Origin of the sequence: Pseudomonas sp. MWU12-3103b, assembly GCF_023100615.1 — a bacterium.
In the GTDB taxonomy this organism is placed as follows: Bacteria; Pseudomonadota; Gammaproteobacteria; order Pseudomonadales; family Pseudomonadaceae; genus Aquipseudomonas; species Aquipseudomonas putida_A.
In genome coordinates this window covers 115,343-230,239 of sequence record NZ_JALMEY010000007.1, presented here as the reverse complement: position 1 = coordinate 230,239, position 114,897 = coordinate 115,343, and the positions used below count along the sequence as shown (strand labels likewise).

The 114,897-nt window shown below is 60.7% G+C and carries 100 protein-coding genes (2 of these 100 only partly in view); 38 read left to right on the top strand and 62 right to left on the bottom strand.

Translation table 11 applies throughout. The features are described from left to right. Nucleotides 1–302, top strand: partial view of a DsbA family oxidoreductase gene (locus tag M0808_RS13785; RefSeq protein ID WP_247841463.1) — the final stretch only. Its footprint begins 364 nt before the window's first position; the window shows 302 of its 666 coding nt (coding positions 365–666); the start codon falls outside the window, past its left edge; its stop codon occupies nt 300–302. A 10-nt stretch (nt 303–312) separates the two neighbouring features. Here M0808_RS13785 and M0808_RS13780 read toward each other — a convergent pair whose 3' ends face one another. From M0808_RS13780 to M0808_RS13755, 6 genes are read right to left on the bottom strand one after another with little or no spacing between them, the layout of a single operon-like run. Beyond that, complete coding sequence (locus tag M0808_RS13780; protein WP_098965400.1) at nt 313–1,704, bottom strand: sigma-54 dependent transcriptional regulator; 1,392 nt, start codon at nt 1,702–1,704, stop codon at nt 313–315. Next, a complete protein-coding gene (locus tag M0808_RS13775; RefSeq protein ID WP_247841461.1) occupies nt 1,694–3,466 on the bottom strand; it encodes an ATP-binding protein in 1,773 nt (590 codons plus the stop codon). Before M0808_RS13775 ends, M0808_RS13780 begins: the two co-directional genes overlap by 11 nt. Beyond that, nucleotides 3,463–4,590 (bottom strand): GNAT family N-acetyltransferase, encoded by a 1,128-nt coding sequence (locus M0808_RS13770; RefSeq protein ID WP_139054268.1) that lies wholly within the window; start codon nt 4,588–4,590, stop codon nt 3,463–3,465. The genes M0808_RS13775 and M0808_RS13770 overlap by 4 nt, the downstream gene beginning before the upstream one ends. A 37-nt stretch (nt 4,591–4,627) precedes the next feature. Continuing rightward, nucleotides 4,628–5,506 carry an alpha/beta fold hydrolase gene (locus tag M0808_RS13765; RefSeq protein WP_098965395.1) on the bottom strand — a complete coding sequence of 293 codons (879 nt, stop codon included), beginning with the start codon at nt 5,504–5,506 and terminating at the stop codon, nt 4,628–4,630. After that, on the bottom strand, nt 5,503–6,897 hold the full coding sequence (locus M0808_RS13760) for an aminotransferase class III-fold pyridoxal phosphate-dependent enzyme (protein WP_247841460.1): 1,395 nt from the start codon (nt 6,895–6,897) through the stop codon (nt 5,503–5,505). The genes M0808_RS13765 and M0808_RS13760 overlap by 4 nt, the downstream gene beginning before the upstream one ends. Continuing rightward, nucleotides 6,890–7,600: an HAD-IB family phosphatase gene (locus tag M0808_RS13755; protein WP_247841458.1), complete on the bottom strand. Its 711-nt coding sequence runs from the start codon at nt 7,598–7,600 to the stop codon at nt 6,890–6,892. Before M0808_RS13755 ends, M0808_RS13760 begins: the two co-directional genes overlap by 8 nt. Nucleotides 7,601–7,830: 230 nt before the next feature. Between M0808_RS13755 and M0808_RS13750 the strand changes: the two genes are divergently transcribed. Next, nucleotides 7,831–8,592, top strand: a complete 762-nt coding sequence (locus tag M0808_RS13750) for a MipA/OmpV family protein (protein ID WP_134787239.1) — start codon at nt 7,831–7,833, stop codon at nt 8,590–8,592. A gap of 72 nt (nt 8,593–8,664) precedes the next feature. Continuing rightward, a complete protein-coding gene (locus M0808_RS13745; RefSeq protein WP_247841456.1) occupies nt 8,665–9,537 on the top strand; it encodes a fatty acid desaturase in 873 nt (290 codons plus the stop codon). Between the two features lie 103 nt (nt 9,538–9,640). On the opposite strand, the gene M0808_RS13740 is transcribed toward M0808_RS13745, so the two are convergent. From M0808_RS13740 to M0808_RS13675, 14 genes are all read right to left on the bottom strand, one after another. Beyond that, nucleotides 9,641–10,024 (bottom strand): EamA family transporter, encoded by a 384-nt coding sequence (locus M0808_RS13740; protein ID WP_134787237.1) that lies wholly within the window; start codon nt 10,022–10,024, stop codon nt 9,641–9,643. A gap of 31 nt (nt 10,025–10,055) precedes the next feature. Then, nucleotides 10,056–10,430, bottom strand: a complete 375-nt coding sequence (locus M0808_RS13735) for a transporter (protein ID WP_098965385.1) — start codon at nt 10,428–10,430, stop codon at nt 10,056–10,058. Next, entirely contained in the window at nt 10,427–11,347 is a 921-nt protein-coding gene (locus M0808_RS13730) for an arginase (protein ID WP_247841454.1), read from the bottom strand. Before M0808_RS13730 ends, M0808_RS13735 begins: the two co-directional genes overlap by 4 nt. Nucleotides 11,348–11,457: 110 nt before the next feature. Continuing rightward, nucleotides 11,458–11,787 (bottom strand): GlpM family protein, encoded by a 330-nt coding sequence (locus M0808_RS13725; protein WP_178082099.1) that lies wholly within the window; start codon nt 11,785–11,787, stop codon nt 11,458–11,460. 8 nt (nt 11,788–11,795) lie between these two features. Next, nucleotides 11,796–13,124 carry a sigma-54 dependent transcriptional regulator gene (locus M0808_RS13720; protein WP_139054272.1) on the bottom strand — a complete coding sequence of 443 codons (1,329 nt, stop codon included), beginning with the start codon at nt 13,122–13,124 and terminating at the stop codon, nt 11,796–11,798. Continuing rightward, nucleotides 13,121–15,022, bottom strand: a complete 1,902-nt coding sequence (locus M0808_RS13715) for a sensor histidine kinase (protein ID WP_247841452.1) — start codon at nt 15,020–15,022, stop codon at nt 13,121–13,123. The genes M0808_RS13720 and M0808_RS13715 overlap by 4 nt, the downstream gene beginning before the upstream one ends. A 216-nt stretch (nt 15,023–15,238) precedes the next feature. Next, a complete protein-coding gene (locus M0808_RS13710) occupies nt 15,239–15,973 on the bottom strand; it encodes an amino acid ABC transporter ATP-binding protein (protein ID WP_007963947.1) in 735 nt (244 codons plus the stop codon). Next, nucleotides 15,970–16,641 (bottom strand): ABC transporter permease subunit, encoded by a 672-nt coding sequence (locus M0808_RS13705; RefSeq protein ID WP_007963949.1) that lies wholly within the window; start codon nt 16,639–16,641, stop codon nt 15,970–15,972. The genes M0808_RS13710 and M0808_RS13705 overlap by 4 nt, the downstream gene beginning before the upstream one ends. Continuing rightward, on the bottom strand, nt 16,641–17,387 hold the full coding sequence (locus M0808_RS13700) for an amino acid ABC transporter permease (RefSeq protein WP_027612077.1): 747 nt from the start codon (nt 17,385–17,387) through the stop codon (nt 16,641–16,643). The genes M0808_RS13705 and M0808_RS13700 overlap by 1 nt, the downstream gene beginning before the upstream one ends. A 190-nt stretch (nt 17,388–17,577) precedes the next feature. Continuing rightward, complete coding sequence (locus M0808_RS13695; protein ID WP_027612076.1) at nt 17,578–18,504, bottom strand: glutamate/aspartate ABC transporter substrate-binding protein; 927 nt, start codon at nt 18,502–18,504, stop codon at nt 17,578–17,580. 493 nt (nt 18,505–18,997) lie between these two features. Further along, a complete protein-coding gene (gene glpD / locus M0808_RS13690) occupies nt 18,998–20,533 on the bottom strand; it encodes a glycerol-3-phosphate dehydrogenase (RefSeq protein WP_247841451.1) in 1,536 nt (511 codons plus the stop codon). A gap of 322 nt (nt 20,534–20,855) precedes the next feature. Next, entirely contained in the window at nt 20,856–21,611 is a 756-nt protein-coding gene (locus tag M0808_RS13685) for a DeoR/GlpR family transcriptional regulator (protein WP_007916700.1), read from the bottom strand. Between the two features lie 238 nt (nt 21,612–21,849). Continuing rightward, nucleotides 21,850–23,352, bottom strand: coding sequence for a glycerol kinase GlpK (gene glpK / locus M0808_RS13680; RefSeq protein WP_027612074.1), 1,503 nt, complete (start codon nt 23,350–23,352; stop codon nt 21,850–21,852). 78 nt (nt 23,353–23,430) lie between these two features. Beyond that, complete coding sequence (locus M0808_RS13675; RefSeq protein WP_027612073.1) at nt 23,431–24,282, bottom strand: MIP/aquaporin family protein; 852 nt, start codon at nt 24,280–24,282, stop codon at nt 23,431–23,433. Nucleotides 24,283–24,644: 362 nt separating this feature from the next. Between M0808_RS13675 and ybaK the strand changes: the two genes are divergently transcribed. Both ybaK and M0808_RS13665 read left to right on the top strand, forming a co-directional pair. After that, nucleotides 24,645–25,115 (top strand): Cys-tRNA(Pro) deacylase, encoded by a 471-nt coding sequence (gene ybaK / locus M0808_RS13670; protein WP_003227741.1) that lies wholly within the window; start codon nt 24,645–24,647, stop codon nt 25,113–25,115. 95 nt (nt 25,116–25,210) lie between these two features. After that, entirely contained in the window at nt 25,211–25,993 is a 783-nt protein-coding gene (locus M0808_RS13665) for a PhzF family phenazine biosynthesis protein (RefSeq protein WP_247841449.1), read from the top strand. A gap of 120 nt (nt 25,994–26,113) precedes the next feature. Here the strand turns inward: M0808_RS13665 and M0808_RS13660 are convergent, their stop codons facing one another. Both M0808_RS13660 and argF read right to left on the bottom strand, forming a co-directional pair. Then, entirely contained in the window at nt 26,114–27,223 is a 1,110-nt protein-coding gene (locus M0808_RS13660; protein WP_096795147.1) for an ABC transporter ATP-binding protein, read from the bottom strand. After that, nucleotides 27,220–28,140, bottom strand: a complete 921-nt coding sequence (gene argF / locus M0808_RS13655; protein WP_047296204.1) for an ornithine carbamoyltransferase — start codon at nt 28,138–28,140, stop codon at nt 27,220–27,222. Before argF ends, M0808_RS13660 begins: the two co-directional genes overlap by 4 nt. Nucleotides 28,141–28,544: 404 nt before the next feature. Between argF and M0808_RS13650 the strand changes: the two genes are divergently transcribed. The 3 genes from M0808_RS13650 (at nt 28,545) to grxD (ending at nt 31,514) form a co-directional block, all read left to right on the top strand. Then, a complete protein-coding gene (locus M0808_RS13650; protein ID WP_135296465.1) occupies nt 28,545–28,835 on the top strand; it encodes a hypothetical protein in 291 nt (96 codons plus the stop codon). Between the two features lie 134 nt (nt 28,836–28,969). Continuing rightward, nucleotides 28,970–31,075: a molybdopterin oxidoreductase family protein gene (locus tag M0808_RS13645; protein WP_247841447.1), complete on the top strand. Its 2,106-nt coding sequence runs from the start codon at nt 28,970–28,972 to the stop codon at nt 31,073–31,075. A gap of 97 nt (nt 31,076–31,172) precedes the next feature. Continuing rightward, entirely contained in the window at nt 31,173–31,514 is a 342-nt protein-coding gene (gene grxD / locus M0808_RS13640) for a Grx4 family monothiol glutaredoxin (protein WP_003227729.1), read from the top strand. Between the two features lie 132 nt (nt 31,515–31,646). Here the strand turns inward: grxD and bfr are convergent, their stop codons facing one another. Both bfr and M0808_RS13630 read right to left on the bottom strand, forming a co-directional pair. Continuing rightward, nucleotides 31,647–32,120 carry a bacterioferritin gene (gene bfr / locus M0808_RS13635; protein ID WP_003227727.1) on the bottom strand — a complete coding sequence of 158 codons (474 nt, stop codon included), beginning with the start codon at nt 32,118–32,120 and terminating at the stop codon, nt 31,647–31,649. Between the two features lie 200 nt (nt 32,121–32,320). Continuing rightward, the gene (locus M0808_RS13630; RefSeq protein WP_247841446.1) at nt 32,321–32,539 is read right to left on the bottom strand and encodes a bacterioferritin-associated ferredoxin; all 219 of its coding nucleotides are present in this window, start codon (nt 32,537–32,539) and stop codon (nt 32,321–32,323) included. A 313-nt stretch (nt 32,540–32,852) separates the two neighbouring features. On the opposite strand from M0808_RS13630, the gene M0808_RS13625 reads away from it, so the two are divergent. Next, the gene (locus M0808_RS13625; RefSeq protein ID WP_007963972.1) at nt 32,853–33,455 is read left to right on the top strand and encodes a peroxiredoxin; all 603 of its coding nucleotides are present in this window, start codon (nt 32,853–32,855) and stop codon (nt 33,453–33,455) included. A 74-nt stretch (nt 33,456–33,529) separates the two neighbouring features. Here M0808_RS13625 and rnt read toward each other — a convergent pair whose 3' ends face one another. Continuing rightward, nucleotides 33,530–34,207: a ribonuclease T gene (rnt, locus tag M0808_RS13620; RefSeq protein ID WP_007963973.1), complete on the bottom strand. Its 678-nt coding sequence runs from the start codon at nt 34,205–34,207 to the stop codon at nt 33,530–33,532. Further along, nucleotides 34,204–35,250 carry a dihydroorotase gene (pyrC, locus tag M0808_RS13615; protein ID WP_123588593.1) on the bottom strand — a complete coding sequence of 349 codons (1,047 nt, stop codon included), beginning with the start codon at nt 35,248–35,250 and terminating at the stop codon, nt 34,204–34,206. Before pyrC ends, rnt begins: the two co-directional genes overlap by 4 nt. Nucleotides 35,251–35,410: 160 nt before the next feature. On the opposite strand from pyrC, the gene M0808_RS13610 reads away from it, so the two are divergent. Both M0808_RS13610 and M0808_RS13605 read left to right on the top strand, forming a co-directional pair. Continuing rightward, a complete protein-coding gene (locus tag M0808_RS13610) occupies nt 35,411–36,319 on the top strand; it encodes an OmpA family protein (RefSeq protein ID WP_098965368.1) in 909 nt (302 codons plus the stop codon). A 129-nt stretch (nt 36,320–36,448) separates the two neighbouring features. Then, complete coding sequence (locus M0808_RS13605) at nt 36,449–37,666, top strand: argininosuccinate synthase (protein ID WP_027612065.1); 1,218 nt, start codon at nt 36,449–36,451, stop codon at nt 37,664–37,666. A gap of 150 nt (nt 37,667–37,816) precedes the next feature. On the opposite strand, the gene M0808_RS13600 is transcribed toward M0808_RS13605, so the two are convergent. After that, entirely contained in the window at nt 37,817–38,521 is a 705-nt protein-coding gene (locus M0808_RS13600; protein ID WP_247841444.1) for a hypothetical protein, read from the bottom strand. A 505-nt stretch (nt 38,522–39,026) separates the two neighbouring features. Here M0808_RS13600 and M0808_RS13595 point away from each other — a divergent pair. Further along, nucleotides 39,027–39,653 (top strand): response regulator transcription factor, encoded by a 627-nt coding sequence (locus M0808_RS13595; RefSeq protein ID WP_003227711.1) that lies wholly within the window; start codon nt 39,027–39,029, stop codon nt 39,651–39,653. An 87-nt stretch (nt 39,654–39,740) separates the two neighbouring features. Here the strand turns inward: M0808_RS13595 and M0808_RS13590 are convergent, their stop codons facing one another. The 8 genes from M0808_RS13590 to metG all read right to left on the bottom strand — a co-directional run bounded on the left by M0808_RS13590 (nt 39,741) and on the right by metG (nt 46,777). Continuing rightward, nucleotides 39,741–39,920: a hypothetical protein gene (locus tag M0808_RS13590; RefSeq protein ID WP_027612063.1), complete on the bottom strand. Its 180-nt coding sequence runs from the start codon at nt 39,918–39,920 to the stop codon at nt 39,741–39,743. 107 nt (nt 39,921–40,027) lie between these two features. Next, nucleotides 40,028–40,666, bottom strand: a complete 639-nt coding sequence (gene nth, locus M0808_RS13585; protein WP_003227707.1) for an endonuclease III — start codon at nt 40,664–40,666, stop codon at nt 40,028–40,030. Further along, complete coding sequence (locus tag M0808_RS13580) at nt 40,663–41,244, bottom strand: Rnf-Nqr domain containing protein (RefSeq protein ID WP_247841442.1); 582 nt, start codon at nt 41,242–41,244, stop codon at nt 40,663–40,665. The genes nth and M0808_RS13580 overlap by 4 nt, the downstream gene beginning before the upstream one ends. Beyond that, nucleotides 41,241–41,846, bottom strand: a complete 606-nt coding sequence (locus M0808_RS13575) for an RnfABCDGE type electron transport complex subunit G (RefSeq protein WP_210558475.1) — start codon at nt 41,844–41,846, stop codon at nt 41,241–41,243. Before M0808_RS13575 ends, M0808_RS13580 begins: the two co-directional genes overlap by 4 nt. Continuing rightward, nucleotides 41,843–42,826 carry an RnfABCDGE type electron transport complex subunit D gene (locus M0808_RS13570; protein WP_247841440.1) on the bottom strand — a complete coding sequence of 328 codons (984 nt, stop codon included), beginning with the start codon at nt 42,824–42,826 and terminating at the stop codon, nt 41,843–41,845. Before M0808_RS13570 ends, M0808_RS13575 begins: the two co-directional genes overlap by 4 nt. Further along, nucleotides 42,813–44,027, bottom strand: coding sequence for an electron transport complex subunit RsxB (rsxB, locus tag M0808_RS13565; protein WP_247841438.1), 1,215 nt, complete (start codon nt 44,025–44,027; stop codon nt 42,813–42,815). The genes M0808_RS13570 and rsxB overlap by 14 nt, the downstream gene beginning before the upstream one ends. Beyond that, nucleotides 44,024–44,593 carry an Rnf-Nqr domain containing protein gene (locus tag M0808_RS13560; protein ID WP_247841436.1) on the bottom strand — a complete coding sequence of 190 codons (570 nt, stop codon included), beginning with the start codon at nt 44,591–44,593 and terminating at the stop codon, nt 44,024–44,026. Before M0808_RS13560 ends, rsxB begins: the two co-directional genes overlap by 4 nt. A gap of 132 nt (nt 44,594–44,725) precedes the next feature. Beyond that, nucleotides 44,726–46,777, bottom strand: coding sequence for a methionine--tRNA ligase (gene metG, locus M0808_RS13555; protein WP_108183666.1), 2,052 nt, complete (start codon nt 46,775–46,777; stop codon nt 44,726–44,728). A 321-nt stretch (nt 46,778–47,098) separates the two neighbouring features. Between metG and apbC the strand changes: the two genes are divergently transcribed. Further along, nucleotides 47,099–48,193 (top strand): iron-sulfur cluster carrier protein ApbC, encoded by a 1,095-nt coding sequence (gene apbC / locus M0808_RS13550; protein WP_098965355.1) that lies wholly within the window; start codon nt 47,099–47,101, stop codon nt 48,191–48,193. 143 nt (nt 48,194–48,336) lie between these two features. Here apbC and M0808_RS13545 read toward each other — a convergent pair whose 3' ends face one another. Then, the gene (locus tag M0808_RS13545) at nt 48,337–49,095 is read right to left on the bottom strand and encodes an SDR family oxidoreductase (protein WP_016773416.1); all 759 of its coding nucleotides are present in this window, start codon (nt 49,093–49,095) and stop codon (nt 48,337–48,339) included. A gap of 164 nt (nt 49,096–49,259) precedes the next feature. On the opposite strand from M0808_RS13545, the gene M0808_RS13540 reads away from it, so the two are divergent. From M0808_RS13540 to groL, 4 genes are all read left to right on the top strand, one after another. Then, nucleotides 49,260–49,991, top strand: coding sequence for a HugZ family protein (locus M0808_RS13540; protein ID WP_247841434.1), 732 nt, complete (start codon nt 49,260–49,262; stop codon nt 49,989–49,991). Between the two features lie 65 nt (nt 49,992–50,056). Beyond that, a complete protein-coding gene (locus M0808_RS13535; protein WP_096795133.1) occupies nt 50,057–50,533 on the top strand; it encodes an FxsA family protein in 477 nt (158 codons plus the stop codon). A 258-nt stretch (nt 50,534–50,791) separates the two neighbouring features. Beyond that, on the top strand, nt 50,792–51,085 hold the full coding sequence (locus tag M0808_RS13530) for a co-chaperone GroES (protein WP_007916610.1): 294 nt from the start codon (nt 50,792–50,794) through the stop codon (nt 51,083–51,085). A 51-nt stretch (nt 51,086–51,136) separates the two neighbouring features. After that, nucleotides 51,137–52,783, top strand: coding sequence for a chaperonin GroEL (gene groL, locus M0808_RS13525; protein ID WP_007964008.1), 1,647 nt, complete (start codon nt 51,137–51,139; stop codon nt 52,781–52,783). A 259-nt stretch (nt 52,784–53,042) separates the two neighbouring features. On the opposite strand, the gene M0808_RS13520 is transcribed toward groL, so the two are convergent. After that, complete coding sequence (locus M0808_RS13520; protein WP_247841432.1) at nt 53,043–54,992, bottom strand: LTA synthase family protein; 1,950 nt, start codon at nt 54,990–54,992, stop codon at nt 53,043–53,045. Nucleotides 54,993–55,195: 203 nt separating this feature from the next. Here M0808_RS13520 and colR point away from each other — a divergent pair, with 203 nt between their 5' ends. The 5 genes from colR to M0808_RS13495 all read left to right on the top strand — a co-directional run bounded on the left by colR (nt 55,196) and on the right by M0808_RS13495 (nt 58,910). After that, the gene (gene colR, locus M0808_RS13515; protein ID WP_007964011.1) at nt 55,196–55,879 is read left to right on the top strand and encodes a two-component system response regulator ColR; all 684 of its coding nucleotides are present in this window, start codon (nt 55,196–55,198) and stop codon (nt 55,877–55,879) included. Further along, on the top strand, nt 55,869–57,152 hold the full coding sequence (locus M0808_RS13510; RefSeq protein WP_098965347.1) for a HAMP domain-containing sensor histidine kinase: 1,284 nt from the start codon (nt 55,869–55,871) through the stop codon (nt 57,150–57,152). The genes colR and M0808_RS13510 overlap by 11 nt, the downstream gene beginning before the upstream one ends. A 141-nt stretch (nt 57,153–57,293) precedes the next feature. After that, entirely contained in the window at nt 57,294–57,962 is a 669-nt protein-coding gene (locus tag M0808_RS13505; protein WP_098965345.1) for a class I SAM-dependent methyltransferase, read from the top strand. A 4-nt stretch (nt 57,963–57,966) separates the two neighbouring features. Further along, nucleotides 57,967–58,680: a lipopolysaccharide kinase InaA family protein gene (locus M0808_RS13500; RefSeq protein WP_223008043.1), complete on the top strand. Its 714-nt coding sequence runs from the start codon at nt 57,967–57,969 to the stop codon at nt 58,678–58,680. 2 nt (nt 58,681–58,682) lie between these two features. Beyond that, the gene (locus M0808_RS13495; RefSeq protein WP_095136970.1) at nt 58,683–58,910 is read left to right on the top strand and encodes a hypothetical protein; all 228 of its coding nucleotides are present in this window, start codon (nt 58,683–58,685) and stop codon (nt 58,908–58,910) included. 772 nt (nt 58,911–59,682) lie between these two features. On the opposite strand, the gene M0808_RS13490 is transcribed toward M0808_RS13495, so the two are convergent. From M0808_RS13490 to M0808_RS13445, 10 genes are all read right to left on the bottom strand, one after another. Continuing rightward, nucleotides 59,683–62,709, bottom strand: a complete 3,027-nt coding sequence (locus M0808_RS13490; RefSeq protein WP_096795129.1) for a multidrug efflux RND transporter permease subunit — start codon at nt 62,707–62,709, stop codon at nt 59,683–59,685. Nucleotides 62,710–62,722: 13 nt separating this feature from the next. Continuing rightward, entirely contained in the window at nt 62,723–63,871 is a 1,149-nt protein-coding gene (locus M0808_RS13485; RefSeq protein WP_247841430.1) for an efflux RND transporter periplasmic adaptor subunit, read from the bottom strand. Between the two features lie 283 nt (nt 63,872–64,154). Beyond that, on the bottom strand, nt 64,155–65,255 hold the full coding sequence (locus tag M0808_RS13480; RefSeq protein WP_247841428.1) for a DUF1513 domain-containing protein: 1,101 nt from the start codon (nt 65,253–65,255) through the stop codon (nt 64,155–64,157). 14 nt (nt 65,256–65,269) lie between these two features. After that, nucleotides 65,270–66,334 carry an imelysin family protein gene (locus M0808_RS13475; RefSeq protein ID WP_247841426.1) on the bottom strand — a complete coding sequence of 355 codons (1,065 nt, stop codon included), beginning with the start codon at nt 66,332–66,334 and terminating at the stop codon, nt 65,270–65,272. A gap of 26 nt (nt 66,335–66,360) precedes the next feature. Next, nucleotides 66,361–67,788 carry a di-heme oxidoredictase family protein gene (locus M0808_RS13470; RefSeq protein WP_247841424.1) on the bottom strand — a complete coding sequence of 476 codons (1,428 nt, stop codon included), beginning with the start codon at nt 67,786–67,788 and terminating at the stop codon, nt 66,361–66,363. Between the two features lie 278 nt (nt 67,789–68,066). Further along, nucleotides 68,067–69,410 carry an imelysin family protein gene (locus tag M0808_RS13465; protein ID WP_134787216.1) on the bottom strand — a complete coding sequence of 448 codons (1,344 nt, stop codon included), beginning with the start codon at nt 69,408–69,410 and terminating at the stop codon, nt 68,067–68,069. Between the two features lie 139 nt (nt 69,411–69,549). Next, a complete protein-coding gene (locus tag M0808_RS13460) occupies nt 69,550–71,601 on the bottom strand; it encodes a bifunctional diguanylate cyclase/phosphodiesterase (protein WP_096795124.1) in 2,052 nt (683 codons plus the stop codon). 321 nt (nt 71,602–71,922) lie between these two features. Then, nucleotides 71,923–72,519: a Fe-Mn family superoxide dismutase gene (locus M0808_RS13455; RefSeq protein ID WP_003227660.1), complete on the bottom strand. Its 597-nt coding sequence runs from the start codon at nt 72,517–72,519 to the stop codon at nt 71,923–71,925. 176 nt (nt 72,520–72,695) lie between these two features. Then, complete coding sequence (locus tag M0808_RS13450) at nt 72,696–73,298, bottom strand: LysE/ArgO family amino acid transporter (RefSeq protein ID WP_086791803.1); 603 nt, start codon at nt 73,296–73,298, stop codon at nt 72,696–72,698. A 5-nt stretch (nt 73,299–73,303) separates the two neighbouring features. After that, nucleotides 73,304–73,705, bottom strand: coding sequence for an ACT domain-containing protein (locus tag M0808_RS13445; protein ID WP_098965335.1), 402 nt, complete (start codon nt 73,703–73,705; stop codon nt 73,304–73,306). A gap of 96 nt (nt 73,706–73,801) precedes the next feature. On the opposite strand from M0808_RS13445, the gene M0808_RS13440 reads away from it, so the two are divergent. From M0808_RS13440 to M0808_RS13425, 4 genes are all read left to right on the top strand, one after another. Beyond that, a complete protein-coding gene (locus M0808_RS13440) occupies nt 73,802–74,695 on the top strand; it encodes a LysR family transcriptional regulator ArgP (protein WP_095136979.1) in 894 nt (297 codons plus the stop codon). A 53-nt stretch (nt 74,696–74,748) separates the two neighbouring features. Continuing rightward, the gene (locus tag M0808_RS13435; protein WP_098965333.1) at nt 74,749–75,741 is read left to right on the top strand and encodes an NAD-dependent epimerase/dehydratase family protein; all 993 of its coding nucleotides are present in this window, start codon (nt 74,749–74,751) and stop codon (nt 75,739–75,741) included. A gap of 116 nt (nt 75,742–75,857) precedes the next feature. Then, the gene (locus tag M0808_RS13430) at nt 75,858–76,712 is read left to right on the top strand and encodes an ATPase (RefSeq protein ID WP_096795122.1); all 855 of its coding nucleotides are present in this window, start codon (nt 75,858–75,860) and stop codon (nt 76,710–76,712) included. A gap of 230 nt (nt 76,713–76,942) precedes the next feature. Next, a complete protein-coding gene (locus tag M0808_RS13425; protein ID WP_247841422.1) occupies nt 76,943–77,791 on the top strand; it encodes a cache domain-containing protein in 849 nt (282 codons plus the stop codon). A 125-nt stretch (nt 77,792–77,916) separates the two neighbouring features. On the opposite strand, the gene M0808_RS13420 is transcribed toward M0808_RS13425, so the two are convergent. Both M0808_RS13420 and pobA read right to left on the bottom strand, forming a co-directional pair. Further along, a complete protein-coding gene (locus M0808_RS13420; RefSeq protein WP_247841421.1) occupies nt 77,917–79,434 on the bottom strand; it encodes an MDR family MFS transporter in 1,518 nt (505 codons plus the stop codon). A gap of 79 nt (nt 79,435–79,513) precedes the next feature. Beyond that, a complete protein-coding gene (gene pobA / locus M0808_RS13415) occupies nt 79,514–80,707 on the bottom strand; it encodes a 4-hydroxybenzoate 3-monooxygenase (RefSeq protein ID WP_247841419.1) in 1,194 nt (397 codons plus the stop codon). Between the two features lie 177 nt (nt 80,708–80,884). Between pobA and M0808_RS13410 the strand changes: the two genes are divergently transcribed. Further along, a complete protein-coding gene (locus M0808_RS13410; RefSeq protein WP_247841417.1) occupies nt 80,885–81,769 on the top strand; it encodes a helix-turn-helix domain-containing protein in 885 nt (294 codons plus the stop codon). Nucleotides 81,770–81,905: 136 nt separating this feature from the next. On the opposite strand, the gene M0808_RS13405 is transcribed toward M0808_RS13410, so the two are convergent. Together M0808_RS13405 and M0808_RS13400 are read right to left on the bottom strand one after the other, a co-directional pair. Then, nucleotides 81,906–82,082 carry a hypothetical protein gene (locus M0808_RS13405; RefSeq protein WP_007964044.1) on the bottom strand — a complete coding sequence of 59 codons (177 nt, stop codon included), beginning with the start codon at nt 82,080–82,082 and terminating at the stop codon, nt 81,906–81,908. Between the two features lie 200 nt (nt 82,083–82,282). Beyond that, nucleotides 82,283–83,188: a LysR family transcriptional regulator gene (locus M0808_RS13400; protein ID WP_218274154.1), complete on the bottom strand. Its 906-nt coding sequence runs from the start codon at nt 83,186–83,188 to the stop codon at nt 82,283–82,285. A 114-nt stretch (nt 83,189–83,302) separates the two neighbouring features. On the opposite strand from M0808_RS13400, the gene M0808_RS13395 reads away from it, so the two are divergent. Together M0808_RS13395 and M0808_RS13390 are read left to right on the top strand one after the other, a co-directional pair. Next, nucleotides 83,303–84,181 (top strand): MBL fold metallo-hydrolase, encoded by an 879-nt coding sequence (locus M0808_RS13395; RefSeq protein ID WP_247841415.1) that lies wholly within the window; start codon nt 83,303–83,305, stop codon nt 84,179–84,181. Nucleotides 84,182–84,401: 220 nt separating this feature from the next. Then, nucleotides 84,402–85,016 carry an NAD(P)-dependent oxidoreductase gene (locus tag M0808_RS13390; RefSeq protein ID WP_247841413.1) on the top strand — a complete coding sequence of 205 codons (615 nt, stop codon included), beginning with the start codon at nt 84,402–84,404 and terminating at the stop codon, nt 85,014–85,016. 196 nt (nt 85,017–85,212) lie between these two features. Here the strand turns inward: M0808_RS13390 and M0808_RS13385 are convergent, their stop codons facing one another. Then, nucleotides 85,213–86,094 (bottom strand): LysR substrate-binding domain-containing protein, encoded by an 882-nt coding sequence (locus tag M0808_RS13385; RefSeq protein ID WP_247841411.1) that lies wholly within the window; start codon nt 86,092–86,094, stop codon nt 85,213–85,215. 228 nt (nt 86,095–86,322) lie between these two features. Here M0808_RS13385 and M0808_RS13380 point away from each other — a divergent pair, with 228 nt between their 5' ends. From M0808_RS13380 to M0808_RS13355, 6 genes are all read left to right on the top strand, one after another. Further along, nucleotides 86,323–87,960: a 5-guanidino-2-oxopentanoate decarboxylase gene (locus tag M0808_RS13380; protein ID WP_247841409.1), complete on the top strand. Its 1,638-nt coding sequence runs from the start codon at nt 86,323–86,325 to the stop codon at nt 87,958–87,960. After that, nucleotides 87,957–89,408, top strand: coding sequence for an aldehyde dehydrogenase family protein (locus tag M0808_RS13375; RefSeq protein ID WP_247841407.1), 1,452 nt, complete (start codon nt 87,957–87,959; stop codon nt 89,406–89,408). Before M0808_RS13380 ends, M0808_RS13375 begins: the two co-directional genes overlap by 4 nt. 217 nt (nt 89,409–89,625) lie before the next feature. Next, nucleotides 89,626–90,729 carry an ABC transporter substrate-binding protein gene (locus tag M0808_RS13370; RefSeq protein WP_202368891.1) on the top strand — a complete coding sequence of 368 codons (1,104 nt, stop codon included), beginning with the start codon at nt 89,626–89,628 and terminating at the stop codon, nt 90,727–90,729. A 243-nt stretch (nt 90,730–90,972) separates the two neighbouring features. Then, nucleotides 90,973–91,881 (top strand): ABC transporter permease, encoded by a 909-nt coding sequence (locus M0808_RS13365; RefSeq protein ID WP_025111659.1) that lies wholly within the window; start codon nt 90,973–90,975, stop codon nt 91,879–91,881. Next, nucleotides 91,878–92,726, top strand: a complete 849-nt coding sequence (locus tag M0808_RS13360; RefSeq protein ID WP_095668437.1) for an ABC transporter permease — start codon at nt 91,878–91,880, stop codon at nt 92,724–92,726. Before M0808_RS13365 ends, M0808_RS13360 begins: the two co-directional genes overlap by 4 nt. 13 nt (nt 92,727–92,739) lie before the next feature. Continuing rightward, nucleotides 92,740–93,795, top strand: a complete 1,056-nt coding sequence (locus tag M0808_RS13355) for an ABC transporter ATP-binding protein (RefSeq protein WP_096795111.1) — start codon at nt 92,740–92,742, stop codon at nt 93,793–93,795. Between the two features lie 125 nt (nt 93,796–93,920). On the opposite strand, the gene M0808_RS13350 is transcribed toward M0808_RS13355, so the two are convergent. Further along, nucleotides 93,921–94,850, bottom strand: coding sequence for an AraC family transcriptional regulator (locus tag M0808_RS13350; protein ID WP_027612494.1), 930 nt, complete (start codon nt 94,848–94,850; stop codon nt 93,921–93,923). Between the two features lie 337 nt (nt 94,851–95,187). Here M0808_RS13350 and M0808_RS13345 point away from each other — a divergent pair, with 337 nt between their 5' ends. Both M0808_RS13345 and M0808_RS13340 read left to right on the top strand, forming a co-directional pair. Continuing rightward, a complete protein-coding gene (locus tag M0808_RS13345) occupies nt 95,188–95,541 on the top strand; it encodes an antibiotic biosynthesis monooxygenase family protein (RefSeq protein WP_027612495.1) in 354 nt (117 codons plus the stop codon). Between the two features lie 43 nt (nt 95,542–95,584). Further along, the gene (locus tag M0808_RS13340) at nt 95,585–95,827 is read left to right on the top strand and encodes a hypothetical protein (protein ID WP_103486312.1); all 243 of its coding nucleotides are present in this window, start codon (nt 95,585–95,587) and stop codon (nt 95,825–95,827) included. A 6-nt stretch (nt 95,828–95,833) separates the two neighbouring features. On the opposite strand, the gene M0808_RS13335 is transcribed toward M0808_RS13340, so the two are convergent. After that, a complete protein-coding gene (locus tag M0808_RS13335; protein ID WP_103367401.1) occupies nt 95,834–96,463 on the bottom strand; it encodes a flavin reductase family protein in 630 nt (209 codons plus the stop codon). 259 nt (nt 96,464–96,722) lie between these two features. Next, complete coding sequence (locus M0808_RS13330) at nt 96,723–97,193, bottom strand: heme utilization protein (protein WP_247841405.1); 471 nt, start codon at nt 97,191–97,193, stop codon at nt 96,723–96,725. 343 nt (nt 97,194–97,536) lie between these two features. Here M0808_RS13330 and M0808_RS13325 point away from each other — a divergent pair, with 343 nt between their 5' ends. Beyond that, nucleotides 97,537–98,295, top strand: a complete 759-nt coding sequence (locus M0808_RS13325) for a hypothetical protein (protein WP_098965314.1) — start codon at nt 97,537–97,539, stop codon at nt 98,293–98,295. 130 nt (nt 98,296–98,425) lie between these two features. On the opposite strand, the gene M0808_RS13320 is transcribed toward M0808_RS13325, so the two are convergent. The 7 genes from M0808_RS13320 to M0808_RS13290 all read right to left on the bottom strand — a co-directional run. Continuing rightward, a complete protein-coding gene (locus M0808_RS13320; protein WP_098965312.1) occupies nt 98,426–99,745 on the bottom strand; it encodes an MFS transporter in 1,320 nt (439 codons plus the stop codon). Between the two features lie 321 nt (nt 99,746–100,066). Then, the gene (locus tag M0808_RS13315) at nt 100,067–101,398 is read right to left on the bottom strand and encodes a sigma-54 dependent transcriptional regulator (protein WP_247841403.1); all 1,332 of its coding nucleotides are present in this window, start codon (nt 101,396–101,398) and stop codon (nt 100,067–100,069) included. Beyond that, a complete protein-coding gene (locus tag M0808_RS13310) occupies nt 101,398–103,158 on the bottom strand; it encodes an ATP-binding protein (protein WP_098965309.1) in 1,761 nt (586 codons plus the stop codon). The genes M0808_RS13315 and M0808_RS13310 overlap by 1 nt, the downstream gene beginning before the upstream one ends. Before the next feature lie 83 nt (nt 103,159–103,241). After that, on the bottom strand, nt 103,242–105,911 hold the full coding sequence (locus tag M0808_RS13305; protein ID WP_247841401.1) for an RHS repeat-associated core domain-containing protein: 2,670 nt from the start codon (nt 105,909–105,911) through the stop codon (nt 103,242–103,244). 26 nt (nt 105,912–105,937) lie between these two features. Beyond that, nucleotides 105,938–108,715, bottom strand: coding sequence for an RHS repeat-associated core domain-containing protein (locus M0808_RS13300; protein ID WP_247841399.1), 2,778 nt, complete (start codon nt 108,713–108,715; stop codon nt 105,938–105,940). After that, nucleotides 108,715–113,250, bottom strand: a complete 4,536-nt coding sequence (locus M0808_RS13295; protein ID WP_247841397.1) for a SpvB/TcaC N-terminal domain-containing protein — start codon at nt 113,248–113,250, stop codon at nt 108,715–108,717. The genes M0808_RS13300 and M0808_RS13295 overlap by 1 nt, the downstream gene beginning before the upstream one ends. 190 nt (nt 113,251–113,440) lie before the next feature. Beyond that, nucleotides 113,441–114,897, bottom strand: partial view of a fumarate hydratase gene (locus tag M0808_RS13290; protein ID WP_139054303.1) — the 3' portion only. 67 nt of this gene lie beyond the right edge of the window; the window shows 1,457 of its 1,524 coding nt (coding positions 68–1,524); its start codon lies beyond the right edge, outside the window — the gene reads right to left on this strand; it ends in the stop codon at nt 113,441–113,443.

The window sequence follows — 114,897 nt, the reverse complement described above, 5'->3', positions numbered from 1 at the left end:
AGCAGGCGCTGTTCAAAGCCTATTTCACTGATGGCGGTAATCCGTCCGATCACGCGCAACTGGCGCAGATTGCTGAAAGCGTGGGCCTGGATCGGCAGCGTGCGCAAGCTATTCTGGCCTCCGACGAGTTTGCCGATGAGGTGCGTGCAGAAGAGCAGCTGTGGCTGCAACGCGGCGTAAGTTCGGTACCGACCGTGGTGTTCAACGGTCAGTACGCGGTCACGGGCGGGCAACCGGTGGACACCTTTGTCGGGGCGATCCGGCAGATCATCAGTGAAGCCCGCGGCGGCACCGTCAACTGACCTTGCGGGGTCAGCGCACGATCTTGTCGACGTGAATCCCGAGCTTCTTCAGGCGATACCAGAAGCTGCGCTCGGAGATCCCGATCAACTGCGCGGCGGCAGCCTGCACGCCATTGCTCTGTTGCAGGGCCGCCAGAATGTAGGCCTTCTCGACTTCGGCGAGTGCTGCGTCCAGATCCGCCGGGACACCGTTGATTTCGCTCAGCGGGCCGCTGCTGTCCGAGGCCTGTGCGGCGAACAGGTAAGCCGGCAGATCGTGCTCCTCGATGATGTTGGCGGAGGCGACGATGGTCGCGCGCTCCACGCAGTTCTGCAGTTCGCGGATGTTGCCCGGCCATGAATAGCGGGTCATGGCCTGCAAGGCCTGCGCGCTGAAGCCGCTGATGCGTTTGCCGGCAGCGGCGCCCAGCGTGTGGGCGAAGTGGCGGGCCAGCGGCGCGATGTCCTCGACCCGTTCGCGCAATGCCGGCAGCGGAATGGGAAAGACATTGAGGCGGTAGTAGAGATCCTCGCGAAACTCCTTATTCGCCACCGCTTGCAGCAAGTCTTTGTTGGTGGCGGCGATCACCCGCACATCGACCTTGCGCTCTTTGGTATCGCCCACCGGCTCGATCACCCGCTCCTGCAGGGCACGGAGGATCTTGGCCTGCAGTGCCAGCGGCATTTCGCCGATTTCATCGAGAAACAACGTGCCCTTGTCGGCCTGCTGAAAGCGCCCGATGCGATCGGCCACGGCGCCGGTGAACGCGCCTTTGCGGTGACCGAACATTTCACTTTCCAGCAGCCCTTCAGGGATGGCCGCGCAGTTCACCGCCACGAACGGTTTGTCGGCGCGGTTGCCATGCTTGTGGATGGCCCGGGCGACCATTTCCTTGCCGGTGCCGCTTTCGCCGCTGAGCAGCACGGTGGCGGCGCTTTCGCGTACCGAGTCCACCGCTTGCAGCACGCTGCGAAAACTCGGGCTGTCACCGATCAGGCTGTCGATCTGCTGATGCTCGTCGAGCTCGGCGCGCATGCGCTGGTTGTCTTTGAGGATGTCGCGAAACTGCAGGGCCTTGCTGACGGTGATGTCCAGCTCGTCGATGTCGAACGGCTTGGCGATGTAGTCGAACGCGCCGTTGCGCATCGATTCCACGGCGTTTTTCACCGTGCTGTAGGCGGTCATGACGATCACCGGCAACTGCGGATAGCGGGTCTTCACCTCAGCCAGCAACTGCGGGCCGTCCATGCCGGGCATGCGCCAGTCGCTGATCAGCAGATCGATGTCTTCGCTTTCCAGCACTTTGAGTGCGTGCAGGCCATTGCCGGCGGTGAACACGCTGATGCCGTTCTGCCCGAGGGCCGAGGCCAGCAGGTCGCAGAGTTTCGGTTCGTCGTCCACTACCAGAATGTTATGCGTCATCGTCGCTCTCGTCGAAGTCTTCGCCATTGGCCGGAATGTACAGGCTGAAGGTGGCGCCGGCATCTTTTTCGCTGACGCATTCTACGCGCCCGTTATGACTTTCCATGACCGAAAACACCTTGGCCAGACCCAAACCGGTGCCCGAAGCCTTGGTGGTGACGAACGGGGTGAAGATGCGTTCGAGCATGTCGGCTTCGATCCCCTGACCAGTGTCCGCGACGCCGATGATGGTGAATTTTCCAGCGTTGGCGATGCTCAGGGTCAGGCGACCGCCGTCGGGCATTGCGTCGATGGCGTTGACGATCAGGTTCAGGCCCACCTGTTTGAGTTGCTTGGCATCGGCGTAGATCGTTGCCCCCGGCGCGTGATCGGCGATGTGCAGATCGATGTTGTGGCTGGCCACTTCCGGCTCGCAGAATCCGGCCAGTTCGTCGACCAGGGTGCGTGCTGATTGCGTAGCGCGGATCGGCGCGCTGGGTTTGGCGAAGTCGAGAAACTCGGTGATCAGGTCGTTGATACGGCTGACTTCCTTGACCACGTATTCCAGGTGACGCTTGTCGGTTTCCGGCAGATCGGCACGGCGATGCAGCAGTTGCGTGGCGGTTTTGATGATGCCCAGCGGATTGCGAATTTCATGGGCCAGACCCATGGCGACTTCGCCCAGCGCGTGCAGGCGATCACGGCGGCGCAGTTGCGACTCCAGATGCTGCAACTCTTCCAGACGTTCGCTCATGTGGTTGAACGTGCTGCTCAGTTCTGCCAGTTCGTCGCCGCCATTCACGCTCAGGCGCTGATGATAATCGCCGGCGATCACCGCCTGTACGCCACGGGCCAGACCGCGCAATGGTTTGGTCAGGCGTTGCGAGACCAGCCAGCCAACCGCCAGCGACGCTGCCGAGCTGAGCAGGAAAATCAGAATGAACAGGTTGCTCTGATTGACCAGGCCGACCAGGCTGGTGTGGCGCAGCAGACCGCTGAAGATGACGCCTTGCAGTTGGCCGTTTTCATTGAAGATCGGCCGGTAGATACCGCTGTAGTTATTGGTGAATTGTTCGTAGGGGCCTTTGGTCTCGCGCAGGATCTGCTCGATTTTCTTCGGCACTTGCGAGGGGTGATCCTGGAAGCGCTGGGTCGAGAAAATCTCGGAAAAGTCCTCGCCCTTGGCCAGGTACAGGCGCAGGTCCAGCGAGTGCACATCGGCGACGCTGGTCAGGAAGCTGTTGTCCAGATAAGTGCCGACGATCATCTTGTAGTCCACGCCCCCCTGATCGGTCTCGAAGGTCGAAATCACCGTGCCGGTGGGTACGCCGCCGACTTGCAGGGTCTGCAGCACAGCCTTCGGCGCGGTGCTGATCTGGCTGACGATATCGTCGGCGGCGGTACTGAACACCACTCTGTTATCGCTGTTGCGGATCAGCGTCACCACATCGATGCCCATGGAGTCGGCGATATCGGCGGTCAGCTTGTCGTGCCTGGCGGACTGGCGGTCGGTGGGCGGGCGGGCGTGGCGCATGAACAGCTTCGCGGCCCGGGCGTTTTCGCGGAGGATTTCACTGATTTCATCCTCGACGATCTTCGAGGATTCCTGCAGCCAGATGCGCACGTTGCTGTCGAAGATCTGCGACAGCGTGGTGGCCGCCAGTTCCGCAGCGATCATGGTCGGAATCACGCTGACCAGCCAGAAGGCCAGCACCAGTTTGCGTTGCAGGCTCCAGCCGGAGAGGGCGAAAGGGCGGGGCGTGGCGCGTCGGTCATTGATCATTGGATTTCGCTTATTGCAGCGGCCAGGGCCGGATCGCTGCGATCCGGGCGGACGAATATTTTCACCAGACGCAACAGTTGGTCGAACAGTGGATTGCGATGGCGGAAGAACACGGTGTTACCGACAAACGAGCAACCCAGACGCAGCTTACTGGCATAGCCGGCCTGCCCGCACACATAGATCGCCAGTTTGTGTTCAATACAGTAGTCGACATTTTCCAGCCAGCTACGAGTGTAAAGGTTGTACTGGCGGGTGCGGGCCAGATCATGGGCGAAAAACTTGTCGACCATCCGTTGCCCGTCGAGCAACAGCAGGTTGAACGCCACCAGTTCATCCTCGACCCAATAGAGCACACAGGCTGCGCGGTCATCGAGGTGATTGAGCACTTCGCGAAAATACGCCGCAGGCAGGCATTCGAAGGCCAGATCACTGCGGGCCAGAGTGGCTTCGTAGAGTTCCATCATGCGCGGCAGCAGGTCGTGCACCGAGCGCCGCCATTCCGTGCGCGGGCCCTGATTGCGCAGGGTGCGACGCAGGTCCTTGCGCGTGGATTTGCCGAGGCTGCCCAGATACGCGTCCACCGAGGCGAAGTTGATCGGCAATTCGGCGCCGGGCAGACCGGGCATGCTTTGCAGGCCGGCCTGGCGGCAGACGTCGAGCCATTGTCGATCGCGATGCGAGGCGTCCTTGACCGCGAGCAGGCCGATCCCGGCCTGCTCGGCATCTTGCCGGGCCAGCTCGAGCAATTGCCTGAGCAGTGCCGGGCGCTGTGTCGAGGCAATGTGCGAAGCGCTGCCGACATGGCATTGCTCCGCCACCGGCGAGCCGAGGGCGTACAGGCGGATATCGAACAGTCCGGGCAGACGCCGGCGCAGCCATTGGCTGACCCGTTTGCCCGCACCTTGCAGGGTGGTGTCCAGCGAATAGGCGGTGGTGAACGCCACGGTGGCCGCGATCAGGCGGCCATCCTCGTGCAGCGTCAGATAGCGCCAGTGAAAGCCGTCGATGCCGGCCCGTTCCACGGCGCGGTAGTAATCCCAGTCCTCCAGCTCATCGACGAAGCAGTCATTCCAGGCGCAGCGGTCGATCGCTTCGATCGTTGAAAAGGCTTGAGCGGTGATCACGTCGGTTCCTTGTGTCGGCGAGTCGGACTGCAACTGCTCAAGCCAGTTGCCGGGTTTCCAGTGATGGCGTATCGGCTACGGCGACCGGTTGCGTGACGCCGCGCTCGATGAAATCGGCGCTCAACTCCACGACCCGGCGGTACTGCAAATCCACGGTGATCATGTGATAGCAGTCGTCGAGCAGCACCTTGGTCACCGGCCCGCCGAGTGTGCGTTCGACGTAATCGGCATTCCAGCGGCTGGTGATGTCGTCCTCGATGGAGTGCAGCACCAGCGCCGGCGTGGTGATCGACGGCATGCGTTTTTTCACCACGGCGTTAAGCCGGTGCAGTTCGCGCACGGTGACGCCTTCCATGGTCAGCAACCCGGCCTGGCTGCTCTGACCTTCTTTCATCTGGCGTTCGACGATGGCGCGCAGGCGCTCGTTCTTGATCCCGTAGGGCGGCTTTTCTTCGAAACTGCACAGGTGCACGCCGAACGGGATTTTCATCAGCAACGGGGTGAGGAACGCGAGTTTGTTGATGCTCCAGCCGTCGTAGCGCAGGGTGGTCGAATACAGCAGCAAACCTTCGATCTGTCCCGGGTGTTCGGCGGCCAGGTACATCGACAGCACGGCGCCCATGGACAGGCCGCCGACATACACTTTGCGGTGTTTGCGGCGTACGCCGACGAAGGTGTTGCGTGCGCTTTCGTACCAGTCGCGCCAGCCGGTGGCTTGCAGGTCGGCATTGCCGCCGCAGTGCCCGGCCAGGGTCGGCACATAGACCGTGTGTCCGGCTTTCGCCAGGCCCACGGCCACCCGACGCAGCTCCGTCGGGGTGCCGGTGAGGCCGTGGATCAACAGCACCGCGACCTCCCCGTCACCGAGAACGAAACCGGCGTTGCCTTCGCCCATGTCGATCTCAGCGTCGATCATCGTTTCATCGCCCGATGCAGGAGGCGGTCGAGCAGGGCCAGGCCCAGATCGATTTCCGGATAGCTGATTTCCAGCGACGGTGCCAGGGTGATGACGTTCTTGTAGTAGCCGCCCACGTCGAGGATCAGGCCGAGACGACGACCGTCGATTTCGATGTCGCCCTTCATGCCTTCTTCAACCATGAAGTCGAGGGTGGCCTTGTCCGGGGTGAAACCGTCTGTGGTGCAGATCTCGCAGCGCAGCGCCAGACCGAGGCCGTCGACATCGCCGATGATCGGGTAGCGTTTTTGCAGATCCTGCAGGCCTTCAAGGAAGTATTTGCCCTTGGCCATGACCATTGCGCCGTAATCGACTTCGCTGGTCATCTTGAACATTTCCAGACCCACCGCAGTGCCCAGCGGGTTGGAGGCGAACGTGGAGTGGGTCGAGCCTGGCGGGAAGACTTTCGGGTTGATCAGCTCTTCGCGGGCCCAGATGCCGCCCAGCGGGTTGAGGCCGTTGGTCAGCGCCTTGCCGAAGACGATCACGTCGGGTTTGACGTCGAAGTGTTCGATCGACCACAGCTTGCCGGTGCGATAGAAACCCATCTGGATTTCGTCAACGACCATCAGGATGCCGTGCTGATCCAGCACGTGCTTGAGTTCGCTGTAGAAGTTCATCGGCGGGATCACGTAACCGCCGGTGCCCTGGATCGGCTCAACGTAGAACGCGGCGTATTCGCTCTGCCCGACTTTCGGGTCCCAGACACCGTTGTATTCAGTCTCGAACAACCGCGCGAATTGCTGCACGCAGTGGCTGCCGTACTCTTCCTTGGTCATGCCTTTGGGGCCGCGGAAGTGATACGGGAACGGGATGAATTGCGCGCGCTCACCGAAGTGACCGTAGCGGCGGCGATAGCGGTAGCTGGAGGTGATCGACGAAGCACCAAGGGTGCGCCCGTGGTAGCCGCCCTCGAAGGCGAACATCAGGCTCTTGCCGTTGCTGGCGTTGCGCACGACTTTCAGCGAGTCCTCGATCGACTGCGAACCGCCGACGTTGAAGTGCACTCGGCCGTCGAGACCGAATTTTTTCTTGGCGTCGACCGCGATCATCTCCGACAGCTCGATCTTGCCCTTGTGCAGGTACTGGCTGGCGATTTGCGGCAGGGTGTCGATCTGTTGTTTCAGCGCATTGTTCAGACGCGGGTTGGCGTAACCGAAGTTGACCGCCGAGTACCACATTTGCAGGTCGAGGTAGGCCTGATCTTCGGTGTCCCAGACGTAGGAGCCTTCGCAGCGGCTGAAGATGCGCGGCGGTTCGATGTAGTGAACGGTGTCGCCGTAGGAGCAGTATCTGGCTTCTTTTTCCAGAAGGACCTGGTCTTCGGCTGTCGCGATGCGGATATCAGACATGGTGCAGGGTTTCCTGTGCTTCAGAAGTGGATTCGTTGCTGAACGTGACGGCGTTGGCGGCCGGGGCCAGCGGCAGGCGGGCCAGCAGTTGTGGCAGTTCGGCGAAGCTGTCGAAGCGCGCGTAGGCGATGCCGTTGCGCTCGCAGTGCTCGGCCAGGCGATCCTTGGCGAAGACGAAATCGGCGGTGGACGCCACGCACATGTCGGACTGGCCGTCACCGATCACCAGCACGCGTTTGCTGCCGGGGGTGGATTTGCATTTGCAGTTGCCGGAGGCCGCGCGGCAGGCGTCACTGGCGTAGGGGAAATCGATGCGCCACTTGTCGTGGTCGATCTGGCGCAGGCGGTTGGCGAGGATCGGCAGCAGCGTCACGTAGTTGCGCGCCAGAATCCGCGCGATGCCTTGTTCGATGCCGTCGCTGACCACTTCCAGCGAAGCGCCGAGGCCGATCACGTGGTCGACGAAATCGGGGAAGTCCGGGTCGATGTCGATGCTGTCGAAGAATTCCAGCAGTTGTGCCGGCGTGGCCTTGATCAGCGCCAGTTGACGGCTGAGGCATTCACGGGAACCGATCTTGCCCTCCAGCCATTCATTTTCGATGGCTTCCCAGCTCGGGTCGGCGAAGCGTTCAAGGATGCTGTCGATTACGTCGGTGCGGGTGATCGTCCCGTCGAAATCACACACGATATGCCAGTCAATCATCTGCAGTACCTGTTGGGTCGAGGCAGTTGTCAGGGTGCGCGGTCTGCGCCTGGCAAGGGTGGGAGCAGGGACTGTGCCAATTGGCCAAAGCCCCGTGCTGGCGGGGGCGATGCGCGGTTTTCGAAAAGTGGAGCTACAATTTTTGTAGCTTGCTACAAACAACATGAGTGCTTGCGCCAAGGGCGGTATCAGGGGATTGATGCGCGCAAGTTCAGAAAAGGAATGACCTCATGCAGAGGAAGACACTGGCGTTATTGGCCGCACTGGCCTGCTTTTCCGGGCCCGCCCTGGCGGATGGCATTACAGGTGAAGCAGGAATCGGGGTGGGGTACCAACCGCATGATCCGAGCGGCAGCCGCTACGAAACCCGACCGATCCCGTATCTGGATCTGGACTGGGGCGATGTCAGCCTCGGTACCGACGATGGCCTGACCTGGAGCGCCTTGAAAAGCAACGGTTTCAGCGCCGGGCCATACGTCAATTACCTCTCCGGGCGCACCGCCAACGGCGAGTTGCGCGGCCTGCGTGATGTGCCCGACATGGCCGAGGCTGGCGGCTTCGTGCAATACGCTCCGGCCGATTTCTGGCGCGTATTCGCCTTCGTTGGCCAGGCCGTCGGCGGTGGCAGCGGGCAGGGCGGCGTGTTTGGCAAAGTGGGCGGTGAAATTGGCTATCCACTGGGCGGCGGGGTGATCGGCAGCAGCAACCTGACCGCGCATTTTGCCGATGCGCAGGGCACCCAGACCTTCTTCGGTGTCAGTGATCGCGAGGCGCAGGCCTCGGGCATCCGCGCTTACAACGCCGGCGGCGGTTTGCAGAACGTGGCGCTGACCCAGAGCTTCGAGTTCCCTCTGGCGCCACACTGGTCGCTGGTCACCAGCGCGAGCTGGATTCACCTGACTCGCTCGGCGGCGGACAGCAGCATCGTCAAAGCGGTGGGCGATACCAATCAGGGCGAAGTGCAGGCGGCCATCGCCTACAAGTTCGACTGATTACGCGCGCGGGCAAATTGGTCTGCGGTTTGCAGACAGCCATGTCGAATCCATTCCTTCAGGATGTTCTTCATGGCTCGCCCTGCTAACCGTCTGCTGGCTCATTCATTGTGGGACCTGATCCCCGTCGCTTTGGGCCTGGCCCATTTCGCTTTCGTCCTGTGGCTGGTTGCGGCCTTTCACGACCTGTCCTGGTGGACTTATGTGCCGCTGGCGCTGGGCTACGCAATCAGCCTGTCGTGGAGCATCAACAGCATTTCCCACAACCAGATTCACAACGCCTACTTCACCCCGGCGTGGCTGAACCGGGCATTCGATCTGTTGTTGTCGGTGACCATCGGTTTTTCGCAAACCCTCTATCGCGATATCCACAACCGCCATCACCGCGGCAACTCGGATCTGCCGGGGCCGGACGGCAAGACCATTGATCCGCTGTCGATCTATCTGCGCGGCAAGAACGGTCAGCCGGAGAATCCCTGGGCCTACACCTTCCTGAGTTTTTTCCGCGACGACCCCAAGCCGATCTACAACGAAATGCGCCGCAAACGCCCGAAGGATGCGCGTTGGGTTCAGGTCGAGATCTATGTGACGGTGGCGTTTTATCTGCTGCTGGCGGTGTATGACTGGCAGGCGGTGCTGGTGTTGTTGCCGTTCTGGTATCTGGGCCAGGCGCTGTCATCGCTCAACGGTTACTACGAGCATTTTGGCGGCAACCCGGATTTGCCGATTGCCTGGGGCGTGAGTGCCTACAGCCCGCTGTACAACCTGTTGTGGATGAATAACGGCTATCACGCCGAGCACCACTACCGGCCGAAATTGCACTGGACTCAGGTCAAGGCCTATCACCGGCAGATCGCCCGGCAACAGCAGGAAGCGGGGGTGAAGGATATTCCGCTGGCGCACGGTTTGGGCTTCCTGCTGAACCACCAAAAGCCTGACGCCTGACCGATTTGTGTAGGAGCTGCCGCAGGCTGCGATCTTTTGATCTTGAAAAGCAAAGATCGTCCGATCGCGGCCCGAGCCTGCGGCAGCTCCTACACGGAGCATTTCAGTGCTCTTCGCCTTCGGCGAGCAAGGCTATCCCGCCCATGATCACCGCCACGCCGAGCCAGTGCAGCAGACTGATCTGCTCGCCCAGTCCCAGCCACGACCCCAGCAGCACCCCGACAAACACCAGCGAACTCAGGGGAAACGCCAGTGACAGGCTGCTGCGTCGCAGAATCAGCATCCAGACGAAAAACGCGCCGATGTAGCAGGCAACCGCCACCCACACGCCGGGCGTCATGACGATGCCTTGCAGCCATTGCAGGCTGAGGTCCATCTGCCCCAGTTGATCACCACCGACCTTGCTCGCGATCTGTCCGCCACTTTCCAGAATAATCAACAGCGCCCAGAGCACGATGGTGCCCACGCGCCCGTGTAGCCAATGCATTGCGTCGTTCCTTTGCAGTTCCAGGCGAGCTTCAGACATGGCCGGCACACACAAGCATCACGCCCGCCGTAATCACCAGCGTGCCCAGCCAGCGCCGCCGACTGACGGTTTCGCCAAGCACCAGTTTGCCCGCCAGCACCACGCCGCAATAGGCCAGCGCGGCTGCCGGAAACAACAGACTCAGCGGTGCCCGCGACAGAGCGCCGAGCCAGACGAAAAACTCGATCGCGTAAGCGCCTATCCCGCACCACAATAGCGGTGCGTTGAACACCTGGCCCCAGAACACCTGAAGCCGAAAACCACCCTCCAGCTCCGGTAATCGATCCAGGCCCAGTTTGAAACACAGCTGGCCGATCACATCCAGAACGATGGACAGGGCCACCAGCACAATCACGGTGAAAGTCATGGAAACAGTTCCTCGAACAGGTCGATCAAGGCTTGATTGGTGGTGGAGTTGCGCAGGATATCGGTGTCGCTCCAGCGTTCGGCCGGCGGCTGATCGGTCTTCGCCTCCCAGCGTTTGAATACGTTGCTGAAGGCCGGACGGGCGTATTCGCCGCAGATGTCGATGCCGATGATTCGCTTGCTCGCCGCCAGCGCGCGCAGGGCCTGAAGCATATGGCTCAGGCGCATGCCGCCCTGATCCCAGTTGGTCGCGGCGTCTTCGCTGGCGAGCACGTCCTTGTCGATAGTGATCCACACCGCATCGGTCGGCAGGCTGGCGATCATTTTGTCGAGGAACAGCGTCCAGTCGACTTCGGACAAATTGCGCCAGTGCAGCATGTTTTCCTGCTGTTCATGGCCGGCGCCGTCACCGACACGCCCCCAGACTCGGGAGGGTGCGTGCTGCCACGGAAACAGCTGCAGAACCCCGCGTTTGAGCGCTGCGAGGTTGCCGCCCTTCAGTTGCGGGTTTCGCAGATCATCGCTGCACGGGCCGAGGGTGACGATGCGGCGGATGTCCGGCAGTTTCAGGGCCTGATTGACCCAGGAACCGCAATGCCGACGCGGCGCAAACCGCACCCAGTCAGGGTGATTGTCGAAATGGATCAGGCTGACCGGCTCGGGCAGGTCGGTGAGAAACGCCGGGGTCAGGTGGTGATAGTCACCGGAGCCGACGAAGAAGATTTCCGGTGCCGGGCCGCTGTGCCGTGGCCGTTGCTGCAAGCGTTCGGCGAAGCGTCGCCAAGTGCGTTCGCTGGACCAGAGCCGGAGTTTCGGGCCGAGGTCGAGCAGGTCCAGGCGTCTGGCGCGGCCACTGTCGAGCAGTCGCGCAATCGGCGCCTGGGCGGTCAGGCTGTGGTCGAGATCTAAAATATTCAAGGTCGCTATTTACCCTTGGCAGACCCTGCCAGACACCGGCCTCATCGAGCATGAGCGCCAGCCGGGCAGGGCTTTCGGGGGTAAATGCAAGGGACGGGCCAGCCGTTGTCTCAGGCGTGCAGACGCACCCACACCGAGACCAGCACGGTGGCGGCGATCAGCCACGCGACAACGGCCACGGCGAGTGACGCCTCCAGGCGCATGCGGTCAACCATCACGTACAGCGTCGCCAGATAGATGAAATACGGAATGATCGACCACATGCCGAACACAATCGTCGCCTTCAGATCGTCGATCGAGCGGCCCTTGCCGACGATGTAGTGGGCGATCAGGGCGAAGGTCGGAAACAGCGGCACCAGTCCGGCGATGTAATAGTTTCGGGTCTTCGACAGCGCGGCGAGAATAACCACCACTGCCGCGCCAAGTGCCGCTTTGAGTATCAGATCCATCAGTGGCTCAACCCGTACTTTTTCACTTTGTCGAACAGCGTGGTCTTGGCCATGCCCAGTTCTTGACTGGCCTGGGTCAGGTTGCCGCCACTGCGTTGCAAGGCGTCATTGAGCAGGTTGCGCTCGAAGGCTTCCACCGCTTCGGCGAACGCCAGCCCCTGACCGCCGCTGCTGGCGCCGGACTTCTTGAACGCCGGCAGGCCGAGGGCAAAGCGCTCGGCGACGTTACGCAGCTCACGCACATTGCCCGGCCAGTCGTGGCTCATCAGGTTCGACAGGGTCTGGTTGTCCAGCTCGGGCAATACCCGGTCGAAACGCAGCGCCGACTGCTGGGTGAAGTGTTCGAACAGTTGCAGGATGTCTTCACGGCGTTCGCGCAGCGGCGGCAGCTCCAGCGTCACCACGTTGAGGCGGTAGTACAAGTCGCTGCGAAACTCGCCGGCCTTGCTCGCGTCGTCGAGGTCGGATTTGGTTGCGGCAATCACCCGGCAATCCACCGCCACGCTCTGGTTCGAGCCGAGGCGTTCGAGGGTGCGTTCCTGCAACACCCGCAGCAGTTTGATCTGCAAGGGCAGAGGCATGCTTTCCACTTCATCGAGGAACAGCGTGCCGCCGTCGGCGTGTTCGATCTTGCCGATGCGCCGTTTGCCGGCACCGGTAAAGGCGTTGGCCTCGTGGCCGAAGATCTCGCTTTCGAAGAGGTTTTCCGGCAGGCCGCCGCAGTTCAGCGCGACGAACTGCTTGGCATGCCGACGACTGAAGTCGTGCAGGCAACGGGCGACCAGTTCCTTGCCGGTGCCGGTCTCGCCTTCGATCAATACGTTGGCCGAGGTGTCGGCGACGTTGGCGATCAGCTCGCGCAGGTTCTGCATGGCTGGCGAGCGCCCGATGATCCGGCCTTCGAGGGAGTCGCGTTCGGCCAGTTGCCGACGCAGCGAAGACACTTCCCGGGCGAGGCTGCGTTGTTCCAGTGCGCGACGAGCGACGTCCACCAGGCGCTCCGGCGAGAACGGTTTCTCCATGAAATCGTAGGCGCCTTTCTGCATCGCGCCGACCGCCATGGAGATATCGCCATGACCGGTGATCAGCACCACCGGCAGACTGCGGTCGCGCGCCTTGAGGCGGGTCAGCAGTTCCAGGCCATCGATGCCGGGCAGGCGAATGTCGCTGATGACGATCCCGGCAAAGTTGTCGCCGACCCGCTCCAGCGCTTCTTCGGCACTGCCGACGCCGATGCAGGGAATGTCTTCCAGGGTCAGCGCCTGCTGGCAGCCGAGCAGCACATGGGGGTCGTCTTCGACGATCAGCACACTAAGGTCGTGGTTCATATTGGCTCGGCAGGAGTAGGGCTTACCAACGGTAAACTGAGGACGAAGGTGGTGCCACCGCTGGCCGGGTGTTCGACACCCAGGTGTCCGCCGGTGGCGGCAGCGAGGCTGGCGGAGAGGGTCAGGCCGAGGCCCAGACCCTGTTCGCCGGGTTTGGTGGTGAAGAACGGCTCGAACAGATGCTTGCGTGCTTCGGCGTCGACACCGTGGCCGTTGTCGCGCACCCGCAGGCGATATTTGCCGTTGAACTCTTCGCCTTCCAGCCACAGCTGCGGTGAAGGTTGCGTCTGCATGGCGTCGAGGGCGTTGCCGATCAGGTTGACCAGAATCTGTTCGAGGCGGGTCTGGTCGATCTGCACCTGTACGTCGCTGAACTGACGATGCAGTTGCAGCGTTATGCTCTCGACCCGCGCGCCGAGCAGTTGCAGGGCCGCGTCCACCGCTTTGCCGAGGCTGGCCTGGCCTTTGTCGTCACCACGGCGGGCGAACGAGCGCAGGCTGGCGGTGATCCGGCCCATGCGGTCGATCAGGTCGTTGATGGTCTTGAGGTTGGTGCTGGCGACGTCGAGCTGGCCGCGTTCCAGAAAACGAATGGTGTTGCCGGACAGGGTGCGCATCGCCGCCAGCGGCTGGTTCAGTTCGTGGGCGATGCTGGTCGACATCTGGCCGATGGCCGCGAGTTTGCCGGCCTGCACCAGTTCGTCCTGAGCGCGGCGCAGGGTTTCCTCGGCCTGGCGCCGTTCGCGGATCTGGCTCTTCAGCCGTTCGTTGCTGGCGCGCAGATCGCCGGTGCGTTCGGTAATCCGACGCTCCAGTTGATTGTTGGCTTCCTGCAGGGCTTCGCGGGCGGCGAGGCGGGTGGCGATGACCTTGCGCCGTTCGTTCCAGGCGATCAGCAGGAACGCCACCAGCGCGAAGGCCACGGCCACCAGGATTCCCTGATTGATCGCTTCACGGCGCAAGTCCTGCAACGGCGTGAGCAGGGTGAAATTCCATGGCGTGTCGCTCAACGGCCGGGTCTGCGCCAGATAGCTGATGCTGTCGTCATCGGCGCTCAGTTCGCTGTTGGCCGGGAAGGTCAGTTTCTCCACACCGTCGGCCAGGGTTTCGCGGGCCAGCGGTTGCAGTTCGTTGAGCGGGAACCAGTAGTACTGCAGGCTGCGCGCGAGTTTTTCTTTGGTTTCATCACTCAGCGGTACTACGGACTTGAGGCGTCGCGCCGGATCGCTGGAAAGAATGATGATGCCGTTCTCATCGCTGACGAAGGCTTCCAGGCGGGCGCGCTGCCAACGCTCTTCCAGGGCTTCGAGGCGCACCTTGACCACGGCGACGCCGATGATCTTGCCGTGTTCTTCCAGGCCATGCGCGAGGTAGTAACCGGGCTCGCCGCTGGTGCTGCCGATCCCGTAGAAACGTCCGGGCTCGCCGCGCACGGCGTTCTGGAAATAGGCGCGAAAAGACAGGTCTTCGCCGAGGTAACTGTCGACGTCGCGCCAGTTGCTGGTAGCCATCACCCGGCCGGTGGTGTCCATGACGTAGATAGCCCGACTGCGGCTGCGCCGGTTCAGGCCTTCAAGGTATGCATTGACCGTTTGCCGGTGTTCCGGAGTCGGGTCGGCCAGCAGTTGCGGGACACTGGTTTCCAGTTCCAGCAGGCTGGGCAGGTAGGTGTATTTGCTGATCTCGCTTTCGACCGTGCGCGCGTGCAGTTCGAGCTGACGCTGGCCGTTTTCGCTGAGGCTGCGGATGCCGAAATGTTCACTGGTCCAGAAGCCGATGTAACCCAGTCCGATCATCAGGATGATGATCAGCGGCGGCAGGAACAGATGGCGAATCAGACGGGGCTTCACGGCAAGTGATGGCGGCGCTGCGCGATAGAGATTGGGGTCGCATTTCATCACAGTTGCCTTGGGTCAACCAGCATGGCTAACAGCATCCTGGTTTGTTCGAGCGCGGAACCTGTGGCGAGGGGATTTATCCCCGATCGGCTGCGAAGCAGTCGTCAAACCGGCAGATGCGGTTTGATTTTGAAATGCTGGGGTCGCTTCGCGGCCCATCGGGGATAAATCCCCTCGCCACAAAGCGCCCTCGCCACAGAGTTCGGTGTGTTGCTTTTAGTGCTGCAGGATTTTCTCGAGGAAGTGCTGCGCGCGTTCGGAGCGGGCGCTGATGTCGCCGAAGAACTCCTCTTTCGGGCAGTCTTCGATGATCTTGCCGGCGTCCATGAAGATCACGCGATCAGCCACTTTGCGCGCGAAGCCCATTTCGTGGGTCACGCACATCATGGTCATGCCTTCGTGGGCCAGTTGCACCATCACGTCGAGCACTTCGTTGACCATTTCCGGGTCGAGCGCCGAGGTCGGTTCGTCGAACAGCATGACGATCGGGTCCATGGCCAGTGCACGGGCAATCGCCACACGCTGCTGCTGACCGCCGGACAGTTGCCCCGGGTGCTTGTGCGCATGCGCCGACAAGCCGACGCGTTCCAGCAGTTGCAGACCTTTCTTGGTCGCCTCTTCCTTGCTACGGCCCAGCACCTTGATCTGCGCGATGGTCAGGTTTTCGGTGATGGTCAGGTGCGGGAACAGCTCGAAATGCTGGAACACCATGCCGACGCGCGAGCGCAGTTTCGGCAGGTTGGTCTTGGAGTCGGCAATCGAAGTGCCGTCGACGACGATGTCGCCTTTCTGGAACGGCTCCAGCGCGTTGACGCACTTGATCAGGGTCGACTTGCCCGAACCCGACGGGCCGCAGACCACGATCACTTCGCCTTTTTTGACCTCGGTGCTGCAATCAGTCAGCACCTGGAAGTCGCCATACCACTTGTTGATGTTCTTGATGGAGATCATACGGCAAACCTTTTTTGCAGACGCTTGACCAGCAGCGAGGCGGAAAAGCTGATGATGAAGTAGACGACACCGGCAAAGATCAGGAACTCGTTGGAACGACCGATGATGTCGCCGCTGGAGCGGGCGGAGTTGAGGAAGTCCACCAGGCCCACGGTGTAGACCAGCGAGGTGTCCTGGAACAGGATGATCGACTGTTGCAGCAGCAACGGGGTCATCTTGCGGAACGCCTGGGGCAGGATGATCAGCCGCATGGTCTGGCCATAGGTCATGCCCATCGCTTGCGCGGCGGCCATCTGGCCTTTGGGGATCGACTGCACGCCAGCCCGGACGATCTCACAGAAGTACGCGGCTTCGAACATCATGAAAGCCACGACGCAGGAGGTGAACGCGCCGATCGGGGTGTCTTCGCCGGTGATCCAGCGCAGCACGAACGGCACCGCCAGGTAGAACCAGGTGATCACCAGCAGCAGCGGGATCGAGCGGAAGTAGTTCACGTAGGCGCCGGCGACGCGCGACAGCAGTTTGCTGGACGACAGGCGCATCAGTGCGAGGATCGTCCCCAGCACGATGCCGCCGATCACGCCCATGACCATCAGTTGCAAGGTCATGACCATGCCGTTCCACAGGCCCGGGATCGCGGGGATGATGCCGCTGAAATCGAAGTCCATTATTTACCCCCCACGGAGATCAGGCCGGGCACTGCGACTTTCTTCTCGACCATGCGCATCAGCAACATCAGGCTCATGTTCAGGGTGAAGTAGATCAGCGTGGCCAGGGTGAAGGCTTCAAACAGGTTGGCCGAGAACTCGGCGGTCTGTTTGGTTTGCGCCAGCAGTTCCATCAGGCCGATCAAGGACGCCACGGAGGAGTTCTTGAACACGTTGAGGAATTCCGAGGTCAGCGGTGGAATGATGATGCGGTAGGCCTGGGGCAGCAGTACGTTCCAGTAGATCTGCGGCAGCTTGAAACCCATGGCGCGGGCGGCGGATTCCTGGCCCCGTGGCAGCGCCTGGATGCCGGTGCGCACTTGCTCGCAGACCCGGGCGGCGGTGAACAGGCCCAGGCACACGACCACGCTCAGGTAGGCCGAGGTGGTCGGGTTCAGATCCTGCTTGTACCAGTCCTGCAGGTTTTGCGGCAGCAGATCGGGCACCAGGAAGTACCAGATGAACAGCTGCACCAGCAGCGGCACGTTGCGAAACAGTTCGACGTAGCAGGTCGCGATGCCCGATACGAGGCGGTTCGGCACCGTGCGCATGACCCCCAGAATGGAGCCCAGCAGCAAGGCGATGATCCATGCCACGATGGCGATGGCAATGGTCCAGCCCAGGCCGGCGATGTACCAGTCGAGATAAGTCTCGCTGCCCACGCCGGTGGACTTGAAGAACACGCCCCAGTCCCAGTTGTAATTCATTAGGGTCTCCCCTCGAAATCGATCGATGTACAAGCACCCGCTTGGGGAAGATCCTTTCCCGTCCGACGTTGAACGCCGGGCACACGCGATCGGCTCGAAAACCGCCAGGTCGAGTGTTCCACTGTAAAACCAGCAGGTAACAGACGCCTGAGGGAGGGTGGCTCCCTCAGGGGATAAGGTTAGTCAGGAATCAGATTTTTACGTCAGGCGCCGGCTTGTCGCTCGGGTTGGCGATCAGTTCCTTGACCTTGTCGCTCATCGGGAAGTTGAGGTTCAGGCCCTTTGGCGGAATCGCGGTTTCGAACCACTTCTTGTAGATCTCGTTGATCTTGCCCGACTTGTACAGGCCGACGATGGCGTCATCCACAGCCTTCTTGAAGGCCGGGTCGTCTTTGCGAACCATGCACGCGTAGGCTTCGAACGATTGCGGAGTACCGGTGATGACCCAGTCGTCCGGCTTCTTCGCCTTGGCTTCTTCGCCGGCCAGCAGGGCGTCGTCCATCATGAAGGCAACGGCGCGGCCGCTTTCCAGCATGTTGAAGGATTCGCCGTGGTCCTTGGCGGAGATGATGTTCATGCCCATCTGCTTGTCGGCGTTCATCGCTTTGATGATGCGCTCGGACGTGGTGCCAGCGGTGGTCACGACGTTTTTGCCTTTGAGGTCGGCAAAGTCTTTGTAGGACGGGTTGCCATCCTTGTCTTTCTTGACCAGCAGGCGGGTGCCGATTTCAAAGATGTTGACGGTGAAGTCGACTTGCTGGGCGCGTTCGGCGTTATTGGTGGTGGAACCGCACTCGATATCCGCGGTGCCGTTCTGGATCAGCGGGATACGGGTTTGCGAGGTCACCAGGTTGTATTTGACCTGCAGGTCTGGCTTGTTCAGGTCTTTTTTCAGGGCTTCAACGATGGCCACTTGAATGTCGTGGGAGTAGCCCACTGGCTTGCCGGAAGCATCCGCAATGTAGGAAAACGGAATGGAACTGTCGCGGTGAGCGAGGGTGATGGTGCCGGAATCGTTGATTTTCTTCAGGGTGCCGGTGAGTTCGGCGGCGAAAACTGGAGTGCTGATCAGAGCGGCCGCAATGGCTGCGCCCAGGATATGGGGAACGATGCGCATCAAATTTTCCTCGAATTGTTTTTTTTATGGGGCCAGTTCGTCGGCCCTTTTTGTGCTTCGAATGCCTGACGGCTCCTGAAGTGTTGGCACGGCAGGCATTCGTCGAGAGAGTGTAGAGCATGAGTCGTGCCAGAGCAGTCGATAGTGGCTAATGGCTTGATTTATAAGGTGATTAAAGTTTTGTGTCGGTGTTTTTGGCTGGAACTGATCCGGTTATCCGAATTGACCGGGAGGTCGCGTTCGGAAAACCGAACGATCTTTTAATCGCTGCCCTCATATTGATGATCGTTCGAGCCCACATTCCCTTGTGGCGAGGGGATTTATCCCCGATAGGTCGCGAAGCGGCCTTCTTTCAGCGCAAGGCGAGGACCGCTTCGCAGTCCATCGGGGATAAATCCCCTCGCCACAGGGTTAGTGGCAGGCAAAGTAAGTCACGCAGCAAAAAGCCCCTGAATCTCTCAAATCAGGGGCTTTCGTTTAAGCGATGTTCAAATCACGCCGCTTCAATCTTGCGGTTCTGCTCGACCTTGCCCAGGTAGGCCGCCAGTTTCTCTTGCTCGGCCGGGGTAGTGAACAGGCCCAGTTTGCTGCGACGCCACAGGATGTCGTGCGCCGTGGTGGCCCATTCTTCGCTGCACAGGTAATCGACTTCACGGGTGTAGAGCCCGCCACCCATGTGTTCGCCCATGTCGGCGAGGGTTTCCACGCCTTCGAGCATGCGCCAGGTGCGGCTGCCGTAGGTGGTGGCCCAGCGGCGGGCGATCTCGGTCGGGACGAAGTCGAACTTGTCGCGGATCTGCGCGCTCAAGGCTTGCGGAGTAGTCATGTCTTCGCCGCCGGGCAGGGTCGCGGTGGCGGTCCAGCTCGGGCGCATCTGGGTGAAGTACGGCATCAACTGGGCCATCGCTGACTCGGCGAGTTTGCGGTAGGTGGTCAGTTTGCCGCCGAACACCGACAGCAGCGGTGCTTCTTCGCCTCCGCCAGACAATGCCAGGGTGTAATCGCGGGTCACGGCGGACGGGTTGTCGGATTCGTCGTTGCACAGTGGACGCACGCCCGAGTAGCTGTGCTGGATGTCGTCGCGGCTGACCTGCTTCTTGAAGTGCGCGTTGACCACTTTCAGCAGGTAATCGGTTTCGCCGTCGGTGATTGCCACTTTCGCCGGATCGCCGGTGTATTCACGGTCGGTGGTGCCGATCAGGGTGAAGTGGTTCAGGTATGGAATGGTGAAGACGATGCGCTGATCTTCGTTTTGCAGGATGTGCGCGTGATCGCCTTCGTACAGTTTCGGCACGATGATGTGGCTGCCCTGAATCAGGCGGATGCCGTACGGCGATTCCATTTTCAGGTCGTCACGAATGAACTTGGCGACCCACGGGCCGGCGGCGTTCACCAAGGCTTTGGCAGTGATCGAAAACAGGCTGCCGTCGGCGCGTTCCAGATTCAGGTGCCACAGGCCCTTGGCGCGGCGGGCGCTGACGCAACGGGTCTGGGTGTGTACGTGGGCACCTTTTTCCCGGGCGGCCATGGCGTTCAGAACGACGAGGCGGGCGTCATCGACCCAGCAATCGGAATATTCGAAGCCCTTGGTGATTTCGCTTTTCAGCGCGCTGTCGGCACCGAACTTCAGGCTTTTCGAACCTGGCAGTTTTTCGCGCTTGCCGAGGTTGTCATAAAGGAACAGGCCGGCGCGGATCATCCAGGCTGGACGCAGGTGCGGACGGTGCGGCAGCACAAAGCGCATCGGCTTGACGATGTGCGGCGCCTTGGCCAGCAGCACTTCGCGCTCGGCCAGCGCTTCACGCACCAGACGGAATTCGTAATGTTCGAGGTAGCGCAGGCCGCCGTGGATCAGCTTGCTGCTGGCCGACGAGGTGTGGCTGGCCAGGTCATCCTTTTCGCAAAGGAACACCGAGAGACCGCGACCGGCGGCATCCGCTGCGATCCCCACGCCATTGATCCCGCCGCCAATCACGGCAACGTCGTAGATCTCGGAGATAGGGGGCGTACGCAAGGTAGAGGTGGACATCGGCTGGCCTCGGGCTCTTTTGATTTTCTGTCTTGGAAATCGAACATAAATGTTCATTTGCGAAAATGGTAGCCCATAAAGACGCGCGCAGCCAGTCGCGTTCGATTGAAAAAACTCATCGAAGGGCGGCTAAAAGAAAATTTTCGAACATTATTGAGGCGGAGATGATCTTTGTGGCGAGGGGATTTATCCCCGATGGGCCGCGTAGGGGCCCCTCAATCAACTACCGTGGAGTCTCAGGCACACCGCATTGGGTGGTTTTAGGACTGCTTCGCAGCCCATCGGGGATAAATCCCCTCGCCACAGGGGATGTTGAACGGGTTTAAACGACTTCCAGACGAATTTTGTGCTGGCTCAGCAGTTGCGCCAGCGCCGGCACCGGTTGCTGATCGGTCACCAGGCAGTCGATCAGGCTGATCGGCCCTAAACGAATCATCGCATTGCGCCCGAACTTGCTCGAGTCCGCCGCCAGAATCACCTGCCGCGCATTGGCAATGATCGCCTGCGACACGCGCACTTCCTGATAATCGAAGTCGAGCAGGCTGCCGTCTTCGTCGATGCCGCTGATACCCACCAGTGCGAAATCGACCTTGAACTGGTTGATGAAGTCCACGCTCGCCTGACCCACCACACCGCCGTCACGGCGCACGTTGCCGCCGGTCAGCAGCACATCGAAATCATCCTTGGCACTGAGCATCGAGGCGACGTGCAGGTTGTTGGTGATGATCTTCAGATGGTTGTGATTGAGCAGGGCGCGGGCAATCGATTCGGTGGTGGTGCCGATGTTGATGAACAGCGAGGCGTGATCGGGGATCTGCGCGGCGATGGCTTCGCCGATGCGTTGTTTTTCGTCGCGCATCTGGTCGGCGCGCATCGCGTAGGCGGTGTTTTCGACGCTGGAATCATAGGCCGCGCCGCCATGGTAGCGACGCAACAGATTGGCTTCCGCGAGCTGATTGATATCGCGGCGGATGGTTTGCGGGGTAACAACGAACAGCGTAGCCATTTCCTCGATGCTCACATAGCCGCGTTCGCGGACCAGCTCGAGGATTTGCTGCTGACGGGGAGGCAGATTCATGGGGCTTCCTTTGGGCTGCCGTGCAAAATTTGCCCATGATGACGCAGGAATCTCCTCCCGACCAGTTTCCAAACAACGTGAAAGCTACTGCGCTCGGCAATCCTGCGTTAAAAACAGGCTCGGACTGCTCATTTACAAACCCGTAAACTCCGCGTCCTCGCCTGTTTTTGCCTTGTCTTGCCTTCGCTCGCTACGCTTTCACGCTGTTTGGACAGCTTAAGTCAGTCTTCAGACTGGCTTATTCAGCGTCTTCACGCGCCCAGTCACGGGTGCGGCTGACGGCTTTTTTCCAGCCTTTGTACAGCTTCTCTTTCTCGGCTTCGTCCAGGCTCGGTTCGAACTCACGCTCGATCACGGCCTTGCCGCGCAGTTCGTCGAGGCTGCCCCAGAAACCACACGCCAGACCGGCCAGATACGCTGCGCCCAGCGCGGTGGTTTCGCGCATTTGCGGACGCTCGACCTGGGTGCCGAGGATGTCGGCCTGGAACTGCATGAGGAAGTTGTTCGCGACCGCGCCGCCGTCCACGCGCAGGGCCTTGAGGCGTTCGCCGGAGTCCTGTTGCATGGCGTCGAGTACGTCGCGGGTCTGGTAGGCGATCGATTCCAGCGCGGCGCGGATGATGTGATCCACGCGCACGCCGCGCGTCAGGCCGAACAGTGCGCCACGGGCATACGGGTCCCAGTACGGAGCGCCCAGACCGGTGAAGGCCGGTACCAGGTACACACCGTTGCTGTCCTTCACTTTATTGGCGAAGTATTCGGTGTCGTGAGCGTCGTTGACGATCTTCAGTTCATCGCGCAGCCACTGCACGGTCGAACCGCCGTTGAACACCGCGCCTTCCAGGGCGTAAGCCACTTCGCCACGCGGGCCGCAAGCGATGGTGGTGAGCATGCCGTGTTGCGATTTCACCGCTTTGTCGCCGGTGTTCATCAGCAGGAAGCAGCCGGTGCCGTAGGTGTTTTTCGCCTGGCCCGGCTCGACGCACATCTGGCCGAACAGTGCCGCTTGCTGGTCACCGGCGATACCGCCGATGGCGATGCCGCTCTTGGTGCGACCGTAGATTTCCGAAGAGGCTTTGACTTCCGGGAGCATTTCGCGCGGGATGTCGAGGATTTCCAGCATCTTCGAATCCCACTCCAGCGAATGGATGTTGAAGAGCATGGTGCGCGAGGCGTTGGTGTAGTCGGTGACGTGTACCTTGCCGCCGGTGAATTTCCAGATCAGCCAGCTATCGACGGTGCCGAACAGCAGTTCGCCATTGCGCGCACGCTCGCGGCTGCCTTCGACGTTGTCGAGGATCCACTTCAGCTTGGTGCCGGAGAAGTACGGGTCGGTGACCAGGCCGGTGTTGTCGCGGATGTACTCTTCGTGGCCATCGCGCTTGAGCTGCTGGCAGATCTCGGTGCTGCGGCGGCACTGCCAGACGATGGCGTTGTACACCGGACGACCGGTGGTCTTGTCCCAGACCACGGTGGTTTCACGCTGGTTGGTGATACCGATGGCGGCGACCTGATCGTGATGCAGACCGGCCTGGGCCAGTGCTTCGACCATCACCGCGCTCTGGGTCGCAAAGATTTCCATTGGATCGTGTTCGACCCAACCGGCTTGCGGGTAGTGCTGGGCGAATTCGCGCTGGGCGGTGCAGACCACGTTCGCATCGCGGTCGAAAATGATCGCGCGGGAGCTGGTCGTACCCTGATCGAGGGCAATGATGTAGTTCTTATTCTGAATGTCGGTCATGTCGATTGCCTTGGACGAAATAAGGGAGAGTGGGCCGTGGCGCGGGCTCTAAAAGGGCAGGAGCCCGCGCCGACTGTTTCAAGAAGTTCTTGGTTTGCCGTCAATGGCCGGTTCTGCATCCTTTGTAGCAGGTGTGGCGCCGGTCAGGTGACGGGCGATGAGCCCGCGATACCCGGCAGCGCCGAGGCAGGCACCGACAATCGGTGCAAAAATCGGAATCAGGAAGTACGGAATATCGCGGCCGCCAGTGAAGGAAATTTCACCCCAGCCGGCGAAGAAAGTCATCAGTTTCGGACCGAAGTCACGCGCCGGGTTCATCGCAAAACCGGTCAGCGGGCCCATCGAGCTGCCGATGACGGCAATCAGCAAACCGATCAGCAGCGGTGCCATCGGGCCTTTCGGCAGACCGTTATTGTCATCGGTCAGGGCCATGATCACGCCCATCAGGATCGCGGTGATGATCATCTCGACCAGGAATGCCTGAGCGGTGGACAGTACCGGATTGGGGAAGGTCGAGAACACCGAGGCCAACTCAAGGCTGGCGGCGGTGCCACGCACCATGTGGTGAGTTTGTTCGTAATCGAAGAATAGATTGCTGTACAGCGTGTACACCAACAGCGCACCGCAAAACGCGCCGGCGATCTGCGACAGGATATAGAACGGCAGTTTGCGCTTTTCGAAGTCGGCGAAAATGCTCAGGGCAATGCTCACGGCGGGGTTCAGATGCGCGCCGGAAACCCCGGCGGTCAAGTAGATCGCCATGCTCACGCCGACGCCCCAGATAATGCTGATTTCCCACAGACCGAAGCTGGCGCCCGCGACTTTGAGCGCGGCGACACAGCCAGTGCCGAAAAAGATCAGAAGTGCAGTCCCCAGAAACTCGGCCAGGCATTGGCCGGAAAGCGATGGTTGCTGTAAAGCAGTTGTCATTGAAAACCTCGATTTTTGTTGTTGTCTGGCGCGTTTGCCGTCAGGGCAAGGCGCGATTTTCGCCGGGGCAGGATCCCCATCCTGTTCCCGCTTTACTGCTGGGTGCTGCGGTGATGATAATTCTTACATTATTCAGATTCGAAAAAATATAGACAAGAAACAAACCTGTCAAAGGTCGAAAGTGAACCATCGGTCACAATTAAACTATCAGCCTGCTGAATGATCCTGCGGAGGACGGCGGCGATAGCCCGGTGATTCACCTGCAACGCCCGGAAAACGGGGCCTGCGCCAGAGCCTTTTGCGATGTGATGGCCTAGAATCCGGCGCAGGATTTTTCTGTTGATGCCGAACCTGGAGCTGCCATGACCCCTGCGTTGGACTTGTTGAAAAAAGTTCGTGCCGAACATCGCGTGCACAGTTACGAACATGATCCCAAGGCCGCGTCCTATGGGCTGGAGGCCGCCGAGAAACTGGCGCTGGAGCCGGCGCAGGTGTTCAAGACGCTGCTCGCTGCCAGCGAAAAAGGTGAATTGCTGGTGGCGGTGGTGCCGGTCGTCGGAAGTCTTGATCTCAAAGGTCTGGCACACGCGGCGGGCGTGAAGAAAGTCGAAATGGCTGACCCGGCTGCGGCACAGCGTTCCACCGGTTACCTGTTGGGCGGCATCAGTCCGCTGGGGCAGAAGAAGCGTCTGCGCACCTTCATCGATAACTCGGCCCAAGGCTTTGCGACTATTTATGTCAGTGCTGGCCGACGTGGCCTGGAAGTCGAATTGGCGCCGGCGGTTCTGGCTGAACACACCCAAGCCAAATTTGCCGACATCGGTCGTGCATGAACTTGCGTTCTGTATGAAGAAAATTGCCCGGTTCTGTCACTGGCGCTGAGCGCAGCGTGGCTGCATGCTCTGCCGACTCACTCAGGGAGAAGGTTATGCAGCTCGAATTTCATCAGGTCGATGCGTTCAGTGATCGGCCGTTCAGTGGCAACCCGGCGATGGTGTATCGGCTCGATGCATGGCTCGCGGACGATTTGATGCAGAAGATCGCCGCCGAACACAATCTGGCAGAAACCGCGTTCGTGGTGCGCGAAGGCGCGGCGTGGCACATCCGCTGGTTCACCCCGACCACCGAGGTGCCATTGTGCGGGCATGCGACGCTGGCCAGTGCCTATGTGTTGTTCGAGGTCTACAAGGAAACTACCGAGCGGCTGGACTTCACCTGCAAGTCCGGGCCGCTGAGCGTCAGCCGCGAGGGCGATTGCCTGTGGCTGGACTTCCCGTCGATTTTGCCGTCAGAAATTGGCGTGACGCTGGATGTCGAGCGCGCGCTGGGCGTCGAGGCGGTGGATGTGCTCGGTTCCAACGAATTGTTTGTGGTGCTGGAGTCGGAGCAGGCAGTGCTCGACTGCAAGCCGGACATGGTAGCGCTGGCGAAACTGCCGTGGCTCGGCGCCATCGTGACGGCGTGCGGCAATCAGCACGATTTCGTTTCGCGCTACTTCGCCCCGGCAATCGGCATCAACGAAGATCCGGTGACCGGCTCGACGCATTGCAGCCTGATTCCGTATTGGTCGAAACGTTTGGGCAAATCCAGTTTGACCGCGTGCCAGCGTTCGGCGCGGGGCGGGGAGTTGTTCTGTCGGCTGGAGGGGGAGCGGGTGAAGATCGGCGGGAATGCGACGCTGGTGGCCAGCGGTACGTTGATTTTGGGCTGACCCTAAACCAATTGTGGGAGCGGGCTTGCTCGCGAATGCGCTGTGTCAGACGACCTCTTCGTTGACTGACACAGCGCATTCGCGAGCAAGCCCGCTCCCACAGTTTTGATCCGGGGCGGATCAGAGTGCAGCGCTGTAGCGGCGAACGCCGTTTTCCACCGCCGGGATTTGTGCCGCGGTACTGCCGCTGGCCTGGAACAGGACGAGGTGTTCGGCGGCGACCCGAATTCCCACCTCCGCACCCACCTGATGGTCGGCATGGCTCGGGAAGATCGATTCCAGCTGCGCACCGGTCGGCAGTTGCAGGCGATACAGGGTCGAGGCACCAAGGAACGTCTTGCCGACAATCCGCGCTTTCAACCCACTGTCAGGCGCATAAACAATGTCATCCGGACGCAGCAATACATCCACCGCACCGCCCACCGGCCAGGTGTAGGCGCGGTTGCCGCGCAGTTCGCCGAGTTCGGTCTGCACCGACTCCGGGCTGCCGAGCTGGCCGCGGATGAAATAACCCTGACCGATGAAGCTGGCGACAAACGGCGTCGCCGGCTCATGGTAAAGGTTGTAGGGCGTATCCCATTGCTCCAGGCGACCTTCCTTGAATACACCAACGTGATCGCTGACGGCGAAGGCTTCTTCCTGATCGTGAGTCACCAGAATCGCGCTGGTGCCACGGGCCTTGAGGATGTCGCGCACTTCGTGGCTGAGCTTGCGGCGCAGCTCGCCATCGAGGTTGGAGAACGGCTCGTCGAGCAGCAGCAGTTGCGGCTCCGGCGCCAGTGCCCGGGCTAGGGCAACACGCTGTTGCTGGCCACCCGATAACTCGTGGGGAAAGCGCTTGCCTAGATTCTTCAGATTGACCAGTTCCAGCAGCTCCTCGGTGACGCGCTCCTTGTTCGGGTGCTTGCGGATACCGAAGGCGATGTTGTCTGCAACACTCAGGTGCGGGAACAGCGCGTAATCCTGAAACACCATGCCGATCCGGCGTTTCTCTGGTGCCAGGGTGAAACCGGCGCTGGAAATGGTTTCGCCACCCAGCGTGATTTCCCCTTCATGCACCGGTTCGAAACCGGCAATCGCGCGCAGGGTTGTGGTCTTGCCGCAGCCGGACGAGCCGAGCAGGCAGCCGATGTCACCGGCGTTGAGGTGCAGATTGAGGTTCTGCACCACGCGTTGATCTTGATAGCCGCAAGCGAGGTTGCGCAGGTTCAGCAGTAATTCATGGCTCATGCGTGGTGATATGCCGGTTCGACGAGGAACTCGAGCAGGGCCTTCTGTGCGTGGAGACGGTTTTCTGCCTGATCCCAGGCGACGGAGCGCGGGTCATCAAGCAGGTCGAGGCTGATTTCTTCACCGCGGTGCGCCGGCAGGCAGTGCATGAACAGCACATCTTCGGCCGCCAGATCGAGCAGGGCGCGGGTCACCTGAAACGGAGCGAACAACTTCAGGCGCTTGGCAGTTTCCTCTTCCTGACCCATCGAAGTCCAGACATCGGTGCTCACCAGATGCGCACCGCGCACGGCATCCTGCGGATCACGGACGATGGTCACGCGATCGCCGGCGCGGGCGACAAATTCCGGATTAGGCTCGTAGCCCTGCGGGCAGGCAACGCGCAACTGGAAGTCGAACTGGATCGCCGCTTCTATATAGCTGTTGCACATGTTGTTGCCGTCGCCGATCCAGGCCACGGTCTTGCCCTGGATCGAGCCGCGGTGTTCGAGGAAGGTCTGCATGTCGGCCAGCAACTGGCACGGGTGCAGGTCATCGGACAGGCCGTTGATCACCGGCACGCGCGAGTTGGCGGCGAATTCGGTCAGGGTGCTGTGGGCAAAGGTACGGATCATCACCGCGTCGAGCATGCTCGACATGACGATGGCGCAGTCGCCGATCGGCTCGCCACGGCCCAGTTGGGTGTCACGTGGCGACAGGAAGATCGCCTGGCCACCGAGCTGGATCATGCCGGCCTCGAAGGAAATCCGGGTACGGGTCGAGGATTTCTCGAAGATCATCCCCAGGACGCGGTTTTTCAGCGGCTCGAACAGTACGCCGCGGTTACGCAGGTCCTTGAGCTCAACGCCTCGACGGATCACGCTGACCAGCTCTTCGGGCGTGCAATCCATCAGGGAGAGAAAGTGCCTTGCGCTCATCATTGACTACCTTTTTGCTACAGACCGCAGATGCTCAAAGCCTTGTTTAACGGAACAACGGGCGAGACCTGCGGCGTAAGCCGCACGGGGCGACGAAATTGGGGAAGGCGCGATATTGACACTAAATGTCGCGTTACGCCAATAGGCTACGGTTTTTGCGGGATTCGGAGGGCGCACGGGATGTTGCAGTGCGCATGTGAAGCCGGGTTCAGGACAACAGCGAGCCTCTTTGTACACCGGCCTCGCGGGGCTTGGCAATGCGGCGTGGCGGGGATCACGTTCGACCAGGTCGGTTTACGAGCGTGGCGCCATGCCATCACTTGGTCGGATGCTCAGACTGAAACATTTGCTAAAGCAAAGTGCTGGGTTATAAATAAGTTTCGAGCGACGCAGGAAGCTTCCGCATGGAATCGAAAGAAAAACTGTTAATGGAACTGCTGGGCCACACAGCTCGCTCACTGACCCATCTCACCGCGTCGGTCACTTCGATGTCTTTCGAGCTGCTGCGCAGCGAGGACGAAGTGGTCAAGGCTGCCAGTCGCCAGATGATCGACCGCATGGCGACCATCAGTGCCGGGCTCGACGAGCACTGGCGGTTGATCGGCGAACTCACCGGCGTGCACGTTGCCCACGAGCAGATCGAAACCATTCAGGAAATTCAGTTGGCCGCGCCGCCGCAGCTGCCGTCGAACTGAGCATGGCGGTGTATCGGCTCGCCTGATAACCGTCGATTCACAAGACGAACGTCGCTGGCGCAGGATCTGCGCCGGGGCCATAGTTTTGTTCCCGCGGGCCTGATTGCCTGCCCAGAACAAGACAGAGACTGGCCATGACCAAGACTCTCCATCACCGTGCCTGCCACCTGTGCGAAGCCATCTGCGGCCTGACCATCGAGACCACCGAAACCGATGGCAACGTCGCGATCACCTCGATCAAGGGCGACGCGCTCGACACGTTCAGTCGCGGGCACATCTGCCCCAAGGCCGTAGCCCTGCAAGACATCCAGAACGATCCCGACCGCCTGCGCCAGCCGATGCGCCGGGTCGGCAGCGAATGGCTGCCGATCGAGTGGGACGAGGCCTTTGCGCTGGTGGCCGAGCGTCTGGCGGCTCTTCAAGAGCGTCACGGGCAGAATGCGGTGGCGGTCTACCAGGGCAACCCGAGCGTGCACAACTATGGGCTGATGACCCACAGCAACTACTTTCTCGGCCTGCTGAAGACGCGCAATCGCTTCTCGGCGACTTCGGTCGATCAGTTGCCGCATCACCTGAGCAGTTACCTGATGTACGGCCATGGCTTGCTGCTGCCGATCCCGGACATCGATCACACCGATTTCATGCTGATCCTCGGCGGCAACCCGCTGGCATCGAACGGCAGCATCATGACCGTGCCGGATGTCGAGAAACGCCTGAAGGCGATTCAGGCGCGCGGCGGTAAAGTGGTGGTAGTCGACCCGCGGCGCAGCGAAACCGCAGCCATCGCCGATCAGCACTTGTTCGTGCGGCCTGGTGGCGACGCGGCGCTGTTGTTTGGCTTACTCAATACGCTTTTCAGCGAAGGGCTGACCCGTGACAGCCACTTGCCGGTTGATGGCCTTGATGAAGTGCGCGCAGCCGTCGCAACCTTCACTGCCGAAGCCATGAGCCCGCTGTGCGCCGTTCCCGCTGAACAGATCCGCCAACTGGCCCGGGACTTCGCCGCTGCACCAAGCGCTGTTTGCTACGGCCGGATGGGCGTTTCCACTCAGGCCTTCGGCACGCTATGCCATTGGGTCGTGCAGTTGATCAATCTGGTGACTGGCAATCTCGATCGCGTCGGCGGTGCCTTGTGCACAGAGCCAGCGGTGGATCTGGTGGCATCGACCTCGGGCGGGCATTTCAACAAATGGCAAAGCCGGGTCTCCGGGCGACCCGAGTACGGCGGCGAGTTGCCGGTGTCGGCGCTGGCCGAAGAGATGCTCACCGAAGGCGAAGGGCAGATTCGCGCACTGATCACCGTGGCCGGCAATCCGGTATTGTCGACTCCGAACGGCCGGCAACTGGAGCAGGCGCTCGATGGTCTGGAGTTCATGCTCAGCATCGACCTGTACATTAACGAAACCACGCGCTACGCCGATCTGATTCTGCCGTCGACCTCGGCGCTGGAGAACGATCACTACGACACTACTTTCAATCTGTTCGCGGTGCGCAACGTCACTCGCTTCAACCGCGCGATTCTCGCCAAGCCCGAGGGCGCATTACACGACTGGGAGATCTTTGTCGGTCTGGCCAAGGTGTTTGCCGAGAAGACCGGCAAGGAGCTGAAACCGACGATGCCGCCGGCGAAGATGATCGATATGGGGCTGCGCATGGGCCTGTATGGCGATGCGTCCGAGCAAAAGCTGTCATTGGCGACATTGTTCGATCATCCGCACGGGATTGATCTAGGGGCGTTGAAACCGAATCTTGCAGCTCGCCTCAAGACGCCGAATCAACGGGTGCAGGCTGCGCCGCCGGAAATTCTCGCTGATCTCGCACGCTTTGCGGCCTTGCAGGCGCCGGCGGCCGATGAGCTGCTGATGATCGGCCGGCGTCATGTGCGCAGCAACAATTCGTGGATGCATAACTACCATCGTCTGGTGAAGGGCAAGCCACGGCATCAATTGCTGATGCACCCGGATGACCTCGCCAGCCGTGGGCTCAACGATGGTCAGTTAGTTCGCGTCAGCTCGCGGGTTGGGCAGATCGAGGTCGAGGTGCTCGGCAGTCTGGACATGATGAAGGGCGTGGTCAGTCTGCCGCACGGTTGGGGACATGCTCGGCCGGGCGTGCAAATGGCAATCGCCAGTGGGCAGCCGGGATCGAGTGCCAACGACCTGACCGATGAATGCCAGCTCGACGAGTTGTCGGGTAACGCCGCGCTCAATGGCGTACCGGTGACGGTGGCGGCGGCCTGAACGTGACCGTCGGGGAGACCGAGCATGGCGCTCGGGATTCCGTTACAATGCGTCACCGTGCCGACCCATGAGTCGGAAAGTTCAGCCGAGGTGCTCCATGGATATCATCGAAACGATTAAAGAGCAGATTGCCAACAACACCATTCTGCTTTACATGAAAGGCTCGCCGAATGCCCCGCAGTGTGGCTTCTCCGCGAAAGCTGCGCAGGCCGTAATGGGCTGTGGCGAGAAGTTCGCCTACGTCGACATCCTGCAGAACCCGGAAATCCGCGCCAACCTGCCAAAGTACGCCAACTGGCCGACTTTCCCGCAACTGTGGGTCGGCGGTGAGCTGGTCGGCGGTAGCGACATCATGGCTGAAATGTTCGCCAACGGTGAGCTGCAGACTCTGGTCAAGGAAGCATCGGCCAAGGCTGCTGCGGCCAAGTCCGAAGCCTGATCCGGTTTTTGTGGGAGCGAGCAAGCTCGCTCCCACAGGGATCTGCATCTGATCCGGGATTTGCCAATAAAAAGCCCCGCACCTCGAAAGAGGGCGGGGCTTTTTAGTGTCGCGAATTCAGCGGGCGCTTATTTACTCTTCGCCCATCTGCGATTGCAGATAGTTCTCAAGACCGACTTTATCGATCAGGCCCAGTTGGGTTTCCAGCCAGTCGATATGCTCTTCTTCGGATTCGAGAATGTCTTCGAGCAGTTCACGGCTGCCAAAGTCGCCAACCGATTCGCAATGGGCGATGGCGGCTTTCAGATCGGCGTGGCCGGTCTTCTCGATACGCAGGTCACATTCCAGCATCTCCTGGGTGTGCTCGCCGATGTGCAGCTTGCCCAGATCCTGCACGTTCGGCAGGCCTTCGAGGAACAGAATGCGCTTGATCAGCTTGTCCGCGTGTTTCATCTCGTCGATGGATTCGTGGTACTCGTGCTTGCCCAGCTTGTTCAGGCCCCAATCTTCATACATGCGCGCATGCAGGAAGTACTGATTGATCGCGACCAGTTCATTGGCAAGGATCTTGTTGAGATGCTGGATGACTGTAATGTCGCCTTTCATGATGGGAGTCCTGCCCTGTATTAGCTGTATATAAGGCGGAGTTTGAGCTTGGTACTTATAAGTGTCAAACCTAAGTTATTGAATAATAAATGAAATTAAATCTGAATAAGAATGTTTGTGTTCCGCGTCTAGCGCCTAAGCGCTTGATTTGCGGGCATAAAAAAACCGGACATATGTCCGGTTTTTTGAAATAGGGGTGATTATGCCGCGGTAAATTCTACGGGGTAGGGTATCGCAGCCTGAGCGGTTTGCAGCTTGATCAGGGTTTCGCGAACCACTTCCTTGGCAAGGCAGGCACATTTGCCGCATTGGCTGGCGACGCCGGTGGCCTGGCGGACTTCTTTGTAGCTGCAGCAACCTTCATAGATCGCTTCGCGGATTTGTCCGTCGGTGACGCCAGTGCAGAGACAAACATACATAAGTGAGAACCGTCGCTGGTTGTGACTCAATTGCGATGGATCTTAATGTTAACGAGAATGATTGTCAAAGTGCTTTCTGAATGGTTTTCGATCGAAAGGCCGGTCACTGACGAACGGTGATTAATGGCGAATTGCCTGGCCCCGAAAATGCTGGTCCGTTATCCGCCTTGGGCAAAAAACCGTTAAGGACAGGCGAAAAACGCAGTGTATGATGGTCGGCCCTTGCGAAGAGGGTTCGTGTCACAGGGCTGTCGCCTCAAGGTGGCAGGCTGGCCCGGGCCCTGAACTTCAAGTTATTCACCAGGAGATATCCATGAGCGTACTCGTAGGCAAACAAGCCCCAGACTTCACCGTCCCGGCCGTACTCGGCAATGGCGAGATCGTTGACAGCTTCACCCTGTCCTCGGCCATCAAAGGCAAATACGGCCTGGTGTTCTTCTACCCACTGGACTTCACCTTCGTCTGCCCGTCCGAGCTGATCGCTCTGGACAACCGCATGGCTGACTTCAAGGCGCGTAACGTGGAAGTGGTTGCCGTGTCGATCGACTCGCACTTCACCCACAACGCCTGGCGCAACACTCCGGTCAACAATGGCGGCATCGGCCAGGTGAAATACACCATGGCTGCCGACATGAAGCACGAAATCGCCAAGGCCTACGACGTTGAGTCCGAAGGCGGCGTGGCTTTCCGTGGCGCGTTTCTGATCGACGACAAGGGCGTTGTCCGCTCGCAGATCATCAACGACCTGCCGCTGGGCCGTAACATGGAAGAGCTGATCCGTCTGGTCGACGCTCTGCAATTCCACGAAGAGCACGGCGAAGTCTGCCCTGCCAACTGGAAAAAAGGCGACAAAGGCATGAACGCTTCGCCAGAAGGCGTTGCGGCTTACCTGACCGAGAACGCTGCTGCCCTGTAAGGCGCAACGTCGCGGTACAAAAAAACCGGCCCATGTGGCCGGTTTTTTTATGCGCGGGAAATACCCGACGAGGATCAGTCGTCGAAGTCTTCCCAGCCGCCCATCTGTTTCCAGCGGTTGACGATGCCGCAGAACAGCTCGGCGGTCTTTTCGGTGTCGTAACGCGCCGAATGCGCTTCACGGCCATCGAAATCGATGTCCGCTGCCTGACAGGCTTTGGCCAGGACGGTTTGACCGTAAGCCAGACCGGCCAGTGTCGCGGTGTCGAAGCTGGAGAACGGGTGGAACGGGTTGCGCTTCATGTCCAGACGCGCAACCGCGGCATTCAGGAAGCCGAGGTCGAAGCTGCTGTTGTGGCCGACCAGAATCGCGCGCTTGCAGCCGTTGGCCTTCAGCGCCTTGCGGATGCCACGGAAGATGTCGGTCAGCGCAGTTTCTTCGCTGACGGCCATGCGCAGCGGGTGATCGAGCTTGATGCCGGTGAATTCCAGCGCTGCCGCTTCGATGTTGGCGCCTTCGAACGGTTCGACACGGAAGAAGTAGGTGTGGTCCGGGTAAACGAAACCCTTTTCGTCCATGGCGATGGTGGTCGCGGCAATCTCCAGCAGAGCGTCGGTGGCCGAATTGAAGCCACCGGTCTCTACGTCGACGACAACCGGCAGGTAACCGCGAAAACGCGCTGCCATTGGGTGACGGGAACCGCCGCCACCACCTTGACCGTCCAGTTCGTCGTCGAAATGGTCTTCACTCACGCGTGTTCCTCCAGCAGGCGCCAGCGCAGTTTTTCACCGGCGCGCAGCGGAATAACGGTCAGCTCGCCAAATGGCAGGCTGGTCGGGGCGGTCCATTCTTCGCGAACCAGGGTGATGCGATCGGTGTTGGTCGGCAGGCCGTAGAAGCGTGGGCCGTTGAGGCTGGCGAACGCTTCGAGCTTGTCCAGCGCGTTGCGCTGTTCGAACGCTTCGGCGTACAGCTCGATGGCGGCGTACGCGGTGTAGCAGCCGGCGCAGCCGCAGGCGGCTTCCTTGGCATGCTGGGCGTGCGGCGCCGAGTCAGTGCCGAGGAAGAACTTCGCGCTGCCGCTGGTGGCGGCGTCGAGCAGGGCTTCCTGATGGGTATTACGCTTGAGGATCGGCAGGCAATAGAAGTGCGGCCGAATCCCGCCCACCAGCATGTGGTTGCGGTTGTACAGCAGGTGATGCGCGGTGATGGTGGCGCCGACGTTGGCCGAAGCCTCATTGACGAACTGCACCGCGTCGCCGGTGGTGATGTGTTCGAACACCACTTTGAGCGTCGGGAAACGCTCGACGACACGGCGCATGTGCTCATCGATGAAGATCTTTTCGCGGTCGAAGACATCGACATCGCCACGGGTGACTTCGCCGTGGATCAGCAGCGGCATGCCGACTTCGGCCATGGCTTCCAGCGCCGGGAAGATCTTGTCGATGCTGGTCACCCCGGAATCGGAGTTGGTGGTGGCGCCGGCCGGGTACAGTTTGGCGGCGTGCACGAAACCGCTGGCCTTGGCCTCACGAATTTCTTCGGGCTGGGTGCGGTCGGTGAGGTACAGCACCATCAGCGGTTCGAAGCGACTGCCGGCCGGGCGGGCAGCGAGAATCCGCTGGCGATAGCCGTCGGCTTCAGCGGCGTTGCGCACCGGTGGTACCAGGTTGGGCATGATGATGGCGCGGCCAAAGGTGCGCGCAACATCGGCAACGGTATTGGTCAACACGGCACCATCGCGAAGATGAATGTGCCAGTCGTCGGGACGCAGCAGGGTCAGGCGGTCGGACATGAGGGGATTCCAGGCGGGTCAAACTGAGGGGAATGCTACCGGAAAAGACTCTTGCAGGCACCCGCTATCAAGTTTTGCAGGAACCTTCCGATATCCCGTAGGTATGCCGTAAACATAGTGTGAATCGGTCTTTGTGTTACAGAAGCCAATGGAGCCTCCCGTGCGCCAGCGATATTTAGCCTTGCTCAGTGTGTTTGCCAGCCTCCCCGCGATGGCGCTGACCTACCAGACGCGTCTGGAGAACATTGAGTGGACGGTCGAGGGCGACAAGTTCGAGTGCCGCCTGACCCAGCCGATCACCGATTTCGGCTCGGGCCAGTTCGTGCGTAAGGCCGGCGAACAAGCGATATTCCGCCTCAATGCCTACAACGCCATGCTCGGCGGCGGTTCGGCGACGTTGCTTGCGGCGGCGGCGCCATGGCAGCCGGGGCGCAACGACATCAATTTGGGCAGCGTCAGGATCGGCACCGGCAACGTGCTGTTCAACAGTTCGCAATCGCAGGCCGGCGGGCTGATCAGCGGTTTGCTGGACGGCCGCAGTCCGGTGGTGCGCCGTGCGTCCGGCGATGGCCGGGTTTCGGAAGTGCGTCTGCTGCCGGTGAAGTTCAGCAAAGCGTTCAATGATTACCAGACGTGTGTGGCGAAGTTGCTGCCGCAGAATTTCGATCAGGTGAAGCAATCGCAGATCGGCTTCCCCGGCGAAGGCACCGATCTGGATGCCGCCGCCAAGGCCAGGCTGCAGGTGATGCTCGAGTTCATGAAGGCCGATCCGACGGTCAATCACATCGAACTGGATGGCTATTCCGACAACAGCGGCAACCGTCTGACCAACCGTGAGCTGTCGCGTCGTCGCGCGCTGGCGGTGGTCGACTTTTTCAAGGCCAACGGCATCGCCGAATCGCAGATCACCGTGCGTTTCCACGGCGAGCAATACCCGCTGGTGCCGAACAACAATGCGGCCAACCGGGCGAAGAATCGTCGGGTCAGCGTGAAGCTGGCGCGAGTCGCTCCGACTACCGCGCCAGCACCGCAAGCCAGCACACCTGCCAACGCCGCGGCGACTTCCTGACCCGCCGGTCATCGTCGCGCTGTCGACAGATTCTGTCGCTTTGTCGTCTTAAGCTGTCGCGCCTCTGTAAATTATCGGATTTGAGCGGTAGACTCCTCGGCTTTCCGTAGAACCCCGTGGAGTGATGGCATGGCGGACGTAAACAAGGTCGTTCTGGCGTATTCCGGCGGCCTGGACACTTCGGTGATCCTCAAGTGGCTGCAGGATACTTATAACTGTGAAGTGGTGACCTTCACCGCTGACCTGGGTCAGGGCGAAGAGGTCGAGCCGGCTCGCGCCAAGGCTCAGGCCATGGGCGTCAAAGAAATCTACATCGACGACCTGCGCGAAGAATTCGTGCGTGATTTCGTGTTCCCGATGTTCCGCGCCAACACCGTTTACGAAGGCGAGTACCTGCTGGGTACTTCCATCGCACGTCCGCTGATCGCCAAACGCCTGATCGAAATCGCCAACGAAACCGGCGCCGACGCCATTTCCCATGGTGCCACCGGCAAGGGCAACGACCAGGTGCGTTTCGAACTGGGTGCCTACGCACTCAAGCCTGGCGTGAAAGTGATTGCCCCTTGGCGCGAGTGGGACCTGCTGTCCCGCGAGAAGCTGATGGACTACGCCGAGAAGCACGCGATCCCGATCGAGCGTCATGGTAAGAAGAAGTCCCCTTACTCGATGGACGCCAACCTGCTGCACATCTCCTATGAAGGCGGCGTGCTGGAAGACACCTGGACCGAGCACGAAGAAGACATGTGGCGCTGGACCGTCTCCCCGGAGAAGGCTCCCGACACCCCGCAATACCTGGAACTGACCTACCGCAACGGCGACATCGTCGCGCTGGACGGCGTCGAAATGACTCCGGCCACCGTACTGGCAACGCTGAACAAGATCGGTGGCGCTCACGGTATCGGTCGTCTCGACATCGTTGAAAACCGTTACGTGGGCATGAAGTCCCGTGGCTGCTACGAAACCCCGGGCGGCACGATCATGCTGCGCGCGCACCGCGCCATCGAATCGATCACCCTGGATCGCGAAGTCGCTCACCTCAAAGACGAGCTGATGCCGAAATACGCCAGCCTGATCTACACCGGTTACTGGTGGAGCCCGGAGCGTCTGATGCTGCAACAGATGATCGATGCTTCGCAGGTCAACGTGAACGGTGTGGTTCGCCTGAAACTGTACAAGGGCAACGTGATCGTTACCGGCCGCAAGTCCGACGATTCGCTGTTCGACGCTAATATCGCGACCTTCGAAGAAGACGGCGGCGCCTACAACCAGGCCGACGCGGCGGGCTTCATCAAGCTCAACGCGCTGCGCATGCGCATTGCTGCCAACAAAGGCCGCAAGCTGTTCTAAGCCTTGCAGGGCTGTAAAAATGGCGGCTTGTCTCAATGACAATGCCGCCATTTTCTATTCTTTGTTTGTCTGACGTTAATCCAGAGCTTTGGTCATTGCCGCCAACTCCAGCATTTTCTTGAATGTCCACTTCAGGCATCTACTCTGCGCTCATGCTCCTCTCAAAACCGTGGTGCTTTGTGTGCTCACGTTGTAAGCAACGAGAAGTTTGGCGCCTCCGCTTTTTTTCGACTGTTTGATAAGGCTCGGGATAATTTGCTTGAGCAAAACGTCGCAGGCAGAGTCGGTCAAAAATACCACTGCTTTGGCTGAGTGTTTGCCAAGATGCGGAAAGTGTTCTGCCAGCGCATTGAACGCCTGTGCGCTACTCAACCGACGTACGTCTATGGCGCACAATGTGCCGATGGATTTAGGCAGCTGAATGTTGTGCTCAATCCACGGTCGCTCCGGGCAGGATTCGTCAGCGCTGCAAGGAGGGAGTTGCCTGAGGTCAACGCTATGTACAGACAACGTCCACTCCAATCCGTTGGCAGCTGATACTTCGCCTACCACAGACGCTCTTGCTGGAGGCGAACAGGAGTGGGGCTCGGGCTGTTTCAACTCCTCGAAACTTTTTAGAAAACTATCGTCCTTATCGAAGTCCGAGGGCGCATAGAGCGAACGGTAGTTGAAGTTCAGCGTTAAAAAGAATAGCAATAGCAAGTAAAACGGAAAGCTGATCAGGAACCAGATGTAGACTTCTCTTTCGGCGTTATCAAGAAAGGGTAAGGAAATGGCAGCCGATGATTCGGAAATAAATGCAAATATCGCAATTACAGTCATGGGGTTGGTTATTTTTCTTCTGATTTTTATCATGGGATGTGCTCATTAATTATGTATTTCCAATACGTATGTTGAGTTGTTTTGTATGGGGCGTTGCAATTTGCTGGTCGAGATAATTTTTATATTAAATGATAACGCTTGGATAGAAGTATCTTGTTTCAGATGTTGATTTATCAAAGTGTTTTTGATTGGTTTTACGTTGTTTTTTTCAACTTGTAAGCTGCCGGGGCTGGCGCTGTGTAGCGATGTGCAGTCAATGGATTATCGCGTTTTTTCAGCCGCTCGCTGAGCCGTCTGCCTCGAAAGTAGAGTTCGCGTGGCTTTCAGGACGACATGTTTTTTGCGTCGATGTGAAGGCCAGAAGATACGTCATCCCATTTGAAAGTCGGCCGTATGGGTTTTTTTGTAGGAATAATCTTTATTTGCTGTAGGGAATGTCTTTTGCTGGGATTGCAATGAAACTCTCTTGTGCCATGTCAGAAGTGACTGGGCTATTGTGCGTGCTCTAAAAATTCGAACAGCGAAACTGGACTTGCCCATGAATAAAGTGCTGATCGTGGATGATCATCCCGTCATTCGTCTTGCTGTGCGTATGCTGATGGAGCGTCATGGCTACGAAGTCATTGCAGAAACGGATAATGGTGTGGATGCTTTGCAACTTGCGCGTGAACAGATGCCGGATATCGTTATTCTGGATATTGGAATACCGAAACTCGATGGTCTTGAAGTTATTGCGCGTCTGAACTCGACACCCATGCCGTTGAAAGTACTGGTGTTGACCTCCCAGGCACCGGGTCATTTTTCAATGCGCTGCATGCAGTCAGGTGCTGCGGGTTATGTGTGTAAGCAACAGGATTTGACTGAGTTGCTGAGTGCGATCAAAGCGGTACTGTCCGGCTACAGCTATTTTCCAAACCAGGCCCTGCACACCGTGCGTACCAGTCTTGGTAATGCCAGTGAGGCCGATATGGTGGATCGCCTCTCCGGGCGGGAAATGATGGTGTTGCAGCAATTGGCGCGTGGCAAGACCAACAAAGAAATCGCCGACGGCATGTTTCTCAGCAACAAGACGGTCAGCACTTACAAGACGCGTCTGTTATTGAAGCTCAATGCCCGCTCGCTGGTGGACCTGATTGAATTGGCACAACGCAACGGACTGGTCTGATGATCAGAAATACCGATGGGGCATGGGCCGCTCAGTGTCGGATTCAGCAGAAAGTAAAAAGCCTCCGGTTCGGGAGGCTTTCAAGTGTCACAGATCAAAATCGTAATCGGCCAATTGCTTTTGCAGTCGGCGCTCCTCAAGCAGGTTATCGATGGTGCGACGTTTACTCAGATTGGTCTTGGCGACCTCGACCACCGGTTCGGCGTCGTCGGTATCCACAACGGTAAAATCTTCATCTACGTCCAGTTGTTCTTTGCTGTCAGTCATAAGGTGAACTCCAGGCTAAGACTGCCTTTGGCGCCCCTTATATCGATATTCCTGCTGCGGGTAAAAAAGATTTTTTCAATCGAAGAATCAATTATTCCAATAGCCAATCAATCGTCCGAGGTTTTGTGTTTGTACTCACACAAATCTTCGATGCGGCAGCTGCCACAGCGTGGCTTGCGCGCCAGGCACACATAGCGACCGTGCAGAATCAGCCAGTGGTGGGAGTCCAGCAGGTAGTCTTTTGGCACAAACTTCATCAGCTTCTTTTCCACTTCAACCACATTTTTACCCGGGGCAATGCCGGTGCGGTTGCTCACGCGAAAAATGTGCGTGTCGACCGCCATGGTCAGTTGCCGAAAAGCGGTATTGAGGACCACGTTGGCCGTCTTGCGACCGACGCCGGGCAGCGCTTCCAGTTCTTCACGCGTCTGCGGGACTTCGCCATTGTGCAACTCGACCAGCATACGACAGGTCTCGATCACGTTTTTCGCTTTGCTGTTATAGAGGCCGATGGTCTTGATGTATTCGGACAGCCCTTCGACGCCCAGCGCGTGGATCGCCGCCGGGGTATTGGCCACCGGGAACAGTTTGGCCGTAGCCTTGTTGACGCCGACGTCGGTTGACTGCGCCGAAAGAATGACCGCGATCAACAACTCGAACGGTGAGGAATAGGCCAGCTCGGTCTTCGGCTCGGGATTGTCTTCATGAAGTCTGCGGAAAATTTCCAGACGTTTGGCGGCATTCATGGGTGATGTGTTTCCTTGGAGAGAGCGGTCGAGCGGGTCCAGGCCTGGCGGGCGGCGAGCAGTAGTCCGAGCACGATGAAGGCGCCGGGAACCAGGGTGAGCAAGTGCAGCCCGTCGCTGAGCAGAACCAGGCCTTGCCAGTGTTCCGACAGGCCACGGCCGATGTGGCCCTGACCGAACAGTTCACGCAGTACCGCCAGCGCCAGTAGCAGCCCGCTCGACAGGCCAAAAAACGTCAGGCGCAGGCCAAATGCCTGACGAAAGAATCCATTGTATTCCAGCACTACGCATTGCAAGGCGATCAGCCCGGCATAGATTCCGATTGACTGTTGCCACTGCAACGCCCAGCGCTGCGCGAGGATATTGGCGCAACTGGTCAGGGTGGCGGCCAGCAGCAGACTGGCCAGCATCAGGTTGTTGCCAGACAACCGTGAGCGCAGCGGGCCGATGCATGCGCCGTAAACCACCACCACAACGCTCGACATCAACAGCATGCCCAGCGCGCCAGCCAATGTCGCGCTGGTGCCAAGCAGCAGCATCAGCATCAACGTGTTTGTCAGATTCGTTGGCCGGATCATGATCCGCTCCCCAGCAAGGTTGCGCGGTGCTCATCAAAGTAACGCAGGGCGTCATGAATGGCATTGACGGTGGCCCGGGAAGTGACGGTTGCCCCGGCCAGTTGATCGAACTGTCCCTGATCTTTTTTCAGCGCCCAGCCTGCGTCGTCAGGTGCGTTGCGTGATTTACCGGTAAAAGTCGCCAGCCATTGGTTCGGCCAGTCGCCGATAAGTCCGCCGAGCGCCGGGGTTTCGTTGTGCCGCAGGGTTTTTACCCCCAGCAGTCTGCCGTTGGCATCGATGGCGATCAGCAGTTCGATAGCGCCGGCATAGCCCTCGGTCTGGGTGCGCAACAACACTGCCACTGGCTGACCGGATTTGCTTGCGCGGTAACCAGCCAGCAGCGTGCTGTGGCTCAACGTTGTATCAGTCAGCGCCAGCGGCTGCTCCAGCGGCTGATTGTCGTAGGCATCGGTCGCGAGTAGATCCAGCAATTTGCGGCTGTCGAGCAGGCGTTGCTCGCTGGCAATCTGCGGCGCACTGGCGCGCTGCACGACATAGGTCAGGCCGAGACCGGCACCGGCCAGCAGCACAAGCGCCACGAAAGCAGCTGCGCGGCTCATGATTGCACCTGCGTCTGGCGGGCAGCGGCAAAACGTTCCAGAGCCGGTACACACAGATTCATCAGCAACACGGCAAACGCGACACCGTCCGGGTAGCCACCCCAGGTGCGGATCAGGTAGGTCAGCAAGCCGACACCCACGCCGAACAGCAGTCGGGCCAGCGAACTTTTGGCGCCGGATACCGGTTCGGTAATGATGAAAAAGGCACCGAGCATGGTCGCGCCGCTCAGCAGATGAAACAGCGGCGAGCCGTGGGAATCCGAGCCCGCACCGTTCCAACAGAGCAGGCTGACGACAAACAGGCTGGTCAGCATGCCAACTGGCGCTTGCCAGGCAATCACCCGGCGCTGCAATAAAAACAGTCCACCGGCGAGAAACGCCAGATTGATCCACTCCACGCCGCGTCCACCGAAACGGCCGAACGCCGGATTGGCCGCGAACAATTCATCCATGGTCAGACTTTTGTTGATGCGCAGGCTGTCCAGCGCGGTGGCTTGAACCCAGGCATCCGGGGCCTGACCCAGATTCAGGACCTGTGCAAAAGCGGCCTGCAGACTCATGCCATGCGCCGGCCAGTGGGTCATTGGCTGCGGGAACAGCAGCATCGCCAGGGCGAAACCGAGCATGGCCGGATTGAACGGATTCTTGCCGATGCCACCGTATAAATGTTTGCCGAACAGCAGGCCCGAAGCCACCGCCGTAACTGTCAGCCACCATGGGCAATAAGGTGGCATGGCGGCGGCCAGCAGTGTTGCGCTGACCAGTGCGCTGCCATCGCTGAGCGTTGGTTGCAGTGGCTGTCGGCGCAGGCGGGCGACGCCGGCCTCGATCAGCAGCGCGGTGCTCGCCGCCAGGATCAGGTTGATCAACACGCCCCAGCCGTAGAACCAGAACAACGCCAACAGCCCCGGCAGCGTGGCCAGCAGCACCCGCTTCATCGCCTGTTGCAGGCGATCATCCGGTGCTTCACGGGGCGACATGATCTTGCACCTGACGCTCGGCGGCCTGCAGGCGAGCGCGGGCCTTGTCGAGGACTTCGCCCGGCGTGTCGGCGCGGCGTTCGAGTTTGTTCAGGTCGGCGCGGGCGTAGGCCAGTTCGGTTTTCAACTGGCGGAGCTGATTGTCGATCGGGCGCTTTTCCACCCGCACCAGGTCAGGCGCAGGCTGCTCGCTCGCCGTCTCGGCGGCGTGAAGGGCTTGCTCGGCATCACGCAGTGCCTGTTCCAGCGTGGCAATTTGCTCGGCTGGCGCTTCGGCGGTCTGGGCCTTTTTCAATTCGGCGCGCCGCATCGCCAACTGGATTTTCGCCCGTTTCAGGTCGGCGTCTTTCGCCGGAACCGGGGCCGCAGCGGCTGGAGCGGTGGCGGCGCTGCTTTCGAGTTTCGCCAACGCCTGTTCGGCGGCTTCGAACTGCTGTTGCAACACGATCAGTTGCGATTGCTGTTCGAAGGTCGGCGGATGGCCGAAGGCTTTCAGCGATTTGTGCAATTGCGCGCGGCTCATGGCGACATCGATCTTGGCTTTTTTCAATGCCGCGTCGGCGGTTGCGGCTTTCTGCGCGCGCACTCGTTCCAGAGCGGCTTGCACTGGATCGAGGGTGGCCACCGCCGGTTGCGCTGCACGCTGCGCCCGGGCTTCGCGCTCAGCCTGTTTCTGCTGTTCTTCGCGCTGCAGGCGGGCGTTGCGGCGTTCAAACCGCTGGCGCGCATGATCGCGTTTGGCCGCGCGTGCGCGTTGTTCTTCAAGGCTGGAAGCCAGGCCACCGACCACCGGCAAGGTGCCGAGCGGCAGTGGATGCATTTCGATGCAGTCCACCGGGCACGGCGCCACGCACAGGTCGCAACCGGTGCATTCGTCGATCAGTACGGTGTGCATCAGTTTCGCCGCGCCGACGATGGCGTCGATCGGGCAGGCCTGAATGCACTTGGTGCAGCCGATGCACTCGGCCTCGCGGATGTACGCCACTTGTGGCGGTGCCGAGCCACGGCTGACGTCCAGTTCCAGCACCGGCACGTTCAACAGTTCAGCCAGGGCGGCGACGGTTTCGTCACCGCCGGGCGGGCACTTGTTGATCGGTTCGCCATCGACGATGCCTTGCGCATACGGCTTGCACCCGGGGTGGCCGCATTTGCCGCATTGGGTCTGCGGCAGGAGGGCATCGATGAGTTGAATCAGACTCATGTTTTGATCAGTCCACTGAATCCGAGAAAAATCACTGCGATCAGTCCGGCGCCGATCAGGTCGATCGGCAAGCCGCGAAAGGGCAGGGGAATGTCGTTGTCCGCTGTGCGTTCACGCAAGTCGCTGAACAGGCTCAGCACCAGCCAGAAACCCAGCCCGGCCCCCAGGCTCAGCGCTGTTGCTTGCAGCAGGCCGCGATCATTTTGCGCGTTGATCAAGGCCAGCCCCAGTACGCCGGCATTACCCAGCAATAGCGGCCACAGTCCGTCGAACGGCCAGTCTGGCAGCGCACGAGCCAACAGCTTCAGCAGCGGCGCGATCAGCAGCACGCTGAGCGGCAAGAATACAAACAGCTGCAGTGCCTGCAATTGCAGCGGCACCAGCAGCCAGTGCCAGATCAGGTAACCGATGATGCCAACGCTCAGCATCAGGCACGCCGTCGCCAACCCCAGCGCATGCACCTGGCGCCGACTGCCGGCCAGCAGCGGATCGACACCCAGCGGCCAGTGCAACACGAAGTTGTTGAGCAGGGCGGCACTGATCAGCGTAAGCGCAAGTTCGGTCATGATTCTGCCGGCAGCAACGGGCGAGTGTCACTTAAGGTTAGGCATTATCCGGCACCCGCGATGGGTGGGCCAGATATGAAAAATCCCACAGGCCTGCAGAACATGCCTGTGGGATCGTTTCAGCGCTGGGTCTTACTTGATGCGTTGACCCGGCTTGGCGCCGCTGTCCGGGCTCAGCAGGTAGATTTCCTCACCACCAGGGCCGGCGGCCATCACCATGCCTTCGGAAATACCGAACTTCATTTTCCGCGGCTTGAGGTTGGCGATCATCATGGTCAGGCGACCGTCGAGTTTCGACGGGTCCGGGTAAGCGCTCTTGATCCCGGAAAATACGTTGCGCTGCTCGTCACCGATGTCCAGGGTCAGGCGCAGCAGCTTGTCCGCGCCTTCCACGTGTTCAGCCTTGACGATCAAAGCCACGCGCAGGTCGACGGCAGCAAAGGTGTCGAAGTCGATTTCCGGCGACAGCGGATCCTTGGCCAGTTCGCCGTTGCCCGCAGGCGCGGCGGCACCGGTGTCGGTCTGGCTGGCGGTCAGGTCTTCTTTCGAGGCGTCGGTCATGGCTTGCACTTTCACCGGGTCGATGCGGGTCATCAACGGCTTGAACTCATTGAGCTGATGGTTGGCCAGCAGCGTGGTGTGGTCGTTCCAGGTCAACGGGGCGACGTTGAGGAATGCCTCGGCGTCGGCGGCCAGCAGCGGCAGCACCGGTTTGAGGAAGATCACCAGCTGGCGGAACAGGTTGATGCCAGTGGCGCAGATCGCCTGGACTTCATCCTGCTTGCCTTCCTGCTTGTTCAACGACCATGGGGCCTTGTCGGCGATCCAGGCGTTGGCGCGGTCGGCCAGGGCCATGGTTTCACGCATGGCGCGGGCGAAGTCGCGCGCTTCATAGGCGTCGGCAATGCTTGGCGCCGCGGCGAGGAAGGCTTCGGTCAGCTCTGGCGCGGCATTGTTGTCGACCAGCAGGCCGCCGTTGCCCTTGTGGATGAAACCGGCGCAACGGCTGGCGATGTTGACCACTTTGCCGACCAGGTCGGAGTTGACCTTCTGCACGAAGTCTTCGAGGTTCAGGTCGAGGTCATCGACACCACGGCCCAATTTGGCCGCGTAGTAGTAACGCAGGTATTCCGGCGACAGGTGATCCAGGTAGGTACGCGCCTTGATGAACGTGCCACGGGACTTGGACATCTTCTGGCCGTTGACGGTCAGGTAGCCGTGCACGTTGATCCCGGTCGGCTTGCGGAAACCGGCGCCTTCGAGCATGGCAGGCCAGAACAGGGCGTGGAAGTTGACGATGTCCTTGCCGATGAAGTGGTACAGCTCGGCGGTGGAGTCCTTGCCCCAGAACGCGTCGAAGTCCAGCTCCGGCGTGCGGTCGCACAGGTTCTTGAAGCTGGCCATGTAGCCGATCGGCGCGTCCAGCCACACGTAGAAGTACTTGCCCGGCTCGCCCGGGATCTCGAAACCGAAGTACGGCGCATCGCGGGAGATGTCCCACTGCTGCAGGCCGGCGTCCAGCCACTCGGCGATCTTGTTGGCCACGGCGTCCTGCAAGGTGCCGCTGCGGGTCCAGGTCTGCAGCATCTGCTGGAAGTCTGGCAGTTTGAAGAAGAAATGCTGGGAATCCTTGAGCACCGGGGTGGCGCCGGAGATCGCCGACTTCGGATCCTTCAGATCGGTCGGGGCGTAGGTCGCACCGCATTTTTCGCAGTTGTCGCCGTACTGGTCTTCAGTGCCGCATTTCGGGCAGGTGCCCTTGATGAAGCGGTCGGCCAGGAACATTTTCTTTTCCGGGTCGAAATACTGGGTGATCGAGCGCTGGGCAATGTGCCCGGCGTCACGCAGCTTCAGATAGATCTGGCTCGACAGCTCACGGTTTTCTTCGGCGTGAGTGGAGTGGAAGTTGTCGAAGTCGACCAGGAACTCGGCAAAGTCGGCGCTGTGTTCAGCCTGCACGTTGGCGATCAGTTGTTCCGGGGTGATGCCTTCCTTTTCCGCGCGCAGCATGATCGCCGAACCGTGGGCGTCGTCGGCGCAGACATAGATGCATTGATTGCCGCGATGCTTCTGGAAGCGCACCCACATATCGGTCTGGATGTATTCCAGCATATGGCCAAGGTGAATCGAACCGTTGGCGTAGGGCAGGGCGCTGGTGACGAGGATCTTGCGTGGTTCGGACATGTGGGGCTTCGCTACTTGATGAAACGGAGGTCGGCCACTATAAAGCGCTGGCGCATATTTTTCACCCTGTGCACCTGGGAACTTTGAGAGCATTTGTGGCGAGGGGATTCATCCCCGATGGGTGGCGAAGCCGCCCCCAAACCCGATATCAGGGCCTATCAGGTACACCGCGGGTGATGGTTCTGCGACTGCTGCGCAGCCGATCGGGGATAAATCCCCTCGCCACAGGTGCTGACTTGCTCAAGTAATCAGTTCGCCACAAATCTGCGTCCAGCGTACGATACCCGCCATCTTTTCCCAGTCTTGTTATCGGAGTTGCCCATGAGTGCCGTCACTCGCGCAGCGGTGGAAGCCGTCCTCAGCCAATACACCGACCCCTACCTGAACCAGGACCCGGTCAGCGCCGGTTGCGTGAAGCACATCGAGATCGATGGCGACCGCGTGAAGGTTCAGATGGAAATCGGCTACGCCGCCGGTCTGTTCAAGAGCGGCTGGGCACAGTTGCTGCAGCTGGCCATCGAAAACCTCGATGGGGTGACGATCGCCAAGGTCGAGGTCAACAGCGTGATCGCCGCGCACAAGGCCCAGGCGCAGATCCCGGGGCTGGCCAACGTCAAGAACGTGGTCGCCGTGGCTTCGGGCAAGGGCGGTGTGGGCAAGTCGACCACGGCGGCCAACCTCGCGCTGGCGCTGGCCCGTGAAGGCGCCAAGGTGGGGATTCTCGACGCCGACATCTATGGCCCGAGCCAGGGCATCATGTTCGGCATCCCCGAGCGCACCCGCCCCGAGGTCAAGGATCAGAAGTGGTTCGTGCCGCTCAAGGCCCACGGTGTCGAAGTCATGTCGATGGCGTTCCTGACCGACGACAACACGCCGATGGTCTGGCGCGGGCCGATGGTCTCCGGCGCACTGCTGCAACTGGTTACGCAAACCGCGTGGGGTGACCTGGATTATCTGGTGATCGACATGCCGCCAGGCACCGGCGACATCCAACTGACCCTGGCGCAGAAAGTCCCGGTGGCCGGTGCGGTGATCGTCACTACCCCGCAGGATCTGGCGTTGCTGGACGCGCGCAAAGGCGTGGAAATGTTCCGCAAGGTCAACATTCCGGTGCTGGGCGTGGTGGAAAACATGGCGGTGCACATCTGCTCGAACTGCGGACATGCCGAGCATCTGTTCGGTGAGGGCGGTGGCGAAAAGCTGGCGACCCAATATGGCGTCGAACTGCTGGCCTCGCTGCCGCTGTCGATGCTGATCCGCGAGCAGGCCGATGGCGGCAAGCCAACGGTGATCGCCGAACCGGACAGCCAGATTGCCATGGTCTATCAGGAACTGGCCCGCCACGTCGGCGCGCGCATTGTGTTGCAGGAAGCGGCGACGCCGGCGATGCCTAACATCAGCATCAGTGACGATTGATAAGCAGAAACACAATCAACTGTGGGAGCGGGCTTGCTCCGGGCGGCGTTCCGACGAAGGCGGTGTGTCAGTCGACGAAAATGTTGTCTGACCCACCGCCTTCGCGAGCAAGCCCGCTCCCACACTGGTTTTTGTATTGCCAGTCAGATCCGCAACCCGCCATCCATCTCCAGAATCCGCCCGGTGTAGTAGTCGTTCTCGAAGATATACGCCGCCGAATGGGCGATCTCTTCCGGCTTGCCCATGCGCTTGAGCGGGATACCCGAAGTCATCTTCTCCAACGCTTCCGGCTTCATGCCCAGGGTCATCTCGGTTTCGATGAAGCCCGGCGCAATGCCTGCCACGCGAATGCCGTAGCGCGCCAGTTCCTTGGCCCAGGTCACAGTGGCTGCGGCCACGCCAGCCTTGGCGGCAGAGTAGTTGGTCTGGCCGACGTTACCGGCACGGGAGATCGAAGAAATATTGATGATCGCGCCGCTGTTCTTCAGCTCGACCATTTTCGCCGCCACTTCACGGGTGCACAGGAACACGCCGGTCAGGTTGACGTCGATTACCGCCTGCCACTGGGCCAGACTCATCTTGGTCATTTCGCCGTCCTTGACCTTGAGCAGCAGACCATCCCGCAGGATCCCGGCGTTGTTGATCAGGCCATGGATCGCGCCGAAATCTTCGGCAACCTGCGCGACCATGTGCTCCACCTGTTCTTCATTGGCCACGTTGCACAGATAGCTGCGCGCCTCGACGCCTTTGGCCTTGCAGGCTGCGACCGCGTCATCGAGTTTTTCCTGATTGAGGTCGACCAACGCGAGCTTCGCGCCTTTGCCGGCGAAATACTCGGCCATGGAACGGCCCAAACCCTGGCAACCGCCGGTGATAATGATTACTTTGTCGTTGAGTTGCATTCGCATGCCCCGATAGCCGGTCTGAGTGGTTTTTGTTATTGGCGACGCTCGATCCGAATCGATTATGGCCGGATTGCACATGAGCATTGCCCGATGGCGTGACCGGGACTTATCCCCAGGCGCCTGTCCGTTTTTTCGACGGATTCTATTTAAGGAGTCATAAATTGAGCGTTGAAGCGGCCAAGAATGCCCGAGAATTGCTTCTCAAGGAATACCGTGGCGTATTGTCCACCCACTCCAAATCGATGCCGGGTTTCCCGTTTGGCTCGGTGGTGCCGTATTGCCTGGATGAGCAGGGTCGCCCGCTGATCCTGATCAGCCGCATCGCCCAGCACACCCACAACCTGCAGAAGGACCCGAAATGTTCACTGCTGGTGGGCGAGCGCGAGGCCGACGACGTGCAGGCCGTTGGTCGCCTGACCTATCTGGCCGAAGCGCAGAAGCTCGAAGACCCGGCTGCCATCGAAGCCGCCGCCGAGCGTTATTACCGGTATTTCCCCGACTCGCAGAACTACCACAAGGCCCACGACTTTGATTTCTGGGTGCTCAACCCGGTGCGTCACCGCTACATCGGCGGTTTCGGCGCGATTCACTGGGTCGATCAGCTGACCCTGGCCAACCCGTTTGCCGGCAAGGCTGAAATCAGCATGGTCGAGCACATGAACAGCGATCACGCCAAAGCCATTGCCCACTACGTGGAGCTCAGCGGGTTGCCGAAAACCGTACCGGCGCAACTGGCCGGAATCGACAGCGAAGGCATGCACTTGCGCATCGGTCAGGCACTGTATTGGCTGCCGTTTCCAGCGCCTTGTCATACGCCGATACAAGTGCGCGAAGCCTTGGTTTCTCTGGCTCACGCCGAGGTCTGGCCAAAAAATGCGGTGGCTGACGCTTGAATTCACGAAAGGGCGACGTCATCTAAGGCTTACTGCAAGGCATTTCTTGCGTTGAGGAATCTTTGATGCGCCCTTTTTTGTTGCTCTTTCTGCTGTTTCCGGTGCTGGAGCTGTTCGTATTCGTCAAAGTGGCAGGGGCGATCGGGTTTTTCCCGGCCCTGCTGCTGATCATTCTCGGCTCGATGTTCGGTGTGTTCGTACTGCGCGTCGCCGGTCTGGCCACGGCACTGCGTGCCCGTGAAAGCCTGAATCGCGGTGAGTTGCCCGCACAGACCATGCTTGAAGGCTTGATGCTCGCCTTGGCCGGTGGCCTGTTGATCCTGCCGGGCTTCATCAGCGACGTGGTCGGTCTGGTGATGCTGCTGCCGTTCACCCGTCGACTGCTGGCCAATAAAATGCGTCAGCGCGCCGAAGAACAGGCGATCCGTCAGCGGGCCTTCGCCGACGACCTGCAACCCCGTGGCGGTCCTGCACCGCGCCAGCCTCTGGGCCGCGAGGGTGATGTGATCGAAGGCGAGTTCGAACATCGCGACAGCAAGTAACCCCTGCTTCGACACGGCACCTTCGGGTGCCGTTTGTTTATGCGCGGCATTCAAGGGGCAATTGATGAAAAATTTTCTGCCCCCGCCCTTGTAATAAGCTTATGCGCCCTTATGTATCGGTCACCGAAAGGTTTCCGGCATTCAAGCCGGACAGACTTCCGCGGTTTGCTCGACGAACCGCAACCGGCGCAGGCCGGATTTGTTAAACCCGCCGGGACTACACCGGCCGATGAAAACCACAATTAGGAGAGATCGACAATGAAGCTTCGTCCTCTGCATGACCGCGTCGTCATCCGTCGCAGCGAAGAAGAAAAGAAAACCGCTGGCGGTATCGTCCTGCCAGGTTCGGCTGCTGAAAAAGCCAACCACGGTGTGATTCTCGCTGTAGGCCCGGGCAAGGCTCTGGAAAACGGTGAAGTGCGTGCACTGTCCGTGAAGGAAGGCGACAAGGTTGTGTTCGGTCCTTACTCCGGCAGCAACACTGTGAAAGTCGACGGCGAAGACCTGCTGGTAATGAGCGAGAACGAAATCCTCGCTGTTATCGAAGGCTGATACCCCCCGTTCATTTTCCCGTTACTACAAAGTATTTAAGGAATATCGATCATGGCTGCTAAAGAAGTTAAGTTCGGCGATGCCGCTCGCTCCAAGATGCTCAAAGGCGTCAACGTTCTGGCTGACGCGGTAAAAGCGACCCTGGGCCCGAAAGGCCGTAACGTGATTCTCGAGAAGAGCTTCGGCGCTCCGACCATCACCAAGGACGGCGTTTCCGTCGCCAAGGAAATCGAACTCGAAGATCGCTTCGAAAACATGGGCGCGCAGCTGGTCAAAGACGTTGCCTCCCGTGCCAACGATGACGCTGGTGACGGTACTACCACCGCTACCGTTCTGGCTCAATCGATCGTCAACGAAGGCCTGAAAGCCGTCGCTGCCGGCATGAACCCGATGGACCTGAAGCGCGGTATCGACAAAGCGACCATCGCGATCGTCAAAGAGCTGAAAGCCCTGTCCAAGCCATGCGCTGACACCAAGGCTATCGCTCAGGTAGGTACCATCTCCGCCAACTCCGACAACTCCATCGGCGACATCATTGCCGAAGCCATGGAAAAAGTCGGTAAAGAAGGCGTGATCACCGTTGAAGAAGGCTCGGGCCTGGAAAACGAACTGTCGGTTGTAGAAGGCATGCAGTTCGACCGTGGCTACCTGTCCCCGTACTTCGTCAACAAGCCGGACACCATGGTTGCCGAGCTCGACGGCCCGCTGATCCTGCTGGTCGACAAAAAGATCTCGAACATCCGCGAAATGCTGCCAGTGCTGGAAGCCGTTGCCAAAGCCGGCCGTCCACTGCTGATCGTTGCCGAAGACGTTGAAGGCGAAGCCCTGGCGACTCTGGTCGTGAACAACATGCGTGGCATCGTCAAGGTTGCAGCCGTCAAGGCTCCAGGCTTCGGCGACCGTCGCAAGGCCATGCTGCAGGACATCGCCGTTCTGACCGGCGGTACCGTAATCTCCGAAGAGATCGGCCTGAGCCTGGAAAGCACCACCCTGGAGCACCTGGGTAACGCCAAGCGCGTGACCCTGTCCAAGGAAAACACCATCATCGTTGACGGTGCTGGCGTACAAGGCGACATCGAAGCCCGTATCGCTCAGATCCGCGCCCAGGTTGCCGAGACTTCCTCGGACTACGACCGTGAAAAACTGCAAGAGCGTCTGGCCAAGCTGTCCGGCGGCGTTGCAGTGATCAAGGTTGGCGCTGGTTCCGAAGTTGAAATGAAAGAGAAGAAGGCCCGCGTTGAAGACGCCCTGCACGCAACCCGTGCAGCCGTTGAAGAAGGCGTGGTACCTGGCGGTGGCGTTGCGCTGATCCGTGCTCTGGAAGCCCTGACCGAACTGACCGGCGACAACGCTGACCAGAACGTCGGTATCGCTGTACTGCGTCGCGCTGTTGAAGCGCCGCTGCGCCAGATCGCTGCCAACTCCGGTGACGAGCCAAGCGTAGTCGTCAACGAAGTGAAGAACGGCAAAGGTAACTTCGGTTACAACGCTGCTTCGGGCGAATACGGCGACATGATCGAAATGGGCATCCTGGACCCAACCAAGGTAACCCGTTCCGCTCTGCAAGCTGCAGCCTCGATCGGCGGTCTGATCCTGACCACCGAAGCGGCTGTTGCTGATGCACCGAAGAAAGAAGGCTCGGCTGGCGGCGGTATGCCAGACATGGGCGGCATGGGTGGCATGGGCGGCATGATGTAAGCCAGCCTTACCCCTGTAACGAAAAACCCCGCCTGCGATGAGCAGGCGGGGTTTTTTATTGCCCGGATTTCAAGCTTCACACCGTCCCCTGTGGGAGCGAGCCTGCTCGCGAAAGCAATCACCCCGTCACTACAGCTGTGACGCATGCACAGCATTCGCGAGCCGGCTCGCTCCCACATTGGGATCTGGATTTCCTGTGATAACCGGTTGCGCAAAAAAAAAGCCCCGGTGCATCAGCCCGGGGCGTTTCTATTGACGGTTACTGTTCGCTGACCTGGACAGTGCTGTCCTTCGCCGGCTTCCAGCTCAGCAACTGCTGTTTGAAGCCATAACTGGCCGCCTGGTAATACGCAATGGCCCGGCTGACCAGCGGATCGTCGCTGCTGACCCGCGACTCGCGGCTTTCGGTCAACGCATCGTCATGCCGGCGCAAGCCCTGGCGCGGGCTGAGGATCGCCAGATCCTTGCCGTCGAACAGGCCCAGATGCTGGTAGTTGCCGACCACCACGCGCGGTGGCAGCGGGTTGTCCTGCAACAGGTTGCGACCGAAGAACGTCGAGGTGTAATCCAGGTTGAGCAAGCCCAGCAGCGTCGGCGCCAGATCGATCTGACTGGCCAGTTGCGCGCTTTCGCGGGCTTCGATCATTTTCGGCGCGTAGATGAACAGCGGGATCTGATAGTTGGCGATCGGCAAGTCTTCTTTACCGGCGCTGCCCGCGGTGTGGTCGGCGACGAAGATGAAGATCGTATTGTCGAACCATGGCTTTTGCCGCGCCTGCTCCAGGAACTGACCAATCGCATAGTCGGTGTACTTCACCGCACCATCACGGCCGTTGCCGGATTTGATGTCGATCCGGTTGTCGGGGTAGGTGTAAGGGCGATGGTTGGAGGTGGTCATCAGTTGCAGCAGAAACGGCTGCTGTTTGGCGTAGTCGGCATCCGCCAGTTTCAGGGTCTGGCGGTACAGATCTTCGTCGGCCATGCCCCAGGCGTTCTTGAAGTGGATCTCGGCTTCATCGACGCTGCTCTGATCGACCACATGATAGCCGTTGCCGCTGAAGAACGCGTTCATGTTGTCGAAGTAGCCGCGTCCGCCGTAGACGAACACGCTGTCGTAACCCACCGCGCTCAACTGCTGGCCAAGGCTGGCGAAACCGCTTTCACGGCCGATGCGCTTGACGATCGAGCGGCCTGGCGTCGGCGGGATGGCCAGGGTGATCGCTTCCAGACCGCGGTCGGTGCGGGTGCCGGTGGCGTAGAAGTTGTTGAAGTACAGGCTCTGCTTGCGCAAGGCGTCGAGGTTTGGCGTCAGGTTGCGACCGTCGCCATTGCTGCCCAGGTACTTGGCGCTCAGGCTTTCGATGGTCACCAGCACAATGTTCGGCTTGCGCGGGGTGCCCGGGTTGTCGATCACCCGGCGGATGTCCTGGGGATCCTTGCCGATGAAACGCGCGTCGCTTTCGCTCAGCTCGGCGCGGATCTGGCTGGCGACTTTTTCTGCCGGCAGGCTCTTGTAGAACTGGGTGTAGTCGAGTTCATTGTTACGGAACGCGGCGAAGAACTGATACGGACCGTTGCTGGCCAGTTCGTTCTGGTAGGCGTTGCCGCCCTGGGCACGCGGGGCGTCCTGGCTGAGCAGTTGCAGGCTGAGGCCCGCGACGATCAACAGGCCCAAGGCACTGAGCAGACGCCCGCGCAGCGCTGGCAGCGGGGCATTCATGGCAGCATTGAACGGCTTGCCCAAGGCAAAGCTGATCACCACGGCCAGCACCGCGAGGAGGCTCAGCAGTTTGCCGATCGGGTACGACTCGAGGACGTTGTTCAGCACTTCGTCGGAATACACCAGGTAATCGACGGCGATGAAGTTGAAGCGCACGCCGAACTCGTCCCAGAACAGCCATTCAGCCACCGCCACGAACAGCATGGCGAACAGGCTGATGGTCAGCAGGGCGCGCAGGAACCCGCGATGTCCACGACGCCGCCACAGGCCCGGCGGGCAGAGCAGCAGGTACAAGCCCATCGGCAATGCCGCATAGGCCAGGAAACCCAGGTCGTAGAGCGCGCCGATGCCGAACATCGACAGGGCGAAGCCGCCGGCCTCATCCAGGTGAGTCAGCAGCAGTACCGCTCGAGTCAGAAGAAAGATGACCAGCCAGGCGCCGGTGATGAGCAGCAGAAAGCGCATGGGCGCAGTCTTGAAAGGGTCCATTGTCTCGTTTTCCTTATATCAATGGCGCGCGAGTGTCACGGCGCCACTGTAATCAGGTTGTGAATCCATAGTGAAAACTTTGTTAAATATTTAATTTGGTTAGGCAAATGGATCGGCGTGCCTGCCGGCCCTAGCCCTGAAACGGCGTTGGCCTTAAGCTGCGCGGGCCATGACGGCCGTAACTGTGTACGGAGGAGATGCCAATGCGAATTCTATTGGTCGAAGACAACCGCGATATCCTGGCCAACCTGGCCGATTACCTGGGGCTCAAAGGCTATACCGTCGATTGTGCCCAGGACGGCTTGTCGGGCCTGCATCTGGCTGCCACCGAGCATTACGACCTGATCGTGCTCGATATCATGCTGCCGGGGATCGACGGCTACACCCTGTGCAAGCGCCTGCGTGAAGACGCCCGACGCGATACGCCGGTGATCATGCTCACCGCCCGCGATCAACTGGACGACCGCCTGCAGGGCTTCAAGTCCGGGGCTGATGATTACCTGGTCAAACCGTTTGCCCTGTCGGAACTGGCGGCACGCATCGAAGCCGTGATGCGTCGCACCCAGGGCGGCGGCCGTCGCGCGCTGCAGGTCGGTGACCTGACCTACGACCTCGACACGCTGGAAGTGACCCGCGAGGGCAAGCTGCTCAAGCTCAACCCGGTCGGGCTGAAGCTGCTGGCAGTCTTGATGCAGAAGAGTCCGCATGTCCTGCGTCGGGAAATTCTCGAAGAAGCGCTGTGGGGCGATGACTGCCCGGACAGCGACAGCCTGCGCAGCCACGTCCACCAATTGCGTCAGGTGATCGACAAGCCATTCGCCAAGCCGTTGCTGCAAACCGTGCACGGCGTGGGTTACCGCCTGGCCGAGGGGCGTGATGGAGTTTAAGCAAAGCCTTTCCCAGCGGATCATCATCGCCTTTGCGCTGATGAGTGCGCTGGTGGCCGGGGCCTTCGCCATGGGCATCGTGGCGACCGTGCACCTGGTGGAGGAAAAACTGATTTCGGCGGGGCTGGGCGGCGACCTGCAACGTCTGCTGCTGATGGACAACGTCTCGGACTGGAGCCATCGCCCGGAACCGGACCAGTTGTTCTATTTCAGCGGCGGACCGGGTGATTTCGAGCTGCCCAAGGATCTGCGTCACCTCGATGCGGGGTTCCACGAAGTGTTCCGCGAGCAGCTGTCGTATCACGCGATGGTCGAGATCGTCGACGGTCGCCGCTACGTGCTGCTGCAGGATCAAAGCGATTTCGAAGAACGCGAGCGCGTGCTGTTCGCCGTGGTGCTGGTGGGCTTTGTGCTCAGTCTGGCGCTGGCGGTATTCCTCGGCTGGGTGCTGGCGCGCAAGGTCATGGCGCCGGTGGTGCGCCTGGCACGGCAAGTACGGCATCGCGATCAGTTGCTCGGTCTGGCGCCGCCACTGGCGCCGGACTATGCGGCTGACGAAGTCGGTGAACTGGCGGTGGCGTTCGATGCCACGCTCGGCCGTCTGCGTCAGGCGCTGACCCGCGAGCGGCTGTTCACCAGCGATGTCAGCCACGAACTGCGCACGCCGTTAATGGTGCTGGCCAGTTCCTGCGAACTGCTGCTGGAAAATCCGGGGCTGGATCAACGCGGTCGTGCCCAGGTCGAGCGCATCGCCCGCGCCAGCGAAGAAATGCGTGAACTGGTGCAGACCTTCCTGATGCTCGCCCGCGCCCAGCGTGAAGACGCCGGTTCGGCACCGCAGCAGAACATCAGTCAGGTGGCCGATGGCTTGTTGAGTATCTGGCGTGAACCGATCGAATCGAAAGGGCTGCGGCTGATGTTCGAGCCGGGCAATCCGCCGGACACTCGCTTCAACGCGACTCTGCTCAGCGCGGTCATGGGCAATTTGCTGCGCAATGCCTGCCACTACACCGAGCAGGGCTTCATCCGCCTGACGCTCAACGACAATGGATTCGTCGTCGAAGATTCGGGCGTCGGCATTCCCGAGGAAAAACGTGAGGCCATGTTCCAGCCCTTCGTGCGCGGCAATGAGAAGCGCGGCGAAGGCCTGGGCCTGGGCTTGTCGCTGGTGCAGCGGATCTGTGAAAACCAGGGCTGGGAGGTGACATTGAGCACCATGCAGCCCAATGGTTGCCGCTTTGAGGTGACGCTGGGCCGTGCTGACGGTCGCTGATGGCCCCGCGCTATTGCTTTCTCCCTGTAAAACCCTGTAATAGTTTGCCGGTTTACCTGACGTAATTTTCACAAAGGAACGACCTGACGCTGACATGCCACTACCTATGGTAGGGGCATCAGTTATTCAGGAGTCCTGAAAATGAGCAGACCGATCAAGCTCGATTTTTCCGAAAAGTATGATGACCAGCATGCACAAAAATATTTGCGCAAGCATCAGGACGGTCTCGGTCGTCGGTTGTCACATTGGCGGGACGAGCAACTGGCCCGCAAGGCGTTGACGCTGGCGGGCGAGCCGGGGCTGGTTCTGGATCTGCCGTGTGGTGCAGGGCGTTTCTGGCCGTTGCTGGCGGAAAAACCCAATCGGGTGATCATTGGCGCGGACAATTCCGAGTCTATGATCAAGACCGCGATGCAGGCGCAGCCGGCTGATGTGGTGAAACGGGTACAACCTTTGCACACGTCAGCGTTCGACATTGCCTTGCCGGATAACGCCGTCGACAGCATTTTCTGTATGCGTTTGCTGCATCACATCGGTGAAGCCGAACATCGACGGACGATTTTGCGCGAATTCGAGCGTGTCACCCGTGACAGCGTAATCATTTCGTTGTGGGTGGACGGTAATTTCAAGGCCTGGAAACGCAAACGCGCTGAACAGCGGCGCGGGCAGGAAGGTTACCAAAACCGGTTTGTGTTACCGGCTGTGACAGTAGAAAAAGAGTTCGAAGAGGCAGGTTTTCGCATTCAGGAACAACTGGACTTCATTCCGCTCTATGCCATGTGGCGGGTTTACGTATTACGCAAGAGGTAACAGGATGGCGGTGCAAATAGCAGCAGAAACGGAAGTCGCTCCCCAGGATCGCTTCGACTACTACTGGAACCAGCGCGGTGAATGGGTGGAAGAACCCAACGTGCGCCGTGGCGGGGAAAGTGGTGTGCAACGAGTCGTGGGCCGTGACGGCCAGTTACTGTATGCCAAGCGCCAGACCGGACATATCTATCGCAGTTGGCTGCATCCTTTCGGCCGGCCGACAGTCTTGCGAGAGCTGGATGCCCTGACCGGTGTCAGTCGCCTCGGCGTACGCGTCCCGCAAATCGTCTTCTGCGGTGCGCAGCCCGATCCGCAACACAAGTGGCGTGCGCTGCTGGTGACCAAGTCGCTGGACGGTTTCGACGAACTCGAGAAGTGGGAAGCCGCCGGTGGCCGTGCCCAATATGGCGAAGCGGTTTTCGAGCGCGTCCTCAAAGACCTGGCCGAAAACCTCGCGCGCATGCACAAGGGCCGTTGGCAGCACAGCTGTATCTACATCAAACACGTTTTTGTACGGGTGACCGGCGAAGGTGATTCGGCTCAGGTCGAAGTGGCATTGATCGATCTGGAGAAATGCCGTCAGCGTCTGACCGCTTATCGCGCGGCCTCCCATGACATGAAGCAATTGCGTCGCCATTCGTCGTTCAGCGACACGGACTGGAAAAAACTCGTCTACTTTTATGAGACGGCGTTTGGCAGCGCTATCAAAGGTTTATAGCGATGAAACTCGAAATTGCACGAGGTTTGTTTTTGGTTGGAGCCTTGGCAGTTGCTTCATTGGCGGTGGCGGCCTGGGAGCAGCCCCGCATGCAGGTGATCGGTGCTACCACGGGCGATGCTCACTGCGCAGTACCACGGGTGGCGAAAGCCTCCGTGGCGACTCAACCTGACCATGATCTGTTGTTGTTCATGTTCGGACTTTCTCAAGGGATGAGGCCACAGAGTTGAACCGATTGAAGCCAAAATGAAAGGCCTCGCAGATGCGAGGCCTTTTTTATTGCGCGTGTTCCAGGGATCACACCATTCCCCTGTGGGATCGGCGATGGATGGCAGGTTTGTGGCTGGCCGCGATCAAGGGTGGGAGTGGGCTTGCTCACGAAGGGGCCGGCACATTCAGCATTGCTGTTGGCTGACCCGACGCTTTCGCGAGCAAGCCCGCTCCCACAGGGGACTGTGGTGGATGAAGGATTGGGGGGGCTTGCCGCGATCAAGGGTGGGAGTGGGCTTGCTCACGAAGGGGCCGGCACATTCAGCATTGCTGCTGACTGACCTGACGCTTTCGCGAGCAAGCCCGCTCCCACAGGGGACTGTGGTGGATGAAGGATTGGGGGGCTTGCCGCGATCAAGGGTGGGAGTGGGCTTGCTCACGAAGGGGCCGGCACATTCAGCATTGCTGTTGGCTGACCCGACGCTTTCGCGAGCAAGCCCGCTCCCACAGGGGACTGTGGTGGATGAAGGATTGGGGGGGCTTGCCGCGATCAAGGGTGGGAGTGGCTGCTCACGAAGGGGCCGGCACATTCAGCATTGCTGTTGGCTGACCCGACGCTTTCGCGAGCAAGCCCGCTCCCACAGGGGACTGTGGTGGATGAAGGATTGGGGGGCTGGCCGCGATCAAGGGTGGGAGTGGGCTTGCTCACGAAGAGGCCGGCACATTCAGCATTGCTGTTGACGGACCTGACGCTTTCGCGAGCAAGCCCGCTCCCACAAAGGTAAATCGCTGTTATTTCGGATCGGGTTTCGCCAATAGGGTGTAGATGCACGGCAGCACAAACAGCGTAAACAGGGTGCCGATCGACATCCCCGTTGCAATCACGGTGCCGATATCAAACCGGCTCACGGCGCCCGCACCGGTCGCCAGAATCAACGGCACCATGCCGAACACCATCGCCGCCGTGGTCATCAACACCGGGCGCAAGCGGATTGCCGCCGCTTCCTCGACCGCTTCGCGCGCGGTCAGGCCCTTGTCCTTGCGCAGCTGGTTGGCGAACTCGACGATCAGGATCCCGTGCTTGCTGATCAGCCCGATCAGGGTCACCAGTCCGACCTGGGTGTAGATGTTCATGCTCGACCAGCCAAGGAACAGCGGAATCAACGCACCGCAGATCGACAGCGGCACCGTCACCAGAATCACCAGCGGATCACGGAAGCTCTCGAACTGCGCCGCCAGCACCAGGAAAATGATCGCCAGCGCCAGGGCGAAGGTGACCCACAGAGCGCTGCCTTCCTGCACGTACTGGCGCGAGGCGCCGCCATAGTCGAAGGCAAACCCGGCTGGCGCTTCTTCCCGGGCGATCTGCAGCACGGTGTCGATGGCCTCGCCCATGCTGACCAACGGGAATCCGGAAATCTTCGCCGCGTTGAGTTGCTGGAACTGGTTGAGCTGGCGCGGTCGCGCCCGGTCGCTGACCTTGATCAGCGTCGACAGCGGCAGCAGCTCGCCCTGGGTGTTCTTCACGTAGTAGTTGTTCAGCCAGCCAGGGTTTTCGCGGTACGGTCGCTCGACCTGGGCAATCACCTTGTAACTGCGGCCTTCGATGGTGAAACGGTTGATTTCCGCCTCACCCAGCAGCGTCGCCAGGGTGCCGCCCAGATCCTGCATCGACACGCCCATCTGCGCGGCTTTGGCACGGTCGATATCGACCACCACTTCCGGCTTGTCGAACGCCAGGTCGAGGTCGACGAAGGCGAATTTGCCGGACTCCATCGCACGTTTCTTGATCCGGTCGGCCACTTGCAGCAGCAATTCGTAGTCGTTGGCGGTATTGACCACGAATTCGAACGGCAAACCTTCACCGGTGCCGGGCAAGGAGGGCAGGTTGAAACCGAAAATCTGCAGGCCGGGGATACTCGCCAGTTTGCCTTGCACCTCGGGCAGGATCTGCATCTGCGTGCGGCTGCGCTCGTTCCATGGCTTGAGCAGGAAGCCGCCGATGCCCGCCTGCACGCCGTTGTAGCCGTTGATCTGGAACGAGGAGTAGTACTCCGGAAACTCCTTGAAGATCTTGATGAATTCGTCGGTGTAAGTGCTCAGGTAATCGAGGTTGGTCGGCTGGGGGGCCGTGGCCATCATGAAGATGATGCCCTGATCCTCGTCCGGCGCCAGTTCCGACTTGGTGAACTTGAGAAACACCGGGATCAGGCACAACACGATCACCGCGAACACCAGCACCACCGGCCGCGTGTTCAATGTGCCGTGGAGCATGCTCTGGTAGCGGCGCTTGAGACCGTCGAAAATGCGGTCGAGGCGGTGCGCCAGGCCACTGGGGTTTTCTTCGTGGCGCAACAGCAGGGCGCACATCATCGGCGACAGGGTCAGGGCGACGATCCCGGAGATCACCACGGCGCCGGCCAGGGTCAGGGCGAACTCCTTGAACAAGGCCCCGGTCAGCCCGGTGAGGAAGCCGATCGGCGCATACACCGCCGCCAGGGTGATGGTCATCGACACCACCGGCATGGCGATTTCCCGCGCACCTTCCAGTGCGGCCTCCAGCGGCGTCTTGCCTTCCTCGATGTGTCGGTGAATGTTCTCCACCACCACAATCGCGTCATCTACCACCAGACCGATGGCCAGCACCATCGCCAGCAGGGTCAGGAGGTTGATCGAGTAGCCCATCATCTGCATGAAGAACATCACGCCGATCATCGACAGCGGGATGGTCACCACCGGGATCACCACCGAGCGCAACGCGCCGAGGAACAGGAACACCACCACGATCACGATCAGCACCGCTTCGAACAGGGTTTTCACCACTTCGTCGATCGAGGCCTGAATGAACTGGGTGGCGTCGTAGGCAATCTCGCTCTTGAGGTTGGGCGGCAATTGCGCTTCCAGCTCCGGCATCAGCTTGCGCACTTCCTTGATCACGTCCAGCGGGTTGGCCCCCGGTGTGGCCTTGATGCCGATGTACACCGACGGCGTGCCGCCGAACGAGCTGATCGAGTCGTAGTTTTCCGCGCCCATCTCGACCCGCGCGACATCGCTGAGCAGCACGCGGCTGTCGCCACTGACCTTGAGCGGAATCGCCGCGAAGGCTTCGGCGGATTTCAGTTCGGTGTTGGCGTTGATGCTGGTGACCACATATTCGCCCTTCACCTCGCCAGCGGCGGAGAGGAAGTTGTACTGGCGCACGGCGTTGGTCACGTCGCTGGCGCTGAGGCCGAAACCGGCGAGCTTCACCGGGTCGAGCCACAGGCGCATGGCGAATACCTGATTACCGAGAATCTCCGCCTCGGCCATGCCCGGCAGGGTCGCCAGTTTCGGCTGGATCACCCGCGACAGGTAGTCGGTGATCTGCGGGTTGCTCAAGTCCTTGCTGAAGAAACTGATGTACATCAGCGCCGAGGCGTCGGCCGATTCCTTGCTCAGCACCGGGTCTTCGGCGTCCTGTGGCAGCTTGTTCTTGACCTCGTTGGCCTTGGCCAGCAGTTCGGTGAACAGACGGTCGGTGTTGGAACCGATGCGCGCGTAGATCGAAATCACCGAGAAGTTCTGGCGACTGACCGAGGTCATGTAGTCGATGCCCTCGGCGCTGGCCAGGCTCTGCTGCATCGGCTGGGTGATGTAACCCTGAATGGTTTCGGCGTTGGCCCCGGGGTAGGCGGTGGTCACCGTGATCAGAGCGTTTTCCATTTGCGGGTACTGGCGCAGCGGCAGCTTGCTCCAGGCCTGGAAACCCAGCAGCACAATCAGCAGGCTGACCACGGTGGCGAGCACCGGGCGGCGGATGAACGGATCGGTAAAAGCCATGGGGATTCCTTGATCAGTCGGCGCGAGGCGGACTGTTCTGCTCGCCGAGGGTCTTGTCGTCGCTGATGGCAATGTGTGCGCCGTTGTCCAGTTTGATCTGGCCGGCGGTTACCACTTGTTCGCCGCTCTGTACGCCCTTGTTGATCATCACCAGGCCATCGCGGCGCTCACCGGTCTCGATGAAGCGACGTTCGGCGATCAGTACCGGTTGGCCCTTGTCGTCTTTTTCGACGCTGCCGTCCTCGGCCTTTTTCTGCCCGACCACGTACAGCGAGTTGCCGTAGAGGGTGTAGGTGATCGCGCTTTCCGGCACCACGACGTGTTTCTGCGGATCGGGCAGCAACACGTTGAGGCTGGCGAACATCCCCGGCAGCAATTTGCCGTCGGGGTTGGCCAGGGTCGCGCGCACCAGAATATTGCGCGTGGTGCTCTCGACAATCGGGTTGATCGCGCTGATGGCGCCGGGGAAGTTCTGCCCGGGATAGGCCGCGACACCAATCTGCACCGGTTGCCCGATGGCCAGTTTCGGCACCGATTGCTCCGGCACATAGAAATCGGCGTAGAGGCTGCTCAGATCCTGCAGGGTGGCGATTTTGGTGCCGCTGGCGAGGTAGTCGCCGACATCCACCTGACGGATGCCGATGGTGCCGCTGAACGGCGCAAGGATGCGTTTTTTCGCCAGCGAAGCGTTGAGCTGATTGACCGTGGCCTTGTTCTTTTGCAACACGGCGGAGAGACGGTCGTACTCACCTTTGGAGATCGCGCGGCTGTCGACCAGTTGGCTGCCGCGACCGAAATCCAGTTGCGCCAGTCCCAGGTCAGCCTTGGCGGTTTCCAGCAGGGCGGTCTCGACCGCGCTGTCGAGCTGCAGCAGCGGTTGCCCGGCCTTGACCTTCTGTCCGGATTCGAATTTGAGTTCGGTGACGGTGCCGGCGACTTCAAGACTAAGCTCGACGCCTTGCAAGGCCTTCAGCGAGCCGACGGTGGGCAAACGCATCTGCCACGGCTGTTCGCTGGCACGGGCCACGGCGACACTGATCGGCGGTTTTGGTTTGGAGAAGCCCTGGATCATGGTGTAGATCGAAAAGGCTTTGTACCCGCCCAATACCAGGACGACCAGCAAGACAACACCCAACATGATCAGCATGCGGCGACGCAGCATATTTCCAGTTCCTTGGATAAATCAGGTGAGACAGGCGGGCACATTACTCCGAGTCAGGTGGGGATTCCAACTGCCAGTTTTTACAGGGGAGGGCGGAGTGAAGAAGTCTAAACACTGAACCTGTGGTGAGGGGATTCATCCCCGATGGGTGGCGAAGCCGCCCCAAAACCTGAAACCGCGGTCTGTCAATTGAACCGTGTGCGATGGTTTTGCGACTGCTGCGCAGCCGATCGGGGATAAATCCCCTCGCCACAGGTTATGAGTCGTACTCAGAACAGGTGGATTATGCGATCAAGTGCAGATGGTTGTCCCAGAGCCCTGCCGGCAATTCCAGCGGCTTGGCCAGCAGCTCATCCTGGCGGCAATCGTAGTAGCGGCAGCGGCCCTGACCCGAGGTCACGACGAAACCGTCCTGCACCGCACCAACGCCGGCGCAATCGGGCAGCGGCGCGTCGAGGCGCACTTCGCCGCTGTCCAGATCCCAGATGAAGAAGCGATTGCCACGCGGCGCGGTCAGCGCCACCAGACGCAGATCGCTGTGCACTGCGACGCTGGCGGTGTAATGCCCCATCGACTGCAACTGATGCTCTGGCACCGGGAATGCCACGAAGGGTTGGCCCGGACGCTTGATCGCCAACAGCTCGGAGCGCTCATGCGAGGCGCCCATGAACTGCTGGCCGGCGACGATGGTGCCGTCGCTGGCAATGCCCAGATGACGCACGCTGTTCATCTGCTGGGAAAGGGTTTCCTTGCTCAGCAGGGTGCCGTCGCGCTGCATCAGCACCAGGCTCGGTTCCATGGCGTTGAGGTTCATGTCGACGCGGCTTTCGGCCTCGGTGCGGATCCCGCCGTTGGCCACCACCAGGGTTTCGCCATCGGGCATCCACGAGACCTGATGCGGGCCGAGGCCATGGGTGGAAATCTCACCGCTGTGCACCAGCCGCTCGCCTTCGAACTTGTACACCCCGAGCAGGCCACGCCCCGGATCCGTGGTGTCGTTCTCGGTGGCGTACAGGTATTCGCCGTCCTTGTGCACCACGGCGTGGCCGTAGAAATGCCGGTTCGGCTGCGAAGTCACGGTTTGCAGCAACGTCCCGTCGCGCAGATCGATCAGGTAGCTCTCTGTGCCCGGGCGGCGGGCGACGAACAGCGCGATCGGCAGCGTCGGGTGGTTGATGATGTCGTGACAGCGCTGGCCGACCTCGGTGGCGAACACCTGCGTACCGTCCAGCCGATAACCGACGGCGTAATGCTTGCCGTCGGTGTCATCGCGCGCCGAGAGCAACAGCGGGCTCTGATCCTTGCGCTTGAACAGCGTCCAGCCGCCCAGTGTCACTGCTCCCAGCAGCAAACTACCTAAAGTCAGAGCCTGGCGTCGCAGCATGGCACTTGCCCTCATCAGTCACCGTCGTTGGCGTTGAAGCCCAGTTGGATACCCAGCGCCTTGGCCAGTTCGCCTTCGTGCAGGCGATGGACGACGTTGAGGCTGTCGTAGAGATCGTTGAGTTGTTGACGACCGGCGTCGTCCTGAAGCATTTCGGTCAGCGAGCGCTGGCTGCTGTCGAACAGTTTCAGCGACGCGGCGTAAGCGGCGTCGATCTTGTCCGCCAACGGTTTCTGCTCGGCCGGCAGCAGACTGCGCAGGCCTTTGTTGTCGACGCCTTCCCAGACGGTTTTGGCTGCAGCGAGGCTGGCTTCCAGCGCGGTCAGCGACGACTGGCTGCGCCACGCATCGGCCTGGAACGGTTGCGGCACGCCCTTGCTCTGACGGCCCATCGGCGTACCGAGTTTTTTCTTCAGGGTGTCGAGGGCGGTGACCTGCACACGCAGCAGATCGGCGATCGCTTCGTGAGAGTCGGCGTAGCGCTGGTTAGGGAACTTGCTCATTTGCGCGAGCATGCCGTCGGTGTTGTTCCAGCTCTGCAGAATCTCTTCGGCCAGTTGCTTCTGGCGCTCGCCGATGGCGATCAGCAGTGGGCAGTATTTGGCTTTCTGCTCGGCGTTGGCGACGTCCGGTTTTTCATCGAACAGGATGTATTCGTAAGCCGACAGGCCCTGCACCACAACGCTGGATTTGGCCAGGGCGGCGGCGTCGATTTGCGGCTGGGCGACCACCAGTTGCTCGACCTGACGGCCGACGAGGTTTTTCTTGTCCGGCCAGAACTGCACCTGCCACGAACGGTTGCCCTCGGCCAATGGGCCGATCAGCAGCGGTTGCAGCTCGGCCCAGGCTTTCTGCGCGTGCAGGAAGTCGGCGCGAGCGGTTTCCAGGGTTTCCTTGCCTTGGCAGTAGGCGAGGGCGCTGACCGCCAGTTGCTTGTCGGCTTCGACCCAACGGGTGTAAGTCGGCAGGATCACCGATTTGGCGATGGCCGCCGACGTGACCGCTTGCGGGTCCTGCGGCGAGCAGGCGCCGAGGGCGAGTGCGGCAAGGCTGGTGAACAACAACTTGGGACGGAACATGTCGGGCTCCCGATTCTTTTAAGTGTTTAAAGTGAGTTCAAGAACGCCAGCAGCGCAGCACGCTGCTCGGCGTTGAAAGACAAAACCTGTTGCTGCGCCTGCTGCGCTTCGCCGCCATGCCAGAGCACGGCTTCGAGCAGGTTGCGGGCGCGGCCGTCATGCAGAAACTGGGTGTGACCACTGACTGCCTGCGTCAGACCGATCCCCCACAATGGCGGAGTGCGCCAGTCGCGGCCGGAGGCCTGGAATTCCGTACGGTTGTCGGCCAAGCCGTTACCCATGTCGTGCAGCAGCAGATCGCTGTACGGGCGAATCACTTGATTGGCCAGTTCAGGTTCGGCGGCGTTGGCGGCGGTAGTGTATTTCGGTGTGTGGCAGGACTGGCAGCCAGCCTGGAAGAACAGGTTCTTGCCGGCCAGCACTTGTTCGTCGTTAACGCCACGACGTGCCGGCACTGCGAGGTTGCGTGTGTAGAACAGCACCAGACGCAGGATGTTGTCGCTGACTTCCGGCTCGCCGTCCGGGCCATTGCCATTCGGCGCCTGCTTGCACGCGGTTTGCGCGTCGGTGCAGTCATCGAACGGCCTCAGACTGGTCGTGAGGCCCATGTCTCCGGAAAACGCATGGACATTCTGCTGATTGAGATTCGGTTGCCCGGCTTTCCAGCCGAATCGACCCATGACGGTCTTCTGCAATGCGTCATCCCAGACCTGATTCGGTCGACCATTGATGCCGTTGTTTTCTTTGGCTTGCGCGGCAGCGTTGGCGAGGATCGCTTCTTCGGGAATCGCTTCGAGCAGGCCGAGGCCGATCATCGGCGGTGCGACGCGGGCCGAGAAACGCGTGTCCGGGTGCATCGGGCCGTAGCCCAACTGAGTGAATTGCAGAACCGGTTTGCGCAGCTCGACTTCGGTGCCGTCCTTGAAACGAATCGGCACCGGGGTGTACTCGACGCGCACCTTGCCTTCCGGGGTGACCCCGGGCACGGCCATGTCCTGGAACTGGCCGCCGTAGACCGGCTCGGGCACCACGCCGACTTGCTCGATGACTTTGGCATAGGCCGGCGAATCGGGGATCGACAGACGCACCAGCATCGACACCGCGTTCGCCGCATCCGGCGTGGGCGGATGTCCGCGACCGTCCTTGATGTGGCAGTTCTGGCAGGCATTGGTATTGAACAGCGGGCCGAGGCCATCGCGCGCGGTGGTGGTCGACGGGGCGATCACCCACGGACTGCGGAAGAAGCTGTTGCCGACACTGAAGTCGACCCGGCGCGACGGCGGCAGATTGGCCGAAGGCAACGAGAACGCATTCTGATCGGTCTTGCGCACGGTCGCCGCCCCGCCCGAACGCGCTTCACCCGGCTCAGCCTTGGTAAAGCGCGGGGCGTCATCGCAGGCACTCAGGCCCAGGGCCAGAAACAGTGCGGACAAGCGAAGCGGCAGCGAGGGCATCAGACATCCTGCGGACGGGCGAAAACAAAGGCGCAAAGTCTAACAGGGCGAGTGAGTTTGAATAAGAGGAATTATCGTTTGCTTGATATGGCGCAGTGATTTGGAGAAACGCAGTCCCCCCTGTGGGAGCGGGCTTGCCCGCGAAAGCGGTGTGTCAATCAATTCATCTGTGTCTGACCCAGCGCTTTCGCGAGCAAGCCCGCTCCCACAGGGTTTTGTGTACGGCAGGCATGAAAAAGGCGACCCGCAGGTCGCCTTTTTCAGTCGAACGCGCGTGATCAGAACTCGTGATCAGCGTTGTCCGGGTTCAGGTCGCTGATGCCCAGCTTGCCGGCGGCGGCTTCGATCGAACCGGTCTGCTTGACCAGTGCGGCGATGGCGTCACGCACGATCTGGTTGCCGGCGGTGTTGCCCGCAGCGATCAACTGGTCGTAGTGCTCACCCTTGTTGGCGTGATCGACCATGACCTGGATTTTCGCTTCGGTAGCGGCCAGATCGGCTTTCAGCGCGGTGTCGGCAGCCGGGTCGGCCTTGGCCACCAGCGACGACAGGCTGGCACCGGTCATTTTGGTGCCATCGGTGCGGGTGTATTCGCCCAGGTACACGTTACGAATGCCTTTGGCATCGTAGAAGTGCGAGTTGTGGGTGTTGTCGCTGAAGCAATCCTGTTCGTCTTCCGGGGAGTTGGCTTCCAGGGAAACCTTCATGCGCTCGCCCGCCAGTTCGCCCAGGGACAGGCTGCCCATGCCGAACAGCATTTTGCGCAGGCCGCTTTCAGCCGGCTCGGCTTCCAGAGTGGCGCGGTAGTTGTCAGCCACGTTCGGCTTCCAGTTGCCGACCATTTCTTCCAGGTCGCTGACCAGCAGTTGGGTCACGGCTTTCAGGTAGGCACGGCGACGATCATTGTGACCGCCGGTGGCGCCAGCGCCTTCCAGGTAGTCCGAGGCTGGACGGTTGCCGGCGCCCGGGCCGGTGCCGTTCAGGTCCTGGCCCCAGAGCAGGAATTCGATGGCGTGGTAGCCAGTGGCAACGTTGGCTTCGGAACCGCCCAGCTCGTTGAGGCTGGCGAGTTTTTCCGGGGTGATGTCTTTCACATCGACCTTGTCTTCGCCGACCTGCACTTCAGTGTTGGCGATGATGTTGGCGGTGGCGCCCGGGTTGCCCAGAGCGTGCTCGTAGGATTTGTCGACGTAGTCGATCAAGCCTTCGTCCAGCGGCCAGGCGTTCACCTGACCTTCCCAGTCGTCGATGATGGTGTTGCCGAAACGGAACACTTCGCTCTGCAGGTAAGGCACGCGCGCAGCGACCCAGGCAGCCTTGGCGGCTTTCAGGGTGTCGGCGTTCGGTTTGGCGAGGAACGCGTCGACCGCGGTTTGCAGGGTTTTCGCAGTGGATTCGGCATCGCTGTAGACGGCGAAGACCATGTCGGCGTAGTGCGCGACCACAGCCTTGGCGGCGGCTTCATCGACTTTACCGGCAGCGGCAGGTGCTGGCGCGGCAGCGGTGCTGGCGGCCGGCGTCGGCGCGGCCGGGGCGGCAGCCTTGTCTTTGCCTTCGCCGCAACCGGCGAGGGAAATAGCGATGGCCAGCAGACTGGCGGTAGCCAGAGGCATACGAATCATGGCGAACATCCTGCTTCGGTAATGGAATGGACAGGGCGCGGGGGTGCGCAAAGCTGCGACATAATGCAAATCTTTCGCATTATGTGTAAAGGGCTGTGGCTGGAAATATTTCTTATTTAGCCGCTTGTTATGCGCGGCATCAAAGGATCGCCGCGTTGCTACGCTGCGCCTGTTTGAGGTAGGCCGTCAGCTCCCGGGCAGGCAGCGGCTTGCTGTAGTGGTAGCCCTGACCTTCGTGACAGCCTTCGGAGATGATGTAGGACTCTTGCTCGGCGGTTTCAACGCCTTCGGCGATCACCTGCATGCCCAGGCTCTTGCCCAACTGGATGATCGCGCGAACGATGGTCGCATCGTCGTCGTCATCCAGCAGATCCTGGACGAAGCTCTTGTCGATCTTGATCTTGTCCAGCGGCAGGCTTTTCAGATAACTCAGCGATGAGTAGCCGGTGCCGAAGTCGTCGATGGCGATCAGCGCGCCGGAGCGGCGCAGGCTCAGCAGATGCTGGGCGGCGGTGCTGATGTCTTCCATCAGGCCGGTTTCGGTGACTTCCAGCTCCAGGCTGCGCGGCGGCAGGCGGTAGATCTGCAGCAGGTTGTTGACCACTCGCGGCAACTCGGCGTGGTGCAGTTGCACGGTGGACAGGTTGACCGCCATGCGCAGATCGACAAAGCCCTGATCGTGCCATTCGCGCAATTGCTTGCAGGCCTGATCCAGCACCCACTCGCCGATGGCGATGATCGTGCCGTTCTGTTCTGCCAGCGGAATGAACAGGTCCGGCGGCACCAGACCGTGTTCCGGGTGCTGCCAGCGAATCAGCGCTTCGACCCCGACCACGCGGTGATCGCGGTAGCTGATCTGCGGCTGATAGACGAGGTAGAACTGGTCGCGAATCAGCGCATCGCGCAGGTCTTTTTCCAGTTCACGACGCCGACGCATCTCGCTGTCGACGCTGGCGATGTAGAACTGATAGCGATTGCGCGAGCGGGTCTTGGCCAGCGTCATGGTCTGCTCGGCCTTCTGCAACAGCTTCTCGGTGCTGTCGCCATCCTCGGGGAACAGGGTGATGCCGATGGTCGCGCGCAGGCGGATTTCCTGATGGTCGAGGGCAAACGCCGCTTCCAGATCATCGAGGATGCTTTGCGCCAGTTCCGCCGCTTCGTAAGGTTGCTCGATATCGGCCTGCACCAGCGCGAACTGGTCGCCACCCAGCCGGGCGAGGGCGCCGAGGCGACCGCTGTGGGCGCGCAGGCGGTCGGCCAGCGCCAGCAGCAACTGGTCGCCGGTCTGGTAGCTGAACTGCTCGTTGATTCCTTTGAAATCATCCAGCCCCACACACAACACCGCAACCCGGCGTTGCAGCTTGCCGGCGTCGACCAGAATCTTGTCCAGTTGCTGCTGCAATTGCTGGCGGTTCGGCAGGCCGGTGAGGAAGTCGTACTGGGCCATGCGCAGCAGGCTGTTTTCCGCTTCGTGGCGCAGATGGGTGTTGCGTTCTATCGATTCGAGCAACTGGTTGGCGGTGTTGATCCAGATGCCGAGTTCATTTTTTTCGTGACCCTTGAGCTGTGGAATCTTGTGCTCGCTGGGGCGATCGGGATTGATTTCGGTCAGGTGCTCGATGATCCGCGACAGCGGCTTGGTCAGCAGCCAGTGATAAACCAGATACAACACCAGGCCCATGGCCAGGGCGCGCAAGACGCCGGAAATGAAAATAATCACCGAACTGACGATGAAACTCTCGCCATAGGTGGCGGTGTCGAGGGTGATGCTCAGGTCGCCGTAATACTCGCTGTAGGGACCGCGACCGACCAATTGAGTGGTGAAGGTGCGTTCCTGACCGAGAATCAGGTCAGTCAGCCAGCGGCTGTTGGAGTGCTGCAACTCACGGGACTTCTGCGCGAGCATCGCCTCGTTGGGATGGCCGATGGAAGCCTGGCGCACGGCGTCGTCCTGGAACAGGCCTTCGATCACCTGCATGCCCATTTCCCGGTCCAGGCTGTAGACCGCCTGAGTCGAGGGATCACGGAACATGTCGAGGATGCGCTGAGCGTCGCCGGCCACCGCCTGGCGGGTTTTATAGGCATCGAAAACAATCTGGGCGCAGCTCAAGACCACGCCGACGATCAATGCCGAAAGGAGCACGACCCGGAGCAACTTCACCGACAAGCTGTTCTTGAGTTCCAGCTTCAAAGGGTTATTCCTTGTTCCGTGCGGGTAGCGTCAAGTTGCCATGAGTATTGGCAATCCCGTGTTGGCAGTCAAAGGGACAATCAAGCCTCGGAACATTTGCCCGTGGCCTTGGCCGAAATACTGCTGTCTGGAGTCTCAGCTCTATTTGTACTGTGTCGGTAGTTTCGGCCCTCAACTTGAGCAGTCTGGAACAAATTTTCGCTGATTTGATGGTAGCCCGCTGTGCTGCACCGGCAAGCGGCCGGAGCCATCGTTCATCGTGAAAAAAAAGCAGGCATAAAAAAACCCGGCCGTAGCCGGGTTTTTTATCTGGCGCGTAGCTTAAGCGGTGAAGGTTTTGCCTTCGAACTGCTCAGCGACGAACTTCCAGTTGACCAGGTTCCAGAACGCTTCAACGTACTTCGGACGCAGGTTGCGGTAGTCGATGTAGTAAGCGTGTTCCCAGACGTCGCAGGTCAGCAGCGGGGTGTCGCCGCTGGTCAGCGGGTTGCCGGCGCCGATGGTGCTGGCCAGGGCCAGGGAACCGTCAGCCTTTTTCACCAGCCAGCCCCAGCCGGAACCGAAGGTGCCGATCGAGGTTTTGCTGAACTCTTCCTTGAACTTGTCGAACGAACCGAAAGCCGCGTTGATGGCTTCAGCCAGTGCGCCGGTTGGTTGACCGCCGGCGTTTGGCGCCAGGCAGTTCCAGTAGAAAGTGTGGTTCCAGACCTGAGCGGCGTTGTTGAAGATGCCGCCCGAGGAAGTCTTGACGATCTCTTCCAGGGTCTTGCCTTCGAACTCGGTGCCTGGCACCAGGTTGTTCAGGTTCACGACATAGGTGTTGTGGTGCTTGTCGTGGTGAAATTCCAGGGTTTCCTTGGAAATGTGCGGCTGCAGGGCATCGTGTGCGTAAGGCAGCGGCGGCAATTCGAAAGCCATGATGATTCTCCTAATCAGGTCTGTTGCGGTGAGCGCAAGGCCGATCACGGGCGGCCAGAAATGCACCGACGAGTTTTTACTCTTTGCGGCGCAGGGTTCGGATCATAGCACCGGGGTCAAGGCTTAACCACGCAACAACTGTGTGGGATAGAGGTTCCAGAGCCGTTTGGAATAAATCACTGCGCCAATATCAATTGCCCTGCGACTGTAAACATCATCAACGCCACCACCAGATCGAGAATCCGCCAGGTACTCGGCCGAGCCAGCCATGGTGCAAGCCACGCGGCACCTAGCGCCAAGGTGAAAAACCACAGCAGCGACGCGCTCGCGGCGCCCACGACATAAGCCCCCGGCACCGACTGCTGCGCACCGAGCGAGCCGATCAGCAACACCGTGTCCAGATAAACGTGCGGGTTGAGCAGTGTCACTGCCAGCGCGCTGAGCATCACCGCGCGCAACGAGCGTACGGTGTGGTTTTCGCCCTGATCCAGACTCTGTTTCGAGAACGCCCGGCGCAGCGCCTGACTGCCATACCAGATCAGAAAGACCGCGCCGCCCCAGCGTGCCACCGCGAGCAATGTCGGGTTCTGCGCCAACACGGTGGCCAAGCCAAACACCCCGGCCGCCACCAGCAGCGCATCGCACGCCACACACAGCGCTGCCACCGGCAGGTGATGTTCACGGCGCAGACTCTGCGCCAGCACAAAAGCGTTCTGCGTACCGATCGCCATGATCAGCCCCAAGGCCACCAGCAGGCCGTTCACATAGCTTTGCCACATAAGATTTACTCCGCGTTGGCTGCCAGATCGCGCAGCACGTGCATGGCGCGCTCGGCGTCGGCCTGACCGACAAACAAATGGTCGTGGTAATAACCGGCGATCACGTTGCAACTGATTCCGGCCTTGCCCAGCGCGCTGGCGAACGCGGCGGTGAGGCCAACGGCTTCGAGCGCCGAATGCACATTGAGGGTGATCCACGCCGCCACATAATCAAAAGCGAACCCGGCGTGTTCAGCCTGAGAGCGTTCGAGGATCACGGTCAGGCCTTCCTGCTCGCGGAAGCTGCCGACAATCTCCACACCGCTCGGCAACTGGCCGTCACGCAGGGTGCAGAACACGTATTCACCGGCATTGAGCTGCGGGCTCATGCTACGCAGCAGAGTTGTGAGTGAGGTTTCGCCAGCCATTGCTGTGTTCCTTGATAAAGAGTGCTTGCTGGCTATTCTCCGGTCGAAAGCGGTATAAGAAAAACCAATAGTGCTGATCGCTCATTAGGAAAACTGATGTTCGACTACAAATTGCTTTCCGCTCTGGCCGCCGTGGTCGAGCAGGCTGGATTCGAGCGCGCCGCGCAGGTGCTGGGCTTGTCGCAATCGGCGATCTCCCAGCGGATCAAATTGCTGGAAGCGCGGGTCGGCCAACCGGTGCTGGTACGCGGCACGCCGCCATCGCCGACCGAGATTGGCCGGCGGCTGCTCAACCATGTGCAGCAGGTGCGCCTGCTCGAACGTGACTTGCAGACCCTGGTGCCGGCGCTCGACGAAGAAGGCCTGCCGGAGCGTTTGCGCATCGCCATCAACGCCGACAGCCTCGCCACCTGGTGGGCCGAAGCCGTGGGCGATTTCTGCGCCGAGCAGCATTTATTGCTGGATCTGGTGGTGGAAGATCAGACCGTCGGCCTCAAGCGCATGCGTGCCGGGGAAGTGGCGGCGTGTGTCTGTGCCAGCGAGCGCCCGGTGGCCGGTGCGCGTAGCGTGTTGCTCGGGGCGATGCGCTATCGGGCGCTGGCCAGTCCGGCGTTTATCGAGCGGCATTTCCCCGACGGGGTGCGCGCCGAGCAGCTGCCGCGCACCCCGGCGCTGGTGTTCGGCCCGGACGATTTTCTCCAGCATCGCTACCTCGCATCGCTCGGTGTCGATGGTGGTTTCGAGCATCATTTGTGCCCGTCCTCCGAAGGTTTTGTGCGTCTGACCGAAGCCGGGTTTGGTTGGGGCCTGGTGCCGGAACTGCAAGTGCGTGATCAGCTGCAACGCGGCGTATTGCGCGAACTGTTGCCAGATAAACCGATCGATGTGCCGTTGTACTGGCATCATTGGCGCAATGGCGGTCAGCTGCTGGCCTTGCTGACCGAGCAATTGCTACGTTCTTCACCGCGCTGGCTGGTGCCCTTGGGCTGATGGTCAGCGTCAAGAAAGATGTATCAGGTAAACGAAAGACATCGGAGCGTTACATGAAAATTCTGGTCACCGGCGCAAGCGGCTTCATTGGCGGACGCTTTGCGCGTTTCGCCCTGGAGCAGGGCCTGGACGTGCGGGTCAACGGTCGCCGGGCCGAAAGCGTCGAGCATCTGGTGCGCCGTGGCGCCGAGTTCGTCCCGGGCGATCTCACCGATGCGGATCTGGTGCGCGACCTCTGCGCCGACGTCGAAGCCGTGGTGCACTGCGCCGGTGCCGTCGGCTTGTGGGGGCGCTATCAGGACTTTCATCAGGGCAACGTGCAGGTCACCGAAAACGTCGTCGAAGCCTGCCTCAAGCAGCGCGTGCGGCGGCTGGTGCATCTGTCGTCGCCGTCGATCTATTTCGATGGCCGCGATCACCTCGGCCTGACCGAAGAGCAAGTGCCCAAGCGCTTCAAACATCACTACGCGGCGACCAAATACCTGGCCGAGCAAAAGGTCTTTGGCGCGCAGGAATTCGGTCTGGAAACCATCGCCCTGCGCCCGCGTTTCGTCACTGGCGCCGGCGACATGAGCATCTTCCCGCGCCTGCTGAACATGCAGCGCAAGGGGCGTCTGGCGATCATCGGCGACGGTCTGAACAAGGTCGACTTCACCAGCGTGCAGAACCTCAACGAAGCGCTGCTCAGCAGCCTGCTGGCGGCCGGTTCCGCGTTGGGCAAGGCCTACAACATCAGCAATGGCGCGCCGGTGCCGCTGTGGGATGTGGTCAATTATGTGATGCGCAAAATGGAAGTGCCGCAGGTCAGCAAATACCGCTCGTACGGTCTGGCCTACAGCGTTGCTGCGCTCAACGAAGGCGTGTGCAAACTCTGGCCGGGCCGCCCGGAGCCGACCCTGTCGCGGTTGGGCATGCAAGTCATGAAGAAAAATTTCACCCTCGACATCAGCCGCGCCCGGCATTATCTGGACTACGATCCGAAAGTCAGCCTGTGGTCGGCCCTCGACGAGTTCTGTGGCTGGTGGAAAGCTCAGGACATCCGTTGATACAAGTCGCCCGGCCGGCAATGAACCGCACTGCCGCTTGAGGGTCAATCCCTGCGGCTGCGGCGGTTATACTTCGCAGCATTTAGCCATCACCGCGTTCCACAAAGGTTGCCTCAATGTCCATGCGTAACGATGCCAACGACGATTTCGACGATGTACCGAGCCTGCGGGCCGACACCTTTGACGACGATGACATTCCGCCCTCCGCCCGCACCTCGGTGCACTCGCGCACGCCGCCGGTGGTCAAGGTCAAGGCCGCGAGTACCGGGCCGCTGTGGGCACTGGTCGGCGCGCTGTTCTTCGCCTTTATCGGTCTGGCCTGGTGGAGCTTCCAGCAGATTTCGCTGATGGAGCAGCAATTGGTCGCGACCCAGGAAAGCTTTGCGCGCATCAGCGAGGAAGCGGCGGGGCGCCTGCAGGACATTTCCGGCAAGGTCGTCGCCAGCCAGAGCAACGTCAACAGTGACAGCGAAGCCTTGAAGCTGCAGATCAAACAGCTGGAAACCCAGTTGCTGGATCAGAGCAAACAGCAGCAAGGCGTGGTCGGTCAGGCCAGCGATCTGGACAAGCGTCTGGCGCAGATGACCGCGCAGACCACCGAGCAACAGAACGCCAATACCCAGTTGCAGGCTCAGGTCAAAGCCTTGAGCGCCGAACTGGCGACCCTGAAAAGCGCCCCGGCCGACACCGGCAAGGTCGATGCGCAGCTCAAGAGTTATGACGCGCAGCTGAAAAGCCTCGGCGCTGATATCACCGCGCTGAAAAAGCAAGGCAATCCGAGCGCGGCGATCGAGCGTCTGGAGCAGGAAATCGTCGTTCTCAAGAGTGAGCAGGACAACCGTCCGGCCGCTGCGCAGGGTGGCGGCAATACCGCCGAGTTCGACGCATTCCGCGGGCAGATGACCCGCAACCTCAACACCCTGCAGGCGCAGATCCAGAACCTGCAACAGCAGATCAATGCCCGGCCATAGGGCCTGATGAACTGTAGCCAGGGACCTTTGTGGTGAGGGGATTCATCCCCGATGGGGCTGCACAGCAGCTCCCAAACCATTAGCTCGGTGTGTCAGAAAATATGTGTTCTCTCCATCAGGGCTGCTGCGCAGCCCATCGGGGATAAATCCCCTCGCTACAGGATTCGGCGCTCCGTCCGACCCCAAGCCGTCTACGCTCTTGAAACACCAACAAGAACGAGGGATGCGTTATGGGGTTTTTGCATAAAGTGGCGTGGCTCGGGGTGATGCTTTTTGTGGGGGCAGGGCAGGTCAACGCCGCCACTACACAAAAGGACGACAGCAAGGCTGCCATTGCTTTGCTGGAAAAGGCGCTGGCCTATTACCACGACAATGGCGACAAGGCCTTCGCCGCGTTCAGCCGTCAGGGCGAGTTCGTCGACAAGGATCGCTACGTGTTCGTGGTCGACACCAAAGGCGTGATGCTCGCCAGCGGCGGGCCGTCCTCAGCCTTGATCGGCCGTGACGTCAGCGAAGTGCTTGCGCCGGATTTGCAGAAGGCCTTCAAGGACGCCTTGCTAGTGCCGGAAGGCAACGGCATTCAACAGGCCGAATACCGCTGGCAGAACTGGGCGGACGGCAAGGTCGAGCGCAAACATGTGTATTACCAGCGCATCGGTGAGCGCATTCTGGCCGTCGGTTATTACCTGCCGCGTGCTTCAGCCGAGCAGGCCAAGGCACTTCTCGACAAGGCTGCTACCGATCTGGGGAAAAACGAGAAGGGCACGCTGACGGCCATCAACTCGCTCAAGGGCGGGTATCTGCAGGATGACCTGTACGTGTTCGTGGTCGATCTGGAGACCCAACGCTACGTTGCCCACGGCACCAACCTGCGGTTGATCAACACCGATTTCAGCAAGATCAAGGACCCGGAAGGCAAACCGGTGGGCGAGCCGATTCTGGCGCTGATCGCCAAGCAGGATGACGGCGAATACGAATACCGCTGGAAAAACCCGGTGACCGGCAAGGTCGAGGACAAGCATGCCTACCTGAAGAAGGTCGGGCATTTTCTGGTGGCGGTGGGTTACTACAGCCCCTAATTGAAACATTCGCTACTGTGGGAGGGGGCTTGCTCCCGAAAGCGGTTTGTCATTCAACAAAGATGTTGGCTGATCCACCGCTTTCGGGAGCAAGCCCCCTCCCACAGGGTTTTAAGGTGTTGCTGTTATTTGGCGCCGTGCTCGCGCCCGCGCAGCAGGTTGTTTGGCATCGCAATCGCCGCCGCCAGCCCCAGCAACGACACCGCCGTACTCACCCACAGCAGATGCCGGAACGTCACCGAAAGTTCGGCGCGCAAGGCGTTCTGCGCATCGCCCGGTGCGGCGTTCAAACCGTCGAGCAGCACATTGCCCGAATGACCTTCGCTGAGCAGCGAGTTGCTCGCCAGATGGGCGAAACTCGAGTCCTGCAAAAAGGCCAGCAACAGCGCCGACATCAACGCCACCCCCACCGCGCCGCCCAGCGAGCGGAACAGGTTGGTGGTGCTGGTGGCGACGCCGATGTCGCGTTGCTCCACCGAGTTCTGCGTACCCACCAGTGAAGTCGGGAACTGCATGCCGCCGGCAATCCCGCTGAGCAGCATGAACAGGCTGCTGACCAGCGTCGCATCGGGTGGGCTGAACGCCATGCCGAGAATCGAGATCGGCATCAACAGTGCGCCCGTCAGAATCTGCGGTTTGTAGCGACCGGTCACCGACGTCCGACGTCCGGCGAAATAAGCGCCGATCGGCAGCCCCATTGCCAGCGGCAGCAAGTGCAACGCCGCCGCATCGGCCCCGGCACCGGTGACGCTCTGGAAGCGCAGCGGCATCAGCACGATCAGCGAGATCGCCTGAAAACTGGTGAAGAAAATCGTGCACCAGCACAGCAACGCGTTGCGGTTGGTGAACAGGTGCATCGGCAGCAGCGGCTCACGCGCCCGGCGTTCATGCCAGACGAACACCGCCAGCACCAGCACCGCACAGGCGAACAAACCGAGCACTTCGCTGCTGCGCCACGAATGGCCCTGACCGACCTGAGTGATGCCCAGCAGCAGGGCGGTCAAACCGATGATCATCAGCAGCGTGCCGAGGTAGTCGATGATCGGTTTGCGCTGCGGAATCGGCAGCCCGCGCAGATTGCGATTGGCTACCCACCAGGCGCCCAGCCCCAGTGGCAGATTGATCAGGAACACCCAGCGCCACGACAGGTATTCGGTCATATAGCCGCCGAGCACTGGCCCGGCGACGCTGGCCACCGCGTACATGCTGCTGAAGTAGCCCTGATAACGCCCGCGTTCGCGCGGCGGAACGATGTCGCCGATGATTGCCTGACTCACCGAAATCATTCCGCCGGCACCGATGCCCTGGAGAATCCGCGCCAGCACCAGTTGTTCCATGCTTTGCGCCATGCCGCAGAACAGCGAGGCGAGGGTGAACAGGCCCATGCCGAACAGCATCAGTTTGCGTCGCCCGTACAAATCTCCGAGCTTGCCGTAGATCGGCACCGCCACGGTCATCGCCACCATGTACCCGGAAATCACCCAGGCCAGCAGGCTGACGTCCTTGAACTGTGCGGAGATGGCGGGCATCGAGACGGCGACGATGGTCTGGTCCAGCGCGCCGAGAAAAATCGCCATCATCAACGCGACCAGCACGCTGCGAATGGCCGGTTTGGGCGTTTCAGGGTGATTGAGATTGGTCACGGGCGAGCCTGCGGGCAGTGATGGACCCGCACGGCCATTGCGCGCGGGTGGATGCTCGCCAGTGTAAGTCGGTAGCAGGCTATTCGATAGCCTCGTACGGAAGTCCGACGTAATTTTCTGCAATGGTTTTTCGACCCGCTTCTGAACTGACAAAGTAGTCCAGTTCCGAGGCGCTGATCCGTTGGCTGAAATCGTCGTGCTCGTCGAAGCGGTGCAGCATCGAGGTCATCCACCAGGAGAAACGTTCGGCTTTCCATACCCGGCGCAGGCAGATCTCCGAGTATTTCTCCAGCAGATCGGTGCGCCCTTCGCGATAAACCTTCAGCAGAATGTTGAACAGCGTACTGACATCGCTGGCGGCCAGGTTCAGGCCTTTGGCGCCGGTGGGCGGCACAATGTGCGCGGCATCGCCGAGCAGAAACATCCGTCCGTACTGCATCGGCTCGACGACAAAACTGCGCAGCGGCGCGATGCTTTTTTCAATCGACGGGCCAGTCACCAGTTTCTCGGCAAGCGCGGCGGGCAGACGTGTTTTCAGCTCAGCCCAAAAGCGCTCGTCGGACCAGTCGGCAACGTTCTCCTCGGCCGGCACTTGCAGGTAATAACGGGTACGGGTGGCCGAACGCATGCTGCACAGGGCGAAGCCGCGTTCGTGCCGGGCGTAGACCAGCTCTTCGTGCACCGGCGGGGTGTCGGCGAGAATCCCCAGCCAGCCGAACGGATAGACCCGTTCGAAGATCTTCAGGCAGTCCTCGGGAATCGACTGCCGGGCCACGCCATGGAAGCCGTCGCAACCGGCGATGTAATCGCAATCGACGCGCCAGGTTTCGCCGTCCTTTTCGAAGGTGACAAAAGCCTCGTCGCTTTTCATGCCGTGAGGAGCGACATGGCTCACTTCATAAAACGACAGTGCGCCAGCCTCCCGACGAGCGGCCATCAGGTCGCGCGTGACTTCGGTCTGACCGTAAACCATGACGGTTTTGCCGCCGGTCAAAGCCTGCAGATCGATGTGTGCCAGACGCCCATCCAGTGCCAGATCGAAGCCGGTGTGCACCAACCCTTCGGCATCCATGCGCGCGCCTACGCCGGCCTGGCGCAACAGCTCTACCATGCCTTGTTCAAGCACGCCGGCGCGAATCCGCCCGAGTACGTAATCGGGTGTCTGGCGTTCGAGAATCAGGGTGTCGATGCCGGCGTTGTGCAGCAACTGACCGAGGAGCAATCCGGACGGACCGGCGCCAATGATGGCGACTTGGGTTTTCAGCGTTTTCATTGTTTTTATGACTCGCAAGCTTCACGCGACAGGCGCCGGTGAATGATTTTTATGGATCGAGTGCTTGCATTTTTCCCTTGCGGGTCTGTCAATTGAAGGTGAAAACTGAGCCGATACCTGTACATTCTGCCAATCGGTGCGATTATCGCACGCAACCTCGAGGCCTGGATTGAAGTGATGAACAAGCCTGACCTGCCTTCGATTCCGGTGTTCAAGCTCTACGGTGAAAGCCTGGACTGGCCGACCCCTGACTTGCTGCACTGTGAAACCATTTCCAAACGCAGCCGCGAACATCAATGGGAAATCAAACCCCACCGCCACGCCGATTTGTGCCAGTTGCTCTTCGTCTTCAAAGGTCAGGCAGAGCTTGAAATCGAAGGTCAACGCACGCAGCTCAACCAACCCGCGATTCAAGTCCTGCCACCGTTGTCGGTGCATGGCTTTCGCTTTTCCGAGGACGTCGAAGGATTTGTCGTCACCCTCGCCAATCCGTTGATCAATCACTTGCAGGCGCAACTGGGCAATACGGTGCACGCACTGGCCCAGGCCGAGCACTACCCGGCGGGCAAGGACGCGGAGTACCTGAACAGTCTGTTTTCAGCGTTGCAGGCCGAGTACAACGGCCATCAACCCGCGCGGGAAATGCTCATGCATTCGCTGGTCAGCGTGATCATGGTCTGGGTCAGCCGTCAGGCGCTCGTGCGCCATAACGCCAGCCAGCGGCCGCAACGCCAGCGCGAATATCTCAACGGGTTCATTCAATTGGTGGAGGAGACTTACCGCCAGCATGTGAAGGTCGAAGACCTCGCCCACCGCCTGGGGATTTCGGTGTCGCACCTCAACGGCACCTGCCGCGAACTGGCGGGGCAGCCAGCGCTGCAGATCATGCACGAACGCCAGTTACTGGAAGCCAAACGTTTGCTGACCTACACCAGCATGACCATTTACGAGATGTCGGAGTTGTTGGGATTTTCCGATCCGACCAACTTCACGCGCCTGTTCCGGCGCAGGGTGGGGATATCGCCAAAGGCCTTCCGCGACCGGCTGAAGGCCGAGCAGTGATCTGGTAAACGCTGCGTTTTCCTGTGGGAGGGGGCTTGCTCCCGAAAGCGGTCTATCAGTTTGCATCAATGCTGAATGACACACCGCATTCGGGAGCAAGCCCCCTCCCACAGGATCGCACTGCAACTCAGGTCAATCAGCGCAACGCATTGAGCGTCGCGTTATGCGGAATACAGCGCTCGAAATTGCAGCTGGCGTATTCGCGCGGCAGTTGTCGCAGTTGCTCGACCCGCCAGGCCGCGGTGCCGTACAGCGCCAGCGTGGCAGCGCAGGTGATGAAAATCGCGAAGTACCTTCTTGTTCTGATGTTCATGGCGTAGACCTCTGAACGCATACCCTGCGGTATTACTTTCAGCATAGGTCAGCGGCATAGAGTTGCCAGCCACGGATTCGGCCTATGTGACATCCCCCTGTGGGAGCGGGCTTGCTCGCGAAGGCGTGGTGTCAGTCGATGAGAATCCAGACTGATACACCGCCTTCGCGAGCAAGCCCGCTCCCACAGGGGCATCGGATTTACAGGCCCATATCCCATTCGGGATTTTCCGGGAATCGTTCGACGAGAAAATCCAGCATGCTGCGCAACGCCGCCGGCATGTGCTTGCGTGAGGCGTACACCGCGTAGATGTTCATCTGCCGTGGCTCGGCATCCGGCAGCAGGCGCACCAGTTCCCCGGCATGCACATGCACCCCGGCCTGATAGGTCGGCAGCATCGCCACCCCCGCGCCGGCCAGCGTCGCGCGCAACAACGTGCTGGCCTCGTTGGCGCTGATGTTGCCCTGCACCGGAACCGACACGGGCTCGCCGTCCTCCTCGAAATGCCACAGGCTCTTGCCGAAGTAGGAGTGGGTGAGGCAGTTGTGTCGGCTCAGGTCCTCGACCCGTTGCGGTGGCGGGTTGTCGCGCAAATAAGCCGGTGCGGCGCAGACCACCGAGCGGCACACGGTCAGGCGCCGGGCGATCAGGTTCGGATCGAGGTCATTGCTGGTGCGGATCGCCAGATCGATGCGTTCATCCACCAGATTCACCGTGCGGTCGAGCATCTGCAGATCGATGCTGACCCCGGGGTAACGTTTGACGTACGCCGCCATCGCATCGGCCAGTTGCGCCTGACCGAACGACGTACTGACACTGATGCGCAGCAGTCCGCGCGGTGCCTCGTCGGGTTCGCTGACGGCGGCCTGCATGTCGGTCGAGAGTTCGAGCATCTGCCGACAGCGCGGCAGGATTTCGCTGCCGGCGGCAGTCAGGCTCAACTTGCGCGTGGTGCGGTGCATCAGGCGCGCGCCGACCCAGTCTTCCAGCTCCGCCAGATAGCGCGACACCACTGGCCGTGACAGGTCCAGATGATCGGCTGCCGCCGACTGGCTGCCCAGATCGACCACCGTGACAAACACGCGCATTGCTTGAAGACGATCCATGATTTGCCCGCTTTCAGAAACAAACTATGTCCAAGCATCGCATTTTTTGTACCGAGTCAGGCAACTAAGCTCTGTCCCATCGCCAAACACGGCATTCGGACCACGGAGCAACAGATGATCGGCTTCACTACCCTCAAGCGCGTTTTACTGGCCACCGCCACCCTCGGTTTCGCGGCCCACGCCGCTGCCGCCAATCTGACCCTGGATGTCTACAACCCGGGCACCAATGCGATCTTCCCGGTGACTTCGGTGCTGGTCAGCGGCGAGAAAGACGCGATTCTGGTCGATGCACAATTCGGCAAGGCCCAGGCCGAGCAGGTGGTGGAGAAGATCCGCGCCAGCGGCAAGCACCTGACCACCATTTACATCAGCCACGGTGACCCGGATTACTACTTCGGCCTCGACACCCTGACCCAGGCTTTCCCCGACGCCGAAGTGCTGGCCTCGCAGCCGACCGTGGATCACATCAACAAAACCGTCGCCGGCAAACTCGCCTTCTGGGGCCCGAAAATGGGCGCCGACGTACCGGCCAAAACCATCGTGCCGGGCGTGCTCAGGGGCGACAGCCTGATGCTCGAAGGGCAGAAGTTGCAGGTGGTCGGTCTTGAAGGCAAACAACCGGATCGCAGCTTCGTGTGGATTCCGTCGCTCAAGGCTGTGGTCGGTGGCGTCGTGGTCGCCGAGAACATTCATGTGTGGATGGCTGATACCCAGACCGCGCAATCCCACGCCGACTGGCTGCAAACCCTGCACTCGATCGAAACCCTGAAGCCGAAAACCGTGGTGCCGGGTCACTACCTGGGCGAGAGCAGCCGCTCGCTGGCCAGCGTGAAATTCACCGCCGACTACATTAAGGCTTTCGATGAAGAAACCGCCAAGGCCAAGGATTCCGCCGCACTGATCAAGGCCATGCAGAAGCGCTACCCGACACTCGGCGAAGAAAGTTCGCTGGAGCTGAGCGCCAAAGTCGCCAAGGGCGAGATGAAGTGGTAACCCGATTGATCTGAAACAGAGGTCGAGAGGACTTTTGTGGCGAGGGAGCTTGCTCCCGCCCGCCTGCGCAGCAGGCGTAAAACCTGCCAATGCGTTGTATCTGAAACAGGCGGGGAGTGCTTCGCCCTCCAGCGGGAGCAAGCTCCCTCGCCACAGGGAATACCGCTTCAAGATTAGATTTATGCCGTCGTTGAAACTCTCAAGCCAACTGGAGAATGTCATGAGCAAGATCGCAATCATTGGTGCCACCGGCCGTGCCGGTAGCCAACTGCTGGAAGAAGCCCTGCGTCGCGGGCATAGCGTCACTGCCATCGCCCGCGACACCTCGAAGATCGGCTCGCGTGCCGGTGTGGTCAGCAAGAATGTCGATGTGCTGGATTCGGCGGCGCTGCAAGCCGCAGTCGCCGGTCACGACGTGGTGATCAGCGCCGCGCACTTCGCCACGGTACCGGCCAGTGCTCTGGTCGGCCCGGTGAAGCAGGCGGGTGTGAAGCGTCTGCTGGTGGTTGGCGGTGCCGGTTCGCTGTTGCTGCCGGACGACACCCGAGTGATCGACAGCGTCGGTTTCCCCGCTGAGTACAAAACCGAGGCCAGTGCTGGCGCGGCGTTTCTTGATGCCTTGCGTCAGGAGAAGGATCTGGACTGGACTTTCCTCTCGCCATCGGCAGAGTTCGTCGAAGGTGAGCGCACCGGTACCTTCCGCGTTGGCAAGGATCATTTGCTGTTCAGTGCTGAAGGTCGCAGCTGGATCACCTTCGCCGATTACGCGATTGCGCTGATTGACGAAGTGGAGACGCCGAAGCATTCGCGTCAGCGGTTTACGGTCGGGTATTGAGTGAATCCTCGCCCCTCACCCCAGCCCTCTCCCGGAGGGAGAGGGAGCTGACCGCGGGGGCTTGCGGTATACGTCGACCTGAGTGATCGAGTCGATTATGGATCCGGTGCCGTCCTTTCTGGTCGGTAGATTTCTTCAGCAATCCCCAATCAGTCCCCTCTCCCTCCGGGAGAGGGTTAGGGTGAGGGGAAAAGCCTCAGCGCAAATGCGCCTGTTCCACCAGCCAGATCATCAATTCCTCCAATTGCGGCGACGCCTCGCCGCCTTGTGGCATCACCACGTAGTAGCCCAGCCCCGTCTTCACCTTCAGATCAAACGGCATCACCAGCCGTCCGGCGCGCAGGTCATCGCCGATCAGCGACCAGTCGCCAATCGCCACCCCCGTCCCATGCGACGCCATCGACATCGCCTGATCCAGCGTCTCGAAATGTTGCCCCATGTTGACGTTGCTCAACTGCAATTCGGCGGCGGTCAGCCACACCGTCCAGTCCTGGGTGTCGCGGGTCGGATGCAGCAGCAGATGCTGTTGCAGATCGGCCGGTTCGCTCAGCGCCGGTGGGCCTTTCAATAATGCTGGCGAGCAGACCGGTGTCAGTTGCTCATCGAACAGATGCAGCGCGGTCGAGGAGTTGTCCGGCGGCGTGCCGTAGATCACCGCCGCATCGAATTGCTCGCGCTGAAAGTCGACGCCATGGGCCAGCGTGGTGGTCAGTTTGACCGGCACGTCCGGGCGTTCCTTTTGCCATTGCAGCAGGCGCGGCACCAGCCAGCGCATCACGCAGCTGGGCGCCTTGAGTTGCAGGGTTTGCCGCTTGCGACCGATCTGCTCGGTGGCCTCGCTGATCAAGCCGAAGATCTTCTCCACCCGGGGCAGCCATTCACGTCCTTCGGCGGTCAGCTCCAGGCCTCGCGCCAGACGGATGAACAACTCATACCCCAGATGATCCTCCAGCCCGGCAATCTGCCGGCTCACCGCGCCCTGAGTGATGTGCAACTGCTCGGCCGCCCGGGTGAAGTTGCAGCACTGCGCAGTAATCAGAAACGTGTGCAGGGCGGGCAGGGGAGGCAGTCGTTTCATGTGGATCCAAGGTATGACGTGAGGACATGGCTAGTATGACTTTTAATCGATTGTTGCCGCTACCTGCCGCCCGTTCAATGAGCTCATTCCACCCGGATCGATGTGGGAGCGAGCTTGCTCGCGAATACGGTTTTCCATTCAGCATCAATGTGGCTGATACACCGCTTTCGCGAGCAAGCTCGCTCCCACACTGGCACGGCGTATTGAACAACGAGAAGGGCAATCGACATGGCGACGTGTGGCGAAGTACTGGTCAAGTTACTCGAGAATTATGGGGTCGAGCAGGTGTTCGGTATTCCCGGGGTGCACACCGTGGAACTGTATCGCGGGCTGGCCCGTTCGAGCATCAACCACGTCACTCCACGGCACGAGCAGGGCGCCGGATTCATGGCTGACGGCTATGCGCGCACCAGCGGCAAACCGGGTGTGTGTTTCATCATTACCGGCCCGGGCATGACCAACATCACCACCGCGATGGGCCAGGCCTACGCCGACTCGATCCCGATGCTGGTGATCTCCAGCGTGCAAACCCGCAGCCAGTTGGGCGGCGGTCGTGGCAAGCTGCATGAGCTGCCGAACCAGAGCGCGCTGGTCGGTGGCGTCGCGGCGTTCTCCCACACCCTGATGTCCGCTGCGGAATTGCCGGGCGTGCTGGCCCGTGCTTTCGCGCTGTTTCAGGCCGGGCGTCCGCGTCCGGTGCACATCGAGATTCCTCTGGATGTTTTGGTAGAAGAGGCTGATGAGCTGCTCGCCAGCGTTCCGGTGCACATCGACCGCGCCGGGGCTGCACCGGCTGCAGTACGGCGCATGACTGAGTTGCTGGCCGGCGCTCGGCGTCCGCTGATTCTCGCCGGTGGCGGTGCCATCGATGCCGCCGCCGAACTGACTGAGCTGGCCGAGCTGCTCGACGCCCCGGTGGCGCTGACCATCAACGCCAAAGGCATGTTGCCGTCCAGCCATCCGCTGCTGATCGGCTCAACGCAAAGCCTGGTCGCGACCCGCGCACTGGTCGCCGATGCCGACGTGGTGCTGGCGATCGGCACTGAACTGGCCGAAACCGATTACGACGTGACCTTCGCCGGCGGCTTTGAAATCCCCGGCAAGTTGCTGCGCATCGACATCGACGCCGATCAGACCGTGCGCAACTATCCGCCGCACGTGGCCTTGGTCGCCGACTCGCGCAACGCCGCACAAGCGCTGCTCGGCGCACTGTCGCAGCAGGCGCTGGCCGAGCGGCGCAATGATTGGGGTCAGGTGCGGGCAGCACGTCTGCGCGATGAGCTGGCCGCGACCTGGGACGTGCCAACCCTGGCCCAGACCCGTTTTCTGGAAACCGTACTGCACGAGTTGCCGGACGCAGTATTCGTCGGCGATTCCACACAACCGGTGTACACCGGCAACCTCACGTTCAACCCGGAACGACCACGACGCTGGTTCAACTCGTCCACCGGTTACGGCACCCTCGGTTACGCCCTGCCGGCGGCGATTGGCGCGTGGCTCGGTGGCGGCATTGAGGGTGGCGCTCGTCCGCCAGTGGTGTGCCTGATCGGCGACGGCGGCTTGCAGTTCACCCTGCCGGAACTGGCCAGCGCGGTCGAAGCGCGCACGCCGGTGATCATCCTGCTGTGGAATAACCAGGGCTACGAAGAGATCAAAAAATACATGGTCAACCGCGCCATCGAACCGGTCGGCGTCGATATCTACACCCCGGATTTCATCGGCGTGGCCAAGGCCCTGGGCTGCGCCGCCGAAGCGATCAGTTCGGTTGAACAGCTGCGCGGCGCGCTGCGTGCCGCCACTGATCGTCAGGGCCCGACCCTGATCGAAATCGACCAGAACCAATGGATGCAGGCGGTGGCCCTATGATCAATTTCCCAACCACACTCGATGGCCTGTACATCAATGGCCAATGGTCGGCCGGTCGCGAGCATTTGCGGGTGATCAACCCGGCCACCGAAGCGCTGCTGACCACGGTCAATGGCGGCGATGAACGCGCGGTTGATCTGGCCGTCAGCGCGGCCACTGAAGCGTTCAAGCGCTGGTCGAAAACCAGCGGTGCCGAGCGCGGTGCGATCCTGCGCAACATCGCCAATGGCGTGCGCAACGGCCGCGATCATCTGATGAAGCTGCAGTCGAGCAACAACGGCAAACCGCAATTCGAAGCGGCGATCGATGTCGATGATGTGATCGCCACGTTCGAGTATTACGCCGAATTGGCCGAAGGCCTCGACGCACAACTCGACAGCAACGTGGCGCTGCCCAGCGATGACTTCAGCGCGCGTCTGCGTCGTGAACCGTGCGGTGTGGTCGGGCTGATCGTGCCGTGGAATTTCCCGATGGTCACCACCGCGTGGAAACTTGCGCCTGCCTTGGCCGCCGGTTGCTGCGTGGTGCTCAAACCGTCGGAAGTCACGCCGCTGCCGGAGCTGGAACTGGCGGCGATCATTGCCGAGTCCGGCTTGCCCGACGGTGTGTTCAACCTGGTTTGCGGCACCGGTCTGGCGGTCGGTGCACCGCTGTCGGCGGACCCGCGCATCGCCAAGATTTCCTTCACCGGCAGCAATGCCGTCGGCGTGCAGGTGATGCAGCGCGCCGCCGAAACGGTGAAGGGCGTGAGCCTGGAACTGGGTGGCAAATCTTCGCTGCTGGTGCTTGAAGATGCCGATTTGGAACTGGCGGTGGAACTGGCCTGCGGCGGCGGTTTCTTCAACGCCGGGCAGATGTGCTCGGCCACCAGCCGGGTGCTGGTCGCCGATGAGCTGGCAGATGAGTTTCTTGAGCGTCTGCAAAAGCGCGCACAAGCGATTCGCGTGGCCGATCCGTTCGACCCGGACGTGGAGATGGGCGCGCTGGTCAATCAGGCGCAATACCAGCGCGTGCTCGGCCACATCGACCGCGGTTTGAGTGCCGGGGCGAAGCTGGTGTGCGGCGGTAATCGTCCGGCGCATCTGCCGCGCGGCTATTTTTTGCAGCCGACAGTGTTCACCGACGTGCCCCTCGACAGTGCGTTGTGGTGTGAAGAGATTTTCGGCCCGGTGCTCTGCGTGCGCAGTTTCAGCAGCGAAGCCGAGGCGATTGCCCTGGCCAACGACAGCCAGTTCGGGCTGGTCGCCAGTGTGGTGACGCGTAACGCCGAGACCGCCGACCGCGTCGCCAACGCCCTGCAGGCGGGGCTTGTATGGCTCAACGCGCCGCAAGTGATCTTCCCGCAGACGGCGTGGGGCGGTTACAAGCAGAGCAGCATCGGTCGTGAATTGGGGCCGTGGGGCCTGGCTGCGTTTCAGGAAATCAAACACGTGATCCGGGCGCTCTGAACGCCCGAAAACGGTGAGTGCATGCCTCGCAACGAGGCATGCGTCGGAGTCATGGCTTCGATGAGTTTTTATCGATAGTCAGGTGTATTGCACGACCTCAGGATGAACCCGTCGGCAGCGCTGCAGGCCTTTTAATACAAGGCCTGCAGCGGATCCGGCCGCGCGGATGCAACGGTTGCGACCAACCTCATACTTAAAAGAACAAAGGGAGTCCGTCATGGGCGAGCACGATCTGAACAGGCGTCAATTCATTAAAACCGTGGGCGTCGCCTCGGTAGCGGCGGCGGCCCTGAGCATGCCCTTCATCCGGGCCAGCGCCAGCGACACTCGGTTCGCCGGCAAGACTCTGCGTTTGCTGACCTGGTCGGATGACACCGGCCTCGCCGCACTGCGCAACATTGCCGCCACCTTCGAGGCCAAGACCGGCGCCAAGGTCATCGCCGACCGCACCGGCAGCACCTCGGAAATGGTCGCCAAGCTCAAGGCCGGCGGTGACCGTCCGCAGTACGACATCATCACCCTGGCAGGGGTCGGCGCCGAAGGTCTGGCCGCCGCCGGACTGCTGGAAAAGCCCGACCTCAACCGCATTCCCAACCTGATCGACGTACCGGAAAAATACCGCACCGGCGCCAACGGGCACGGCATCGGTTACCTGCTGTGGTGCAACAGTCTGGTCTACAGCACCCGCACCCTCAAACAGGCACCGGACAGCTACGCCGCGTTGTGGGACGCCGAGCTGGCGCCGAACATTTTCCTGCCGCCGCCGAACTGGACCGAGGCCATGGACCTGATCATCATCGCCGCGAAACTGGCCGGCGGTGACGAACACAACATCGAGCCGGGCTTCAAGAAACTCGCCGAGCTGAAGGATCGCGTGGTCACCCTCGGCGAGAACCCGAACCAGATCGCCGAACTGTTCCGCACCGGGTCGTTGGACATGGGTGGGCTGTACGCCCCGGCATTCTTCCCCAAGCAGATCCGCGATCCGAACTACGGTCTCGGTGCCACGTTCGGCATGAAGGAAGGTTTCTACACTGACCTGATGCTCTCGGTGATGCCGAAGAACCGTCCGGGCGACACCGATCTGGCCTATGCCTTCATCGACCACTCTCTCGACCCGCTGGTGCAGGGCAAGATGGCCGAAGACATCTTCAACGGCCCGGTCAACGCCAAGGCAATCATCTCCGCCGAAGCGCGCAAGAGTCCGTACATCCTCACTCCGGAGCAGATTGCCGAGAAGGCGATCATGCACGACAACGCCTTCCTGGCCACCGTGCATGACCAATGGATTCGTCGCTATACGGAAATTTTTTCTTCCTGACGCCGGCCTCCCGAACACCACGGGCCCCCTGTGGGAGCGAGTCCTGTGGTGAGGGGATTTATCCCCGATGGGCAGCGTAGCTGCCTCAAGATCAGCAAATACGGTGCATCAAATGTACCGCGCACGATGGTTTTGCGACTGCTTCGCAGCCGGTCGGGGATAAATCCCCTCACCACAAAAAATCACTCCCACAGGAGATTGAGGTGTTTGCGAGATTAGCTTTCCATTGACGAGATCATTGCTATGGAACATCAATCCCTGACCCAACCGGTTGGCGCCGCTGACGTGCGCCCGGCGCGCGGTATTTCGCCGACCGCCCGGGCGTGGTTTTTCCTCACGCCGTCGATGCTGTTTCTCGGTGTGCTGATCGCGGCCAGCCTGCTGGTGCTGCGCATGAGCGTCGGCACTAAAGGCGCGGAATGGAGCGGGTTCAGCCTCGCCAGCTACGCGCAATTGCTCGAACCCTATTACCTCAAATCCCTGCTGCTGACCCTGCGTCTGGCGCTGATCAGTGCAGTGATCGCGGTGCTGCTGGCGATCCCGGTGGCGTACACCATGTCACGGCTGACCTCGCCGTTCGTGCGGCGGATTTTTCTCGCGGCGGTGCTGTTGCCGCTGCTGGTCAACCTGCTGCTGCAAAGCTACGGCTGGCTGGTGATTCTTGGCCCGGGCGGGATGCTCAACCAGACGCTGATGGGCCTGGGCCTGATCAAGCGTCCGATCATGCTGCTGTACAACCAGAACGGCGTGCTGATGGGCCTGGTGCAGACCGCGTTCCCATTGGCCGTGCTGCCGATTGCCAGCGCCATGCGCGGTGTTGCGCGTACCTACGAAGAAGCCGCCGCGACGTTGGGCGCCAGTCGTTTTCAGGTGTTCCGTCAGGTGGTGTTGCCGATGAGTCTGCCGGGGATCATCACCGGGGCGACGCTGGTGTTCGCCTACAACGCCAGCAGTTTTGTCGTGCCGTTGCTGCTCGGTGGCCGCCGTGTGCCGATGCTCGCGGTGATGGTGCATGACCAGATCGCGCCGCTGATGAACTGGCCCGCCGCGTCGGCGGCCGGGGTGGTGCTGATCGTCACCACGCTGGCGATCATGACCCTGTCTGAATACATCACCGGCCGTCGTCGGCGTCTGCTGGAGGCTTCGCAATGAGTACCCTGATCAACAAGCGCATGGCGCTGCTGCCTGGCGACACCGGCAAGTTCGCCGGGATCCTCTCCGGGTTCATTCTGCTGCTGGCGGTGTTGCCGATCCTGACCATGATCGTCATGTCGTTCAGCGGTGCGTCGAACCTCGACTTCCCGCCGAGCAGCTACAGCCTGCAATGGTACAAGGCGGCCTGGCACACCTTCGTCTCGCCAGACGCCAGCGACGTGCTGAGTCTCGGTCAGGCCATGGCTACCAGCCTGCTGGTGTCGTGCCTGACCATGGTTTTCGCCACGCTGATCGCGGTGCCTGCCGCCTATGCGCTGACCCGTTGCGAGTTCCGTGGCAAAGCCGTGGCGCTGCAACTGATGTCGTTGCCGCTGGTGTTTCCGATGGTGGTGTTGGGACTGGCGTTGCTGCTGGTGTTCGACAGCCTGCCGTTTCACCTGACCACCTCGCGGCTGGTGATTGCCCACGTGATTCTGGCGCTGCCGTTCGTGGTGAAAAACTGCACCGCCGCCATGCTCTCCATCGGCAGTGAAGTCGAGGAAGCCGCGCGGATGCTCGGCGCTTCACCGCTGCGGGCGATTGTCGACGTGGTGGTGCCGTTGATGAAGTCGGGGATTCTGGCGGGGATGCTGCTGGCGTTCATCGTCTCGTTCAACGAATTCACCGTGACCTATTTCCTCTACACCATCGACGTCATGACCGTGCCGATCTGGATGTACAGCCGCACCGTGTCATCGCTCGACCCTACCGTGTTCTCGTTTGCCGTGCTGATCGTGCTGATCGACTTCGTCCTGATCTGGGCGCTGGAGAAACTGGTGGGCGAGGGCGGCGTTTCCTTTTGATTTGAGGTGCAACATGACTGGTCTGATTCTGGAAAACGTCGAGAAATTCTACGGCTCGGCTTGCGCGGTACAGGACGTCAATCTGCATTTGCCGGAAGGCCAACTGGTGTGTTTTCTCGGCCCCTCGGGCTGCGGCAAAACCACCTTGCTGCGGATGATCGCCGGGCTGGAAACCCTGACCGGCGGCGAGATTCGCCTGGATGGCGAGAACATCGGCCACACCCCGGCGCACCTGCGCAACTTCGGCATGGTGTTCCAGTCGCTGGCGCTGTTCCCGCACATGACCGTCGGCGAAAACATCGCCTACCCGCTGAAACTGCGCGGCGTGAGCAAGGCCGAGCAGCAGGCGCGGGTGGTGGAATTGCTGGAGTTGATCCAGTTGCAGGCGATGATCGACCGACCGGTGGCGAAACTCTCCGGCGGGCAACGGCAGCGGGTGGCGATTGCCCGGGCCATCGCCTCGCGGCCGAAAATCCTCCTGCTCGACGAACCGTTGTCGGCGCTGGACGCCAAGCTGCGCGAGTCGATGCAGGTGGAAATACGTCAGCTGCAACAGCGCTTGAACATCACCACGATCATGGTCACCCACGACCAGCGCGAAGCCATGACCATGGCCGACATCGTCGTGGTGCTGGGCGAGCACAAGGTACAGCAGGTGGGCACGCCGATCGAAATCTACCGGCACCCGGCCAACGAATTCGTCGCCGACTTCATCGGTTCGGGCAACATTTTTCCGGCCACGGCGCTGGGTGACGGCAAGGTCAGTTTGCCGGGCGGTGATGCGCTGCAAGTGCCGATCTGCAGCAGCATCGAAGCGGGGCAGAAGGTGAAGATGCTGATTCGTCCGGAGGACCTGCAACTGTCCGCGCCACAAGCCACGGCGGGCAATCGCTTGCTCGGCAAGGTGACGTTCGTGCGCGATATCGGCGCGACCATCGAGACCACGGTGGAGTGTTCCGGGGTGACGTTCACCGCGTTGAGTACGCCGTGTCAGGGGATCGGTTTGGGGATCGGGCATCCGGTGTCGGTGACGTTGCCGAGCGAGGCGTGTCGGGTGTTGGGGGCTTGATCAGGATTTGATGGTGATCTTGCCGATGCCATCGCGAGCAGGCTCACTCCTACAGGGGAACGCATTCCAACTGTAGGAGTGAGCCTGCTCGCGATAGGGCCATAAGCCCCACCGCAGATGCCGGATCAGACCGACTGCCGCAACCGCGCCAGATCCCTTAACGGCGGCGCACCAAACAAGCGGCTGTACTCGCGGCTGAACTGCGACGGGCTTTCATAGCCCACGCGATAGCCCGCCGCCGACGCTTCCAGCCCTTCGGCCAGCATCAGGCGCCGCGCTTCCTGCAGGCGCAATTGCTTCTGGTACTGCAACGGACTCATCGCGGTCATCGCCTTGAAGCGGTGATGCAGGGTTGAAACGCTGAGGTTGACTTCTTTCGCCAGATCATCGATGCGCAGCGGCTGTTCGAAGTTGCCGTTGAGCCATTTGATGGCCTGGCTGATGCGGTGGCTCTGGCTGTTGGCAATCGCGATTTCATACAAGCGATGGCCCTGCGGACTGCGCAGCAGGCGATAGAGAATCTCCCGGCGAATCAGTGGCGCGAGCATGGCGATGTCTTTCGGCGCATCCAGCAGTCGCGCCAGACGCAACACCGCGTCGAGCATCGCGCTGTCGATCTTTTCCACATACAGGCCGCGCCCGGTCGGTCGGGTCGGCACGCCCATCGGCCCAGCGTCGGCGATCAGTGCAGTGATTTCCGCGGGGTCGATGTCCAGGCGCACGGCGAGAATCGGATCCTCCGGCGAGACATTCACCACCCGTCCGCTGAGCGGCATCGAGACCGAGACCACCAGATAATTCAGCGGGTCGTAATTGAAGAACTCATCGGCCAGGCGCACCTCTTTGCGGCCCTGAGCCATGATGCACAGCGCCGGTTGCGCAAGTACCGGGGCGAAGTCATGGGACTGGGTATGGCGCGACATGAACAGCGAGCCGATGGCGGTCTGATAACTGCCGTCGTCGGTGGTGTTGCGGCGGATGATCGCCGCGAGTTCTGCACGCTGTTTTTCCATGTCGGCATCGGGCGGAGACTGGAAACGATCGAATGACGTCATGCACGGCATCCTCGGCAAGGAATCTGGAATGGGGCAGAGCATATGTTTGTGCAAGCGTCAGCGGTAGACACATCCTGTCAAATGCTTGCCTGATTCTGCATGGGCTTGCCGGCGGGCCCAGCCATAGCAGGGAGCGCGGCGGCAAACTTGCTTGAAACTCGTATGACAGCGGTGTGACAGGGTTTTACCGGTGGTTGCCGGACATTTGTGCAGTCTCGCAGGATTGTGCAACGCAGCGGCAGGAATCGACTAACGGCACCTTGCGCCCGGCCCTTAACCTTTGATCCTGTCGCAGCCCGTCCCCCGGCTGCCACGCGACTCCCTGGGAGGGTTGAACATGTCCAAGCAGATTCCCGTCAGTCATATGGCCTTCGTTCGAGCGCGCGCCGGACGCTCCGCCGAACTGGGTGTACGCCTCAGTGCCTTGATCGAACCGTCACGCAACGCCCCCGGTTGCCTGAACTTCGCCCTGCAGCATTCGCAATGCGATCCGGAGCTGTGGCTGGTTTCCGGTTTCTGGAGCCATCAACAGGCAATGACCGCGTATTTCAACAGCCCGTCGATGCAGATCTTTGCCGAATTGGTTCAGGATCTGGTGGTCAACAGCCTGGATTTCCACACCTTCAAAGAGGTGTCGGCGGCGCAGGCGCTCGGACAATGCCCGGCACCGATACACAAACTCGCCGGTTGAGGGTTTAATGTCCGGCTTATTCATCTGAGCCAGGATGTGTGCCATGGCACGTAAAGAGTTTGAACACTTCGAAGCAGTCTCCGCAGTCGTCCCCGTCGAGTTGGGCGGCAACAAGGGTTACCACGCGGCAATCGCGGTCAAGGCCCTGGTCGATGGCGGTGCGCCACGCTTCCACAAACTGCTGGGTGATCAGGTGTTTCCCGGCGCCATCGCTGCCGATGACGCGGCGACCCAGGAGCTGGACCGCCTCAAGGGTGTCACCGATGACGCCGAGTTGATCTGGTAACTGCGCTTACTTGCCCGCACCCGGGCGCCACATCTTGAACAGGGCTTCAGGCCCCAACTGGAAATAATCCGCCGGCCCGCCGCCGCGCAGAATGGGTTCTGCCGCGGCGGTGTCGTAGATCCCGTCCTTCAACAGCCATTTGGCGATATGCACGGCGACCACTTCGCCGAGCACCAGCCAGCTCGGCACCGTTTCGCCATCGGCGCGCTGCAACTGAATGATCTGTGTGACCTTGCACTCAAAGGACACCGGGCTTTCGGCTACCCGTGGCACCGCAATCACCTTCGACGCCACGGGCGTCAGCCCCGCCAGTTCAAACTCGTTGACCTCAGGCGCGACCATTGCGCAGCTCTGATTCATCTGCTCGGCCAGTGGCCGGGTGGCGAGGTTCCAGGCGAACTCGCCGGTCTGCTCGATGTTGTTCAGGCTGTCTTTACGCCCGACGCTGGAAAAACCAATGATCGGCGGAATGTAGTTGAACGCGTTGAAGAAGCTGTAAGGCGCAAGATTCAGCTGGCCGTCGGCATCCTGCGAAGAAATCCAGCCGATGGGACGCGGGCCGACGATGGCGTTGAACGGATCGTGGGGCAGACCGTGGCCGTTGGCGGGTTCGTAGAAGTGGATGTCATCGGACATGGCTGGAGGTTCCTGGAGGGTGTTTGTAGAAGGCAATAGTGCAAGTCTGAAACAGCATTTTCCAGTCACACAAAGATATTCCAGTTGATGCAATCCCCTTTGTGGCAGCGGGTTGCTCGCGAATGCAATCTTTCAGTTGCCACAGTGGTTGACTGACCCGGCGCTTTCGCGAGCAAGCCCGCTCCCACAGGGGATATTTGCCATGTCCCAGAAATGACTAAGCCCGGCCGAAGCCGGGCTGTGCGCTTTACAACTGCAATCAGCTGATCGAAGCGGATTGGGTGCGATCGTAGCCGTCAGCGGCGAAGGCAGCCGAACCGGTGCGGTCGTAGCCGTCTTCAGCAAAGGTCGCCGAACCGGTGCGGTCGTAGCCATCCTCGGCGACAGTTGCCGAGCCAGTGCGGTCGTAACCATCGGCAGCGACGGCCGAGCCAGTGCGGTCGTAACCATCGGCAGCGACGGCCGAGCCAGTGCGGTCGTAACCATCGGCAGCGACGGCCGAGCCAGTGCGGTCATAACCATCGGCAGCGACGGCCGAGCCAGTGCGATCATAACCATCGGCAGCGACAGCCGAGCCAGTGCGGTCGTAACCATCGGCAGCGACGGCCGAGCCAGTGCGGTCGTAACCATCGGCAGCGACGGCCGAGCCAGTGCGATCAAAACCGTCGGCAGCAAAGGTGTTGGCGGCCATTACGGACAAGGCGAAAGCGAGGATCAGTTTGGTTTTCATGTGAGTGACTCCAGATTCGTTGGCGGGTATGTCTTGCATGGGTTTAATGCTACGCCAACTAAATTGATAAAAAAGCGCAAATAAATGCTAAAAACAATCGATTAACTTGATATTAAGGGCGGCGCATTGAATGGGCTTCCACTGTCGGGAGCGAACGCCGCGCGGGTCATCGATCAGGTAGTGGCAGGATGCCGGGGCAGCATTAATGGGGGATTAATCGCTGTTTTTCGCGATATGACGGATTTTTCATCTGTTGCCGACCGGTTTTTCACCGGTGCGACGCCAGTCTGCCCACGGCCAGAAAACCAAGAACCGGCCGTCCCACACTGGAGCTTTGCTTGCGATGAACAAACTGCCTCAAATCACCCTGGCGTTCTGGGTCATGAAAATCTGCGCGACGACCCTGGGGGAAACCGCGGGGGACTTGCTGTCGATGACCCTCAACGTCGGGTACGCCCTCAGCTCGCTGATCCTGATCAGCGTGTTCGTGCTGACGCTGATCAGCCAACTGATGGCCAAGACCTACAAGCCGCTGCTGTACTGGATCGTGATTCTGTCGACCAGCACCGCCGGCACCACCATGTCCGACTTCATGGATCGCACCCTTGAACTGGGCTACGCCACCGGATCGATGATCCTGATTGCGATTCTGTTGGCGATCTTCACGGCCTGGCGCCTGAGCGGCGACTCGTTGAACGTCAGCAAGGTGCAGACCTTCCGTGGCGAGATGTTCTACTGGATGGCGATTCTGTTTTCCAACACCCTGGGCACGGCGCTCGGTGACTACCTGGCCGATGATTCGGGCCTGGGTTTTGCCGGTGGCGCGCTGCTGATCGGCTCGACCATTGCCGTGGTCGTGGCGCTCAAATACTTCACGAAGATTTCGTCGGTGCTGTTGTTCTGGGTGGCGTTCGTGCTGACCCGGCCGTTCGGTGCGACCTTGGGTGACCTGATGACCAAGTCCCATGAAAAGGGCGGCCTGGACTTCGGCACCATCGGCTCGTCGGCGGTGTTGGCGGGGATTCTGCTGGTGATGATTGTCGGCGCGTCGTATGCGCAGAAGCGTTATGGCAAGCCAACGGTAGTTGCTGAATTGTCCTGATACCGAGTCGCCCCAATCGCGAGCAGGCTCACTCCTACAAAGGGCGGCGTACACCAATCAATGTAGGAGTGAGCCTGCTCGCGATGAGGCCATAACAGCCACCATCACAATGGCTGAACTGACTCATTCCTCAGTCAGTCACGATCCGCGAGTGTTTCTGCGTGTCTTTCATGGTGATGTACACCAGCAGCGACACCGCGATGCACGCGGTCACGTACCAGTAGTAACCGGTTTCCATGCCGATGCTCTTGAACCACAGCGCGATGTATTCGGCGGTACCACCGAAGATCGACACGGTCAGTGCGTACGGCAGGCCGACGCCCAGCGCGCGGATTTCGGTCGGGAACAGTTCGGCTTTCACCACGGCGTTGATCGAGGTGTAGCCGCTGACGATGATCAGTGCCGCCATGATCAGGAAGAACGCGCCCCACCAGGTCTGGATGGTGTGCAGGGTCATCAGGATCGGCACGGTGAAGATCGTCCCGAGTACGCCGAAAGCGATCAGGATCGGACGCCGCCCGATCTTGTCCGACAGGCCACCGATGATCGGTTGCAGGCACATGAACAGGAACAGCGTGGCGGCAGAAATGGTGGTCGAGTCGGAGATGCTCATGCCGACGGTATTCACCAGGTATTTCTGCATGTAGGTGGTGTAGGTGTAGAACGCCAGCGTGCCGCCCATGGTCAGGCCGACCACGGTCAGCAGTTCTTTCGGGTGGCGCATCAAGGTGCGCATCGCGCTTTCCTTGGACTTCTCTTTCTTGGTGAACGACTCGGTCTCTTCCATGCCGCGACGCAGGTACAGCGCGACGATCGCGCACAGTGCGCCGATGGCGAACGGAATACGCCAGCCCCACGCGTACAGCTGTTCAGTGGTCAGCATGTTCTGCAGCACGATCAGCACGCCCAGCGCGATGAGCTGGCCGGAGATCAGGGTCACGTACTGGAAGCTGGAGAAGAAGCCGCGACGTTCCTTGGTCGCCATCTCTGACAGGTAGGTGGCCGAGGTGCCGTACTCGCCGCCGACTGACAGGCCTTGCAGCAAGCGCGCGAAGACCAGCAGGATCGGCGCGCCGATGCCGATGGTTTCGTAGTTCGGGCTGAGGGCGATCAGCAAGGAGCCGAAGCACATCAGGTAGACCGAGGCCATCAAGGCTTTCTTGCGACCGACCTTGTCGGCGTACAGGCCCATCAGCCAGCCACCGATCGGACGCATCAGGAAGCCCACGGCGAAGATCGCGGCGGTGTTCATCAGTTGCGCGGTGGTGGAACCGGCGGGGAAGAAGGTCTTGGCGAAGTACAGCGAGAAAGCGGCGTAGACGTACCAGTCGTACCACTCGACCATGTTGCCGACCGAGCCGCTGAAGATCGATTTGATCCGGCTGGCGGTGGTTCTTTCTTTGGCGGGCGCGGCAGCCGACCCAAGGGGCAGGGCGTTGGAGTTATCCATTGAAGGATCCTTCGTTTAATTGTTTTTGTGGAGCGCGTTGGAACGCAGCCTGTCTGGGCTATAGCAGGAGCTGTGCCAACGGGGGGAGGGCCGGTTTAGAGGGGGCGGAAAAATTAAATGAGCGGAAATCCGCTTATGGCTGGATTGTGGTGAGCGGAAAATTGCTCATTCAGGCGGATGGATAAATGTTGCCTTTGCGGGCCTCTTCGCGGGCAAGCCCGCTCCCACAGTGGTCGGTGGTGTTCACACATTCTGTGTTCAGCACAAAACCCTGTGGGAGCGGGCTTGCTCGCGAAGAGGCCCGATCAGACACTGCAAAACTCAGCTGCCCGGAACAAACATCTCCCGGCTCAACCCATGCCGCTGCAGCTTTTCATTGAAGGTCCGGCGCGGCAGTTGCAACTCTTCCAGCACCGCTTTCACATCGCCCTTGTGCCGGGTCAGCGCCGCGCGCAGGCATTGCGCTTCAAAGGCTTCCTGCTGCGCGGCGAGAGACTGGCCCGGATCGATGCCCTGCACCGGCTCATCCAGCCCCAGCACCTGGCGCTCGGCGACATTCGCCAGTTCCCGCACGTTGCCCGGCCAGTCGTGGCTGAGCAGGTGACTCAATTGCGCCCCGCTCAACGGCGGGAACGTGCGGCCCAGACGCTGGGCGGCGCTGAAGGCGAACGATTCGAACAGCAGCGGAATGTCTTCGCGGCGATCGCGCAGCGGCGGCAGGCGCAGCTCGGCGACGTTCAGGCGATACGCCAGGTCTTCGCGAAAACGTCCGGCCCGGGCCTCATCCAGCAGATCAGGCTTGGTCGCGGCGACGATCCGCAGATCCACGCGAATGCTCTGGTTCGAGCCGAGGCGCTCCAGCTTCTGCTCCTGCAACACCCGCAGCAATTTCACTTGCTGAGCCAGCGGCATGCTTTCGATTTCATCGAGGAACAACGTGCCGCCATCGGCATATTCCAGTTTGCCGATGCGCTTGCCGGACGCGCCGGTGAACGCGCCACTTTCATGGCCGAACAACTCGGCTTCGAACAACTGCTCGGGGATCGCCGCACAGTTCAGCGCCACGAAAGGCTTGTCCGCGCGCGGGCCGAAATCATGCAGGCAGCGGGCGATCAGTTCCTTGCCGCTGCCGGTTTCACCGCGGATCAACACGTTGACCGGTAGCGCCGCCAGATCCAGCACCTGTCGACGCAAAGTCTGCATGCCACGGGACACGCCGAGCAGCGTCGCATCGAGGCGGGCGCGGTGGTCGGCCTGCTCGTGCAGGGCACGGTTTTCCAGGACCAGCCGCCGCTTGTCGAGCGCCCGGCGCAGGCTGCCGAGCAGGGTTTCCGGGCTGAACGGTTTTTCGAGGAAGTCGTAGGCGCCGTCGCGCATGGCTTCGACCGCCATCGGTACATCGCCGTGACCGGTCAGCAGTATCACCGGCAAATCGCTGTCACGGCGCTGCACTTCGGCCAGCAACTGCAGACCACTGAGCCCAGGCATGCGCACATCGCTGAGGATCACCCCGGGAAAGTGCGCCGGCAGCGCGGCGAGGCAATCTTCGGCGCGGCTGAACAGCTGCACCGCGAACCCCGACAGGCTCAGCCATTGCTCGACGGCGCTGCGAATGCTGCTCTCGTCATCGACCACCATCACTGAGTTGAGCATCAGATGTGTGCCTCCAGATCGATCGGCAGGGTCAGGCTGAACACCGCGCCGGCTTCGCCATTTTCAACGCTCAGACGCCCGCCGGATTCATGCACGATGGCAAAGGATACCGCCAGCCCGAGGCCGAGTCCGTCACCCACCGGTTTGGTGGTGAAGAACGGGTCGAACACCTGATTCAGGTGCTGTTCGGCAATCCCGCCGCCATTGTCGATCACGCTCAGGCGCCACAGTTGTTCGTCCACCTCCAGGCGAATTTCCAGGCGCTTGCACGGTTTGCCCTGCATTGCATCGAGGGCATTGCGCAGCAGATTGATCAGCACCTGTTCGAGGCGTATTGCATCACCACGCACCCAGGCCGGACGCGTCAGGTGCAGCACCAGGCTGACCTGTTCGTCGCGTAGGCGCGCATCGAGCAGTTGCAGCGATTGATCGACCACGGTCGCCAGATCCAGCCGTTCGCGCAGGCCGCTGGGGCTTTTGCGGGCGAAGGTTTTCAGGTGACCGGTGAGCGAGGCCATGCGCGTGAGCATGTCGTCCACCGGTTTGAGCGCCTTGTACGCATCATCGACGCGGCCATGTTCGAGCAGCAGGCGCAGCGTCGCCAACTGCATGCGTTGCGCGGTCAGCGGTTGATTGATCTCGTGGGCCAGTGCGGCGGACATTTGCCCCAGCGCCGCGAGCTTGGCCGATTGCACCAGACCGTCCTGCGCGGTGCGCAGATCGCGGGTGCGTTCTTCGACCAGTTGTTCGAGTTCTTCGCGGTTGCGCTGACGGACTTTCGACAGGCGCCAGCGCTGATTGAGGAACAGCAGCAAAAACACCAGCGCCAGCCATACACCTGCGGCGGCCAGCCCGGCGTTGCGTAAGTCTTCGAAAGCCACTTGCGGGCGGCGCAACAGGTGCAGGGTCCAGCCTTCGGTGGCCAGCGGCAGCGATTCCCACAAGTAGTCCGCCGTTCCGTCCGGGCCTTCGACCCGGCGCAGGTCACTGTTGTCGTCGAAGTGACGCAGCGACAAATGCGTCAGCGGGATCAGCGATTGTTTGTCGTACTGGCGCGTGCGCTTGATCTCGTCCATGTCGCGGCTGTCCAGCGGCCGCAACGAGCGATAGCGCCAGCCGGGCTGGTTGGCGATGAAGATGATCCCGCGTGCATCGCTGACCAGCAGCGTGTCGCTGCCCTGGCTCCATTCACGCTCAAGCTCGGGGAACTCCAGCTTGACCACCATCGCGCCAAGGAACTCGGCATTGTCGCCGAGCACCGCGCTGGACAGAAAATAGCCGGGGATGCCGCTGGTCACCCCCACCGCATAAAAGCGCCCGCTGCCCTGAGTGCGGGTCTGGCTGAAGTACGGACGAAAACCGTAGTTGTGGCCGACGTAACTGCTCGGCAGGCGCCAGTTGCTGGCGGCCACCGCGAGGCCGCTGTGATCAAGCAGCTCGAGGGTCGAGGACTGCGCCGCGCCGTTGATCTGCTCCAGCTTCAGATTCAGCACATTCTGTTGTTCCGCGCCCACCGGCCCGGCCAGCGCGCTGCGCAATTGCGGGTCCAGCGCCAGCACGGCGGGCAGGGCGCGATAGCGGTCGATCAGGGTGTGCAACGAGTTGGCATACAGCGCCAATTGCTGGCTGGCGCGAGTGGCGTCTTCCTCCAGCGCCTGACGTTCGGCGTGGCGGATGGCAAGGGTCGCGGCGATGGCCGCACCGGCAATGATCAGCAGGGTGTACAACGACAAACGCAGGGTACGGGAAGTCGGCAGCATGCTGGGCTAATGGATAGAGGGACGGGCGGGCACGATAGCATGCGCCGAAGTGGCTCGGCGCACTGTTCGAACGGCCTTCGACGTCACACGTACGTTTCGCCGGCAGAGACCCGCTGGATGTATTTCGTCCGCGGCTTGGGGATGGGTTTAAGCCTTGAATTCTCAGTGACTTTGCTCTGCAGTTGTTGCAGGCGATTGTTCACGTCTGCGCCGATGTCGGGGGCGTCATCCATGACCGCTTGGGCCGTCTCCAGCACCTTGCTGATGGCGTCGAACGGGTCGAGTCCGCTTCTCATGAGTTTGATGACCTCGCGTTGTTTGTCACCGGCAAGGGTCTGCAACTGGTCGTGGAACAGCGCCTGAGTCCGCTCGTGATATGCGTTGAGGGTATTGGTCATGTTTTTGATGCGTTCCAGCACCTCCGTGCCGCCATTGAGCAGATCAGTGGTGCCATCAACCACGCGGGTGACGGTATCACCGAGGGTTTGCAGGCCATTCTTGAGTTCCTGGGTGCGCAGCGTTTGCGCGAGTTTCAAGCCTTTCTTGAAAAAGTAATAGCGCAGCAACGGGAAAACGACCATGCCCGCCAGCGTCCCCACACCACTGCCGATGGCATTGCCAACTCCTGGTAGTGCCGTGCCTATAAGTCCACCGATGGCGAGCCCTTTCCCCGCACCGTAAAGAACCGATTTGATGCCCTGCCGGGACTTGAGAAATTTGCCGAACGTCATGGTTTTGCGCAGGTCTTCGATGTCTGCGCCTTCGGGGATCAAGTCGTCGAACTCGCGACTCAGGTTGTGTAATTGATCGGCCGCTGTTTCGGCTTTGTCGAGCAGGCCGATCGCTCGTTTGGCCAGATCGAAAATAACCTTGTAGTTGCCCCTCCGGTCGACATGAATCGCCGGGTTGTTGCCGACAAAAGCGTACAGGTTCAGTCCGTCCACGTCCCGGGCCGGATCGGCGCTGATCCAGCGTTGCAGCCATGGCGCGTAATATCGCGCGCCGTAATAGTACAAACCGCTGGCATCCATTTCCTTGCCCGAGTAACGGATCGTTTTGTAATCCGCTTCCACAGCTGAACGGGCTGCCCACCAGGCCGTGCCGCCGAAGGCGTAATAATGCTCCAGGCTGATCACGCCAGCGTGGCGGTCCAGTTCCAGCGAGCAGGATCCGAGGTGATCGTCGAGGCTGAAGCGCAGTTGATCGGCCTCGATATCCGCCGGTTGACCGCTGAGCCAATGCAGGCAACGCGCGCCCGGCAGCACGATGACATGCAGTTGCTGGCCGTCGCTGCGGCTGTGGATTTCCAGCCCTGGCAGGTAACGTACCTCGCGGCGATCGGTGATCGACGGCGTATGCCTCAGCGTGCATTTGTAAACGCGCTGACCCTGGCTGTAGCGATAGATTTCATCGTCGTCGGGCAGGCCGTTGCTGTGTTGCAGCAGGGTGACGCGGGCCAGTTGATCGTAACTGTCCCACGCCAGAGGCAGGCCGCCCTGCTGCAGTTTCAGCTGGTTGCCGTGGCGGTCAAAGTAGTCGCCGAACACCGGTTCGGGGTCAGCGGGTTGGCAGCGCAGCCCCCGATTGCTGTCAGGGGCGATTTTCATCTGTTGCGTGAAGTTGTGGCCCTTGCGCACATGCACCAGTTCAACGAGGTTATTTCCCGCGTCGTAGTGATATTGCTCGCTGTAGTTGAAACGCCGCCCCGGGTCGATGGGCTCAATCGGTTGCGGCAAACCTGGCGACTGTTGCGGGATCTGGCCTTCGAAGCCGCGACTTTCGCTCAGCCGATACAGTGAGTCGTAGACAAAATGACGATCACCATCGACGCGCTGATTGGCGAAATACACCGTGGCCAGGGTGCGATCCTCGATACGCAGGACATTGCCGACCGGGTCATAGGTGTAGTGCAAGTCCTGCAGCGGTTTTTCCTGATCCTTGCAGGCCAGCTGATTCAGCAGGCGACCGTCAGCGGGATCGTACACGCGGCGGCTGCGCACACCATTGCCGGCCCGTTGTTCGAGCAGTTGGCCGGAGGCGTTGTACGTGGCAGCGTCGACCACCGGTTGTGCCGCGTCAGCCCCGGCTATCCACAGCGATACCTTATGTAACTGGCCGGCGACATCGTAGCTCGAGCGTTGCCGGTGACCACCGGCGTCGGTGACTTGCACCACATTGCCGTACGCGTCGAAATCCGTACGAGTGATGAAAGCCGCCGTCTCGCCCGACAGCGTACGGGTTTCACTCACTGCCTTGCCCTGCAGGCTGTAGCCGTCGACCACCACCGTGGCGCCCGGGTCGGCGCTTTCGCTCAGTTCACCGCGCAGGTTATGCCCGGGGTCGGCATTGTGGTCGGCATAGGTGTAGCGCTCGACATCGACTTGCGCATTTTCATCGACGGCGATCAACCGCATCATCGGATCGTAGCGATTGCGCCATTGCTTGCCGCGCTGGTCGTGGCGTTGCAACACCTCACCGGCCAGACCGGGCAGGTTTACGCGCCAGCCGGAATCGACGCTGTCGATTTTCAGTGGGTCGCCGTCCAGACGGTAAGCCGTGGTCAGGCAGGGCACGGGGAGGCGCGGGTCCCATTGTTCGATCAGGCGGCCGTTGGAGTCGTGGCGTTGACGGTTGATCTGGCATTCGACTTCGGCGCCCACCACCGCCCGCAGATAAGCCACGTTTCTGACCGGCAGCCCTCTGGGATCGTGAGCCGACAGAGCAGGAGTACGCCAATGCACTGAAGGATTCATGCCCGCACTTCCGTGAAGCGGATCATTCAGGCTGCCTTTTTCCGGGTTCGGCGCTGCGCCAGCAAGAACTGATTGTCGGTAGTCCCCATCTCTTTGTACGACGTCATCATGTCTTGAGAGCGCTTGATGTTGGAAAGAGTAAAATTGGTCAACCGGCGCAAGTCTGAGCGAGAGATGGGGGCCAGGGTCTCTGCCGATGTCATATGGTTGATATTTGGCAGCGAGTCGGCCGGGTACACAATGTCCGTGCCCAGTGCATCGAATGCATTTTCAGCCCAGCCGGCACGTTGTTCTACCGCCGATTTCCAGTCCTCGAGCATTTTGTCTATTTTCTGGATCTTTACCGGATCAAGGCGGTTTTTGATGTCTTCTGCCTCTATTGCCCGGGCAAACATATTCAGTGCTGCGGGAATGATCGATATCCACGAAGCCATGAGCCGGCCCATCATGAAGGAGGGGTTGAGTACCGCATCAAGGCCTGGATGAATCAGCTCATCCTTCACGTCTCGCCAGGAGCTGATTTCCTTGACGGCATCTCTGATGCCCAGCCCATGATCAATCGCGTTGACCGAGATCCGCGAGGTCTGCGGAATCAGTGGACCCATTCCGATGCCGGCGCTGTTGGCTATCGGATCTATCATGGCCGTGGCGGAATCGCCGCCAATATTGCCGCCGATCACCCCTCCGGTCGTGGTGTAGGGTGTGGTGTCAGGCATATTGGGAATGACCAGGTCAAGCAGATCGCCGCCTGCGGCACCGCCCTCATAGCCGACGACCCCTCTCACGACTTCGCCTACCATGTTCAGTGCCAGATTCATTGCCACACCTTCCTCATGGAGAATGTTGTGAATTTGCCCCACAACCTGCGTGGAGTGGCCCTGGACGCTCGAAAGAAATGCTGAATACAGCATGATCACACTTTCCGCTCTGTTGTTTCCGTCAGGATCCACATAGCGCAGCGGATTGTTGCCGACGTACGCATACCGGTTCAGCCCGTCCACATCTCCCGCCGGATCCGCACTGACCCAGCGTTGCAACCACGGCGCGTAATACCGCGCACCGTAGTAATACAAACCGCTGACATCCATTTCCTTGCCTGAATAACGCAGTGTCTTGTAGTCAACCTCGACAGCCGAGTCGGCGCTCATCCACGCGGTCGCGCCGAACGGGTAATAGCCTTCGTGACTGATCAGGCGTGCCTGCTGGTCCAGTTCCATTACGCATGAACCCAGGTGATCATCGAGGGTGTAACGCAACTGGTTGTCGGCGATGCCCGGCGGTTTGCCGCTCAGCCAATGCAGGCAACTGACATGGCCTGCGCCGGCGGCGAGGCTGATGACGTGCAGCTCCTCACCGTTGTCCTTGCTGCGGATCTCCAGTCCGGGCAGGTAGCGCACTTCGTGGAAATGCCGGTTGGAACCGCTGTAGGTGTCATGGCGTTTGTAGACGCGCGCGCCTTGGCTGTAGTGATAGAACTCGGCGTCATCCAGGCCGTTTTCGCGTTGAACCAGCGTCACCGAGGCCAGTTGATCGCGGGCGTCCCAGCGCAGTGCCTGTCCCGGTTGCAGGGCCATCAGATTGCCGTGGCGGTCGAATAGCTGATCGAAATCCGGTGCGGGATCACCTTCTTTCCAGCGCACACCGCGATTGCTTGCAGGGTCGATACACATCTGACGGGTCTGACAGGCACCGTCGCGCACATGGCACAGTTGCGTCAGGTTGCCGCCGTTATCGTAGCGGTAGGTCTGCAGGTAATTGCGCCGGTCGTTGGGGTCGCTCGGTTGCGGTCGGCCGGGGAGGTCGCTGGGGGCCGCGTCGTCGTAACCGCTGGCGCTGGTCAGCCGATACAGCGAGTCGTAACGGAACGCACGTTCGCCGTCGACCCGCTGGTTGGCGAAGTGGCTGGGCGTGAACACGTGGTCGAGGATGCGTGTCGGGTTGCCGACCGGATCGTACTCATAGCTGATGTCCTGCAGGGGCGGCTGCGCACCCTTTTGCGCCCATTGCCGCTGCAGGCGCCCAGTGGTTGGTTCGTAGTCCCAGTAGCTGGCAATGCCATTGCCGGTCTGTTGTTCGATGATTTGTCCGACGGCGTTGAAGTGCGAGTCGAGCAACACGTCCTGCCAGTCGTGGTCGCCGGCCAGCAGCAGTTGCAACTGCTTGAGCTGACCGGCGACGTCGTAGCGCGATTGCTGCCGGTGGCCGCCAGCGTCGGTCTGCTCCAGCATCGCGCCCAACGGGTTGAAAATGCGCTGGCTGACAAACACCCGGGCGTCGGCAAAGGTGCGGCTTTCGCGCAGTGGCTGTCCGGCCAGGCTGTAGCTGTCCAGGTGCAGGCTGCCGGACGGGTCGAACTGTTCCAGTAATCGGCCGCGCTGGTTGTGATCGGCCGGGGCATTGGCATCGGCATAGGTGAAGGTGTCGCTGAGCGGGTCGACGCTGTTGCTGATCGCCAGCAGGCGCAGCAACTCATCGTAGCGGCTGCTCCAGTGCACGCCGCCCGCGTCCCAGCGCTGCAAGGCTTGTCCGGCCAGCCCGGGCAGGCTCAGGCGCCAGCCGGCATCGACGCTGCTGATCTTGAGTGGCTGGCCGTTGAGATCATGAATGCTGGTAACGCTCGGAGCGCTCAGGCGTGGATCGAACTGCGCCACCAGACGCCCGGCAATGTCGTGCTGTTGGCGAGTCACCAAGGCTTCGGCAGGGTCTTCGGCCAGTACGCGCAGATAGGCAATCTGACGCAGTGGCAAGCCGCGACTGTCGATCACGACGAGCGACGGTGTACGCCGATGGAGGTTGGCGCTCATCAGTGCAGCGTCCATGGTGATGTCGATTCCGGCACAGCGGATTCATCGGTGTCGTTGAAGTCTTCGCTGGCCTGATACCACGGATGATAGGTCTCGCGGGAAAAATAGCCCTTGGCGTTGATCAGCTTGACCAGGCGCCCGAGCGGGTCATAGAACAGTTGATCGAAGTAGCCGTACCGCCGCAGGGATTGATCATTGACGTAGCCATGGGTGTCGGCAAAAAACGGCCGGAATTGTCGCACTGCGAGCCCTTTGTTGTTGTACTCGACCCGCGCGCTGACCCGCCAGCGCGGATCGGCGTGCTCCTCGCGCAGTTGCCCGCGATCGACGATCAGCGACCCATCGGCAGCGACCGCACAGGCGATTCCTGGCTCGACCCGTTGCAGGGTTTGCAACGCGCGGCCAAAGCCGTCCACGTAGCTGATGATGATCTGCACCAATGCCGCAATCGGATCATTCGGGTAACGGTCGGCACTCAGCGCCACGCTGTGCACCGGTTTGCGTGCAACCGTGCTGATGAGTTCGCGCAGGGCCTGTTCGGCGGGAGTCGGCGACGTCAATTGCGCCAGCCGCCGTCGCGCGCTGGCGCGGATGTGCAGGCTCGGCAACACATCGCCGCTGGCCAGCCATTGCTCAAGCAGCTGTGGCGTTGCGTTGACCACCGCAGGCAACTGTCCCATCCAGCTGAACAAATCCTTGCGCAAGGTGCTGGCGGCTTTTTGCACGGCCGCTTGCGGGTCGGCAATGGCAGCGTCCGGACTTGGATCTACCGGGCGCACGTATTCGCTGAGCGGGCGGAAACCGGCGGCGACAGCGTTTTCGGTGCCGTGAAAACTGGTCGCCAAGGGTTGGCCGGAAGGCTCGTAAAGCGCTTCTTGAATATTCTCGTTGGCATCGATGATGCGCACCGGTTGCAGGGCGTGGTAATCGTATTCGCAGCGGGTGATGCAGCCATCCGGCAGTTCGACGCTGATGACCAGCAGCCAATACTCGTCGTACCGCGCCTTGGTCCAGCCGTGGCTCAGGGTTTCGCGGTATTCAAGTACCCGGAAGAAACCCTTGGCATCGGCGTACTTCGCGAAGGTGTAATGCGCGGACCAGAGGCTTTCTGCGTCCGCGTTTACCGCCGTGTCATCGAACAGTAGCGGCATCAGTGTGTAACCGATTTTCGCCAGCTCCTGAAGGATATCGAACGGTGGCGGCAGAATGTCGTAGGCGGCGAGGGCCGTCTTGTCGAAGCTTGCCATTTCCAGCGGCCCTTTCAGTGCTTCGAATTGCGCCGAGCCGTCGGGCAGCAGACTGCCGTCCTCTTTATTGATATAGCGCTGCACGGTTTGCCCGGTCAGCACCCGCAGGGCATTCCACTCGGGCGAGCTTACATGCTCGTTAAGTAATTCCCATGTCAGCTGTTGCGGGTTGAGGCCCGATGGCAAATCACCTTTGGGCAGTACCAGGGCATTGCTGCGTTGCTGCCAAGGCAGGCCCAGTCGCCATTCACAGAGCTTCTCGTCCAGATCAATCGAGCGCGCGCGCGTTTCGTTGAGATAAAAAAACCGCTGCGCCATGTCATGCGCGTCCCGCCACCACTGTTGTTCGTCGGGGTCGCTGAAAGGCGGAGGATCGCCGGGCAGGCGCCGTCGCGCGTAACTGATGGTCAGGCTGTGAGTGGCGTGGCCGTATTCGCTGCTGGCGAGCAAGACTTCATGACGGCACAACGGGTCGTCAATGAAACCATCGTACTGATAGCTGATTTTTTCCAGGGTCTGTACCAGCAGCACGCTCGCCGGCTCTCGCAAGTTGGCGGGCCGGACATCACGCACCAGGTAACGAAATTCTTCTACGGCGTAGAGCCGTGCATTGGCTGGCTCGTCAGTGCCGGTCCAGGTTTCGATGCGGGCGACGGCGCCGACCAGCGCGCGTGCGATTTTATAGCGTACGTCTTCGTTGTCTGGCGTGACCGGTTCATCGCATTCATCACTGTCGTGATAGCGGCTGAAGACGGTTGGTCGCAAGTCAACGGCCTCACTGTCACCGTCGAAGTAACCATGTCTTGGCCGATCCATCGCCTGCCCGGTCAGGTACCAGGTACAGATGCGCACCGGTGCTGTGAACCCGAGTTCTTCATCGCCTGTGGCCCGTTCGCTGTCGGTCTGTTCCCGGTAACCGAAACCCCGAAACTCACGATCGATGCTGTCGTAGACGCCTTCGCGATAGAAGCATGATTGCGTCAGGCAATTGCCGGTTATTTCATCCAGCTGACGTTGCCGGGCGACGACTTGAAGCGCGAACGGTAGATGGCACACCGGCGTTTCGTCGGGATGATCGGTAAGCCACTGCTGCTTTTCATCCAGCCATTCCTGTGCAGAGCTGCGATAGACCACCTGCGTGGCGCAGCCCATGTTGTTATTGGTAGCGGTCAGCAAGTAAGGCTTGGCCGCGACAAAGTCGTAGCGCCAGTGCTCGGGGGTCATGTGCGGTACCGTCAGGATCAGGCTGGCACAACCCAGGCCTTGCAGGTCGGCGAAACTGACCTGACACAGACGGTCGTAGTTCACGCCTTCCGGCCACGGTACGAGGACAGGCGTCTGTTCCAGGCCATTGCCGCCGCGATTGAGGTAGATCTCGAAGCCGCCGGTTTTCAGATAAAACAGGGCTGGCGCGCCAGAGCCGTCGATGTCGGCGATCCGCACTTGCTCGACGTTGAATTGGTCATACAGGAAGGGCAGGGCACTAATGACCCGGCCTTCGCCGAATTTGCCATGCCCCAGATTGGGCCAGCATTTGATTTCGTTGTAGCGGATCCGGCACAGCTCGCTCATATCACTGCCGAGCATGTTGCCCAGAAATACGAGTTCTGTGGGGGCGTTGCCGAACAGCGGCAAACTGTCCTCATCGTCTTTGCGAGGCACGTCTTCGGCGCCGGAAAAACCCTGTTCCCGTTGGTTGGCATACAAGCGCACCGCGCGCGGACCGATCATTGCCAGCGAGTTGAGGCCGTTGCCTCCCAGGTCGCCCAGTTGTGCAAGGGTGTGAAAAAACTCCAGCGGCATGCCGGTAAACGCGATGAACGGCGCCCAGCTGCGGTCAGCATTCAACGTGCGATACCCGCTGCTGCCCGGTAAGGCCGCGATCCAGTCCAGCCGCCCGTTACCGGTCAGGTCGAGCAAGAACTGCTGGGCGGCGTCGTGCCTGGCCACCGGGATCTGCTCAAGCTCGGTCCAGGAAGCGTAGGTGATGGCGTCTGACCCCGACGTTGCGCGCAGCGGTTCGCGGTAATACCAACACTGATCGTAGCGGCAGAGAAATCCCGGTACACCTTCGCCGTACAGATCGACGCACTGGTAAAACTGTCCATCCTCAAGGCCCGGCATGGTGTCTTCGGCGAACATCCGTGACGGAGTTTTATTGATCTCGAAGGGTGAGTAATCAAACTCCACCGGCGGCGTCGTCTCCAGCGCGCCGCTGGCATCAAAGGCCTGATAGTGGGCGGCGGTGATCCGGTTGTAAGTCCACGGATCAGAGGGCGACGGGTATTCCAGCAGCAGCCGCCGCACCAGCAGCGGATCCTCACCGGCAGGCCGCGAGAAGTTATGGAACATCAGGATTTGCCGGCACAGCCGCCGCGTGCCCAGTTCGAAACCCTGACCGAAGGTGGAAAACGGATCCCGGCGTTTATCCCAGACTGCCAGGCTGTCGCCACCGTACACCGGGGCCTCTGTCAGTGAACGGGTGCGCTCGCCGTAATCGAACAGCAGATGGAAATGCCAATCCAGTTCGGCCGGATCCTCCGCGGTCCAGCTATACAAATGCTGGCTGGCTGTGACGTTGCCATAGAAAATCGCGCGCAAGTAGCGCTGGGCGCGGTAGTCGTGAGTCGGGTCGGGGTCCTGATCATCGGCCAGATAGTCGAAGCCGATGTGCTCGCCCTGCGGGTTCATGCTTTCGCACAGCAGCCAGCTGCCGACGCGCAGTGGATCGTCCGGATCGGCGCGGCGCGAGGCGCTGGTCTTGCCGTATACCTGAAAGGAGCCGTCTGCGCCGTGGATCAGCCAGAAGGGCGGCCCCTCAGGTTTACCGTCTGCAGTGACGGGCTGCCAGCGTTCGCGCAGGGTAAAATCTCTCTCTACCCGGGGCCAGAAGCGCACCACGTGATGAGCGCCGACGGAAATTGCGTTGCAGCTGTCTTCGGGACGCGACTTCGGTGTGCCATCACTGTTCAGTTCGGGATGCCACACTTCACCGTCATCACCGATGATTTCATCGAGATCGCTATACCGCGGCACGCCTTTTTGGGTACGACGGCTGATCTGTCCAATACCCAGGTTCCAGCCGATGCCAAACGGCCCGTTGCCGGCCTGACTGCTGTAAGTCAGCGACAGTTGCGGATCCCAGCCACGTCCGGCGGACAGGGGCAGTGGCAGTTCAAATGAAGCCGCGCCAGTGGCGCCAACCGCCCCCCAGCTTTTGCCGATCGTGGTGATCGAGGCGCTGCTGGCGATGGACGGGGTGATGATGCTCAGCTCTTGATCAGCCATGGTCGGATCCATTTCACACGCGAAGCACGTGCGTGGACAGACGCTACCAACAAGTGGAGATCTCGTAACCTGTCAGATCTGACAGGTGCCAAAGAGCCATTAATGTGCAGGGTGCCCCGCACGGACAGGCGGGCACAAAAAAAGCCGGCCCGTCATATGACGGGCCGGCCTTTTTACAGCTGCGAAACGCTTACTGCACTTCTACCGCCAGGCTTTCGGCGATCTTCTGTTGCCAGATCGCCGGGCCGGTGATGTGTACCGACTCACCGTTGCTGTCCACCGCGACGGTGACCGGCATGTCCTTGACCTCGAACTCGTAGATCGCTTCCATGCCCAGCTCGGCGAAGGCCAGCACCTTGGACTTCTTGATGGCCTGGGCCACCAGGTAAGCGGCGCCGCCCACGGCCATCAGGTACACGGCCTTGTTGTCCTTGATCGCTTCGATCGCGGTCGGGCCACGCTCGGATTTGCCGATCATGCCCAGCAGACCGGTCTGCTCAAGGATCTGGCGGGTGAACTTGTCCATCCGCGTCGCGGTGGTCGGGCCAGCCGGGCCAACCACTTCGTCACCGACCGGATCAACCGGGCCGACGTAGTAGATGAAGCGGCCTTTCAGATCCACCGGCAGGGTTTCACCCTTGTTCAGCATCTCGACCATGCGCTTGTGCGCCGCGTCGCGACCGGTGAGCATCTTGCCGTTGAGCAGGACGGTTTCGCCCGGCTTCCAGCTCTGCACTTCTTCCGGGGTCAGGGTGTCGAGGTTGACGCGACGAGCCGACGGGCCGGCTTCCCAGACGATTTCCGGGTAGGCGTCCAGCGATGGCGCTTCCAGCGATGCCGGGCCAGAACCGTCGAGCACGAAGTGCGCGTGACGGGTGGCGGCGCAGTTCGGGATCATGCACACCGGCAGCGAGGCGGCGTGGGTCGGGTAATCCATGATCTTCACGTCGAGCACGGTGGTCAGGCCACCGAGGCCCTGGGCGCCGATGCCCAGTTGGTTGACCTTCTCGAACAGCTCCAGACGGATCTCTTCGATGCGGTTCTGCGGGCCACGGGCTTTCAGTTCGTGAATGTCGATGGACTCCATCAACACTTCCTTGGCCATGACCGCGGCTTTCTCGGCGGTGCCGCCGATGCCGATGCCCAGCATGCCCGGTGGGCACCAGCCGGCGCCCATGGTCGGAACGGTTTTCAGCACCCAGTCAACGATCGAGTCGGACGGGTTGAGCATGGCCATTTTCGACTTGTTCTCGGAACCGCCGCCCTTGGCTGCCACGTCCACTTCCACGGTGTTGCCCGGGACGATGGAGTAGTGGATGACCGCCGGGGTGTTGTCCTTGGTGTTTTTGCGAGCGCCCGCCGGGTCGGCGAGGATCGAGGCACGCAGGACGTTTTCCGGCAGGTTGTAGGCGCGGCGCACGCCTTCGTTGATCATGTCGTCCAGGCCCATGGTCGCGCCATCCCAACGTACGTCCATGCCCACACGCACGAACACGGTGACGATGCCGGTGTCCTGGCAGATCGGCCGGTGGCCGGTGGCGCACATGCGCGAGTTGATCAGGATCTGCGCGATCGAGTCACGGGCCGCTGGCGATTCTTCGCGCAGGTAGGCTTCGTGCATCGCCTGGATGAAATCCACGGGGTGGT

What these genes read in the sequence shown, in the direction of transcription:
- M0808_RS13735 (WP_098965385.1), bottom strand. Translation starts at nt 10,430, where the DNA reads ATGACTTTCACCGTGATTGTGCTGGTGGCCCTGTCCATCGTTCTGGAT.
- M0808_RS13740 (WP_134787237.1), bottom strand. Translation starts at nt 10,024, where the DNA reads ATGCATTGGCTACACGGGCGCGTGGGCACCATCGTGCTCTGGGCGCTG.
- grxD (WP_003227729.1), top strand. Translation starts at nt 31,173, where the DNA reads ATGGATATCATCGAAACGATTAAAGAGCAGATTGCCAACAACACCATT.
- M0808_RS13520 (WP_247841432.1), bottom strand. Translation starts at nt 54,992, where the DNA reads ATGGACCCTTTCAAGACTGCGCCCATGCGCTTTCTGCTGCTCATCACC.
- M0808_RS13485 (WP_247841430.1), bottom strand. Translation starts at nt 63,871, where the DNA reads ATGCTGCGTCGCCGCATGCTGATCATGTTGGGTGTTGTCTTGCTGGTC.
- M0808_RS13370 (WP_202368891.1), top strand. Translation starts at nt 89,626, where the DNA reads ATGGGCGAGCACGATCTGAACAGGCGTCAATTCATTAAAACCGTGGGC.
- M0808_RS13605 (WP_027612065.1), top strand. Translation starts at nt 36,449, where the DNA reads ATGGCGGACGTAAACAAGGTCGTTCTGGCGTATTCCGGCGGCCTGGAC.
- M0808_RS13330 (WP_247841405.1), bottom strand. Translation starts at nt 97,193, where the DNA reads ATGAAAACCAAACTGATCCTCGCTTTCGCCTTGTCCGTAATGGCCGCC.
- M0808_RS13470 (WP_247841424.1), bottom strand. Translation starts at nt 67,788, where the DNA reads ATGCCCTCGCTGCCGCTTCGCTTGTCCGCACTGTTTCTGGCCCTGGGC.
- M0808_RS13685 (WP_007916700.1), bottom strand. Translation starts at nt 21,611, where the DNA reads ATGAATCTGCCTCCCCGTCAGCAGCAAATCCTCGAGCTGGTCCGCGAA.
- M0808_RS13590 (WP_027612063.1), bottom strand. Translation starts at nt 39,920, where the DNA reads ATGACTGACAGCAAAGAACAACTGGACGTAGATGAAGATTTTACCGTT.
- M0808_RS13595 (WP_003227711.1), top strand. Translation starts at nt 39,027, where the DNA reads ATGAATAAAGTGCTGATCGTGGATGATCATCCCGTCATTCGTCTTGCT.
- bfr (WP_003227727.1), bottom strand. Translation starts at nt 32,120, where the DNA reads ATGAAAGGCGACATTACAGTCATCCAGCATCTCAACAAGATCCTTGCC.
- M0808_RS13720 (WP_139054272.1), bottom strand. Translation starts at nt 13,124, where the DNA reads ATGAACCACGACCTTAGTGTGCTGATCGTCGAAGACGACCCCCATGTG.
- M0808_RS13750 (WP_134787239.1), top strand. Translation starts at nt 7,831, where the DNA reads ATGCAGAGGAAGACACTGGCGTTATTGGCCGCACTGGCCTGCTTTTCC.
- M0808_RS13710 (WP_007963947.1), bottom strand. Translation starts at nt 15,973, where the DNA reads ATGATCTCCATCAAGAACATCAACAAGTGGTATGGCGACTTCCAGGTG.
- M0808_RS13780 (WP_098965400.1), bottom strand. Translation starts at nt 1,704, where the DNA reads ATGACGCATAACATTCTGGTAGTGGACGACGAACCGAAACTCTGCGAC.
- M0808_RS13305 (WP_247841401.1), bottom strand. Translation starts at nt 105,911, where the DNA reads ATGAATCCTTCAGTGCATTGGCGTACTCCTGCTCTGTCGGCTCACGAT.
- M0808_RS13365 (WP_025111659.1), top strand. Translation starts at nt 90,973, where the DNA reads ATGGAACATCAATCCCTGACCCAACCGGTTGGCGCCGCTGACGTGCGC.
- M0808_RS13645 (WP_247841447.1), top strand. Translation starts at nt 28,970, where the DNA reads ATGACCAAGACTCTCCATCACCGTGCCTGCCACCTGTGCGAAGCCATC.
- M0808_RS13530 (WP_007916610.1), top strand. Translation starts at nt 50,792, where the DNA reads ATGAAGCTTCGTCCTCTGCATGACCGCGTCGTCATCCGTCGCAGCGAA.
- M0808_RS13320 (WP_098965312.1), bottom strand. Translation starts at nt 99,745, where the DNA reads ATGGATAACTCCAACGCCCTGCCCCTTGGGTCGGCTGCCGCGCCCGCC.
- colR (WP_007964011.1), top strand. Translation starts at nt 55,196, where the DNA reads ATGCGAATTCTATTGGTCGAAGACAACCGCGATATCCTGGCCAACCTG.
- nth (WP_003227707.1), bottom strand. Translation starts at nt 40,666, where the DNA reads ATGAATGCCGCCAAACGTCTGGAAATTTTCCGCAGACTTCATGAAGAC.
- ybaK (WP_003227741.1), top strand. Translation starts at nt 24,645, where the DNA reads ATGACCCCTGCGTTGGACTTGTTGAAAAAAGTTCGTGCCGAACATCGC.
- M0808_RS13705 (WP_007963949.1), bottom strand. Translation starts at nt 16,641, where the DNA reads ATGGACTTCGATTTCAGCGGCATCATCCCCGCGATCCCGGGCCTGTGG.
- M0808_RS13665 (WP_247841449.1), top strand. Translation starts at nt 25,211, where the DNA reads ATGCAGCTCGAATTTCATCAGGTCGATGCGTTCAGTGATCGGCCGTTC.
- M0808_RS13480 (WP_247841428.1), bottom strand. Translation starts at nt 65,255, where the DNA reads ATGCTGCGACGCCAGGCTCTGACTTTAGGTAGTTTGCTGCTGGGAGCA.
- M0808_RS13560 (WP_247841436.1), bottom strand. Translation starts at nt 44,593, where the DNA reads ATGACCGAACTTGCGCTTACGCTGATCAGTGCCGCCCTGCTCAACAAC.
- M0808_RS13545 (WP_016773416.1), bottom strand. Translation starts at nt 49,095, where the DNA reads ATGCAACTCAACGACAAAGTAATCATTATCACCGGCGGTTGCCAGGGT.
- M0808_RS13395 (WP_247841415.1), top strand. Translation starts at nt 83,303, where the DNA reads ATGATCGGCTTCACTACCCTCAAGCGCGTTTTACTGGCCACCGCCACC.
- pobA (WP_247841419.1), bottom strand. Translation starts at nt 80,707, where the DNA reads ATGAAAACGCTGAAAACCCAAGTCGCCATCATTGGCGCCGGTCCGTCC.
- M0808_RS13660 (WP_096795147.1), bottom strand. Translation starts at nt 27,223, where the DNA reads ATGAGCCATGAATTACTGCTGAACCTGCGCAACCTCGCTTGCGGCTAT.
- M0808_RS13495 (WP_095136970.1), top strand. Translation starts at nt 58,683, where the DNA reads ATGAAACTCGAAATTGCACGAGGTTTGTTTTTGGTTGGAGCCTTGGCA.
- M0808_RS13300 (WP_247841399.1), bottom strand. Translation starts at nt 108,715, where the DNA reads ATGAGCGCCAACCTCCATCGGCGTACACCGTCGCTCGTCGTGATCGAC.
- M0808_RS13340 (WP_103486312.1), top strand. Translation starts at nt 95,585, where the DNA reads ATGGCACGTAAAGAGTTTGAACACTTCGAAGCAGTCTCCGCAGTCGTC.
- M0808_RS13455 (WP_003227660.1), bottom strand. Translation starts at nt 72,519, where the DNA reads ATGGCTTTCGAATTGCCGCCGCTGCCTTACGCACACGATGCCCTGCAG.
- M0808_RS13430 (WP_096795122.1), top strand. Translation starts at nt 75,858, where the DNA reads ATGTCCATGCGTAACGATGCCAACGACGATTTCGACGATGTACCGAGC.
- M0808_RS13315 (WP_247841403.1), bottom strand. Translation starts at nt 101,398, where the DNA reads ATGCTCAACTCAGTGATGGTGGTCGATGACGAGAGCAGCATTCGCAGC.
- M0808_RS13700 (WP_027612077.1), bottom strand. Translation starts at nt 17,387, where the DNA reads ATGAATTACAACTGGGACTGGGGCGTGTTCTTCAAGTCCACCGGCGTG.
- argF (WP_047296204.1), bottom strand. Translation starts at nt 28,140, where the DNA reads ATGAGCGCAAGGCACTTTCTCTCCCTGATGGATTGCACGCCCGAAGAG.
- M0808_RS13445 (WP_098965335.1), bottom strand. Translation starts at nt 73,705, where the DNA reads ATGGCTGGCGAAACCTCACTCACAACTCTGCTGCGTAGCATGAGCCCG.
- rsxB (WP_247841438.1), bottom strand. Translation starts at nt 44,027, where the DNA reads ATGAGTCTGATTCAACTCATCGATGCCCTCCTGCCGCAGACCCAATGC.
- M0808_RS13375 (WP_247841407.1), top strand. Translation starts at nt 87,957, where the DNA reads ATGATCAATTTCCCAACCACACTCGATGGCCTGTACATCAATGGCCAA.
- M0808_RS13490 (WP_096795129.1), bottom strand. Translation starts at nt 62,709, where the DNA reads ATGGCTTTTACCGATCCGTTCATCCGCCGCCCGGTGCTCGCCACCGTG.
- metG (WP_108183666.1), bottom strand. Translation starts at nt 46,777, where the DNA reads ATGTCCGAACCACGCAAGATCCTCGTCACCAGCGCCCTGCCCTACGCC.
- M0808_RS13410 (WP_247841417.1), top strand. Translation starts at nt 80,885, where the DNA reads ATGAACAAGCCTGACCTGCCTTCGATTCCGGTGTTCAAGCTCTACGGT.
- glpK (WP_027612074.1), bottom strand. Translation starts at nt 23,352, where the DNA reads ATGACCGACATTCAGAATAAGAACTACATCATTGCCCTCGATCAGGGT.
- M0808_RS13345 (WP_027612495.1), top strand. Translation starts at nt 95,188, where the DNA reads ATGTCCAAGCAGATTCCCGTCAGTCATATGGCCTTCGTTCGAGCGCGC.
- apbC (WP_098965355.1), top strand. Translation starts at nt 47,099, where the DNA reads ATGAGTGCCGTCACTCGCGCAGCGGTGGAAGCCGTCCTCAGCCAATAC.
- M0808_RS13505 (WP_098965345.1), top strand. Translation starts at nt 57,294, where the DNA reads ATGAGCAGACCGATCAAGCTCGATTTTTCCGAAAAGTATGATGACCAG.
- M0808_RS13755 (WP_247841458.1), bottom strand. Translation starts at nt 7,600, where the DNA reads ATGATTGACTGGCATATCGTGTGTGATTTCGACGGGACGATCACCCGC.
- M0808_RS13510 (WP_098965347.1), top strand. Translation starts at nt 55,869, where the DNA reads ATGGAGTTTAAGCAAAGCCTTTCCCAGCGGATCATCATCGCCTTTGCG.
- M0808_RS13355 (WP_096795111.1), top strand. Translation starts at nt 92,740, where the DNA reads ATGACTGGTCTGATTCTGGAAAACGTCGAGAAATTCTACGGCTCGGCT.
- M0808_RS13440 (WP_095136979.1), top strand. Translation starts at nt 73,802, where the DNA reads ATGTTCGACTACAAATTGCTTTCCGCTCTGGCCGCCGTGGTCGAGCAG.
- M0808_RS13295 (WP_247841397.1), bottom strand. Translation starts at nt 113,250, where the DNA reads ATGGCTGATCAAGAGCTGAGCATCATCACCCCGTCCATCGCCAGCAGC.
- M0808_RS13475 (WP_247841426.1), bottom strand. Translation starts at nt 66,334, where the DNA reads ATGTTCCGTCCCAAGTTGTTGTTCACCAGCCTTGCCGCACTCGCCCTC.
- M0808_RS13385 (WP_247841411.1), bottom strand. Translation starts at nt 86,094, where the DNA reads ATGAAACGACTGCCTCCCCTGCCCGCCCTGCACACGTTTCTGATTACT.
- M0808_RS13500 (WP_223008043.1), top strand. Translation starts at nt 57,967, where the DNA reads ATGGCGGTGCAAATAGCAGCAGAAACGGAAGTCGCTCCCCAGGATCGC.
- M0808_RS13535 (WP_096795133.1), top strand. Translation starts at nt 50,057, where the DNA reads ATGCGCCCTTTTTTGTTGCTCTTTCTGCTGTTTCCGGTGCTGGAGCTG.
- M0808_RS13775 (WP_247841461.1), bottom strand. Translation starts at nt 3,466, where the DNA reads ATGATCAATGACCGACGCGCCACGCCCCGCCCTTTCGCCCTCTCCGGC.
- M0808_RS13335 (WP_103367401.1), bottom strand. Translation starts at nt 96,463, where the DNA reads ATGTCCGATGACATCCACTTCTACGAACCCGCCAACGGCCACGGTCTG.
- M0808_RS13380 (WP_247841409.1), top strand. Translation starts at nt 86,323, where the DNA reads ATGGCGACGTGTGGCGAAGTACTGGTCAAGTTACTCGAGAATTATGGG.
- M0808_RS13425 (WP_247841422.1), top strand. Translation starts at nt 76,943, where the DNA reads ATGGGGTTTTTGCATAAAGTGGCGTGGCTCGGGGTGATGCTTTTTGTG.
- M0808_RS13575 (WP_210558475.1), bottom strand. Translation starts at nt 41,846, where the DNA reads ATGAGCCGCGCAGCTGCTTTCGTGGCGCTTGTGCTGCTGGCCGGTGCC.
- M0808_RS13310 (WP_098965309.1), bottom strand. Translation starts at nt 103,158, where the DNA reads ATGCTGCCGACTTCCCGTACCCTGCGTTTGTCGTTGTACACCCTGCTG.
- pyrC (WP_123588593.1), bottom strand. Translation starts at nt 35,250, where the DNA reads ATGTCCGACCGCCTGACCCTGCTGCGTCCCGACGACTGGCACATTCAT.
- M0808_RS13760 (WP_247841460.1), bottom strand. Translation starts at nt 6,897, where the DNA reads ATGTCTGATATCCGCATCGCGACAGCCGAAGACCAGGTCCTTCTGGAA.
- M0808_RS13625 (WP_007963972.1), top strand. Translation starts at nt 32,853, where the DNA reads ATGAGCGTACTCGTAGGCAAACAAGCCCCAGACTTCACCGTCCCGGCC.
- M0808_RS13765 (WP_098965395.1), bottom strand. Translation starts at nt 5,506, where the DNA reads ATGATCGACGCTGAGATCGACATGGGCGAAGGCAACGCCGGTTTCGTT.
- M0808_RS13715 (WP_247841452.1), bottom strand. Translation starts at nt 15,022, where the DNA reads ATGAAATGCGACCCCAATCTCTATCGCGCAGCGCCGCCATCACTTGCC.
- M0808_RS13350 (WP_027612494.1), bottom strand. Translation starts at nt 94,850, where the DNA reads ATGACGTCATTCGATCGTTTCCAGTCTCCGCCCGATGCCGACATGGAA.
- M0808_RS13675 (WP_027612073.1), bottom strand. Translation starts at nt 24,282, where the DNA reads ATGACAACTGCTTTACAGCAACCATCGCTTTCCGGCCAATGCCTGGCC.
- glpD (WP_247841451.1), bottom strand. Translation starts at nt 20,533, where the DNA reads ATGTCCACCTCTACCTTGCGTACGCCCCCTATCTCCGAGATCTACGAC.
- M0808_RS13405 (WP_007964044.1), bottom strand. Translation starts at nt 82,082, where the DNA reads ATGAACATCAGAACAAGAAGGTACTTCGCGATTTTCATCACCTGCGCT.
- M0808_RS13400 (WP_218274154.1), bottom strand. Translation starts at nt 83,188, where the DNA reads ATGGATCGTCTTCAAGCAATGCGCGTGTTTGTCACGGTGGTCGATCTG.
- M0808_RS13325 (WP_098965314.1), top strand. Translation starts at nt 97,537, where the DNA reads ATGAACAAACTGCCTCAAATCACCCTGGCGTTCTGGGTCATGAAAATC.
- M0808_RS13450 (WP_086791803.1), bottom strand. Translation starts at nt 73,298, where the DNA reads ATGTGGCAAAGCTATGTGAACGGCCTGCTGGTGGCCTTGGGGCTGATC.
- groL (WP_007964008.1), top strand. Translation starts at nt 51,137, where the DNA reads ATGGCTGCTAAAGAAGTTAAGTTCGGCGATGCCGCTCGCTCCAAGATG.
- M0808_RS13600 (WP_247841444.1), bottom strand. Translation starts at nt 38,521, where the DNA reads ATGATAAAAATCAGAAGAAAAATAACCAACCCCATGACTGTAATTGCG.
- M0808_RS13745 (WP_247841456.1), top strand. Translation starts at nt 8,665, where the DNA reads ATGGCTCGCCCTGCTAACCGTCTGCTGGCTCATTCATTGTGGGACCTG.
- M0808_RS13580 (WP_247841442.1), bottom strand. Translation starts at nt 41,244, where the DNA reads ATGATCCGGCCAACGAATCTGACAAACACGTTGATGCTGATGCTGCTG.
- M0808_RS13435 (WP_098965333.1), top strand. Translation starts at nt 74,749, where the DNA reads ATGAAAATTCTGGTCACCGGCGCAAGCGGCTTCATTGGCGGACGCTTT.
- M0808_RS13570 (WP_247841440.1), bottom strand. Translation starts at nt 42,826, where the DNA reads ATGTCGCCCCGTGAAGCACCGGATGATCGCCTGCAACAGGCGATGAAG.
- M0808_RS13650 (WP_135296465.1), top strand. Translation starts at nt 28,545, where the DNA reads ATGGAATCGAAAGAAAAACTGTTAATGGAACTGCTGGGCCACACAGCT.
- M0808_RS13360 (WP_095668437.1), top strand. Translation starts at nt 91,878, where the DNA reads ATGAGTACCCTGATCAACAAGCGCATGGCGCTGCTGCCTGGCGACACC.
- M0808_RS13630 (WP_247841446.1), bottom strand. Translation starts at nt 32,539, where the DNA reads ATGTATGTTTGTCTCTGCACTGGCGTCACCGACGGACAAATCCGCGAA.
- M0808_RS13465 (WP_134787216.1), bottom strand. Translation starts at nt 69,410, where the DNA reads ATGATTCGTATGCCTCTGGCTACCGCCAGTCTGCTGGCCATCGCTATT.
- M0808_RS13695 (WP_027612076.1), bottom strand. Translation starts at nt 18,504, where the DNA reads ATGCGCATCGTTCCCCATATCCTGGGCGCAGCCATTGCGGCCGCTCTG.
- M0808_RS13390 (WP_247841413.1), top strand. Translation starts at nt 84,402, where the DNA reads ATGAGCAAGATCGCAATCATTGGTGCCACCGGCCGTGCCGGTAGCCAA.